Below are 115,343 nucleotides of genomic sequence, written 5' to 3'. Positions count from 1 at the left end.
TTCGCTGTCGTTCCGGGGGCCGACGCGGACCAGGGCAAGGTGGAAGCCGCCGCCGTCGAGAACGTGCAGCCGGTCGCCTTCAGCGCGGTCGACACCGCCGCGAAGACTCAGCAGGCCACGATCACCAAGCAGGCCGACGACTCCGCCGCGAAGGGCAAGGCCGAGGCCGCCGCCGCCAAGAAGAAGGCCGAGGCCGCGGCCAAGGCGAAGGCCGCCGCCGCTGCGAAGGCCAAGGCCGAGAAGGAGCGCAAGGCGAAGGAGGCCGCGAGCCGGTCCGCCAAGCGCGCCGCCCTCCCGGCGCCGAAGCCGGTGGTGAAGACGTACGCCAACAACCTGGACGGCTGGATCCGCGAGTCGCTGGACATCATGGCCAAGCACAACATCCCGGGCAGCTACAACGGCATCCACCGCAACATCATGCGGGAGTCGTCCGGTAACCCGATGGCGATCAACAACTGGGACATCAACGCCCAGAACGGCACCCCGTCCAAGGGCCTGCTCCAGGTCATCCAGCCGACCTTCAACGCGTACCACGTCGCCGGCACCTCCTGGAACCTCTACGACCCGGTCGCCAACATCACCGCCGCCTGCAACTACGCAGCCGCCAAGTACGGCTCGATGGACAACGTCAACTCGGCCTACTGAGCCTCGGTTCAGCCGGACCGCGTTCGCGCGCACACACCGCCGAGGGGCGGCACCCAGTCTCGGGTGCCGCCCCTCGGCGGTGTCATTCGGTGTGATTCCCGCGCGGAGTCGCGCTACTTGCGCATGACCTCCGGCTCGTGGCGGCGCAGCAGCCGCGCGACGACGAAGGCGAGCGCGACGCCCAGGCTGATCAGGATGATCATGTCCATCACGTACACACCGGTCTGGTGCTTCCACAGCGCGTCCGGGTTGCCCAGCTCCCACGGCAGCAGCGTGTTCATGTCGGCGGTCGCACCCATCGCGGCGACGGCCCAGCGCGACGGCATCAGCCAGGCGACCTGTGCGACGCCCACGGTGTCGAACAGCTGGAAGAGCACGCCGGTGAAGACGACCTGGACGATGGCGAACATGACCAGCAGCGGCATGGTCTTCTCGGCGGTCTTGACCAGCGCGGAGATGATCAGGCCGAACATCATCGAAGTGAAGCCCAGCGCGATGATCGCCAGTGCCATCTCGATGGCCGGGAGCTTCTCCACGATGAGGCCCTCGGAAGGCATGTTGCGGGTCGAGAAGCCGATCGCCGCGATGATCACGCCCTGGATGGCCGTGACCACGCCGAGCACGATCACCTTGGACATCAGATACGCCGACCGCGACAGGCCGGTGGCCCGTTCGCGCTCGTAGATGACCCGCTCCTTGATCAGCTCACGGACCGAGTTGGCCGCACCCGAGAAGCACATACCGACCGCCAGGATCAGCATGATCGTGCTCGCGTCGCGGTTGGTCCGGCCCTTCTTCAGCGGTCCGTACGCGAGGCCGAAATCGCTGGGAATCAGCATCGAGACCACACCGAGCACCGCGGGCAGGATCAGCATCAGGCCCAGGAAGCCCCGGTCGGACGCGAGCACGGAGACATAGCGCCGCATCAGCGTCCACAGCTGCGAGCCCCAGCTCTGGGACTTCTGCATCCGGGCCGGCGGCGGCTGGATCGTCACCGACTGCGCGGCGACGGCGTCGATGTCCGCGGCGTACATCTGGTAGTGCGGGGAACCGCGCCAGCGGCCCATCCAGTCGTAGTCGCGGTAGTTCTCGAACGCCGAGAAGACATCCGCCCAGGTGTCGTACTGGAAGAAGTTCAGCGCTTCCTCGGGCGGGCCGAAGTAGGCCACGCCACCGCCCGGCGCCATCACCAACAGCTTGTCGCAGATGGCGAGTTCGGCGACCGAGTGGGTGACGACCAGGACCGTACGGCCGTCGTCCGCGAGGCTGCGCAGCAGCTGCATGACATCGCGGTCCATGCCCGGGTCGAGGCCGGAGGTCGGCTCGTCCAGGAAGATCAGCGACGGCTTGGTCAGCAGCTCCAGGGCCACCGACACCCGCTTGCGCTGGCCGCCGGAGAGCGAGGTGATCTTCTTGTCCTTGTGGATGTCGAGCTTGAGCTCGCGCAGCACCTCGTCGATACGGGCCTCGCGCTCGGACTCCGCGGTGTCACCCGGGAAGCGGAGCTTGGCGGCGTACTTGAGGGCCTTGGCGACGGTCAGTTCCTTGTGCAGGATGTCGTCCTGCGGGACCAGACCGATGCGCTGCCGCAGCTCGGCGAACTGCTTGTAGAGGTTCCGGTTGTCGTAGAGGACATCGCCCTGGTTGGCGGGGCGGTAGCCGGTCAGCGCCTTGAGCAGCGTCGACTTACCGGATCCGGACGGGCCGATGACGGCGATCAGCGACTTCTCCGGGACGCCGAAGGAGACGTCCTTGAGGATCTGCTTGCCGCCGTCGACGGTGACCGTGAGGTGGCGGGCCGAGAAGGAGACCTCGCCGGTGTCGACGAACTCCTCCAGGCGGTCGCCGACCAGGCGGAACGTGGAGTGGCCGACGCCGATGATGTCGTTCGGGCCGATCAGCGCCGTACCGGACTTGGGGACCGGCTGGCCGTTGACGTAGGTGCCGTTGTGGCTGCCCAGGTCGCGGATCTCGAACCGGCCGTCGGGCGCGGCCCGGAACTCGGCGTGGTGACGGGAGACCTGGAGGTCGGAGACGACCAGCTCGTTCTCCAGCGCACGGCCTATCCGCATCACGCGGCCCGCGTCGAGGCGGTGGAACGTGGTGGGGCTGCGGTCGCCCTGGGCCTGCGGGGGCTGGCCGCCCACCTTCTGGGCGGGGCGCTGCTGCGGCTGCGCGGCCTGCTGAGGAGGCTGCTGGGCCTGCTGGGGCGGGACGTACGGCGGCTGCTGGCCCTGCGGCGGCGCCTGCCAGCCGTGCTGGGCGGGCGGCTGCTGCTGGACTGGCGGCTGCTGGGCCGGCGGTGCCTGCCAGCCCTGCGCGGCCTGCTGCTGCGGTGCCATCGCGGGCGCGTTGTAGGCGTCGGCGGCCGGCGCACCGGCGGCCGACAGGCTCACCCGCGGACCGTCGGTGGCATTGCCCAGGTACACCGTCGAGCCGGGGCCGATCTCCATCTGGTGGATCCGCTGGCCCTGGACGTAGGTGCCGTTGGTGCTGCCGTGGTCTTCGATGATCCAGCTGCGACCGGCCCACCGCACGGTGGCGTGCCGCCAGGAGACCCTGGCGTCGTCGAGCACCATGTCGCCCTGTGGATCGCGTCCCACGTTGTACGACCGGGACGGGTCGAGCGTCCAGGTCCTTCCGTTCAATTCGAGTACGAGTTCAGGCACTCCATGCCCCATTACATAGTCCCCCGAGTGACGCCCTGTATGGGAAGTCTAGGGATGGCGAACATCGTGAGGAACTATTTCAGGCTCGGCCCTCCGACCGGAAACCGGGACGCTGTTGGGGTGCGGGGCGCGTGCGCCGGCGCCCGCCAAACGCCCCTGGAGAGCGGGAAGGCCCACCGATCCGGATGGATCGCATGGATTGCGGAGATACCGGGTGACACGGGACCCGATCCGACTCCTGACGGGGACCTGACAGGTCACGCCCGAGAGGCGCGCCCGCCCGCCCGGCCGCCTCAGCGCCGTCCGCCATGGCCGCGATGAGCTGGCGCTTTCTTCCAGCGAAGGGCGCACGACAGGCCGGCGACACCGTTCGATGGGGCCACGATCTCCGGCGTACGGGGTGAAGCAGCCGAAATCGCCCTTGACGTCGACCGGGCGGGCGTGAGGCGGAACGGGCGGCCCGTTATCCCGGAGCCCACCCTTCCGCTCTCGTGCGGCAGACGTGCGGCGCTCCGGCAGACGCGAACTCGCCGCCGATGCAACGGCGTTGGGGATTCTCCTGGTTCGCCCTGGTCGGCGGCCTTGACCGGCCGGGACACGACTCCATAACGATCGACGGTGGGGCGGTGGGAGGATCCACCGCGCGCTGGGCTCGCGAGGGGGCGGGGGCGGGCACATACTGACGGGAGGACGCGTCGGTCCGAAGCAGGGACGGGCGGGACGGGGCGCCGGTCCGAAGCACGGACACCTGTACGGCCGTCCGCGCCGGACGGTTACCGTAAGGGCACCATGAGCGCATCGCAGATCCCACCTGCCACCGCCGTACCGGGCGATGACGTACCGACCCTTCTTGTGAAGATCTTCGGGAAGGACCGGCCCGGCATCACCGCGGGTCTCTTCGACACTCTCGCCGCCTACTCCGTCGATGTCGTGGACATCGAACAGGTGGTGACCCGGGGCCGCATCACGCTGTGCGCGCTGGTCACCGCCCCCTCCCCCGGCCAGGGCGCCGCCGGCTCCTCCGAGGGCGACCTACGGGCCACCGTGCACAGCTGGGCCGAGTCACTGAACCTCCAGGCCGAGATCATCTCCGGCCGGGGCGACAACCGTCCGCGCGGCAGCGGACGCTCCCATGTCACGGTGCTGGGGCACCCGCTCACGGCGGAGTCGACCGCCGCCATCGCCGCCGCCATAACGGGCACCGGCGGCAACATCGACCGTGTTTTCCGGCTTGCGAAGTACCCGGTGACGGCCGTCGAGTTCGCGGTCTCCGGTGCGGCCACGGACGCGCTGCGGACGGCGCTGGCGCTGGAGGCGGCAAAGCTCGGCGTGGATGTCGCGGTCGTCTCGGCCGGACTGCAGCGCCGGGCCCAGCGGCTGGTCGTGATGGATGTCGATTCGACGCTCATCCAGGACGAGGTCATCGAGCTGTTCGCGGCGCACGCCGGCTGCGAGGCCGAGGTCGCCGAGGTGACCGCCGCCGCGATGCGCGGCGAGCTGGACTTCGAGCAGTCGCTGCACGCCCGGGTCAAGCTGCTCGAAGGGCTGGACGCGTCCGTGGTGGACGCCGTACGCAAGGAAGTGCGGCTCACCCCCGGGGCCCGCACCCTGGTACGGACCCTCAAGCGGCTCGGCTATCAAGTCGGCGTCGTATCGGGCGGGTTCACGCAGGTCACCGATGCGCTGCAGGACGAGCTGGGGCTGGACTTCGCCTCCGCCAACACCCTGGAGATCGTCGACGGCAAGCTCACCGGCAAGGTGACCGGCGACATCGTGGACCGGGCCGGCAAGGCCAGGCTGCTGCGCAGCTTCGCACAGCAGGCGGGGGTGCCGCTCGCGCAGACCGTCGCGATCGGCGACGGCGCCAACGACCTCGACATGCTCAATGCCGCGGGCCTCGGGGTCGCGTTCAACGCCAAGCCGGTGGTGCGCGAGGCGGCGCACACCGCCGTTAACGTGCCGTTCCTGGACACCGTGCTGTATCTGCTGGGCATCACGCGTGAAGAGGTCGAGGCGGCGGACACGCACGAGCGCTGAGGGCCGCCGCAGGCGGTACGGCACGACATACGAGCGAGACATGTACGAGAGGGCCCCGGTGTGTGCCGGGGCCCTCTCGTACGGGTGCGTCCGTGATCGGCGGGGGCCGGGGCCTTCCGCTCGTCGATGACTGCCGAGCGGCTAGTCCTGCGGGGTCCAGTAGGCGATGAGCCGGCCGACGCCGTGCTCGACCGACTTCCAGGAACCGTTGAACGTGACCACGGCCAGCGAGGCCGTCGGAAAGCCGCTGCGGTTCATCCGCGGCAGCAGGTCGCCCTCCGCTTCGCCCGAGAGCGCGTCGGCGAGCGCGTGCACCCCCGGGTTGTGCCCGATGAGCAGCAGGTCGTCGACGTCGTCCGAGGTCTCGTTCAGCAGCGCGAGGAGCTCGCCGAGCGAGGCTTCGTAGAGCCGCTCGTCATAGACGGTCTTGGGCCGCTGCGGCAGCTCATGGACGACGAGCTTCCAGGTCTCGCGGGTGCGGACGGCAGTCGAGCACAGGGTCAGGTCGGGGGTGATCCCGGTCCCGGCCAGCCAGCGGCCGGCGACCGGGGCATCCTTGCGGCCGCGATCGGCGAGCGGACGCTCATGGTCGGATTCCTGCGACCACTCGGCCTTTGCATGTCGGAGGAGGACAATCCGGCGGGGTGTATCGACGCTCATGCGTCCCAGCTTCGCACGAAAGGCGGCGCGTGGCGCGGGGTGTTGAAGCGCTCCCCCCTGCCGGGTGACTCCCCCAAGCTCTCGGCTCCGCTCGGGCAGGGGACCCCCATGGCGGGGGAGATCGTCAAGAACCCGCGCCGACGATCCTGGCCAGGAACTCCAGCAACGGGGCGAGGCGCTGGGAGGCGCTCGCCGCGCTCGCCTCGGCGGGGCTCGATATGAGCGCCAGCAGAACGACGAAGGACACCACCGGCAGGGCCAGCGCCCACCACGGCAGCCGCGACCGCAGACTCCGGGGCTTCGGAGCGGACAACCGGCTGAACGCGGCGGACATGGGGATCGCCTCCGGGCGGATCGAAGCGCTGCGCGGCCGCGGCCTGCGGCGCGCCCACCGCGTCGGTGCGGTGTACTTCGAAGCTACGGATCTCCGGCAGCCGTTCCCATCCGGGAAGCCACCCACTTGTCCCTGAGCCTCACCCCCTAGGGGACGGTGGGGCTACCCCCACCACGCACCCCGTCGGCCCCGGTCCTCGGCCCTGTCAGGGCGCGACGATGGTCGCGATGATCCCGACGATGACGGTCACGCCGAGCATGGCGCCCAGGACGAGGAGCAGCTTCTTCTGGCCACCCTGCGGATTCGGTTCGAGCACTGGCATGCGCCCAGTGTCGCATCCGGGCTCCGCCGTCGATGCGGCAGTCCTGCCCGCCTCCACGCCCGCCCCTCGGCTCTCGTCACCGCGGCCCCGGGCCCCGCTCAGCCCCCGTCCTCGATGCGCCGGTCCCGCCCCGCCAGCACACCCACCACGATCTGCGGCACCATCAGGCCGGCCATCAGCGCGATCGGCAGCCCCCAGCCACCGGTGTGCTGGTAGAGCGTGCCGACCAGCACCGGTCCGGGGATGGAGATCAGATAGCCGACGCTCTGCGCGAAGGCCGAGAGCTTGACGACGCCCGCGGAGCTGGACGAGCGCATCCCGATCATGGTCAGGGCCAGCGGGAAGGCGCAGTTGGAGATGCCCATCAGCAGCGCCCAGGCCCAGGCGCCGGCCGCCGGGGCCAGCCACAGTCCGGTGTAGCCGGCCAGGCCGCAGAGGCCGAGCACCACCGCGAGCGGGCCCTGGTGCCGCATCCGGGAGGCCAGCCGCGGCAGGACGAAGGAGAGCGGGACGCCCATGGCCATCGTGACGGCGAGCAGCACACCCGCCGTACCGGCCGAGACCCCGGCGTCGCGGAAGATCTGCGGCATCCAGCCCATCGTGATGTACGCGCCGGTGGCCTGCAGCCCGAAGAAGACGGCCAGCGCCCAGGCGGTCGGCGACGAGGTGATCCGTACGGACGGCTCCGCGGAGCGCGCCGGGCCACCGGTGGCCGGTCCCGCAGCGATCCTGCGCTGCCGTGCGACCGCGAGCCAGGGCAGGACGGCGACGGCGGCGAGCGCCGCCCATACGGCAAGCCCGGTCCGCCAACTGCCGCCCAGCGCGGCGGTCATGGGGACGGTGAGCGCCGCGGCGAGCGAGGTGCCCAGAGCCAGCGCCATGGAGTACAGGCCGGTCATCGAGCCGACCCGGTCCGGGAACCAGGTCTTGATCACGACGGGCATCAGGACGTTGCTGACCGCGATTCCCGCCAGGGCAAGCGCGCTGGCCGCGAGGAAACCACCGGTCCCGCCGGCGAACGGCCGTACCGCGACGCCCACGGCTATCGCGCCCATACCCGCGCAGACGATCGCGCCGGGCCCCCAGCGCTTGGCCAGCCGGGGTGCCGCGATACCGAATGCGGCGAAGCACAGGGCCGGCACAGAGGTGAGCAGTCCGGCGACGGTGCCGCTCATGCCGAGGCCGACCCGGACCTCCTCCAGGAGCGCGCCGAGGCTGGTGATGGCGGGACGGAGGTTGAGCGCGGCGAGGACGAGACCGGCGATCACGATTCCCGGCAGCCACCGGGCGCCGGGCCGGGCACCCGGATCGCTCATGAGCCCCTCGGTGCCCGGTTGCCGGCGCCCGGGGCCGCTGGACGGCGGTGTGCTGGAGGTCGTCAGGGGCTCGGCCGCGGGGGCGAGGGTCGCGAGGTCTTCGTCTGCCATAAACACCATCATAGAATCATGGGATGAATACCTGTCCACTCGAAATCCATGGAGCTCAGTCATGCCCCTGACCTCGCCCCGCCGGTCCGCGCTGGCCGACCAGGTGATCGCGCAGCTGCGCGCCCAGATCACGTCCGGCGAGTGGCCCGTGGGGTCCCGTATCCCGACCGAGCCGGCGCTCGTCGAGCAGCTCGGGGTGGCCCGCAACACCGTCCGCGAGGCCGTCCGGGCGCTTGCCCACAACGGCCTGCTCGACATCCGGCAGGGCTCGGGCACCTACGTGGTCGCGACCAGTGAGCTGGCCGGGGTGATGAACCGCCGGTTCGCGGACGCCGAGCCCGGACATGTCGCCGAGCTGCGCAGCGCGCTGGAGGCATCGGCCGCCCGGCTCGCCGCGCAGCGACGCACCACCCAGGATCTGCGGCAGATCGACGCGCTGCTGGAGCGCCGCGAGGACGCATGGGAGTCGGGGGCGGCGGAGGCCTTCGTGGAGGCGGACGCGACCTTGCACATGGCGATCGTGGCGGCCTCCCACAACGACGTCCTGGCCGAGATCTACGCCGACCTCGGGGGCGTGCTGCGCGACTTCCTGCGGGCCGATGTCGGCGAGGTACTGCGGCCCGAGGCGCACATGGACCATGCCCGCCTGGTGGAGGCGATCCGCGCGGGCGACGGCGAGCTGGCCGCCGCCGAGGCGAGCGCGCACCCCTTCGGTTGCCGGCTCACCCTCCCGGAGCGTAGCTGACCCAGAGATCGGCGATCTCCTGCCAGCAGCGGCCGGCCAGGGTGGCGTGCTGGGCTGGGCCGATCGCCACACCGCGGGTGCCGGTGTCGACGTCCGGGTCGTACCATCGCTTGCACTCGATGTGCAGCCACACCCTGCTGTTGTTGCCGTTGGGGTTGAAGCAGCTGGCGGTGCCGGTGCTGCCGACGACTTTGGTGCGGCACTGGGCGTGTGGCGGCTCCTGCGGATCGTCGGACGCGGCGGGCGGCACGGCCTGCGCGGCCGGTGCGGTGACCCCCAGAAAGGCGGCCAGGGCGATCGTCAGGGCTGCCGTACGGCGTCGGGATGTGGGCACGCCGATACCTCCTCCCCACGATGCGCCGGGAAGGTCCCGGACACCTCATCCAGTGTGTGGTGAGGCCCGCCGGTTCTCGACTCGAAAACGCGTTCTGCCCGCCCCGGCGGACCGGGACGGGCAGAGCGGATGCGCGATCGGCGTCAGGCGCCCATCATGTGCACACCACCGTCGACGTGGACGATCTCGCCCGTCGTCTTCGGGAAGAAGTCCGAGAGCAGACCGACGACGCCACGGCCCGCCGGCTCCGGGTCGGCCAGGTCCCAGCCGATCGGCGCGCGGTGGTTCCAGACGTCCGCCAGCTCCTCGAAACCCGGGATGGACTTGGCGGCCATCGACTTGATCGGGCCGGCCGAGACCATGTTGACGCGGATGTTCCGCCCGCCCAGGTCACGGGCCAGGTAACGCCCGGTGGACTCCAGGGCGGCCTTGGCGACGCCCATCCAGTCGTACTTCGGCCAGGCGATCGACCCGTCGAAGGTGATGCCGACGACCGAGCCGCCGCCGCGCTTCTCCATCAGCGGCAGCAGCGCCATGGTCAGCGACTTCAGGGAGTACGAGGAGACCTGCAGCGCGGTCGAGACGTCCTCCCAGTCCGCCTCCAGGAAGTTGAAGGCGCCCTGAGGGCCGAAGGCGATCGAGTGCACGATGCCGTCGATGCCCTCGTCGTCACCGAAGTACTCGCTGACCTTGGCGGCCAGACCGTCCAGGTGCTCCGGGTTGGTGACGTCCATCTCGATGACCGTGGTCGGCTTGGGCAGCCGCTTGGCGATGCGCTCCACGAGCGAGACCCGCCCGAAGCCGGTGAGGACGACCTCCGCGCCCTGCTCCTGCGCGACCTTGGCCGTGTGGAAGGCGATGGACCCCTCGGTGAGGACTCCGGTCACGAGGATGCGCTTGCCTGCAAGGATTCCACTCATGCTGATCAGTGACCCATGCCCAATCCGCCGTCGACGGGAATGACGGCTCCAGTGATGTACGCGGCCTCGTCGGAGGCCAGGAAACGAACCGAGGAAGCGATCTCCTCGGGCTGCGCATAGCGCGCGAGCGGCACCTGCTTCACGATGCTCTCCCGCTGCTCGTCGCTGAGCACACGGGTCATGTCGGTGTCGACGAAGCCGGGCGCCACCACGTTGACGGTGATGTTACGGCTGCCCAGCTCCCGGGCGAGCGAGCGGGCGAAGCCCACCAGGCCGGCCTTGGAGGCGGCGTAGTTCGACTGACCCGGGGCGCCCATCAGGCCGACCACGGACGAGATCAGCACGATACGTCCCTTACGGGCCCGCAGCATCGCGCGGTTGGCGCGCTTGACCACCCGGAACGTGCCGGTGAGGTTGGTCTCCAGAACCGAGGTGAAGTCCTCCTCGGACATCCGCATCAGCAACTGGTCGCGGGTGACACCGGCGTTGGCCACCAGCACCTCGACCGCGCCCTGCTTCTCCTCGATCTCCTTGTACGCCTGCTCGACCTGTTCGGTGTCCGTGATGTCGCACTTCACGGCCAAAAACCCCGCGGGTGGTTCGCCCGAGCGGTAGGTGATGGCGACCTTGTCGCCTGCCTCGGCGAAGGCGCGGGCAATGGCGAGGCCGATGCCGCGGTTGCCTCCAGTGACCAGAACCGAGCGGCTCAAGAGATCACCCTTTCCGTTTCCTGTCCGTCGTACTGCGTTCGACACGAAACTATCGGTCACGGGGCCCGGACGAGGAATCGAGGCCGGACAGGCACGCACGTCGCGCACTGTCGGGTCCCCACAGAAATCCGACGGCCCCCCTTACGCCGACGGTGTCCGGGACGGCACGGACGCGCCGCACTCCGGGCCTCGTGCCGTCTGGGCCGGGCGGGCGCCACAAGGCATGATGCATGCGCCGACTACGGGAGGACGCCGTGCCTGCTTCACCCCATGCCCTTGACGAGACCTTCCTGGCGCTGCCATTGGGCGCCCTCGCCGATGCCGCGCTGGCGCGGGCCCGCGCACTGGGCGCCGAACACGCCGACTTCCGCCTGGAGCGGGTCCGCAGCGCGGCCTGGCGGCTGCGCGACGCGCGGACGTCCGGGACCTCGGACACCACCGACCTCGGGTACGCGGTGCGGGTGGTGCACGGCGGGGCCTGGGGTTTCGCGTCCGGGGTGGATCTGACCATGGACGCGGCGGCCCGGGTGGCGTCCCAGGCGGTGGCGATGGCGAAGCTGTCGGCGAAGGTGATCCAGGCGGCGGGCTCCGACGTGGGGGCACCTCCCACGCCTTTCGGGCAGTGGGGGAGGGTCGAGCTGGCGGACGAGCCGTCGCACCCGGACCGCACCTGGGTCTCCGCGTACGACATCAACCCTTTCGAGGTGCCGGACACCGAGAAGACCGGGCTGCTGGCGGAGTGGAGCGAGCGGCTGCTGGCGGCGCCGGGCGTGGCACACGCGGACGCGTCCCTGCTGACCGTCCAGGAGAACAAGTTCTATGCGGACACCGCGGGCACCAGCACCACACAGCAGCGGGTGCGGCTGCATCCGCAGCTGACGGCGGTCGCGGTGGACCCGGAGAGCGGCGAGTTCGACTCGATGCGCACCCTCGCGCCGCCGGTGGGCCGTGGCTGGGAGTACCTGACCGACGGCCGCTACGACTGGACCGGCGAGCTGGCGCGGATCCCGGACCATCTCGCCGAGAAGATGCGCGCGCCGAGCGTCGAGGCCGGGACGTACGACCTGGTCGTGGACCCGTCCAATCTGTGGCTGACGATCCACGAGTCGATCGGGCACGCGACCGAGCTGGACCGGGCGCTGGGCTACGAGGCGGCGTATGCGGGCACCTCGTTCGCCACCTTCGACCAGCTCGGCAAGCTGGCGTACGGCTCCGAGATCATGAATGTGACGGGCGACCGGACCGCTGAGCACGGGCTGGCGACGATCGGCTACGACGATGAGGGGGTGGCCGCGCAGTCCTGGGACCTGATCAAGGACGGCACCCTGGTCGGCTATCAACTCGACCGCAGAATCGCGAAGTTGACGGGCTTTCCGCGCTCCAACGGATGCGCGTTCGCGGACTCGCCGGGGCATGTGCCGGTCCAGCGGATGGCGAATGTCTCGCTCCGTCCGGCGCCGGACGGGCCGTCCACCGAGGCGCTGATCGCGGGGGTGGAGCGCGGCATCTATGTGGTCGGCGACCGCTCGTGGTCGATCGATATGCAGCGGTACAACTTCCAGTTCACGCAGCAGAGGGCATACGCGATCCGGAACGGCCGTCTTTGCGGGCAGCTCCGGGATGTCGCCTATCAGGGCGTCACCCCTGAGTTCTGGGGCTCCATGGAGAAGGTGGGCGGACCCGGTACGTACGTCCTGGGAGGGGCGTTCAACTGCGGCAAAGCCCAGCCCGGACAGATTGCCGCGGTGTCTCACGGGTGCCCGTCCGCACTGTTCCGGGGTGTGAACATCCTGAACGCCTCGGCCGAGTCCGGCCGCCCCTGACAGGCGGCCCTGTTCGGGGCCCGTCTCGACGTTCGGGGCAGGCCCGTTGCCCCGATCCGCTCTGCCCCGTTCCGGAAAGCTCAAGAAGAGTTCAGATCAGTCATGCAGTTCCAGAACAGTCGGTTTCAACCCGTATGAACAGGAGGCCGGTCGATGAGCCGTAGGACCAGCAGGCCGCACGAGATCGTCGAGCGGGCCCTGGAGCTCTCCCGGGCCGACGGCTGCGTCGTCATCGCCGATGAGCACTCCAGCGCCAATCTGCGCTGGGCGGGCAATGCGCTCACCACCAATGGCGTCACCCGCGGACGGACGCTGACCGTCGTCGCGACCGTGGACGGCGGGCAGGGCACCGCGTCCGGTGTGGTGTCGCGGTCGGCGGTGACCGCGGACGACCTGGAGCCGCTGGTACGGGCCGCTGAGGCGGCCGCCCGGGACGCCGGGCCGGCCGAGGACGCCCAGCCACTGGTCGCCGGCGCCAAGGAGTCCACCGACTTCACGGACGCGCCCGCCGAGACCTCCTCGGAAGCCTTCGCGGCGTTCGCGCCGGCGCTCGGCGAGTCCTTCCGGCAGGCCCACGCCGACGGCCGTGAGCTGTACGGCTTCGCCCACCACGAGATCGTCTCGTCCTATCTGGGCACCTCGGCCGGGCTGCGGCTGCGGCACGACCAGCCCACCGGGACGCTGGAGCTGAACGCCAAGTCACCGGACCTCTCGCGCTCCGCCTGGACCGGCCGGGCGACCCGCGACTTCACCGATGTCGACCCGCGGGAACTGGACGCCGAACTGGCCCGGCGGCTGGGCTGGGCCGAACGACGGATCGAGCTGCCGGCCGGGCGCTACGAGACGCTGCTGCCGCCGACCGCCGTCGCGGACCTGCTGATCTACCAGCTGTGGTCGTCCTCGGCCCGGGACGCCGCGGAGGGCCGTACGGTCTTCTCCAAGCCGGGCGACGGAGAGGGTGCGGGGGCGGCGCGGCCCGGGGCGGGTACCCGGCTCGGCGAGCGGCTGTCCGAGCTGCCGCTGACACTGCGCAGCGACCCATGGGCGCCCGGTCTGGAGTGCGCGCCGTTCGTGCTGGCGCACTCCTCCGGCGACGACGCGTCGGTCTTCGACAACGGGCTTCCGCTGCCACCCACCGAGTGGGTGCGGGACGGAGTGCTGAACCGGCTGGTCACCACCCGGCACACCGCCGGACTGACCGGCCTCCCGGTGGCGCCCGGCATCGACAACCTCCTTCTGGAGGCGGGTGGTTCGCGTTCCCTGGACGAGATGGTGGCGGCCAGCGGCCATGATGGTCCCGCGCTGCTGCTGACCTGCCTGTGGTACATCCGCGAGGTCGATCCGGCGACGCTGCTGCTGACCGGGCTGACCCGGGACGGCGTGTATCTGGTGGAGAACGGCGAGGTCGTCGGCGAGGTCAACAACTTCCGCTTCAACGAGTCGCCGGTGGACCTGCTGTCCCGGGCGGTGGAGGCGGGCCGTACGGAGCGGACGCTGCCGCGCGAGTGGGGCGACTACTTCACCCGGGCGGCGATGCCGGCGCTGCGTATCCCCGACTTCAATATGAGTTCGGTCAGCCAGGGGGTGTGAGCGAGCACGGCATGGGGGTCCCCCCGGCCGGAGGCTGGGGGAGAATCAACGAAAGGTGCGCGCCTCGCGAATGCGAGGCCGAGCGCAGCGAGGTTTCGGCATGAGCGGGGCGGCGGCCACGGGGCGGGCGTGGAGCGGGCGTCGGGCCCGGGGCTAATAGACTGGGCGCTTGTCCTCCCTTTTGGGAACAACGATCGATCAGGAACGCCATGACACGCCTCGGCGAATCCGTCGCCCGCGCCACCACGCTGCTCTCCGCCGACCTCTCCTCGGACGCGACCGTCCAGGAGCTGCTCAAGGAGACGGGCTCGCGGCGCTATCTCGACCTGACGGACCTGCCCGCCAAGGAGCAGGCCGAGCTGATCGCGGCCCGTACGGTCGAGGTCCTGCCGGGCGTGGACAAGCTGGCCGAGCGCATCGAGGAGCGCCGCGCGGCCGGCAAGGGCCTGCACATCAAGCTGGGCATCGACCCGACGGCGACCGATGTGCACCTGGGGCACGCGGTGCCGCTGATCATCCTCAGCCGGTTCCAGCGGCTGGGCCACGACGTCACGCTGATCATCGGTGACTTCACCGCGAAGATCGGCGACCCGTCGGGGCGTACCGCCGAGCGGCCGCCGCTGACCGACGACGACATCGCGCGGAACCTCGCCACGTACCGCGAACAGGTGCGCCCCTTCTTCGACTTCGAGAAGGTCAGCTTCCGGCAGAACAGCGAGTGGCTGGCGCCGTACACCTTCCCCGAGCTGCTCGGGCTGCTCGCCCAGGTGCCGGCGTCGCAGCTGCTGCAGCGCGAGGACTTCCGCAACCGGCTGGCCGCCGGGTCCGGTCTGACGATGACGGAGCTGCTGTACCCCATCGCCCAGGGCCTGGACTCGGTGGCGCTGGAGTGCGATGTGGAGCTGGGCGGCTCCGACCAGCTGCTCAATCTGCAGATGGGCCGCAAGCTGATGGAGCTGCGCGGGCAGCGGCCGCAGCTGGTGGTGACCATGCCGCTGATCGAGGGCACGGACGGCACCGGCGCCAAGATGTCCAAGTCCAAGGGCAATTACGTCGGGCTGAACGCACCCGGCGACGATGTCTTCGGCAAGATCATGTCGGTTCCGGACCGGCTGATGGAGCCGTACCTCAAGGCGTGGACGGAGTGGACCGACGAGGAGATCGCGCTCGTCCTGGGCCGGGTCACAGACCGCTCGCTGCACCCGATGGACCTCAAGAAGCTCCTCGCGGGTGAGGTCGTCACCGCGCTGTACGGGCTGGATGCGGCAATGGCGGCGCGGGCCGGGTTCGTCGCGCAGTTCTCGAAGAAGTCGTTCGCCGATGTCGGCACGCTGCCCGTCGTGGATCTCGCCGAGCACGGCGGGGAGACGGTGGCGGCGGTGCTGACGAAGGTGCTGGAGTTCACGCCCAGCGCTTCCGCCGCTCGGCGGCTGGCCAAGCAGAACGCGCTGCGGCTGGTCGTGGAGGGCGAGGCGGGGCAGGAGACCGTGGTGCTCGCCGAGGCCGATGCGATCCGGCCGCTGGCCGAGGTGCTGGCCGAGAAGCTGGCGGGCTCGGCGGGGGCCGTGTACCTGAAGGCCGGACGGAAGCTTGCGCACGTCGAAGGGCGCTGATTCGCAGATGTGACGGTGGCCGGCGCGCGGGACGCGCCGGCCACCGTTGCGTCGTCACGGTCGCCAGGCGGCCCGGCCGCCGTCGCTAGGGGGTCTTGCCCCGGTTGCCCCGTACGGATACCCAGAGGCGGTCGCCCACACCGACGACGAGGACTGCGCCGATGAGCTGCAGCAGGTGGCGGGTCCAGTCGACGCCGGAGGTCTCGTTCACCCCGATGCCGGTGGCCAGCCAGTTGCCCAGGACGCTGCCGAGCATGCCGAAGATCACCGTCAGCCAGAGGGGGATCATCTGCTTGCCGGGGATGACGGCCTTTGCGATCAGGCCCAGGACCAAGCCCACGATGATGGCCCACAACCACGTCATGTCGCCTCCTGTCGGAGCACGTAAGGGTGCTCCGACAGTGTCGCTCCGCATGACCTACGGCGCACGTGGGAGGCGGGCGTACGCAAGGTGCACTGTGGCACCTGGCCGTAGGGCGGCACGACCCGGTCTCGAAGGCGGCGGAGCCGCGGCGTACCGTGGGAACTGACCGGATAGCGGGGAGAATCCGGCACGACTGACCAGGTGGTGGAACGTGATGCGGAAGCAGAGCGGCGGCGAGGCCTTCCGGATCACGGGTGCTCGCCAGGGGCTGTCGGCGGATGTGCGGGGGCGGCAGCGGCGCTATGTGATCTCGATGGCGGTGCGTACGGTGGCCGTGGTGCTGACCGCCGTGCTGTGGAACATCGAGCGTCCTGTCGCCATTGCGATGCTTGTACTGGGGATCGCGCTCCCCTATATCGCGGTCGTCATCGCCAACGCGGGCCGGGAGAACGCTCCTTCGCTTCCGTCGACGTTCGTGGCGCCGCCGACCCGGCCGATGCTGAACGCCGGACATACGGAACCGGTTCCGGAGCCGCGGGGCACGGACGCATCGGACGCGCGGAGCGACCGGAGCTGATCGCTGCAGGTCTGCAAAGCTCAAGAAAAGCTCAGATCAATGATGCCGATCCGGTGCACCACGCACCATTCCCCGTGACATACTGCGTACGCGCTCCGCATCCCCCGTCGGAGCGACGGACCGACGCCGGGCGGCTCCCCCCGTGGCTGCCCGGCGTCGCCATGTCCGCCCCCGGATGCGGGACGTAGGGTTGAGGCCGTGAACTCCCCTGATCTCCCGAACTCCGCCGAGAGCGCCGTCATCTGCTCCGCCAAGGGCTGCCGCGCCGCCGCCGTATGGGTGCTGGCCTGGAACAACCCGAAGCTGCACACCCCGGACCGCCGCAAGACCTGGCTGGCTTGCGAGGAGCACCGGGAGCATCTGTCGCAGTTCCTCGGGATGCGGGGCTTTCTGAAGGATGTGGTGACGCTGGAGGAGTGGGAGGCGTCGGCCCGCTAGGTCCGTCCGGTGGATCAAGGGCGGGCTCGGTCACAGCCTGCCGGAGAGGTCCTAGGGTCTGTCCGATGGGTCAGGGTCGGAAAGGCCGCGGCGCCTGGTGCGGTGCATCGCAAGGCGCCGGAGCGGCCCGATAGCGGAGCTATTGGGACGTTTCGGCAACGCCGCGAGGTGCCGTGCCAGGCGCCGCGGGCCCGGCCATGACCCATCGGACAGACCCTAGACGCTCAGCCGACGGCGGCGGAGCGGGTAGGCGTGTGCGTGCGGGCGTGGGTGCGGGTGGTGGGCGTCCGCGCGGCGGCGGCGGTCGTTGCAGAGCAGGCACTTTCCGTAGCCCGGCGGAAGCGGATCCTCCGGGTCGCCGTACAAGGGGTCGACGGCGCCGTGCGGATGTATGGCGCAGCCCGTCGGGCCGGTCTCGGCGCCCAGTGAGCTGGCAGCGGTCAGTGCTCGCCGGAGGACGTCGACGAGCTGGTCCGCGTCGCGCCGGGTGGGCGCACTCTGCAGGGCGGAGGCAATGTCGGATGCGGTGGTCAGCGCGGTCTGGAGTTCGCGCAGGTTTGCGTAACCCATGTCTCGGAGCGTAGGCGGCCCCACTGACAATTGATCTTCCGATCGCACTTTGCGGCTTCCCATGCCCGCATGCATGCCCGTCCGGACCCACGATTTAGCACCAGGACGGTGACCCTCCGCTTGCCGGTGCATGACATGTGCGTCGTGGGGGTGTGCTGCGGGGCCGCGGTCGCGGCCACGGCCCCGCAGAGCGGTCGGCCGCTCAGGGAGCGATCGGCAGCGCGCGCTTGTGGTCGGTGAAGCGGTAGCGGCGGACGATCGACTGGAAGGCGACGTCGGCGACCGGCTTGCCCTCCAGGAAGTCATCGATCTGGTCGTAGCTCACACCGAGCGCGTCCTCGTCGGGCTTGCCCGGGTCGAGGGTCTCCAGGTCGGCGGTCGGCACCTTCCGTACCAGCTCCTCCGGGGCGCCGAGCGCGGCCGACACCGCGCGGACCCGGCGCTTGGTCAGCCCCGTGAGCGGCACGACATCGGCCGCGCCGTCGCCGAACTTCGTGAAGAAGCCGGAGACGGCCTCGGCCGCGTGATCCGTGCCCACGACCAGGCCGTCATGGGCGCCCGCGACCGCGTACTGCGCGATCATGCGCTGCCGGGCCTTGATGTTGCCCTGGACGAAGTCCTGGTGGTGGGCGTCCCGGAAGGTGACCCCGGCGTCCACCGCCGCCGCCAGCGCCGCATCGCTCGCCGGACGGATGTCGACGGTCAGCACCCGGTCGGCCCGGATGAAGTCCAGCGCCCGCTGCGCGTCCTTCTCATCGGCCTGGACGCCGTACGGCAGCCGCATCGCGAAGAACGTCGCGTCATGCCCGGCGGCACGGGCCCGCTCCACGGCGAGTTGGCAGAGCCGGCCCGTGGTCGTGGAGTCGACGCCACCGCTGATCCCGAGGACCAGGGAGCGCAGGCCCGTGGTCGTCAGCCGCTCCGTGAGGAAGGCCACCCGGCGCTCGATCTCCCGCTCGGCGTCGAAGGACGCGGTCACCTGGAGATCCCGGGCGATCTCCTCCTGCAGGGCCTTGGACGCCGGGTCGGTCACGGCCGCTCCTCTGGTTTCTGGTATCCGTGTGCTGGTCATCCGGATGGTGCCGGCAGGAGAAACCTTAAGCCGGGTCCGCCCACTTCTTGAGAGCGGCCTTGCTCGTGAAATCCGCCACGTTCTTGTCCAGCGGAGAATCGGTGTACTGGTGGATCCGCCACTTCGCCTTGATCCGGGGGTGCCCGGCGGAGACGTAGTCGGCGATCCACAGGCCGTCGGCGGCGTAGGACGTCGTGTCGTGGTTGAGCCAGAAATCGCGGTTGCAGTAGAGCATCACGCGGTGCGTGGGCCGCAGCTTCTTGACCTCCAGAAGGAACTGGTCCTTCTGGGCATTGCTCGCGTATGTCCCCTCGCCGGTGCGCTCCCAGTCGGCAGCCAGGATGTCGCCCTCGATGGAAGCGCACTTCTCCACGAAATATCTCGCCTGCGCCGCGATATTCCCCGGCCAGAGGAAGTGGTAGAAACCGACCACACATCCCGCCTTACGGGCCTTCGCCGCCTGTGCGGACTGGCGCGGATTGATGTAGGAACGGCCCTCGGTGGCCTTGACGAATACGAAATCCAACCCCTCGGTGGAGTACGAGGTGTTGTACGAGCTGACATCGACACCATGCAGCATGAGCGGCCTCCCGCCGATCGGACCTGCCATTTCGAAGCGTCATTCAGTGCGTCGTTCGGTGCGTTGTGCAATGCGCCGTTCAAAGCGTCGTGCGAAGCGTTCGTGCGAAGCGTCATCTGCGTTCCAGCAGTTCAGCATGTTCACTGTCCAGGACGCCAGATCATGGCAGTGAAGTTCCGTACGCCGGCTGCGTGTTGGCGGCGTGAGCGATGGGCGATGTCCGTGAACTCGCCGATCGTGTCGCCGAGTTGGCCACCCGGTGGCCGGTCAGCGGGGTGGCCCACCCGGGGCGTCCTGAAGTGGGCCCGCGGGCCCCTCCGGGGCGGCGGTCTTCGCCTCGTCCAGGAGGGAGCGGAGCAACTGCCCGTCCTCGGCGGTCAGTTCGGAAACGAATCGGGTGAGCGCGGCGGCGCGGTCGTCCTGCTTGTCGAGCTCGCTGCGCATCCGCAGGGCGGTCAGCCCCGCGGAGTCCTGTATCGGCGCGTACGCATAGCCACGGCCCGCCCGGGAGCGGGACACCGCGCCCTTGCCGTGCAGCCGGGTGAGGATCGTCGTGACGGTCGTACGGGCGAGCCTGCGGTCCAGCGCGCACCGTACCTCGGCGGGGCTCAGCGGCCCCTCGGCCGCCCAGAGGGCTGCGAGCACGCTCGCTTCCAGCTCGCCGGCGGGGCGCCGCTGCACGGGTGGTGTCTGCGACATGTGACGCCGTTCACCTCTCCGTCGTCTACAGTTCCGTAGACCGTCTACTTGACTGTAGTCGGTCGGTTCGGCCGCCTGGCAGCGGCAGCCCCGGAACTCATTATGAGAGGGCCCACCGACATGGCCGGAGCCGTCGCGAATCCGCAGGTGACAGCCCTCCCGCAGGGCGTCGGCGGGCCGCTGCCGGGAGAATCTCCGGTGCCCACCCTCGCCTTCGGCGGAGCCTCGATCGACGGTGACCTCTACACCCGCACCACCGATCTGGCGCACCGCGCCCCGGACGCCCTCAACACCCTCGTCTCCTACTGGACCGACTACGGGCTGGGCCTGTTCGTGGTCCTGACGCTGGTCGCCTGGTGGCGTGCCCGGCACGCCGACTCCGCCCGTATGGCGATGGTGCTGGCCACCCCCGTCGTCGTGCTCGCCGCCTTCGTCGTCAACGACGTCATCAAGAGCTTCGTCGACGAGCAACGGCCCTGCCGGACGCTCCATACGGTCACGGTCGCGGCGTGTCCGGCGCCCGGCGACTGGTCATTCCCCAGCAACCACTCCGCCATAGCGGGCGCCGCCGCGGTCGCCCTGGTGCTGTGCCGCCGTCAGCTCGCCCGGACCGCCGTCCCGGCCGCGCTCCTGATGGCGGCCTCGCGCGTCTGGGTCGGCGCCCACTACCCGCACGACGTCGCCGTCGGCCTGGCCGTCGGCGGGCTCGTCGCCTGGCCGCTGACCCCCCTCGCCCGCCGCGCCGCCCCCGCCGTCGACCACCTCCGCGCCACGCGGCTGCGCCCCCTGGTGGCCGCGCGATGACAGCGTCCGGGCGGGAGCGGGGACCGGTCACCGGGCAGCCACGGGCGCTGGTGGCCCTCGCGGCGGTCTGCGCGGCGCTCTTCGCCGCCGCGTCCCTCCTCATGGCCGTACGCCACGGAGCCCCGCTTCCGGCCGAACGGTCCGCCCATGACTGGTCCGCGGCGCACCACGGGGAGCCGCTGCGTTCCCTGGCCCGCGCGGTCACCGCGACCGGCGCCGGCCCTGTCCCGTACCTGATGGCGGTGCTCGCCGGGCTGCTGGCCGGTGAGCACACGTCCGGCCGGATCCGTGCGGTGGCCTGTGCCGTGGCCGTACTGGCGGCCGGCCAGGCGATCCGTTACGGCCTGATGGAACTGCTCGCCCGGCCGCGCCCGCCGGCCGCCGACTGGACCGGGACCGCCGCCGGCCACGCCTGGCCCTCGGGCCACGCCACCACCGCCGTACTGGCGGCCGGAATCCTGGCCTGGGGCGTACAGCACCGCGCCGGCCCCGGCGTCGCCCGCACCTGGTGCGTGATGCTCGCCCTCTGGGCCGTCGCGGTCGGCGCCACCCGCGTCTACCTGGGGGTCCACTGGCCTGGCGACGTCCTCGCGGGCTGGCTCCTGGCCCTCGCCTGCCTGGCCCTGGCCCGCCTCGCCGCACCCTTCGCCCTCCACCGAACGGGCCCGCCCCCGCCTCCCAAGTCGCCCTCCGTGCAAGCCGATTGACGCGCCTCACGCACCAAAGAGGCGGATGACCATGACCCGCATGGCATACATGCCATGAATCGATGACGATCGGTCCAGGTCTTCCCCAAAGCGGCATGGAAGCGGGCCACCCGGAGCACTGTCCTGTGTGCCGGTGGGCGACCGCGGAGGTGAGCACGGGCGCGTCGTGGCACGGCACCGGCACCGGCACCGCGGTAAGCGTGCCAGGAGCAGCAGCCAGATCGGACACATCACGTACCACCAGGGGGACAGCACCATGGAGCGACCGCTCGACCGCCCAATAGGCCACTCGACACCCGGTCGCTGCGCGGCCGCCGCGGCCAAGGACCCGACCCCGTGCGAGGGGTCGCACGACGCCGCCACCATCGTCGACCGCCACGGCGCGGAGGTGGCCGGCTGCGTCCACCACTGCGCCCGGCTGCTGGCCTGCCTCGACGGCGGCCGCGTCCACCCGTACGTCCCGGCCGGCCATGCCCTGGACATCTACTCCCGGGCCCGCGAACTACCGCCCTTCGCCTGGGAGATCGGCAAATAGGCACCCGCGAGGGCGCGGCCGACGGCAGCTCCGCGGTGACTGTCAGTGGTCGCTCGTAATCTGCCGGTATGGCAGATCCAGGTGACGGTCGGCACTACACGCAGACGGCGGGGCGGCCCGCCCGGCGGGGTGAGAGCCCGGTCTTCGAGCGCTCCTCAGCACTCGATGATGTTCACCGCGAGCCCGCCCCGGGCCGTCTCCTTGTACTTCACGCTCATGTCGGCACCGGTCTCCTTCATGGTCTTGATGACCTTGTCGAGGGAGACATGGTGGCGGCCGTCGCCGCGCAGCGCCATACGGGCGGCGGTGATGGCCTTGACCGCGGCCATGCCGTTGCGTTCGATGCACGGGATCTGGACGAGGCCGCCGACGGGGTCGCAGGTCAGGCCCAGGTTGTGCTCCATGCCGATCTCGGCGGCGTTCTCGACCTGCTCGGGGGAGCCGCCGAGCACCTCGGCCAGGCCGCCGGCGGCCATGGAGCAGGCGGAGCCGACCTCGCCCTGGCAGCCGACCTCGGCGCCGGAGATGGAGGCGTTCTCCTTGAAGAGCATGCCGATGGCGCCGGCGGCGAGCAGGAAGCGGACGACGCCTTCCTCGTCGGCGCCGGGCACGAAGTTGATGTAGTAGTGCAGGACGGCGGGGATGATGCCGGCCGCGCCGTTGGTGGGGGCGGTGACGACCCGGCCGCCGGCCGCGTTCTCCTCGTTGACGGACATCGCGTAGAGGGTGACCCACTCCATCGCGTGGGCGAGCGGGTCGCCCGCGGAGCGCAGCTGGCGGGCGGAGTTCGCGGCGCGGCGGCGGACCTTGAGGCCGCCGGGCAGGATGCCCTCACGAGACATGCCGCGCGAGACGCAGGCCTGCATGACGCGCCAGATCTCCAGCAGGCCGTCGTGGATCTCCTCCTCCGTGCGCCAGGCCTTCTCGTTCTCCAGCATCAGTGCGGAGATGGACAGCCCGGTGTCCTGGGAGAGGCGCAGCAGCTCGTCGCCGGTGCGGAAGGGGTGCGTGAGGACGGTGTCGTCGAGCTTGATCCGGTCCTCGCCGACCGCGTCCTCGTCGACGACGAAGCCGCCGCCCACCGAGTAGTACGTCTTCTCCAGAAGGGGCGCACCGGCCGCGTCGTAGGCGAAGAGGGTCATGCCGTTGGCGTGGTACGGCAGGGCGCGGCGGCGGTGCAGGATCAGCTCGGTCGACTCGTCGAAGTCGATCTCATGGGCAGTGCCTATCTCGGCGCCCATCAGCCGCAGCCGCTTGGTCGTACGGATCCGCTCGACCTCGTCGTCCGCGCGCTCCACGTCGACGGTGCGGGGGGAGTGGCCCTCCAGACCGAGGAGCACCGCCTTGGGGGTGCCATGGCCGTGGCCGGTGGCGCCGAGCGAACCGAACAGCTCCGCGCGCACCGAGACCGCCTGTGCGAGGAGACCGTCCTTCTTGAGGCGCCCGACGAACATCCGGGCGGCGCGCATCGGGCCGACGGTGTGGGAGCTGGAGGGGCCGATGCCGATGGAGAAGAGGTCGAAGACGGAGATGGCCACGGTGGCGGACTCCCTTGTCTGCTGGGTGGAGGGCGGAGCAATTAGGGCAGGGGGTACGTTTCCGCACCGACGGGTACGCATCTGTGCCGACAGGTACGTTTCTGCGCCGACTGTCGAGCGTAACCCGGACGCGGCGCGACCTCGCCGGACGGAAATCGTCGGGTGGCCGTCGCCAGGGGGAACAGGGGGTATCGGAACCCTCACACGTCGGGCGTCAGGGGCGGGCACGGGGGGAAAACGGCCGGACAGAGCGGGGGCCCGGGGCCGGCGCGCGGCCCCGGGCCCATGGCCCGTTCCCCGGCCCGCCGGACTTCCGGCGGGCCGGGCCCTCAGTGGGAGACTCGCGTCACAGGGCGTCGTACCTCACACGAGGCCGCCCGGGACGCGCATCATCAGAGCGACGGATACAGCGGGTACTTGTCCGCCAGCGCCGTGACCCGGGCCTTGAGCGACTCGGTGTCGTACGACGGCTTCAGCGCCTCGGCGATGATGTCCGCGACCTCGCGGAAGTCGTCGGCCTGGAAGCCGCGGGTGGCCAGCGCCGGCGTGCCGATCCGCAGGCCCGAGGTGACCATCGGCGGCCGCGGGTCGTTCGGGATGGCGTTGCGGTTGACCGTGATGCCGACCTCGTGGAGGCGGTCCTCGGCCTGCTGGCCGTCCAGCTCGCTGTTGCGCAGGTCGACCAGGACGAGGTGGACGTCCGTGCCGCCGGACAGGACGGAGACGCCGACCTCGGTGACGTCCGGCTGGATCAGCCGCTCGGCGAGGATACGGGCGCCGTCCAGGGTGCGCTGCTGGCGCTCCTTGAATTCCTCGGACGCCGCGACCTTGAAGGACACCGCCTTCGCCGCGATGACATGCTCCAGCGGGCCGCCCTGCTGGCCCGGGAAGACCGCCGAGTTGATCTTCTTGGCGAGCTCCTGGGTGGACAGGATCACACCGCCGCGCGGACCGCCGAGGGTCTTGTGCGTGGTGGTGGTGACGACATGCGCGTGCGGCACGGGGGAGGGGTGCAGACCCGCGGCGACCAGACCGGCGAAGTGCGCCATGTCGACCATCAGGTACGCGCCGACCTCGTCCGCGATCCGGCGGAAGGCCGCGAAGTCCAGCTGCCGCGGGTAGGCGGACCAGCCGGCCACGATCAGCTTGGGGCGGTGCTCCTTGGCGAGGCGCTCGACCTCTTCCATGTCGACCAGGTTGGTCTTCTCGTCGACGTGGTAGGGCACCACGTTGTAGAGCTTGCCGGAGAAATTGATCTTCATGCCGTGGGTCAGGTGCCCGCCGTGGGCGAGGTTCAGGCCCAGGATGGTGTCGCCCGGCTTGATCAGCGCGAACATCGCGGCGGCGTTGGCCTGCGCGCCCGAGTGCGGCTGGACGTTGGCGGCCTCGGCGCCGAAGAGCGCCTTGATCCGGTCGATGGCAATCTGCTCGACGACATCGACGTGCTCACAGCCGCCGTAGTAGCGGCGGCCGGGGTAGCCCTCGGCGTACTTGTTGGTGAGGACGGAGCCCTGAGCCTCCATGACGGCGACCGGAGCGAAGTTCTCCGACGCGATCATTTCGAGGGTGGACTGCTGACGGTGGAGCTCGGCGTCGACGGCGGCGGCGACGTCGGGGTCGAGCTCATGGAGGGAGCTGTTGAGAAGCGACATGAGTTTTCCTGGAGGGGTCAGGGGCGCGATGGGGGTCCCCCGGACGCAGTCCGGGGAGCTTCCACTCGGGCGGTGGCAGAGGGACCGGGCAGGCTCAGCCGGCGGTGAAGGCGGTGTACTCGTCGGCCGAGAGCAGTTCGCCCGGCTCGCCGGCGATCCTCACCTTGAACAGCCAACCACCCTCGAACGGGGCGGAGTTCACCAGCGAGGGGTCGTTGACGACATCCTCGTTGGTCTCGGTGACCTCGCCGTCGACGGGCGCGTAGAGGTCACTGACCGACTTGGTCGACTCCAGCTCACCGCAGGTCTCGCCCGCCGTGACCGTGGTACCGACCTCAGGAAGCTGCACGTAGACGACATCGCCGAGGGCGTTGGCCGCGTGCTCCGTGATGCCGACCGTCGAGACACCGTCCTCGTCGGTCGACAGCCACTCGTGCTCCTTGCTGTAGCGCAGCTGCTGGGGGTTGCTCATGGCTCGATTCTCCTGTACGCGAGGGTGTGATCGTGAATGGGGTCTTGCACAGTGAGACGCGCGGTGCGCGCCGGTGCTGCTCCGCCCACGGCAGCCGCCGTAGGTGAAGCGTTACTTCTGCCGCTTGTAGAAGGGCAGCGCGACGACCTCATACGGCTCATGGCTTCCACGGATGTCCACCGCGACACCCTCGGTGCCCGGCGTGGCGTATGCCGCGTCGACATAGGCGATGGCGAGCGGCTTGCCCAGGGTGGGGGACGGCGCCCCGGAGGTGACCTCGCCGATGACCGTGCCGTCGGCCGCGACGACCGGGTATCCGGCGCGCGGCACCCGGCGGCCCTCGGCGATCAGGCCGACCAGCTTGCGCGGCGGGCTGGCCTCGGCGCGCTCGGCGGCCGCAGCCAGCGCGGCGCGGCCCACGAAGTCACCGTTGTTGGTGGTCTTCTCGAACTTCACGACCCGACCGAGACCGGCGTCGAACGGCGTGGTCGCGGTGGTCAGCTCGTGCCCGTACAGCGGCATGCCCGCCTCCAGGCGCAGCGTGTCACGGCAGGACAGCCCGCACGGGATCAGCCCGGCGTCCTTGCCGGCCGCGGTCAGCGCCTCCCAGAGGGCGACCGCGTCCGCGGGGCGGACGAACAGCTCGAAGCCGTCCTCGCCGGTGTATCCGGTGCGGGCGATCAGCGCATCCACACCGGCGACCGTCCCGGGCAGGCCCGCGTAGTACTTGAGGCCGTCCAGGTCGGCGTCCGTCAGTCCCTTGAGGATGCCGGGGGACTCCGGGCCCTGAATCGCGATCAGCGCATACGCGTCCCGGTCGTCGCGGACCGCGGCGTCGAAGCCGGCCCCGCGCTCGGTCAGCGCGTCCAGCACCACCTGGGCGTTGGAGGCGTTGGCGACGACCATGTACTCCTGCTCGGCGAGGCGGTAGACGATCAGGTCGTCCAGAATGCCGCCCTCGGCCTCGCAGATCATGGTGTAGCGGGCGCGGCCGGTCTTCACCCCGCCGATGTTGCCCACCAGCGCGTAGTCGAGCAGGTCGGCGGCCTGCGGTCCGGTGACGGTGATCTCGCCCATGTGGGAGAGGTCGAAGAGGCCGGCGCGGGTGCGGACGGCGACGTGCTCGTCGCGTTCGCTGCCGTAGCGCAGCGGCATGTCCCAGCCGGCGAAGTCGGTCATGGTCGCGCCGAGCGTGCGATGCGTGGCATCGAGCGCGGTGCGGCGGGGGGCATCAGTCATGGTTCTGGGCTCCCAGGCATGGGTGACAAGACGTTCTCCCCATCTGTCATCGGAACCTGAGAGGTTCACCGGGATCCCGCGAACGGACCCGGTTTGCACCTTGGGTGGAGCCGCCCCGTAGGCCGGGCAGTGGCTCGCTTTTCAGATCTGCCTCGCCCGCGCGGTATAGGGGCCTGAGAGATTCAAGGGAGGACTTGCTCCTTCGGCGCCCCGCCGTGGCGGCCGGGGACTCTCCCGCGCGGATTCAAGCGGCCGGTATGGAGTTGGCCGTGCACGGGTGTCGAACCGGTGTGCACGTGGCGCCGACATCATTGCACGGGATCGCCGGATACAGGAGCCCTGGTCGTCGCCCCGCCCCCGGCCACGTCCACAGCGCGGACGGATCGGACAATCTCCTTGAAGGGCATTACCGTTTCTTGACACTCTGCGGGTAGAGAACGGGCTTGGACCGGACTCGAACCGGACCGGGAGGGGCGATCACGGTGCACAGGGAAGCCGCATTCGCGACGAATGCGGGGGTCGCGGGCGCCGCGATGCCCCGCCCCAGGCGCACGCCCCTGGCCGTCGTCAGGCCAGGACGCAACGCCGATGTCATGGACTTGAGAGGAGCGCAGCAGGCCCGCCACGCGGCCGAGATGCGCTTTCCGGCCGGCGACCTGGTCGTGGTCTCCGGCCTGCCGGGGAGCGGCAAGAGCACGCTGATGCACCGCATCGTGCCGTCGTTGGACGCGCGGGGCGTCCCGGTGCACCGCATCGACTCGCAGGACGTCCGCGCACGCTGGGAGCGCGGCAGGCTGCGCCGGCTGCCGTACGGCCTCTACCGCCCGCTGGTCCGCGCCTCCCACTACCTCGGGCTGCGCCGCGCGCTGCGTTCCCGCGAGAGCGTGGTGGTGCACGACTGCGGGACGCAGGCGTGGGTGCGGCGCTGGATCGCGCGGTCGGCCCGGCGCGGCGGCCGGGGGCTGCATCTGGTGCTGCTCGATGTGTCGCCCGAGGTGGCGCTGTCCGGCCAGGAGTCCCGGGGGCGCGGGGTCTCGGGGTACGCGTTCGCGCGGCACCGCAGGGCGGTCGGCCGGCTGGTCGGCGGGGCGGAGGCGGCCCGGCTGCCGAAGGGCTTCGACTCGGCGGTGCTGCTGGACCGGGGGGCGGCCAGCGCGCTGGAGACGGTGGGTTTCGGCTGACCGAGACGGTGGGTTTCGGCTGGGGTGGGGTCCCTAGGGGGTGGGCGAACACTTCCCGTAGGTGTTGCGAGCGCCCCCTGCGGGGCCACAACGTGGGGGCGCGGGGCGTTATTCCGGTGGTGCGGAAGGGGATCGGCAAGACGGTGCCCGGCCGCAGGATCGGCAAGACGGTGCCCGGCCGCAGGATCGGCAAGACGGTGCCCGGCCGCAGGATCGGTAAGACGGTGCCCGGCCGCAGGATCGGTAAGACGGTGCCCGGCCGCAGGATCGGCAGGACGCCGTCCGGTCGCCTTCCTGCTTCCTGCAGAGACCCGCGGCCGGGAACCCCGCCGTGCTCGTTTAGGGTCTTTGGCCAGAAAGCGCGGTGTGAACGGGGCGGTGCGAACGGGTGGATGAGATGAACTTTCCGGAGCAGGGAATACCGGAGCTGGCGTGGCCGGCGAACGAGCTCGAAGAGGTGCTGGGCGCGTCGGTCGGGCACCCGGGCGCGGGCGGCCGGATCGTCGAGGTACTGGGCCGCAGCCGGCTGTGGGTACCGCTGCCCAACGGCGGCGGCCCCGAGAGCGCGGGCCTGGGTGCCGGCGGCCTCGACCTGCCCACCGTGGAGATCGGCGGCGCGGCGTATGTCCCGGTCTTCAGCTCCGAGCAGGAGTTCCGGCGGGCCGTCGGCCCGCACATGTCCTTCACCGTCGCGCCGGCCCGGGAGTTCGCCCGCGGCCTGCCCGCGAAGCTGGGCATCGCGGTCAATCCGGACGGCACGATCGGCGTCCCGCTGCCGCCGGACGCGGTGGCCGCACTGTGCCGGGTGGGGCGTACGGAGGCGGACGGCCCGGCGAGCGGCGGCCGGGTGCGGCTCTTCGAGCCGGACTGGCAGGACGAGCCGGTGGACTTCCTGGCCGCCGCCGGACTGGAGTTCTCCGGTGCCGGATTTGTCCTGACTGCCCGGCGTGTCCTGGCAAGTGTCGAGGGCGACACGCCCGCGCTGTTCGTCGGAGTTCAGGTCGAGGTGCCCCCCGCCGCGCTGCACGACGGCACCGCCCGCGAAGGGGCCCTGCAAGCCCTGGGACGTGCGCTGGGCGCGGTGCCGGTGCCCTGGCCCGTACAACTCGTCATGCTGGACATCGCCCAGGGCGACCCGGTCGCCGACTGGATGCTGGAGCGTGTGCGGCCCTTCTACGCTCGGGAGCACTCGTAAGCTGGTTGGATGACGGGCGGGCGCCCCACGTGCCCTGCCGACAGAAGGGACGGACCACGTGAGCGCGGGTGCGCATCAGGGAGCGGCGGCGGCCGGACAGGTCGAGCAGATGCTGCAGCAGGTCTCGCCCGGTCGCTACGACGCCTATGAGGCGCTGCTGCAGGCACTCGCCACCGGACAGGTCTGGATGCTGCTCTGGCAGGGCCGGGCCGGTATGCCCGACGCGCAGTACGGAAACATGGAGGTCGACGGCCTCGGCTACGCGCCGTGTGTGACCTCCGCCGCCGAACTCGCCGCCTCCGGCTGGACCCGCGACCACGAACTCGTCACCGGTCCCGACATCGCTGCGACGCTCTTCCCCGACCGCTGGGGCCTGTGGCTGAATCCGCACGCTCCCGGCGGTGGAGTCGGCATTCCCTGGCTGGATCTGCGCCGTATCGCCGGCGGCCTCGATCGGCTGCCCGCCGGACCGCTGCGGATCTCGGACCCGGTCATCGACATCCCGCAGTTCTATGCCCTCCTGGCCCAGAACGCCCACCGGACGCCCGCTGTACGGTCGTTGCGCCGGGCGTGGGTGCAGCCCGCCCTGGGTGCCCCCTATCTGGCGATCGGTCTGGACCTGTACGACACCGGCCAGCACGCGGTGGATTCGGTGCGGTTGATGATCCAGCAGTCGATCGGCGCGGTTCCGGACGGATTGCCGGTATCGACCGTCGCCATGAACGATGAATACGACCCCGTCGGCATGTGGATGCGGGCTTCCACGCGCCCCTTCTTCGACCGCGACGGCTATGCCCAGCCCCCCGGCCAGGGCCCCGCTCCCGCGCCTTCCTACGGCTACGGATATCCGCGTCCCTACTGATCCGCGTTGGTCCAAACCAGCTCCGGATAGCCCGGCAGGGCGCTTTTCTTTGGTGTGAATTCACCCCTTGTGCCCACCGGTTGGGCCCCTCTTCCGCGGTTGTGCATTCCGCTTAGCCGGTCCGGCTGTCCGTATAACGGAAGCCCGTGGGCCACATCACAGTTGCGCATCCTTTCACCGCGAGGGCTGGTGAGTGATCGCGAATCGGATGAAGACTCCGGCAGCAGAGAGCTTCGGCTCTTTGTACGGGCGTCATTCAGACCGGCATCGCGTGAATCTCTGATTTCCACGGGGCGAACCTCCGCGATGTCCGCACCACTTGCACTTCCTGCACCAGTGATGTGAATCAGGCCGCTACAGCGGCGGGCATTGGGCCGGCCACCGTCGGCCGAGAGGGGTCAAAGGCACCGTGACCGCACCGATCGAGACCACCGGGGCGGCTGCTGAGGCGCAGCCGGAAGCGGTGCTGAAGGGCGTGGAGAGCAAGCGCATCGAGGGGCGCTCGCTCGGCCAGATCGCGTGGCTGCGCTTCCGGCGCGACAAGGTCGCGGTGGCCGGAGCCATCGTTGTCATCCTGCTCGTCGTGGTCGCCGCGCTCTCCCGTCCCCTCCAGGCGCTGCTCGGGCTGGACCCGAACAGCCCGAACCAGTCGCTGATCGACCCCAACACCACGCTGCCCAAGGGCGACTTCGGCGGCATGAGCGGGGACCACCCGCTCGGTGTGGACCCCAAGTTCGGCCGCGACCTGCTCGCGCGCATCATCGAGGGCTCCTGGGTGTCGCTGATCGTCGCCTTCGGCGCGACGCTGCTGTCGGTCGCCATCGGCACCGTCCTCGGCGTCGTCGCCGGCTTCTACCGAGGGCGGGTGGACGCGTTCATCAGCCGCATGATGGATGTCTTCCTGGCCTTCCCGCTGCTGCTGTTCGCCATCGCCATCTCCGCCTCGCTCCAGGGCGGCGCATTCGGGATGGAAGGCCTGCCGCTGCACATCTCGGTGCTGATCTTCGTGATCGGCTTCTTCAACTGGCCGTACATGGGACGTATCGTGCGCGCCCAGACGCTGTCGCTGCGCGAACGCGAATTCGTGGACGCCGCCCGCGGCATGGGCGCGCGCGGGCCGTTCATCCTCTTCCGGGAACTGCTGCCCAACCTGGTGGGACCGATCATCGTCTACTCGACGCTGCTGATCCCCTCCAACATCCTCTTCGAGGCGGCGCTGAGCTTCCTGGGCGTCGGCATTCAACCTCCCCAGGCGTCCTGGGGCGGAATGCTCAACCAGGCGGTCAAGTACTACGAGGTCGACCCCCAGTACATGATCGTCCCCGGCCTTGCGATCTTCGTCACCGTGCTCGCGTTCAACCTGCTCGGTGACGGTCTGAGGGACGCGCTGGACCCGCGCAGCCGCTGACGACTGCCGGGCACCCGCCCGCCGCCCAGAAGCCTCAACAGCATTGTGGCGTTTTGATGTTCCGACCTTTTTCGACGAACGAAGGGGATACCGACCATCATGCGAAGGTCAGTTCCGGTCGCGGCGATCGCGGCCATCACCAGTGCGGGCCTTTTGCTGGCCGGCTGCAGCGGGAGCAAAGGCTCCTCGGACGGCTCGGCCGAGGCGAACGCCGCGACCAAGGACATCGTCAATGTCTCGGACGCGAAGGGGGGCACGGTCAACTACGCGATCAGCGACGCCCCCGAGTCGTTCGACCCGGGCAACACGTACTACGCCTTCATCTACAACTTCAGCCGGCTCTACGCGCGCCCGCTCACCACCTTCAAGCCGGGCCCCGGCTCGAAGGGCAACGAGCTGGTCCCGGACCTCGCCGAGTCGATGGGCAAGGCCTCCGACGGCGGTAAGACCTGGACGTACAAGATCCGCAAGGGCCTCAAGTACGACGACGGCTCGGCGATCACGTCCCAGGACGTCAAGTACGCGGTCGAGCGCAGCAACTTCGCGCGTGACACCCTCTCGCTGGGCCCGAACTACTTCCAGCAGTTCCTCAAGGACAACGACGGCGGCTACAAGGGCCCCTACAAGGACAAGAGCAAGGACGGGCTCAAGTCCATAGAGACCCCTGACGACCACACGATCGTCTTCCGCCTGAAGAAGGCGTTCGCCGAGTTCGACTACCTGGTGAGCGCCCCGCAGACCGCCCCGGTGCCGCAGGCCAAGGACAAGGGCGCGGACTACACCAAGTCCGTGGTCTCCTCCGGTTCTTACAAGTTCCAGAGCTACGAGGAGGGCAAGCAGCTCACCCTCGTCCGCAACCCGCACTGGTCCGCCAAGACCGACACGCTGCGCAAGCAGCTGCCGGACAAGATCGTCCTGAAGCTGAAGGTCGCCCAGTCGACCATCGACAAGGACCTGCAGTCCGGCAACACCCTGGTGGACCTGGCCGGACGCGGTGTCGACGGCCAGACGCAGGCCAAGCTCCTGGTGGACTCCAAGGCGAAGGCCAACACCGACAACGCGCTCGGCCAGCGCCTCGTCTACACGGCGATCAACACCAAGGCGAAGCCGTTCGACAACATCGAGTGCCGCAAGGCCGTCGAGTACGCCATCGACAAGAAGGCCGTGCAGACCTCGCTCGGCGGCCCGATCCGCGGTGAGGTGGCGTCCACGGCCCTGCCCACCGACATCGACGGCTACCAGAAATTCGACCTGTACCCGCAGAAGTACAAGGGCGACAAGCTGGATCTGACCGAGGCCAAGAAGCACTGGGACAAGTGTGGCGCCGGCAAGATCGACACCACCATCCTGGCGCGCAACGACCGTCAGGACGAGGTGGACGCGGCGACCACGGTCATCGACTCGCTCAAGAAGATCGGCATCAACGCCAAGATCCAGAGCTACCCGACCAGCAAGTACTTCTCGGACTACGCGGGTGTGCCGGAGTTCAACAAGAAGAACAACGTCGGCCTGATCATGATGCAGTGGGGCTCGGACTTCCCGACCGGCTACGGCTACCTGCAGCAGATCCTCAACGGCAAGGCGATCAGCAAGTCGGGTAACACCAACCTCTCGCAGCTGGACGACCCGGAGATCAACAAGCTGCTCGACACCGCCATCGCCAACACCGACAAGGCCGCCCGTGAGAAGGCGTACGCCGAGATCGACAAGAAGGCGATGGAGCAGGCGGCGCTGGTCCCGCTCACCTACTTCAAGGTCCTGATGTACCGCTCGCCCAAGGCCACCAACATGGTGTCCACCTCGGCCTTCAGCGGTGAGTACGACTACCTCAACATCGGCGTCAAGAAGTAGCAGCCCTGGAAGGCAGGTGAAGGCATTGGTATCCGCGGGCCGGTCATGGCCGGCCCGCGGTACCGGCGCCGCATCCCCGTGTTCTCGTACATCATCCGCAGGTTGATCAGCGCAGTGATCCTGCTGCTGATCGTCAGCGCGGTCACTTTCGGCATCTTCTTCCTGCTGCCGAAACTGGCCGGGCAGAGCACCGACCAGCTTGCCCAGCAGTACATCGGAAAGGCCCCCACGCCCGCGGACATTGCCGCGGTAAAGAAGAACCTCGGCCTGGACAAGCCCGTGTACGAGCAGTACTGGGACTTCCTCAAGGGCATTTTCGTCGGTGTCGACTATAAATTCGGTCCGGAAGCGGCCAAGTGCCATGTGCCGTGCTTCGGTTATTCCTTCAAGACGCATATCGAGGTCTGGCCGGAAATCCAGTCCCGGCTTCCGGTGACCCTTTCGCTGGCCGGCGGTGCCGCCGTGACGTGGGTCGTCTCCGGTGTCGCCACCGGCGTGCTGTCCGCGCTGCGCCCCGGCTCGCTCTTCGACCGGATGGCCATGGGTGTCGCCCTGGCCGGCGTCTCCCTCCCCATGTTCTTCACCGGCGCCCTGGCGCTGGCCCTCTTCACCTACCAGTGGCCGATCTTCGAACGCAGCGACTACGTACCGCTGATGGACGATCCGTTCCTCTGGGCACGGACCCTGGTCCTGCCCTGGGTGACGCTGGCCTTCCTCTACTCCGCGCTCTACGCCCGGCTCACCAGGGCCGGCATGCTGGAGACGCTGAGCGAGGACTACATCCGTACCGCCCGCGCCAAGGGCCTGCGCGAACGCAAGGTGGTCGTACGGCACGGTCTGCGCGCCGCGCTCACCCCGATCATCACGGTGTTCGGCATGGACCTGGGCCTGCTGCTCGGCGGCGCGCTGATCACCGAACAGGTCTTCTCGCTCAAGGGAGTCGGCGCCTTCGCCGTCGAAGCGATCAACGCCAACGACCTGCCGAACATTCTCGGCGTCACCCTGCTCGCCGCGTTCTTCATCGTCATTTGCAACCTGGTGGTGGACGTTCTGTACGCCGCCGTCGACCCGCGGGTGAGGCTCTCGTGACCGACCTGGACAAGACGGGCGCCGCGGTCGGTGAACCGACCCCCGCAGCGGCGCAGCCGCCCTCCGCGTTCCTCGAAGTGCGCGACCTGAAGGTGCACTTCCCGACCGACGACGGCATCGTGAAGTCCGTCGACGGCCTCTCCTTCGGCCTGGAGAAGGGCAAGACCCTCGGCATCGTCGGCGAGTCCGGCTCCGGCAAGTCCGTGACCTCGCTCGCCGTCATGGGGCTGCACCGCGCCTCCCGCCAGCAGCGCAGCAAGGTCAGCATGTCCGGCGAGATCTGGCTGGACGGCAAGGAGCTGGTCTCCGCCGATCCGGACGAGGTGCGGCGGCTGCGCGGCCGCGAGATGGCGATGATCTTCCAGGACCCGCTGTCCGCGCTGCACCCCTTCTACACCGTCGGCCAGCAGATCGTGGAGGCGTACCGCGTCCACAACGAGGTCGACAAGAAGACCGCGCGCAAGCGGGCCATCGAGATGCTCGACCGGGTCGGCATCCCGCAGCCCGACAAGCGGGTGGACGACCATCCGCACCAGTTCTCCGGCGGTATGCGCCAGCGCGCGATGATCGCGATGGCGCTGGTCAACAACCCCGAGCTGCTGATCGCCGACGAGCCGACCACCGCCCTCGACGTCACCGTCCAGGCGCAGATCCTGGACCTGATCCGCGATCTCCAGAAGGAGTTCGGCTCGGCGGTCATCATCATCACCCACGACCTGGGAGTGGTGGCCGAGCTCGCCGACGACCTGCTGGTGATGTACGGCGGCCGGTGCGTGGAGCGCGGGCCCGCGGAGAAGGTCTTCTACGCGCCCCAGCACCCCTACACCTGGGGCCTGCTCGGCTCCATGCCGCGGATCGACCGTGACCAGACCGACCGGCTGATCCCCGTCAAGGGATCGCCGCCCAGCCTGATCAACGTGCCGTCCGGCTGTGCCTTCAACCCCCGTTGCCCGTACGCGGACGTCCCCAAGGACAACGTCACCCGCACGGTGCGCCCCGAACTGCGCCAGGTCGACGGCGGGCACTTCTCCGCCTGTCACATGTCGCAGGAGGAGCGGGAGCGTATCTGGACCGAAGAGATTGCGCCGAAGCTGTGACCGAGACAGACGACAGCAAGAAGATCCCGGTCGAGAAGTCGGCCGGCACCGCACCGGCGGCCGCACCCGAGGCCGCCCCCGATCCCGAGCCGCTGCTGCGGGTCCGCGGTCTGGTCCGGCACTTCCCGATCACCAAGGGCCTGCTCAAGCGGCAGGTCGGGGCGGTCCAGGCGGTCGACGGCATCGACTTCGACGTCCGGCCCGGGGAGACGCTCGGCGTCGTCGGCGAGTCCGGCTGCGGCAAGTCGACGATGGGCCGGCTGATCACCCGGCTCGACGAGCCCACCGGCGGCTCCATCGAGTTCCAGGGCCGGGACATCACCCATCTGTCCCCGGGCAAGCTGCGGCCGATGCGCCGCGACGTCCAGATGATCTTCCAGGATCCGTACGGTTCGCTGAACCCGCGGCACACCATCGGCGGCATCATCGGCACCCCCTTCCGCCTCCAGGGCGTCGAGCCCGAGGGCGGTGTGAAGAAGGAGGTGCAGCGGCTGCTGGAGCTGGTGGGCCTGAGCCCGGAGCACTACAACCGCTATCCGCACGAGTTCTCCGGCGGCCAGCGGCAGCGCATCGGTATCGCACGGGCGCTGGCCCTCAAGCCGAAGCTGGTCGTCGCCGACGAGCCGGTCTCGGCCCTCGATGTCTCCATCCAGGCGCAGGTCGTCAACCTCATGGACGACCTCCAGGAGGAGCTGGGGCTGACCTACGTCATCATCGCGCACGACCTCTCGGTCATCCGGCATGTATCGGACCGGATCGCGGTCATGTACCTCGGGAAGATCGTGGAGTTGGCCGACCGCAAGGCGCTCTACGAGTCACCGATGCACCCGTACACCAAGGCGCTGCTCTCCGCGGTGCCGGTGCCCGACCCCAAGCGGCGGACCCAGCGCGACCGGATTCTGCTCAAGGGCGATGTGCCGTCGCCGATCAACCCGCCGTCCGGCTGCCGGTTCCGTACCCGCTGCTGGAAGGCGACCGAGGTGTGCGCAACCACGGAACCGCCGCTGGTCGCGCTGCGCACGGGCCACCAGGTGGCCTGCCACCACCCGGAGAACGCCTCGGACCAGGCCCCCGGCAAGGTGCCCGCCCAGGCATCGGTCCAGACATCGGGCACGGCGTCCGCCAAGACACCGGACCCGGCACCGGACCCGGCGAAGAAGGCGTCAAACGCGCCAACTGATCAGTAATGCCTGAGGGATTGGCAAAGTCCCCGGTAAAACGGGGCGGGAGAGTGCAGAGTCGGCGCGGTTGTTTCCTTCATCCGTGTGTTCGAAAGGACGGCTCGTGGCACTCTCCCGTTCCGGGCGTCGCACTTCCCGCCTGCTCGCCCCGGCGGCCGGCGGTGGCCTCGGCGCGCCGGCCGTTTTCGGCTCGCAGAGCAGCTCCGACTATGGCTGGTTGACTTCCTCCCTCCCCTGGCGGAGAGGGATTCCTACGGCTCGCGCCGTGGGGTTTCCTGCTTCGTCGCCGACTGCCTGCCCGGAATTCTCCGTTGAGGTCTTACACCGGCTCCACAGGCTGATACCGCCAGCCCGGCGGCCAGAAGGTTTTCCGCTGAGTTCACATCCCGGTCGTGCGTTGCGCCGCAGCCATCGCATGTCCAGGTGCGGACGTGAAGTGGCATCTGCTGTTGCAGGGCGCCGCAGTGGGAGCACAGCTTGGATGAGGGAAACCAGCGGTCCACGACCACCAGGTTCCGCCCGTACCAGGCCGCTTTGTACTCCAGCATGCTCCGGAACTCCGACCATGCGGCGTCGCAGATGGCTCGGGCGAGCTTCCGGTTCTTGACCATGTTGCGCACGGCCAGGTCCTCGATCGCGAGCGTTTGGTTTTCGCGCACGAGACGAGTGGCTGAGTTGCTGGCGTGCGAAAACTCGGATAACTTTCGATCATGCCGCTTCGTACCCACGAGGAACGCCGCGAGTACCAGCGCCAATGGCGACAAAAGAGAACAGAGGCTGGGCTCTGCTACGCATGTAGTAGCCCCTCCATACCCGGTAGGACACGGTGCGCAGATTGCGCAGAGAAAGTCCGTACCGCCAGTATCGAACGACGTGCCAAGCGACGCGTTCAGGGCCTTTGCGTCATCTGTGGAGCGCCGGTCAAAAGTAGTCGGATGTGCTGCCAGGACTGCATCACCCGGCAAACGAACCGGCATCATCGTTTCAGAGACGCAGCCCTCAACCGTTACGGGCGTAAATGCGCGTGCTGTGGTGAGGCGGAGAAGTCGTTCCTCTGCATTGACCACATCAACAACGACGGTAACAAGCACAGACAAGAAGTTGGCGCAGGAACCAGCTTCTTCGTCTGGCTCGCAAAGAATGGATTCCCTGACGGGTTTCAGACGCTCTGTTGGAACTGCAATGCAGGGAAGCACATCAACGGCGGAGTATGCCCACACCAGGCACCGCAGATATGAGTCAGGTGGCCTGGGCAGCTGCAAGAGCGAGGTTGTAGACCTTCCGTACGCATCCGAAGGTGCGCGACAGCTCCGCTGCCTGCGCATTCGTCGGGTAGAAGCGGTATTTGAACGCCCGCTTCACGGACGTGGTCGACATGCCTCACAAGCTAGCGTGTCAACGTGTAATCCCGCAGCCAATCGCTTGCGGCCGTAAGTCCTGCTGCTAGGCGCCCCGCTTGCCCCCGCCGGCGAGCTGCTGCGACCGGGGCAGATGCAGGCCGAGGTAGACCGCGGACATCCGCAGTGCGAACACCACCCCCGCCGAGATCGCGGCGGCGGGGGTGGCCCCGGTGCCGAGGTGGTACAGCGCCAGATAGCAGCAGGCGCCGGCCAGCGCGGCGATCGCGTACACGTCCTCACGCAGCAGCAGTGGCGGGAACTCCCCGCACAGCACATCGCGGATGACCTCACCGGCAACTCCGGTCAGTACCGCGAGAATGATCACCGCGAGCGGGGTGGCGCCCGCCTCGATCGCCGCGCGGGCCCCGATCACCGTGACGACAGCGAGCCCGACCGCGTCCACCACCAGCAGCGATTTGCGCGGCAGCGACCAGAACCGCAGATAGACCATGGTGCCGACGCCGACACAGATGATCACCGTCAGCAGTACCCAGTCGTGCGTCCAGTACAGCGGCTGCCGGTTGAGGATCAGATCGCGCAGCGTGCCGCCGGAGATGGACGCGGCGAAGGCGAGCACCAGCCCGCCGAAGGGGTCCATGTTGGCGCGGTAGGCGGCCAGCACCCCGCTCGCGGCGAAGGCCGACACGCCGACCAGGTAGAGCACATGAAGCATGGCGCCCATCATCGCAGGCCCGGAACGGCCGCCTCCGCTCGCGGTCGCCGCGGCCGGCGAGAGGGTCGTGGAAATTGACCCTACCGGTCGGTAACCATTCCCTGTACCGTGCATGCCATGGCAATGGCGACCATCGGTAACAGTGAGTTCGACCGCGATACGGCGGTCACCCGCCGCGCTCCCGGCGTCTATGACGCGCACCTCTCAGCCGGGTGGACGATCATCCAGGCGGTCAACGGCGGCTATCTGCTCGCCCTCATGGGCCGCGCGCTGGGCGACGCCCTGCCGCACCCCGACCCGATGTCGGTCACCGCGCACTACCTCACGGCCTCCGTCCCCGGACCTGCCGTCATCCGCACCGAAGTGGTCCGCACCGGCCGCACGATGTCCACCGGCACCGCCACCCTCGTCCAGTTCGCCGAGGACGGCACCGAGATCGAGCGGCTGCGGGTGCTCGCCGCGTACGGCGACCTCGGCGCGCTGCCCGACGACGTCCGCACGACCGCCAAGCCGCCGGCCATTCCCCCGTACGAACACTGCCTGGGCACCGACAGTGCCCCCGGCGGCCGGCCGGCCATCCCCGGCAGCACCGCCATCGCCGGGCGGCTCGACCTCCGGCTGGACCCGGCGACCGCGGGCTGGGCCGTCGGCGCGCCGTCCGGCAAGGGCGAGATGCGCGCCTGGTTCGGCCTCGCCGACGGCCGCGCGCCCGACCCGCTCTCGCTCCTCCTGACGGTCGACGCGCTGCCGCCCACCGCCTTCGAGATGGGCCTGTCCGGCTGGGTCCCCACCGTCGAGCTCACCGCCCACATCCGGCGCCGCCCGGCGCCCGGCCCGCTCCGGGTCGCCATCACCACCCGCAACCTGGCCGGCGGTTTCCTGGAGGAGGACGCCGAGGTCTGGGACTTCGAGGACCGTCTCGTCGCGCAGTCCCGCCAGTTGGCACGGGCGTTGTAGGCGGTCCGCGGCAGCGGCCGCGGTGGCCGCCGCTCTGGTCGGACGGTGGCCGAATCGCGGCTCACCTGACGTGAAAGAGACGGCGGCGCCCGGCGTGCTCGTGCCAAACTGATCGCCATGGGGGACCTGGCGCTCAGAATCGATGACGACACCGTCGTATGGCTGCGGGCTGATCCTCCCGGCCCGCTCGGCGCCGATGCGGCGAAGTGGCACAGCCCGCCGCCGAGTGCGGATCAGCGGCCGGACGGCGACGGCGAATTGGAGCTGCCCGAGGCCTTCGGGTCCGCCCGGCCCGTCAGCGTCGACAGCCGGATGAGCCGCGCGGTGACCCGCGGCGGGGAGGTCCTGGAGGAGGCGCTGCGCCCGCTGAGCGGTGTGCTCGGCCAGATCCACCGGTCGATCTCCAGCGGCAGTCACCGCCCGGACGAGGTCACGGTGCAGTTCGGTGTCACGCTCGGCTCGGACCTGAAACTCGGGGTGTTCTCCGGAAAGGGCGAGGCGAGTTTCACCGTGTCGGCCACTTGGAACCTCGGTGGTGCGGGCGAGCAGGGCACGACGCCCGGGGCCGGCGGCACGCGCGAGGCCGGCGGGACGAGCGCGGTCGGCGCCGCGAGCGAGGCCGGTGGGGCGGCGCCGTGATCACCGACGCCGGTCCGGATTCGCCGCTCCAGCTGTCCTTCGCCTCCGTACGCCACGGCGGACAGCCGGTGGGTGCCGGTGTGCTGGTGTCCGAACGGCTCGTCCTGACCTGCGCGCATGTCGTCAACAGCGCGCTGGGCAGGGGGCGTTTCGCACAGGAGACCCCCGGATACGGCGACCCGGTCACGGTCCGGCTGCCCCATGTCGCGGCCGGCCGGGACCTCACGGCACACGTCGTACGGGAGATGTGGGTGCCGCCGCGGGCCAAAGCGGTGGGCAGCGATCCGGTCGTCCCCGGGAGCCTGCCCTACCACGGCGATCTCGCGGTCCTGGAGCTGGCGGCCGACCCGCCGGCAGGGGCGGCACCGGCACCGTTCCTGCTGCACAACTACGGCAACGAAGTCGTCGCGTTATGGGCCAGCGGCAACCCGCTGCCCACCGTGCGCGCCGTGCCCCGGGTCTCCGCGCCACCCTGGATCGCGCTGGATGTGAGCGGCGGCGCCCAGGTCACCGAGGGCTTCAGCGGCGGGCCGCTGTGGGACCGCGAACGCCAGGCCGTGGTCGGCCTGGTCGCCGCCGTGCACCGCGACCCCGGCCCGACCGCCCCCGGCGCGCCACCGGCCACGATGTACGCCATCAGCGTGCCGGCCATCGAAGCCGAACTCCCCACGCTGCCGCCCTCGGCAGTGCCCACGGCCCGGCGCGGCGTACAGCAGCTGCTCATGGCGCTGGAGCGGGTACTGAAGGGCCGGGAGGCGGTCTTGGCCTGCGAGGAACGGCTCGCCGCCCGGCTCGGCAGGCCCTCGGCGGGCCCGGCCGCCGACCTGGAACGGCTGGCCGGCCTGGCGGTGAGCGTACGCCGCGGCATCCCCGAACTCCTCGACCTGGTACGGGACCACGTCCCCTACGGCGGTGACCCCTACGACCCGCATGCCCGGCCCGGCAGGTATGCCGCCCGCGACGACTGGGAGCGGCTGCGCCGCGCCGCCCGCGCGGTGCGCCCGGGGGAGTCTCTGACCACCCGCCAACGACGCGATCTGTCCGGCCTGTTGGCCCACTGCACCCGTACCGACCCGAGGGCCCTCCTGGAGTGCGTACTCCCGCACGCGCCGGAACTGCCCGCCGTGACCGGTCTGGCCGACGCCATGGACGCGCTGGAGGGGTTCAGCTCCACCGCCGGCGCGCCCGTACCGCCGCTGCTGCAGGGCGTGGTGCGGATCAGTGCCGACGAGCGCGCGGCCGGTGCGCTGTACCCGGCCGAAGACCTGGACGCCTGGGTCGAGCGGGTGGCCGCACGGTCGGGCGTCGACGACGCGGCGGTCAGCCAGTTCCGGGCGGATCTCGCGGCCGCCGAGGTCTCCGCGGCCTGCGGCCGCCCTGCGGCGCCGGGCGCTCCGGCCGGCCGGATCAATGGCGCGGGCGAACCGGCCGTCGCCCCGCGCGTCCAGGTGGAGTTGCTGCCGACGGCCACCGGGCGGCGCTTCACCTATCAGATCTGGGCCTGGGCGGACCGTCAGTCGCACCGCCTCGCCCTGGTCAGGGACGAGGAGGCGGGCAGTGAGCAGGTGGTCGACGACATCCGGCGGGTGCTGCGCACCGAGGTCCGGGAGGACCCGGAGACCGCGCTGGTGGAGTACTTCCTGCCGGCAGCCTGGCTCGGCCTTGAGGTCGATTCCTGGGAGTCGTGCGACAGCGACGAGGACGGGCCGTTCGCGCCGGGCATCACCCGCCGCGTGGTGGTCCGCACCACCGAGCGCTCGCGGGAGAGCTATGCCGGCTGGAAACAGCGCACCGCCGCGCTGCCGCACGCCAAGCGCCTGGTCCTGGACCAGCGGCATACGGACCGCAAGGTCGCCCGCGCGCAACTGGAAGTGCACCGCGACGCCGGCACGGTGATCCTCTGCTGCGAACCGCACCACCACGGGACGCTGCTGCGCCAATGCGTCCAGGCCGGGGTGCACACCGTCCTGTGGCACCGTGCCGAACACGGCGAGCGGATCGCCCACGACCTGCTGGCCCTCGTGGAGGGCACGGACCATACCCAGGTCCCCGAGGCGGTGCGCCTGGAGCGGGCCAAGGCGATGGCCGAGCCGGAGAGCGCCTCCCACCATGGCCGCCGGCTCTCGCTGCTGTACGACGCGCCGGACCACCGGCCCCCGCAACTCGCCCCGGATGCGTGGGTGTTGACGCAGCCGTGATGCCAGTCGTGATGCCAGCCGTGAAGTCAGTCGTGAAGCCGGCCTGATCAACGTAGCCATGAACGCCATGAACGCCATGAACGAGGAGATCCGCGCGGTGACCGGACAGAGCGCAACAGGCGCACACGACGACTCCGGGATGGCGCCGGAGGACTGGTGGGTGTTCCGTGGCCCGTCAGGGCTGCCGGCCCCGCCGCCCTGGCGTCGCTTTCCGGCCACCGCTGGAAGCGCCGAGCGTGCCCCGTACCTCCTGGAACGCAATGAGATCTCCGTCGTCAACGCCGCGCTGCATCTGCACCGCCCGCTGCTGGTCACCGGCCGCCCCGGCGCGGGGAAGAGCTCTCTGGCCCGCGCCGTCGCCGAAGAGCTGGAGCTCGGCGACGTCCTGCGCTGGTCGGTGAACAGCCGCTCCACGCTTCAGGACGCCCTCTACCGCTACGACGCGGTGGGCCGCCTCCGGGAGACCTCGCTGCGGCGCGAGCGCGAGGAGCGCAGCGGCTCCGCGCGCCGGCCCGGGGGCCGGCGCCCCGCCGCGGGCAGCGACATCGGCCAGTACCTGCGGCTCGGCCCGCTGGGCAGCGCCCTGGCGGCGGACCGGCCCCGGGTGCTGCTCGTCGACGAGCTCGACAAGGCCGATATCGACTTGCCCAACGACCTCCTGGTCGTCCTGGAGGAAGGCGAGTTCGAGATCCCGGAACTGGCCCGGCTGCCCGAGCACCAGCAGGACGTGCCGGTGCTGCTGAGCGGCAGCCGTGAGCGGGTGGCGGTCCACCGAGGGGTGGTCCGCTGTACGCACTTCCCGATCGTGATCATGACCAGCAACGGCGAACGGGACTTCCCGCCCGCGTTCATGCGCCGCTGCGTACGGCTGGATCTGCCGGAACCGACCGGCGACCGGCTGCGGAAGATCGTCGAACACAACCTGGGGCGGCAGGCGCTCGCGGCGGCGGAGGACCTCATCGAGGTCTTCCACCAGCGCTCGAAGACCCAGACGCTGGCCACCGACCAGCTCCTGGCCGCGGTCCATCTGCGCCTGAGCGGCGCGGACCTGACCAAGGAAGAACTCCTCGCCGCTGTACTACACCGCCTCGACGAGCCCATGTCGCCATGATCGACCGACTGCGGCAGACGATGTCCGGCGCGGGGTACGACCTCGGGGCCGCGGAACTTCTCGATGTGCTGTGGCTGGCACGGGTGATGGAGGGGAAGGGCCGGGCGGGGGAGAGGGCGACGGATGCGGCGGATGACGGCCCCGGGGCCGCTGATGCCTCGGGGGCTGCCGGGTCTTCGGGTGCCGAGGGGTCTTCCGGGAACGACTGGCCGGATGGCACCGGCAACGGCGGCAACGGCGCCGACAACGGCCACGACGGTGGCGACGACCTGTATGCCGAGCCGGAGTCCGGCGCCGGCACCCGCACCGGCACAGACACCGATCCCGTAGGCCCGCCCCGCCGCGCCCTCTACGCCATGGGCAGCCAGGGCGGCGGAGCGGGCGGCGAGCGTGCCCGGCCCGCGCGGGCGCCCGGCAGGCGCGCATTGCCCGACGCCCAGCAGCTGGGCCGGGCGCTGCGCCCGCTGCGCCGGTCCCGGGACCACCCGCACCGCACCGTCACCGACATCGAGGCCACCGTCCGGCTCGCCGCCGAGACCGGCTTCCTCGACGTCGTCTGCCGCCCCGACCAGGAACGACGCTGGTCGGCCGTGCTGCTGGTGGACTGCTCCCCGTCCATGCAGGTATGGGGGTCGCTCGCCGCCGAGCTGCGCCAGCTCCTCAGCCGGAGCACGGTCTTCCGCTCGGTCCAGGTCCATACGATCGACCCGCGGGTCCCCAGCGGCCCGGTGCGGCGCCACCAGGCGGCGGGCACCGCGGTGACGTTCCTCCTCACCGACGGTACGAGTCACGGGTGGCGCGGCCCGCAGGCCGTACGCGCCCTGTCCGAGTGGGGGCGCGGCGGCCCGATGGCCGTACTCAACCCACTGCCCCGGCGGCTGTGGCGGGGCACCGCCCTGGACGCCCGGCCCCGGCTTCTCGCCGCGCCGGGCGCGTTCGATCCCGTGGGACGGCTCGTCGTCTGCGATGCGCTGAGCGGCGAGCCCGACCCGGACGCGGCCGGCGCCCTCGCGCTGCCCGTCCTCCACCCGACCGCCTCCGCCGTCGGCCAGTGGGCCGGACTGCTCACCCGACCCGGCGTCCCGCATCTCGTCGAGACCGCGCTGCTGGGCGAGGCTCCCCTGCGGACGCCGCCCCAACCGCACGGAACCGCCGAGGAGTTGGTGACGCACTTCAGGGGCGCGTTCTCGCCCGAGGCGTACCGTCTCGCCGTCCGCCTCTCCGCGATCAGGCCGCTGACCACGCCGCTGATGCAGCTGGTGCGCACCGCGACGATGCGCGACACGGGCCCCACGAACGTTGCGGAGATCCTGCTCGGCGGACTGCTGGAACGTGCCGACCAGGGCGGGCAAGCGGCCGCCGCACGGACGCTGGACCGTGCCCTGGGCGCGCCACCGGGCCAACTGGTCCAGCCCGTCTACGACTTCCGGCCCGGAGTGCGCGAGCTGCTGTTCAGCGGACTCGGCGCGGAACAGGCCGTGGAGGTCGTCGAGTCGGTCGGCCGGTCCCTCGAACCGTATATGGGGCGCCTGCCGGACTTCCCCGTCCTCATGGGGGACGCGGCGGGGGAACTGCGGCTGCATGATTCGGCCCGTGCGTTCGCGGTGCTGGCGAGTCCGGTGCTGGAGCGGATGGGCGGGGCGGCGCGGGAGTTCGCGCCGTCGCCCGTATCCGGGCCTGCGCCTCAGCCTGCCGGATCGGCGCCTGCGCCTTCTGCGGCCGTGGAGCCCTCGTCCACGCCACCGCAGGCCCTGCGCTTCACGGTGCTCGGCCCCGTACGGGCCTGGCGCGGGGACACACCCCTCGTGTCCGGCTCCCTGCGGCAGCGCGCGCTGCTCGCCGCGCTCCTGCTCCGCCGGGGGCGCCCCGCCACCGCGCGAGAGCTGATCGACGACCTCTGGGGTGACGAGCCGCCGCAGGGTGCGCGCAATTCCCTGTACGCGTACACCGCGCGGCTGCGCAGGGAGCTCCGTGACGACGCGGTAGCCCTGATCCGAGTACGGGATGGCTACGCGCTCCGCGCCCCCGACGGGAGCCCTCCCGCCCTCGACCTCGTGGAGGCCGAGCGGCTGATCGAGCAGGCGCGCGGCGCCGGAGACCCGGGCGTCGCCCGTCAACTGCGGGACAGAGCACTGGCGTTGTGGGACGGTGAACCGCTGGCCGGCCTGCAGGGATCGTTCGTCCGGGCGCAGCGTGAGCGTCTGGAACGGTGGCGGCGAGACCTCATCGCCGGGGTGTACCGGCCCTTCGGGCAGGAGGAGGCGAAGGCCGCCGTCCCGCCGACGGCCGCTGCACCCCTCCCCGCCATCCCCGAACCCTTCGTCGGACGTACCGAAGAGATCGCCCGCCTGGTCGCGGCGCTGACGTGGGGCGACGACGATCTGGCGCCCCGCTGGGTCATCCACGGCCCGGCAGGCGTCGGCAAGACGGCCCTCGCGATACGGGTGGCCCATGAGGTGGCCGATCACTTCCCGGACGGGCAGCTGTACGCAGACCTGCGGGGCAGCGAGCGCGGCGACGCCGAGGACTCGTCGGCCGTGGCCGACATCCTGGCGGGACTGCTGCGGCAGCTCGGTGTACCCGCCGATCGCGTGCCCCGGGAGTACGCGGCCCGCGCCGCGAAGTACCGCGAACTGCTGGCGGAGCGCCGGGTGCTCATCGTGCTGGACGACGTCCCCGACGCACCGCAGACGCTGGGCCCTCTCCTCCCCGCCGCACCGGGCACCGCCGTCCTGATCACCAGCCGTCCCCGCCCTTCGCCCCAGGTGATCACCCGCACCATGCTGCTGCCCCGCCTGCCATCGGACGAGGCGCTGGAGCTCTTCACCCGCCTGGTCGGCGAGGAGCGGGTGGCGGCCGAGCCCGAGGCCGCGTACGACGTGGCGGCCACCGGGGCGGGGCTGCCGGCGGCGATCCGCACGCTGGCCGCACAAGTCGCCGCGTCGGAGCGCCCGCTGGCCGAGTGGCATGTCGACCGCCCGGACGCGATTCCCCCCGCGCACGGTGACACCTCGGGCTTCGCAGTCGAGTGGGCCGACATCCAGCGCTCACTCGCCCGCGAGCTCGCCGCCAAGGAGCTGCCCGACACCCAGCACGACGAGGCGCTGTCACGCCTGCTGACCTGCTACCTGGCCATGGGCCGGCAGATGCACGAAACCCGGTACCCGGGCGACCGGATGGTGCACGATCTCGCCCGTGCCTCTAATGATGGGCTCTCGGCCGCGAAGGACAGCCCCATGGGCCTGGCCGCCTGGTCCGACGAGACGCTCCACGTCCTCGCGCTCGTTCGCCAGGCCATGGTCATGAACTCGGGCAGTGTCCGGCACGCGGCGGATCTCCTCCTGCTCGTCCAGGTGACGGCGGAGTCCGGGGCACATGCCGCCGCGTTCGAGCCGGCCGCGCATGTCGTCGCGAGGCGCGCGTCCATCGAGGGCGATGCCCGTGCGGAGGGCCGGGCCCGGGTCGCGCTCGCCGACGCGTACATCGCGATGGGGAAGTTCGCCGAGGCCGAGCCCGAGGCGAGCGAGGCAGGCCGCCTCGCCCGCGCCGCCAACGACCCCCTGACGAACTTCCGCGCCCCGTTCGCGTCCGGCATCATCGCCCTCCACCAGCGACGGCACGAAGAAGCCGAGCGTCATCTCACAGCGGCCTGGGAACACTGCCGGACCCGCAACGACGAACTGGCCGAGGCCGCCGTGCTGGCCGCGCTCGCCCGGCTCTGGGCGGCGACCGGCACCGGCGACGAGGCCGTTCTGTTCGCCGAGCGGAGCGTGGGAATCCACCGACGGGCCGGCGACGGTGGCCCACGGCTGGCGCACGGCCTGTACGCGCTGGCCGAGGCGCTGTCGGCGGCCGGCCGCCATGCCGATGCGCTCCGCGAGCTCCTTCAGGCGCTGCCGCTCTTCGAGGAGGACCGGCAACGGCTGTGGGCGGGCCGGACCCGTTGCCGGATGGCCGAGGCGATGGTGTCGCTGATCCGGCCGAGCGAAGCGGCGGCCGCCGCCCAGGACGCGGCGATGCGGCTGCTGGTGCCGGGCGGTGAGCGGTGGCGTGCCGACGCGCTGCTCGCGCTGGGGCATGCGGAGACCGCGCTGGGGCGGAAGCAGAGCGCCCAGGGCCATTGGCGCGAGGCGCTCGCCGTGTACGAGGCGTTCGGCGCCCCGGAGGCGCGCAGTACGCGCGCCTTGTTGCGCGACAAGACCGCGCCGCCGTCGTCAACCGCACGCACGGCGTCCCGCACCGCCGACACGGCCAGCACCGGAACCGCCCTCCGCGACCTGACCGCGGCCGTCCGCACCCTGCGCGACCAGCTCCGCCTACAGGCCGCTGCCCAAGGGACTGTCCGCCAGGAGTCCGCCTCCCCCGACCTGGACGCCCACCTCGGCATCCTCGAAGCCGCCGAAGCCGAACTCGACGGCCGGGTGGGGGACTTCGAGCGTACGGGCCGGTTGGCGCGGCCGCCCCGGGCCGGCCTGGACCGGCTGCGCGACGTGGTGGAGACGGTCACCGCGTCCGACGCGATGCCGTCCGCCACGACCGCCGCGGCCCGTGAGGTAGGCCGCTGCCTGGACCCGTGAGCAAGCGCCCTCACCCGGCTCTGCCGCCACCTGTTCCCGTCCCCGAACCGGATTCCGTCCCGGAACACGTCCCGGAACCCGTCCCCGCCCCGCTCCCCACCCGCGCCCGCAGAAACTCCCCCAACGCGCCCGCAAGCGCCGCGGGCGCGTCCTCCTGCACGAGATGCCCCGCACCCTCGATGAGGCGGAGGCGCGCCCCGGGGATACGCGCGGCCAGCTCGCGCCCCTTGGCCACCGGGATCCAGCTGTCCTGCACTCCCCAGCAGACCAGCGTCGGCAGCGCGATCTCGCCGTACCGCCCCTCGATCTCCTCCGTGAACCGCTGATCGTTCTGCTCGATCTGCCGGTAGAACGCGGGCTGCCCCTCCTCCGTACACCAGGGGTCGACCAGCGCGGCGAGGACGGCCGGATCCAGTCCCGGATGGCTGGCCGAGGAGACGTACTCCCCGACCAGGGCCCGGTGCAGGGCCGGCGGCAACTGCCCGAAGACGTCGGAATGCGCACCCAGCAGGCGGTACGTGGGCGACCCCCAGGGCGCCAGCGCCACCGGGTCGACAAGCGCCAGCCGCTCGTACCGCGCGCCGTGCAACAGATGCGCCCGCAGCGCGACACACCCACCGAAGTCATGAGCGACCACGGCCGGTTGGGCCGCCCCCCAATGCGCCAGCAGCTCACCGAACACCACCGCCTGCGCCGCGAGCGAGACGTCCTGCCCCTCGTACTTCTCCGAGGCGCCGTAGCCCGGCATGTCCCACACGAACACCCGATGGCGCTCGGCGAGGGTGCGCGCGACACCCCGCCAGACATACGACGAGAACGGCGTCCCGTGCAGCAGCACCACCGGCGGAGCGTCGGCATCCCCCTCACCGAGCACGGCCCACCGCACCTCACCCGCCGAGCTGCGAAACGTACGGTCCAGAAGCCACTGTGTCATGAGCGTAAGGCTAATTACTCCTTACGGAGTCGTCGAGGGGTCGTACCCGCCTCATCTCGCACCCACCTCGACTCTGACCCCTCAGCCCTGAACCCACCCTCGACAAGTGGGTTCACGGCGAGTTCGCCGGTGCGCTCGTCGAACGCATGCACCCCCGCGCCGCACATGCGCCCCCGGGGCTCGCGGCGGGTGCTCGTAGAATCACCCCACCATGGCTTACCTCGACCACGCCGCCACCACTCCGATGCTCCCGGAGGCGGTGCAGGCGATGAACGCCCAGCTGACCGTCACCGGCAACGCGTCCTCCCTGCACGCCGCCGGCCGGCGGGCCCGGCGCGCCGTTGAGGAGGCGCGGGAATCACTCGCCGCCTCCCTGGGCGCGCGCCCGAGTGAAGTCGTCTTCACGTCGGGCGGCACCGAAGCCGACAACCTCGCGGTCAAGGGCCTGTACTGGTCCCGCAGGGACGCCGACCCGGCGCGTACCCGCGTGCTCGCCAGCCCCGTCGAGCACCATGCCGTCCTGGACGCCGTGGAATGGCTCGCCGAGCACGAGGGTGCGAACGTCGAATGGCTGCCGGTCGACGGCTACGGCCGGGTGCACGCCGACGCGCTTCGCGCGGCCATCGCCCGCAACCCCGCCGATGTCGCGTTCGCCACCGTCATGTGGGCCAACAACGAGATCGGCACGATCCAGCCGGTTCATCAACTCGCCGAGGCGGCAAGGGAGTTCGAGATCCCGCTGCACGCGGACGCGGTGCAGGCGTTCGGCCAGCTGGAGGTCGACTTCGCCGCCTCCGGGCTGGCCGCGATGACCGTTTCCGGCCACAAGATCGGCGGCCCGTACGGCATCGGTGCGCTGCTGCTGGGCCGCGAGTACGCCCCGGTGCCGGTGCTGCACGGCGGCGGCCAGGAGCGGCACGTACGCTCCGGCACCCTCGACACCCCCGCCATCGCCGCCTTCGCCGCCGCCGGACGGTATGCGGTCGCGCACCGCGAGGATTTCGCCCGCGACATCGGCGCCCTGCGCGACGATCTGATCAAGGCCGTCCACGCCGCCGCACCCGACGCCGTCCTCGGCGGCGACCCGGACCCCGCCGGCCGCCTCCCGGCCAACGCCCACTTCTCCTTCCCCGGCTGCGAGGGCGACTCCCTCCTGCTGCTGCTGGACGCCCAGGGCATCGAATGCTCCACGGGCTCCGCCTGCACGGCCGGTGTCGCCCAGCCGAGCCACGTCCTGCTGGCCACCGGCATGGAGCCGGACCTGGCGCGCGGCACGCTGCGGTTCTCCCTCGGCCACAGCTCCACCGCGGCAGACGTGGCGGCGGTGGCGCAGGCCATCGGCCCGGTGGTGGAACGGGCGCGCAGCGCAGGCCTCAGCTAGGGCCGGTCCGATGGGCGTCATGGCCGGGCCCGGGGCCCTGCTCACGCACCCCGCTCACGCACCCCGCTCAGGGTCACGCCCCCTCCTTCGGGGACGGCGTACGCCGCAGCTCCGCCCGTACGAGCTTCAGATACCGGTCCCAGTCCCAGTGCGGCCCGGGATCGGTGTGATCCGTGCCCGGCACCTCCACATGCCCGACGATGTACTCCCGGTCCGCGGGAAAGCCGTACCGCCGGCAGATCCCCGCCGTCAGCCGCGCCGACGACGCGTACATGGCACCCGTGAACGACTCAGGCCGGTCCACGAACCCCTCGTGCTCAATCCCCACACTGCGCTCGTTGTAGCCGCGATTGCCCGCGTGAAAGGCCACATCCAGCTCGCGGGCCAGCTGCGCGACATGCCCGTCCTTGCGTACGACGTAGTGCGCGGCGGCCTCATGATCCGGATCCTGGAAGACCTTCAGCGCGGTCGCGTAGCTGCCCTGGACGACATGGATGACGACCCGGTCGATCTCGTAGTCCGCCGGCCGGTCCGCGCGCCGCCAGTTCTCCGGGGACGCCTCCACCCACTGCGCGCCCCGGTGGTCGACCTCGCCCGCCTTGCGCGGCTTGTCATGGCCGGGCAGCCGCCACCACCAGTGCGCCAGATCCTCCCGCGCGCCCAGCGCCGCGGCCCCGGCGGCCACGACTGCGCCACCCCCGATCCACAGCGCCCGCCGCCGCGTGACCCTGGCCCGGCCCGCCGAGCCCTGACCGGTCTCCCTATCGGTCTCCCGATCGGTCTGCTGGCCGCTCTCCTCCCCGATCTTCCCCATGCGCTGCATAACGCTTTCGGTGCTGTCGGTGGTTCCGTCTACTCTGGAGAAGTTATGACTGATGACGCTCCCCGCCGCCTCCGCGTACTCGCCGCCATGTCCGGTGGCGTCGACTCCGCCGTCGCCGCCGCCCGCGCCGCCGAGGCCGGCCACGACGTGACCGGCGTCCACCTCGCCCTGTCCGAGAACCCGAAATCGTTCCGTACGGGTGCCCGCGGCTGCTGCACGATCGAGGACTCGCACGACGCCCGCCGCGCCGCCGACGTCATCGGTATCCCCTTCTACGTCTGGGACCTGGCCGAGCGCTTCCGTGAGGACGTCGTCGACGACTTCATCGCGGAGTACGAGGCCGGCCGCACCCCGAACCCGTGCCTGCGCTGCAACGAGAAGATCAAGTTCGCCGCGCTGCTGGACAAGGCCCTCGCCCTCGGCTTCGACGCCGTCTGCACCGGCCACTACGCCACGGTGACCCTCCGCGAGGACGGCACCCGCGAACTGCACCGCGCCAGCGACATGGCCAAGGACCAGTCGTACGTCCTCGGTGTCCTGGACGACAGGCAGCTGGCACACGCCATGTTCCCGCTCGGCGACACGATCACCACCAAGGCCGAGATCCGCGAAGAGGCCGCCCGCCGCGGCCTGTTCGTCGCCAAGAAGCCCGACAGCCACGACATCTGCTTCATCGCCGACGGTGACACCCAGGGCTTCCTCGCCAAGCGCCTGGGCACGGCCGAGGGCGACATCGTCGACGAGGCGGGCAACAAGCTCGGCAGCCATGAGGGCGCGTACGGCTTCACGATCGGCCAGCGCAAGGGCCTCCGCATCGGCCACCCGGCTCCCGACGGCAAGCCACGCTACGTACTGGACATCTCCCCGGTCGACAACACCGTCACGGTCGGCCCCGCCGAGTCCCTCGACGTCACGGCCCTGACCGCCATCAAGCCCCGCTGGTGCGGCCGCCCCCCGACCACCGGCCCCGCCACATACACCGCCCAGCTTCGCGCCCACGGCGGCGAGACAGAGGTGACGGCCGAGCTGGTGGACGGCACCGAGCTGCGGGTTTCCTTCACCGAGCCGGTACGGGGAGTGGCCCCAGGCCAGGCGATCGTCCTCTATGACGGGAGCCGGGTGGTGGGGTCGGCCACGATCGCCACTACGGAGCGGCGGGTGCGGGCGGGGGCTGAAACGGGCTGAGACTCTTCCGCTCCGGTAGCAGGCTTGGCGCCCGTGTCAGGCACTCGTCACACTTGCGATGACGATGCGTTGCCCTCTGACGTCGGTCAGGTAGCTGACCATGACGTGCTGACCGTCCGAGGCGATGCCGTCTTCGATCCGGAGTCCCGGAGATGTGCCCTGGTAGGCGGCTCCTTCGAGGTAGACCATGGAGTTGACCACCGCCAGTTCGGCTGCGATCCGCTCGATCTCGGTACGGAGGGTGGCGGACAGGCTCTCGCCCAGTGCGTCGGAGATGTACTCCCACCTCCAGTCGCTCACCCCGCCTCCAGGGCTTCGACCTCGCGCTCGGCTGCGTGCAGGATGGCGCCGATCTCTTCGATCGCGGCCTGTCGCTGTGCCGCGTCCTCGCTGGTATGGAGGGTCTCCTCGGCGGCATGGAAGCGGGCGGCCCGAGCGGGATCGCGCTCGATGGCGACGACGGTGCCCCACCGCCGGTAGAACAGCCGGATGGGGGCGGTGCTGCCGTGCTGACCTGCGCGGTCGAATGCTCGCTGCATCTCGGCGACGAGATCCGGCAGCCTTCCGGGAGCCAGCCTCGCGACGGCGGCACGCAGGGCGGGAAGCGTCAGCTCGGGCATCGGCATAAGTGGCCCGTCATGGTGCACTGGTTGGCTGCTCATGCGGAACTCGTCTCCTCGCTCTGCCGGGCACCCCAGCCTACCCGCGCGTCTTGCGCAACTGCCGGGAATCCTGACGGCTCCCGTGGCGCGGTGGGCTTCAGGCGGCACACGACACCTCCGGCGAGGCGGCGCGACAGTCCCGGCAGCATCCCGGGCGATCGGCGCGGAACGCGCGATCACAGCTGTCGCAGTTCTGGAGCGGGACGACGGGAGGCCGGTCCGGCCGTGGCGGGGCCGGGCTCGTACGGGCCGGCGGGCGCAGGACGGCCAGCCGGTGGGCGAGGAGGCGGTCCGGGCGGCGGTTGATGCACTGGGGCAGGCCGCCGGTCAGGGCGCTGGTGATCTCCTGCGGGGCGATGCCCCGGTCGAGCCACTCGGTGACAGCGGGAGCCAGGGCGGCGATCTCCCGCTCGGAGAGCAGTAGGCGGCGGTCCCGGTGGTGGAGAAGGGCCAGGAGGTCGGCGGCCTGGGGTTCCGGTTCTGATGCCGGCGCGGGCGTGGATTCCGGCTCGGGTTCGCGTACGGGGCCGGGGTGCCCGGGGCGGGAGGCGCGGGGCGGCTCCGGGGCGCGGGAGACGGCATCGGCCTCGCCATCGGCCTCGGCCTTGGCGGCAGCCTCCGGCAGGTCGTACGCGAACGTACGGGTCGTCATCCGGCCGTGCGCCCCGCGCTCGACACGCCGCTCCAGCCACCCCTCGCTCTCCAGCTCGCGTAACGCCGCGGCGATGACGATCTTGCCCTCGGCGAAGTGCGTACAGAGCGCCTGAATGGTGATCGGCGCGCCGTCCGGGAGCGACAGGATGTACGCGGCGACGCCGACCGTGACCGCGCTACCGGCGCGCTGCGCAAGGCGGTTGGCGAGGACGGTGAAGTGGGAGGTCTGGCGCGCGCGAATGTGAATGACGCCGCTGGATGCGGTCGACGGCGCGTTAGAATGCGCTGAAGTCATGGGGAAGGTCCTTGTTCTCTTCCTCTGATTAGGCCCTCGGATTGGGACTGCCATCCCGCCGGGGGCCGTTCTCTTTCTGATTGTGGTCGCAGATCGCAGCGTTCGTGCCGCTGGATCCGCACCGAGAGTAACCGCATTCCGGACGCCGTCGTGTCCAAGTCACCCGATGGGGTGAGGAGTTGGCGACGGCGGGGGCGGTAGGTGGGTGTGGTTCTCTGCCCGGGTTCTTTGGTTGGTCGGCCGGATCACCGGCGGACGGTGGGGCGGAACCTGGTGCCGCCCCACCGGTATCCGGTCAGCCGGCTTCCGGCGCGACCTGCTGGAACTGACAAATGTCATGCGGATCTGAGGACAATCGCGACTGTTGCCGGGCCCGGCCGTGCCCGAAGCTGAACGTGTCGAAAGCAGCAGTGCCGAAGCGCCAGTGGCGTCGTAACGACGCAGTTCAGAGCGTTAGTTGGGGGAGTCCGCGTGAGCAGCCAGGTCAATGTTCAGAGCTACAGCCAGAGCCGGAGTGACGCGGGCAGCGTCAAACCCGCCCGCAATCCCGCCCGCAATCCCGTGCTGGAGAGCTTCCTGCCGCTGATCGTGGACGTGGCGATTCCGCTGGCCTCTTACTACATCCTCAGCGACGGCTTCGGCTTCAGCACGGTGGCCGCGCTGGGCTGGAGCAGTGTGGTGCCGGCGCTGCGTACGGTCTGGGGCGTCTTCAGGGGAACCGGCGTCAACGGCCTTGCCGTGCTGATCCTCATCGTCAATATCGCGAGTCTGGTCGTGAGCACGATGTCCGGCGATGCGCGGTTGATGCTTGCCAAGGACAGTGGAGTGAGCAGCATGGTCGGGATAGCCGTGATCATCTCTGTGTTCACGGGACGGCCCCTGATGACCGCTGGCCTCAAGCCATGGGTGACGAAGGGGAGCGCGGCCGGAAACGCCGCCTGGGACCGGCTGATAGCCGAGTCGGAGCCGTTCCGCCGGGCCGAGCGGAGGTTCTCGCTGATATGGGGGGTCGTGCTGCTGGTCGAGTGTGTGGTGAAGGTGATCGGCGCATACACCGTGCCGGTGCACACGATGGTCTGGCTGGGCACGGTGCTGACGGTGGTGGCCGTGCTACTGGCGATGGTCGTCGCAGGCGGCAGCTCCGCCGACCCGATGGAGAAGATGGTCAAGGCCGAGGTGGAGCGTACCGCCGACAACAGTCATGGCGAAGCGGGGACGGATGCCCTGGCTGCTGCGCCGGTCCCCCAGTAGCCGGAACCTCGTCAGCGGGCACTTCCAGCGACCCCAACCACGCACTCGTATCTGCTTATTGAGCCGCTCTCTTCGGTTGTTGAGGCGTTCTCATCGGTCCGCTGGCTGCGGCGCCATTGAGCGTCGAAGGCCGACGAGTTCGAGTTCCGCGAAGATCGCGACCACCACCGCGCCGACGACCATGAACGCGATTCCCAGGCCGGTGAGCGGTATTGCGCCCGTGAACGCGAGCAGGAGGAGCGCCACACAGGACAGGAGGTTGCCCGCGACTACGGTCGCGGCGAGGCGCGGCGGGATCTGCGGATAGCCGGCGATGAGGGCGAGGGCGGCGGCTCCGCCCAGCATGGCGATCCCGAACGGGATGGACCAGGTGGTCGGCAGGCCGAGCGGGTCGCTCAGCCACGTACTCCCGACGAGCATGACGACGCCGAAGGCGGCGGTGCTCCAGCTGTCGATGCGCAGGCTGGCGCGCAGCAGGTCCGATGCGGTGCTGTCGGACGCCGAGCGTGGGCCGGTCATGGTCGCAGTGCTCATACAAGTCTCCTTGATCAGTGGGGCCGGGTCCTGAACCGGGCCTGAACTGGGACTGAACCGGCCTGAACCATGTCTGAACGGGCCTGGTCCGGCCCGGGGCCGGCCGTGCTCCGGCCTTGTCTGGGGAGACCGTGGCATCGCGAAGGGCATGGACTCAATGACCTCTGAGGTCATGGCTGCTGTGATCAACGGGCGGTTATGCTCCCCGGCATGGATGCGAAGCAGCCGTCTCGGGTGGGTGCCCTGCTACGGGAGTGGCGCCGGCGGCGCAGGCTCAGCCAGCTCGAACTCGCCCTCCTGGCGGACAGCTCCGCGCGGCATCTGTCCTGTGTGGAGACCGGCCGCGCGCGTCCGAGCCGGACGATGGTGCTCCGCCTGTCCGCCGCACTGGACGTCCCACTGCGCGAGCGCAACACCTTGCTGGTGGCCGCGGATTACGCACCTGCGTACCGGGAGAGCAGTCTCGACGACGAGGACATGGCGTCGGTCCGGTCCGCGCTCGACATGATGCTCACGGCGCACGAGCCGTACCCCGCCGTCGTGGTCGACCGCTGCTGGAACGTACTGACCGGCAACCGGGCCATGTCCGTACTGATGGACGGCATACCGTCGCATCTGCTGGAGCCGCAGCCGAATGTGTACCGGCTGGCCCTGCATCCCGACGGGCTGTCCTCGCGGCTGGCCAATCACGGCGAGGTCCGACCGCTCTTCCTCGAACGTCTGCTGCGCCAGGTCAACGCCACCGGGGATGCGGAACTGCGCGCGCTGTACGAGGAGGTGTGCCGGTACCCCGCCCCGGCGGACGAAGAGCCGACGGCCGGGGCCGGTGTCCCGGCAGCGCGGCCGGGCCCGGTGCAGGTGCCCCTGAGAGTCCGCACGCCACAGGGCGAACTGTCGATGTTCAGCACCATGGCCACGTTCGGCGCTCCGGCCGATGTCACGCTGTCGGAGCTGGCGATCGAGCTGTTCTACCCCCTCGACGAGTTCACCACGAAGACCCTCCAGGAGCTGGCCGGGATGCCGGGCCAGGTTCTGCCCGGCGCGCCAGGCGACCGGCCCGAGTGGGGACGGGAGCCGCAGGAGCCGCAGGAGCCGAAGGAGCCGAAGGAGCCCCCGTTCCCGTTCCCGTCCGCATCCACATCCGCATCCGCGTCCCCGTCCGCATCCCCGTCCGCATCCCCGCCCCCGTCCCCAATCGTTATGCGGGACTAATGGGGCGAACGAATCTCTAAGTGGCGTAAGCGATTTGGCGCGCCTTGACGGTCGCCTGAGGCCGCAGGAAGCTGAGCCGCCCCCCATGGCAACCCTCCTCTTTCACAGTTGGACTGCCCATGCGCCCGCTTGTTTCCGCAGGTACGCTCACGGCCGCCGTTACCGTGGCCCTGCTGCTCACCCCCTCCGCTTATGCCACCGCCCCCGGCGACAACGGCACCGTGAAGATCCACGACGCCACGACCCGTGAGGAGCTGCGCAAGAACGAGCCCCACGTATGCACCTTCTATCTCGACGCCTTCGGTTTCGATGGCGGCCAGCAGGTCGACTGGCACATCGAGGCCTGGGCCCCGACCGCTGACGTCAAGGGCGAGACCGTGAAGTCCGGTTCGCTGACGCTCGACGGTGCGGGGCATGGCCGTACGCAGGACCAGTCCCTGCCCGACGGTCACTACAAACTGTTCTGGACCTTCGACGGCGAGCACGGCCGGGCCAAGCACAAGGTCTTCTGGACCGACTGCGAGGACGACACCCAGCCGGGCGGCAACAAGCCGTCGTCGCCCGCCAAGCCGTCCGCCGAGTCGTCCGCCCCGGCGGGCGCCGCCCCGGCATCGCCGGCTTCCTCCCCCTCGTCGTCACCGTCCGCACCGGGCGGCGGCGATCTCGCCGAGACCGGTAACGGCGCGCCCGTCGGCCTGCTGTCCGCGGGGGCCGCCGTGCTCGTCGCGGCCGGTGGCTACCTGGTGTTCCGCCGCCACAAGGCACAGCAGCACTGATATGTCCGTGTGTCCGTGCCCCCGTGCCCTGTATGAGTACGGGGGCACTGCCATGCGCGGATGCTCAGCGCCGGACACACCGGCGAGGCCCGGATGCCCCCACGCGTCGACCGCCACTCACCGCTGATTGCTTCGTTCACGGCGGAGATGACGGGCGAGCGTCAATCGGCTGAGGATGAGGCGAGAGTGAGCCCGCTGTGAGGTGACGCACAGGCCGTGAAGGACGGCGTGCGAGCGCGGGTGGTCGGCCCCCGGGCCCTGTGACCTGGGGCGTGGGGCGCACGGGCCAGTAGGGCCCGTAGCGGGGGGAGTTGACGGAGTGGTGACGGTCTGACGTTTTGTTCGGTCCGTAGTCGTCCGCAGCCGAGGGCAGCGGCGGGCGGCAAATAGGCTCGACGGAGCGACGGGGGTCAGAGGCCGCTGTGCCGAGGTCCGGGGACGTGCCGCGATCCGGACCGCAGACGGCTTTCCGCCGGCCACGAAGGGAACGGAAGCTATGTCGATTGGTCAGACCGAGGTTCAGGCCGAGGCCGAGGTCAAGGTCAAGCCCGGTGTCCAGCCGGCCGGGCCGGCGTCCCTGCACACGGAGCTGGTCCGGCGGAATCCGGGGGAGCCGGAATTCCATCAGGCTGCTCTGGAGGTGCTGGAGACGCTGGCCCCCGTGCTGGCCGCCCGCCCGGAGTTCGTCGAGGCGAAGATCCTGGAGCGGCTGTGCGAGCCGGAGCGGCAGATCATGTTCCGGGTCCCGTGGCAGGACGATTCCGGGGCGACTCACGTCAACCGGGGCTTCCGGGTGGAGTTCAACAGCGCGCTCGGCCCGTACAAGGGCGGGCTGCGTTTCCACGCATCGGTGAATCTGGGGATCGTGAAGTTCCTCGGCTTCGAGCAGATCTTCAAGAATTCCCTGACCGGCCTGAACATCGGCGGCGGCAAGGGCGGCAGCGATTTCGACCCGCACGGCCGGTCGGACGCCGAAGTGATGCGGTTCTGCCAGTCGTTCATGACGGAACTGCACCGGCATCTGGGTGAGCACACGGACGTCCCGGCGGGCGACATCGGCGTCGGCGGCCGCGAGATCGGCTATCTCTTCGGCCAGTACCGGCGGATCACCAATCGCTGGGAGGCCGGGGTGCTGACCGGCAAGGGCGTCGCCTGGGGCGGCTCCAAGGCCCGTACGGAGGCCACCGGATACGGCAATGTGCTGTTCACCGAGCAGATGCTCAAGCGGCGCGGCGAGGAGCTCGACGGGCAGCGGGTCGTGGTCTCCGGCTCCGGCAATGTCGCCATCTACACGATCGAGAAGGCCCAGGCGCTCGGCGCCAGCGTCCTGAGCTGCTCGGACTCCGGCGGCTATGTCGTCGACGAGAAGGGCATCGACCTGCCGCTGCTGAAGCAGATCAAGGAGGTCGAGCGCGGCCGGATCAGCGAGTACGCCGAGCGGCGCGGGGTGTCGGCCAGGTATGTGCCGGGCGGGCGGGTGTGGGATGTCGCCTGCGATGTGGCGCTGCCGTCGGCGACGCAGAACGAGCTGGACGCGGACGCCGCCCGGGTCCTGATCCGTAACGGCGTCCGGGCGGTGTCCGAGGGCGCGAACATGCCGACGACTCCGGAGGCGGTGGCCGTCCTGAAGGGTGCCGGTGTGGCCTTCGGTCCCGGGAAGGCGGCCAACGCGGGTGGTGTGGCGACCAGTTCGCTGGAGATGCGGCAGAACTCGTCGCGCGAGGCATGGTCCTTCGAGCGTACGGAGAGCGAGCTCGCGGCGATCATGCGCGGGATCCATGACACCTGTTACGAGACGGCCGAACGGTACGGCCTGCCCGGCGACTATGTTGCGGGCGCGAACATCGCGGGGTTCGAGCGGGTCGCGGACGCGATGCTGGATCAGGGGCTGATCTGAACCGGGCAGGAGGGGCGGGGGAGCGCTGCGAGGGGCGTTCGGGGCGTCGACACGGCCGCGCCGCCACTCCGCCACCCCGCCGCCTCGTAAGGTGAACTGCATGAACATCTGTGTCTTCTGTTCCGCTGCCGACCTCCACGACCGCTATGTCACCCCCGCCCGCCGGTTCGCGGAGCTGATCGGCAAGGGTGGCCACTCGCTGGTGTGGGGCGGTTCCGACACCGGTCTGATGAAGGTCATGGCCGACGGCGTGCAGGAGGCCGGCGGGAAGCTGATCGGTGTCTCCGTGGAGTTCCTGGCGCAGAAGGCGCGCGAGGGTGCGGATGAGATGGTCGTCACCAAGGATCTGGCCGAACGGAAGGCGCAGATGCTCGCGCGCGCCGACGCCATCGTCATCATGGTCGGCGGTACGGGCACGCTGGACGAGGCCACCGAGATCCTGGAACTGCGCAAGCACGGGATGCACACCAAGCCGGTGGTGCTGCTGAACACCGCCGGTTTCTACGACGGGTTGAAGGAACAGTTCCAGCGGATGGATACCGAGGGCTTCCTGCCGCTGCCGCTCACTGACCTGGTCTTCTTCGCGGAGGACGGTGTCGGCGCGCTCGCCTACCTGGAGGAGAGGGCCGGCGCGCAGGGCTGAGCCGGCGAACCCCGCAAGGCATCCGGAAGCTCCCTCCCCCACGCCTTGAGGGCGTGGGAGGTTCCCCCATCGCCCCGGTTCGGGTCAACGCGCTCGTTAGGATCGGCCTCATGGGTACGCACTTGATCACGGGCGCAGGGTCGGGAATCGGAGCGGCGGTCGCACGGCGGCTGGCGGAGCGCGGGGAGGACCTGTGGCTGCTGGCGCGGGACGCGGGCCGGGCGAAGGAGTTGGCCGCGGAGTTCCCCGGCGCCCGCACGATCGTGGGGGACCTCGCCACTCCCGAGAGGCTCTCCTGGGCGTTCGACCAGCAGCCGCTGCCGGACCGTATCGATTCGCTGCAGCACATCGCGGGTGTCATCGAGCTCGGCGCGGTCGGTGACCTGTCGGCCAAGTCGTGGCAGCGGCAGCTCGCCGCCAATCTCGTCTCGCCCGCCGAGCTCACCCGGCTGCTGCTGCCGCAGGTGCGGGCCGCCAAGGGGCATGTCGTCTTCGTCAACTCCGGTGCGGGGCTCACCGCGCACGCCCAGTGGAGCGCGTACGCCGCGAGCAAGCACGGCCTGAAGGCGCTGGCCGACTCCCTCCGGGCGGAGGAGCACGGCAACGGCGTCCGCGTGACGTCGGTCTACCCGGGGCGTACGGCCACGCCCATGCAGGAGAGCACCCACCGGCAGGAGGGCAAGGAGTACGACGCGTCCCGCTGGATCGACCCGGAGTCGGTCGCCACGACCGTGCTCGCCGCCATCGATCTGCCGCGGGACGCGGAGATCAACGATGTGTCGGTGCGGCCGGGGCGCTGAGCCCGTAGGGGGCGTCCCGGTGCGGACCCTGAGGGCCGGCCCTGGACGCCCCCGGGTTTCCGCCGCGGCGACGTACGCTGCATGGGTGACCACTGAAGCGAAGTCGACCGCGGCGGCGGGGTGCGGGTTCCGGGAGATCCGGGGGCTCGTCACCGAGCTGAGCCGCCGGCTGGACGCCCATCAGCGCAGCCGCATCGCCGAGCTCGATCTGACGCCGACCCAGGCGAAGGCGCTGGAGGAGCTCGGCGAGCCGAAGACGGCGCGGGAGCTGGCCGGGGTGCTGTGCTGCGAGCCGCCCAACGTCACCTATGTCATCTCCAAGCTGGAGAAACAGGGCATGGTCGTCCGGCAGCCGCACCCCCTGGACGGTCGGGCCAAGCAGCTCGTACTGACCGAGGCGGGGCGGGAGTTGCGGCTCGATCTGCTGCGGCGGATGGGTACGGAATCGCCGCTGGATCATCTTTCGCACGAGGAGCGGGCGGCGCTGCGCGATGACCTGTTGAAGGCGCTGGGCCGGGGCGAGTAGCCACCGACGGCAGCAGCGGAAACGAGGCCCTGGGGCGTGGAGCGCCATCGCAGCGCGTTGAAAAGCCGCTACTGCCGTGATCAGGTCACTTGGGTCGGGATGAGCCGATAAAATAATCACTGGATTCCGCACTGCTTGGGGGAGGTGTGTTCCGCATGTCGAAGGCCGATAGGGGGCGTCGGTACCGGCTGTATGCCACGGTCGAGGTTGAGGCTCGGCTGACGGCGTGGGGGCATACCTGCCGGGCTTTGTGGAATATGGCTCTGCATCAGCGGATCTACGCCTACGAGCAGCGCGGGAAGACGCTCAACCTGGCCTCGCAGGGCGTGCATCTCACCCAGGCACGATGCGAGCTGGACTGGGTCGCTGATCTTGCCGCGCAGTCGGCTCAACAGGTGGTGCGGCATTTGGATGCTGCGTATGCGAATTTCTGGAATCCGGATCATTCGGCCGGTTTCCCCTCGTTCAAGAAGCGTGGCCGTCGGCTGTCTGTGTCGTTTCCTGGTCAGGCGGTCTCGGTGCGGAAGCTGAACCGGCACTGGGCCGAGGTCCGGCTCCCAAAGCTCGGGTGGGTCAAGTTCCGGCTCTCCCGAGCTGTCGGCGGCACGATCCGTAACGCCACTGTGTCCCGGGACGGAAATGGTTGGCACATCTCATTCGGCGTGCACACCGGCCGCAAGCCCGATGCCCCCAACGGTAAGCCCGAGTGCGGGGTGGACTTCGGCGTAGCGGCGTCGGCGTACGTCTCCACCGAAACCACAGCGCGCCGGATGCCACCCACCCTGACCAAGAGTGAGAAGGCCCGGCTGCGGTTCCTGGAGCAGCGCAAGGCCCGGCAGATCACCTACGCCAAGAAGCACGCAGGCGGCCGATACGGCAACCGACTGCGGAAGACGATCGCCCAGATCGCAGGGCTCAAGACACGGCAGGCTAACCGGCGCGCCGACTTCACGCACAAGCTCACCACCGACCTCGCCAAAAACCACGGCATGATCGGCATCGAGGACCTGCGCGTGAAGAACATGACCAAGAGCGCGAAGGGCACCATCGAGCGCCCGGCCGCGAAGGTCCGACAGAAAGCGGGCCTTAACCGCAGCATCCTGGACAACGCTCCAGGCGAGCGTCGGCGGCAGCTTGAGTACAAGTGCCGTATGTACGGCTCGAAGCTGGCCGCGGTACCGGCGTTCCACACCTCCCAGACGTGCGCCGCCTGTGGCAAGGTCGACCCCGAATCCCGCCAGGGATGTGGCCGGATGTTCTCCTGCGTCCACTGCGGACACGAAGACGACGCCGACCACAATGCCTCGATCGAAATCGAGGCCCGAGCCCGCCGGACGGGTGGCTCGGTCACCAACAGCACGCGCAGCACCTGCACGGTGCGAGTCCCCGCCCAGCGCGGGAGGCGGACGCGTGAAGCCCTCCCGGCCGCCCACGGGTAGCCGAAGGGAATCGCCCTGCTTCAGCTGGTCGAGAATCGTCAAGTCCTGGCCTTCGCCGCGCGCTCTCGTTGCGCGGGCGCGCTGCCCGGGAGTCCGGCGCGCACCGCATGCGGGCTCGGGCGTGAGGATGTACGGGGCTGGGCGTGACGGGGCACCCGCCTCGCCCAGTACTCCCCCTTCCGCCCCGCCGCATACCCTTCCTGGGTGAGCGAGAACAGCACGCAGAAATGGCCCGCGGGCGCGGCGACCGGGATCGGGTCGATGCCGGGCGGTGACGCGCGGGAAGCGGCGAAGACCGTCACCGGGTCGCTGGAGGCCTTCCCGTATCTGTCGGAACTGCCGGCCCGCGGCCCCGGCGCCGACATGATCGGGCGGACCATCGGGATGCTCGTCGAGGTCTACGCCCATGTGGAGCCGAGCGGCTGGCGGATCAGCGATCGGCCGGGGCGCGACACCCGGCGCGCCCGCGCCTGGCTCGGCGAAGACCTCGACGCCCTGGAGGAGTTCACCCAGGGGTACGAGGGGCCGCTGAAGGTCTCGGCGGTCGGCCCGTGGACGCTCGCCGCCTCCCTGGAGCTGCGTAACGGCGAGGCCGCCCTCAGCGACCCCGGTGCCTGCCGGGATCTTGCGGCGTCCCTGGCGGAGGGGCTGCGCGGCCACCTCGCGGACGTCCGGCGGCGGGTGCCCGGCGCCCAGGTCGTGCTGCAGCTCGACGAGCCGTCGCTGACGGCGGTGCTCCAAGGCCGGGTGAAGTCCGCGAGCGGCTACCGCACCCACCGGGCGGTGGACCGGGCCGTCGTCGAGGGCGCGCTGCGCGATCTTGTCGGTGTCGCGGAGGGCGGGCCCGTCATCGTCCACTCGTGCGCGCCCGGAGTGCCGTTCGGGCTGCTGCGGCGGGCCGGCGCCGCGGGCATCTCGTTCGATTTCGCGCTGCTCACCGAGCGTGAGGAGGAGGCGATCGGCGAGGCCGTCGAGGGCGGTACGGCGCTGTTCGCGGGCGTGGTGCCCGGCGTGGACGGCCGATTGTCAGACCCTGCCGGTAGCGTCATGGGTGTCAGGACGCTGTGGCGCAGGCTGGGGCTGACACCGGGGATTCTCGCCGAGTCCGTGGTCGTCACCCCGTCGTGCGGGCTGGCGGGCGCTTCGCCCGCTTATGCCCGTTCGGCCCTCGCGCACTGTGTCCGGGCGGCGAGATCGCTCGCAGACAACCCTGAGTGACGGCACTCAAGGACCACGGGAGGACAAGACGGTGGCTGGCGAACAGCACGCAGCGGTATCCAAGGTGCCCGCCGCGGCGCGGGAGAAGCACGCGCAGCTCGCTGAGCAGATCGAGGAGCATCGCTTCCGGTATTACGTGAAGGACGCCCCGGTCGTCAGCGACGCGGAGTTCGACAAGCTGCTGCGCTCCCTGGAGGCGCTGGAGGACGAACACCCGGAGCTGCGCACCCCGGATTCGCCGACGCAGAAGGTCGCGGGGGCGTATGCCACGGAGTTCACCGAGGTCGAGCACCGCGAGCGGATGCTTTCCCTCGACAACGCCTTCGACGACGACGAGTTGGCGGCCTGGGCCGAGCGGCTGGCGGGGGAGCTGGGCGGCGATCCGAAGAGCGCCGGGTACCACTTCCTGTGCGAGCTGAAGGTCGACGGCCTCGCCGTCAACCTCACCTACGAGCGGGGCCGGCTGACCCGCGCCGCCACCCGCGGCGACGGCCGCACGGGCGAGGACATCACCCCCAACGTCCGCACCATCGCCGAGATCCCGCACCGCCTGAAGGGCGACCGGATCCCGGAGCTGGTCGAGGTCCGGGGGGAGGTCTACTTCCCGATGGAGAAGTTCCTGGAGCTCAACGAACGCCTGGTGGCCGACGGCAAGCCGCCGTTCGCCAACCCGCGTAACGCCGCGGCCGGTTCGCTGCGCCAGAAGGACCCCAAGATCACCGCCAGCCGCCCGCTGCACATGGTCGTGCACGGCACCGGCGCCCGCGAGGGCTTCGCCATCGACCGCCAGTCGCAGGCCTACGACATACTGCGCGAATGGGGCCTGCCGACGGCCGCGCACGCCAAGGTCGTCGACTCCCTCGCGGCGGTACGCGAGTTCATCGCCCACTACGGCGACCCCGACACCCGCCGCACGGCCGTCGAGCACGAGATCGACGGTGTGGTCGTCAAGCTGGACGAGATCCCGCTCCAGGGGCGGCTGGGCTCGACCTCGCGCGCTCCCCGGTGGGCGATCGCCTGGAAGTACCCGCCGGAGGAGGTCAACACCAAGCTGGTGGACATCCGCGTCGGCGTCGGCCGTACGGGACGGGTCACGCCGTATGCCGTGGTCCAGCCGGTGACGGTCGCCGGTTCCGAGGTGGAGTTCGCCACCTTGCACAACCAGGACGTGGTCAAGGCCAAGGGCGTGTTCATCGGCGACACCGTGGTGCTGCGCAAGGCGGGCGATGTCATCCCGGAGATCCTGGGCCCGGTCGTCGACCTGCGGGACGGCAGCGAGCGGGAGTTCGTGATGCCGGCCGAGTGCCCCGAGTGCGGTACGGCGCTGCAGCCCGCCAAGGAAGGCGATATCGACCTGCGGTGCCCCAACGCCCGCGGCTGCCCCGCCCAGATCCGTGAGCGGCTGTTCTATCTGGCCGGCCGCAAGTGCCTGGACATCGAGAACTTCGGCTATGTCGCAGCGACTGCGCTCAGCCAACCTCTGGAGCCCGCGGAGCCGCCGCTGAGGGACGAGGGCGACCTTTTCGGCCTCTCCATCGAGCAGCTGCTGCCCATCAAGTCGTATGTCCTCGACCCCGACTCCGGGCTGCCCAAGCGCGACCCGAAGACCGGTGAGGAGAAGGTCGTTACCTTCTTCGCCAACCAGAAGGGCGAGCCGAAGAAGAACGCTCTCGCCATGCTGGAGAACATCCAGGCCGCCAAGGAGCGACCGCTGGCCCGGATCATCACCGGGCTGTCGATCCGTCATGTGGGCCCGGTGGCCGCGGAGGCGCTGGCCCGGGAGTTCCGCTCGCTGGACCGTATCCGGGACGCGAGCGAGGAGGAGCTGGCCGCCGTCGACGGCGTCGGAGGGACCATCGCCGCGTCGCTGAAGCAGTGGTTCGCCGAGGAGTGGCACCAGCAAATCATCGAGAGCTGGCGGGCGGCCGGCGTCCGCATGGAAGAGGAGCAAACGGGCGAAGCGGGCCCACGTCCTCTGGAAGGCGTCACCGTTGTGGTGACGGGCACACTTCAGTCACACACCAGAGATGGCGCGAAAGAGGCCCTCCAAGGACTCGGAGCGAAGGTGACCGGATCCGTTTCGAAGAAGACCGGATTCGTAGTGGTGGGTGACAACCCTGGTTCGAAGTACGACAAGGCCATGCAACTGAAGGTCCCTGTGCTGGACGATGACGGCTTCGCGGTGCTGCTGGAACAGGGTCCCGACGCGGCGCGTGCGGTCGCGGTCACGCCGCCTGAGGAGGAGTGAGACGTCACCCCAACGGCGCATACCAGATTGATCGGGGAGGCCAGTTCGCATTCGGGCAACCGTCGCCGATCGCTGCCCGTAGCGGCCTTCCGCGGCCTACTGTTGAGGGGTGCGCCTGCCGTGGCGCGGGCACAGCCGGCTGTGAGAGGGATCGGAATGAAACCGACCGACAGCGCCGCTCCGGCGTCGCGGCTCCGGCGGCTCGTCGTGCCCGCGGTGCCCGCTGCCATCGTCACCGTGGCGGGCCTCGCGCTCGCCACGGGTGTGATCCGGACTCTCGGCCAACAGGAGGCGCTCTTCCCCGGCGGGTCCGTCGGCTGGGCGCTGGCGATCCTCACCGGCGTCATCGTCGGCCACTTGGTCGCCCTCGGCCGGGACCGCTGGTGGGGCGGCACGGGCTCCGGCGCCGCGCTCGCCCTCGCCGTCCTGCTCCTCTACGGCTGGGTGGCCGCCGTCCTGGTCAGCCTGGCCGTCGTGGTGCTCGTCGGCGCCGCCCGCCGGCACCGCTGGCGCCAGGCCGTGGTGCACGGCGCCGTGGACATCCTCGGCATCGGCGCCGCGGCCCTCGGCCTCGCCGCGTTCGGCGTCGTCTCCAGCGTCCGCCACCCCTGGACCCCGGACACCTGGGACCTCACCGTCCTCCCGGAAGTCGTCACCGCGACCGGCGGCTACCTCCTCGTCAGCCGCGCCCTGCTGTGGTTCAGCCTGGCCCCGCGCACCGGCGGACTGCCCAGCATCGCCCGGACGGCCCTGGTGCGGCAGGTTCTCGTCGGGATCGCCCTGCTCGGCATCTCCCCGCTGATCGCCGTTTGCGCCGTCCACGCACCCTTGCTACTGCCGCTGTTCGCGGTACCGCTCATCGCGCTGGACTCCACCCTCTGGATAGCCCGCGCCCGCGCCGAGGAGCAGCTGCGCGACCCGCTCACCGGCCTGCCCAACCGCCAGTGGCTGCTGGAGCGCACCTGGAGCGCACTGGACGAGGCCGAGCGCGACGGCGCCCGCTCCGCGCTCGTCCTCATCGACCTGGACCGCTTCCGCTCGGTCAACGACACCCTCGGCCACCTCGCCGGCGACCGCCTGCTGCTGCAGATCGCCGACCGCCTGCGGCACGCACTCCCGCGCGGCGCCGAGGCCGCCCGGCTCGGCGGCGACGAGTTCGCCGTCCTCCTGCCGACCACCGACTCCCTCACCAGCTCCCAGCGGGTCGCCCGCAACCTCGTCGCGGCCCTCGGCTCCCCGCTGGACCTCGACGGCCTCACCCTCGTCCTCGAAGCCAGCGCCGGGGTCGCCGTCTTCCCCGACCACGCCCTCGACGCCGAAGGGCTGCTGCGCCGCGCCGATGTGGCCATGTACCAGGCCAAGCGGGACCGCAGCGGCGTCGAGCTCTACGAGGCGAAGCGGGACGGCAACACCCCTGACCGGCTGGGCCTGTTGGGCGATCTGCGCCGCGCCCTGGACGCCGGCGACGTCGAGCTGCACTACCAGCCCAAGGTCGGCTTCGACGGCCATGTGGCCGGGCTGGAGGCACTGGTCCGGTGGGTCCATCCGGACCGCGGCAGAGTGCCACCGGACGAGTTCATCGCCATCGCCGAGACCTCCGGCCTGATGCCGCGGCTGACCGAGTACGTCCTGGAGACCGCCCTCGCCCAGGTGGCGCGCTGGCGCGGGATGGGCCTTGAGGTGCCGGTCGCCGTCAATGTCTCCCCGCGCGATGTGCACTCCCCGGGCTTCGCCGGCGCGGTCGCCGCCCGCCTCGCCCGACATCGGGTCCCACCGGGCGCCCTCCAGCTGGAGATAACCGAACACGTCCTCCTGGAGGACCCGCAGCGGGCCGCCGACACCCTCGCGGGACTCACGGCGCACGGCGTGAAGATGTCCCTCGACGACTTCGGCACCGGCTACTCCTCCCTCGTCCATCTGCGCCGCCTCCCGGTCAGCGAGCTCAAGATCGACCGGTCGTTCGTGGCGCGGCTGGCCGTCGACAACGAGGACGCCGAGATCGTCCGCTGCACCCTCGATCTCGCGCACTCCCTCGGTCTGCTGGTCGTCGCCGAGGGCGTCGAGGACGACGAGACCTGGGAGCGGCTGCGCGACCTCGGCTGTGATGCCGTACAGGGCTGGCTGGTGGCCGCCGCGATGCCACCGGAGGAAACCACGGCGTGGCTACCGCCCGCGGAGAGCATGGCTGGCACCGCGAGTCGGAGACGGCCGCCCTGGCGGCGGAGAAGGCAGCCGAAAGCCCTTCGGGACAGGTCTTGAACTGACCCGGCCACCGGCCGTCCCGTGTCCCCGCTCCGAAGACCCCTCGCAGGTGCCCACAGCGCAGGACCGGCCCGATGAGTCCGGGCCGGACGACGAGTCCGACGCATCCGGAGAGCCCGACCCCTCCGGTGGGACGGACGAGGCCGATGAGACGGACGACGCCGATGGCGCGCTCGCGGCCGATGGCGCTGCCGAGGCCGATGAATCGCCCGAGCAGGAGGCTCCCTAGCAGGCCACGCACCCTCCAGCCGATCGTGGAGACGCGCCGCCCCGACGTTCGCCGGCCGCCCCGGCGAAACGGTTTCGCGACTCCTCTTGCGTACGCCATAGGATTGGGCCGGAAAGTTCACCGGAGTCTTCGCCCAGAACACTCCACCTGGAACATTTCACCCGGAACACTCCGCCAAGAACACCAGAGGATCGCTGCATGCCTGGCATCACGCGCGAGGAGGTCGCTCACCTCGCCCGGCTGGCACGTCTGGAGCTGAAGGACGAAGAGCTCGACCACTTCGCCGGACAGCTCGACGACATCATCGGCGCGGTCGCCCGCGTCTCCGAGGTCGCCGACCAAGACGTACCGCCGACCTCCCACCCGCTGCCCCTGACCAATGTCATGCGCCCGGACGAGGTCCGTCCGTCGCTGACCCCCGAGCAGGCGCTCTCCGGCGCCCCGGCCCAGGAGCAGCAGCGTTTCAAGGTGCCGCAGATCCTGGGGGAGGAGTGACCGACATGGCAGACCTGATCAAGCTCACCGCCGCCGAGATCGCGGCGAAGATCGCCGCCGGCGAGCTCACCGCCGTCGAGGTGACCGAGGCCCACCTGGCGCGCATCGAGGCCGTCGACGAGAAGGTGAACGCCTTCCTGCACATCGACCGCGAGGGCGCGCTCGCCCAGGCCCGCGCCGTGGACGAGAAGCGTGCCCGCGGCGAGAAGCTCGGCCCGCTGGCCGGCGTCCCGGTCGCGCTCAAGGACATCTTCACGACGGAGGGCATTCCCACCACCGTCGGCTCCAAGATCCTTGAGGGCTGGCTCCCGCCGTACGACGCCACGCTCACCAAGAAGCTCAAGGCCGCCGACGTCGTCATCCTCGGCAAGACCAACATGGACGAGTTCGCCATGGGGTCCTCGACCGAGAACAGCGCCTACGGCCCGACCGGCAACCCCTGGGACCTGACCAAGATCCCCGGCGGCTCCGGCGGCGGCTCCGCCGCCGCGCTCGCCTCCTTCCAGTCCCCGCTCGCCATCGGCACGGACACCGGCGGCTCCATCCGCCAGCCCGCCGCCGTCACCGGCACCGTCGGCGTCAAGCCGACCTACGGCGGCGTCTCCCGTTACGGCATGGTCGCCTTCTCGTCCTCCCTCGACCAGGGCGGGCCCTGCGCCCGTACGGTCCTGGACGCGGCGCTGCTCCACGAGGCGATCGCCGGGCACGACCCGCTGGACTCCACCTCCATCGACGCGCCCGTACCGCCGGTCGTCGAGGCGGCCCGCAACGGCTCCGTCCAGGGCATGCGCGTCGGCGTCGTCAAGGAGTTCGCCGGCGAGGGCTACCAGGCCGGCGTCATGCAGCGCTTCAACGAGTCGGTGGCGCTGCTGAAGGAGCTGGGCGCGGAGATCGTCGAGCTCTCCTGCCCGTCCTTCGACAAGGCGCTGGCGGCCTACTACCTGATCGCGCCGTCCGAGTGCTCGTCCAACCTGGCCCGCTTCGACGCCATGCGCTACGGCCTGCGGGTCGGCGACGACGGTTCGAAGTCCGCCGAGGACGTCACCGCGCTGACCCGCGAGGCGGGCTTCGGCGACGAGGTCAAGCGCCGCATCATCCTCGGTACGTACGCGCTCAGCTCCGGCTACTACGACGCGTACTACGGCTCCGCCCAGAAGGTGCGGACGCTGATCACTCGCGACTTCGAGAAGGCCTTCGAGCAGGTGGACGTCATCGTCTCGCCGACGACGCCCACCACCGCCTTCCCGATCGGCGAGCGTGCCGACGACCCGATGGCGATGTACCTGGCCGACCTGTGCACCATCCCCGCCAACCTGGCAGGCAACGCGGCCATGTCGCTGCCCTGCGGACTGGCCCCCGAGGACGGGCTGCCGGTGGGTCTCCAGATCGTCGCCCCTGCCATGAAGGACGACCGGCTCTACAAGGTCGGTGCCGCGGTCGAGGCCGCGTTCACCGAGCGTTGGGGGCACCCGCTGCTTGAGGAGGCACCGTCCCTGTGAGTGGAAAGCTCGCCAAGGCGAAGAACTTCAAGAAGTCCAAGCCCGGCACGTATCTGTCCATCGGCACCACGCTGTTCGGCGCGGTGAGCGTCATCAAGCAGGCGAAGAAGGCCAAGGCGGAGCAGGACACGCTCCAGCTCGTCGACGCCGTCGTCTCCGCCGCCGCCATCGTCACCGGCGTCGCCCTGCTCATCCGCGAACTGAGCCGTATCGACAGCGGCGACGTCCTCGCGGACTGACCGGCGCCGGACCTGAGAGGTTAGTTTCACCGTGACTGTCACCGACCTGGTGTCGTACGAGGACGCGCTGGCCGCCTATGACCCCGTGATGGGTCTTGAGGTGCACGTCGAACTCGGCACCAAGACCAAGATGTTCTGCGGGTGTTCCACCACCCTGGGTGCCGACGCCAACTCGCAGACCTGCCCCACCTGCCTGGGCCTGCCCGGCTCGCTGCCGGTCGTCAATGCGATCGGCGTCGAGTCCGCCGTCAAGATCGGCCTGGCCCTGAACTGCTCCATCGCCGAATGGTGCCGCTTCGCCCGGAAGAACTACTTCTATCCGGACATGCCGAAGAACTTCCAGACCTCCCAGTACGACGAGCCGATCGCCTTCGACGGCTACCTCGACGTACAGCTGGAGGACGGGGAGATCTTCCGCGTGCACATCGAGCGCGCCCACATGGAGGAGGACACCGGCAAGTCCACCCACATCGGTGGTGCCACCGGCCGCATCCACGGCGCCCGGCACTCCCTCCTGGACTACAACCGCGCCGGCATCCCGCTCATCGAGATCGTCACCAAGCCGATCGAGGGCGCCGGCGAGCGGGCCCCCGAGGTCGCCAAGGCGTACGTCGCCGAGCTGCGCGAGCTCATCAAGGCGCTGGGCGTCTCCGAGGCCCGCATGGAGCAGGGCCAGATGCGTTGCGACGTCAACCTGTCGCTGCGCCCGCAGGGCACCGAGAAGTTCGGCACCCGCTCGGAGACGAAGAACGTCAACTCGCTGCGTTCCGTCGAGCGTGCGGCCCGCTTCGAGATCCAGCGCCATGCGGCGGTGCTCTCCTCAGGCGGCACGATCCTCCAGGAGACCCGGCACTTCCACGAGGAGGACGGCTCCACCACGGCCGGCCGCATCAAGGACAACGCCGAGGACTACCGCTACTTCCCCGAGCCGGACCTGGTGCCGGTGGCCCCCTCGCGCGAGTGGGTCGAGGAGCTGCGGGCCGGACTGCCCGAGCTGCCGCGCGTACGCCGTAACCGGCTGCGCGAGGAGTGGGGCATCTCCGCGCACGACATGCAGTCGATCCTCAACGCGGGTGCGGTCGACCTGATCACCGCCACCGTCGACGCCGGCGCGGACTCCGCCTCGGCCCGTAAGTGGTGGATGGGCGAGCTGGCCCGCCGCGCCAACGAGGACGGCGTGGAGCTGGCCGCTCTGCCGATCACGCCCGAGCAGGTCGCCCGGATCACCGCGCTGGTCGGCGACGGCTCCCTCAACGACAAGCTGGCCCGCCAGACCATCGAGGGCGTGCTCGCGGGCGAGGGCGACCCGGACACCGTCGTCGAGAAGCGCGGCCTGAAGGTCGTCTCGGACGAGGGCGCGCTCGGCACCGCCGTCGACGAGGCCATCGCGGCCAACGCGGCCATCGCGGACAAGATCCGCGGCGGCAAGGTCGCCGCGGCGGGCGCGCTGGTCGGCGCGGTCATGAAGGCCACGCGCGGCCAGGCGGACGCGGCGCGGGTGCGCGAACTGATCCTGGAGAAGCTGGGCGTCGAGGGCTGAGGCCCGGTCCCGTACGCGCGTGAAGGGGCGGTGCACCGGTTGGTGCGCCGCCCCTTCACGCGCTCAGGTATCGGTGGGGCCGTATTCCTTAACCGTCTGCGACGCCTACCACTCCTCGATCCACTCTTCCACCAGTCCCAACCGCAACCATCTGGTCAGCGGCTGGACGGGGATCGAGGAGCCCAACATCGGCGCCGGGCGGCGGGAGAGGAGTCGTTTACGGGCTGATCCGGGCGCCGGAAGCCGATTCGGTCACCTGATCCCCTGTTGCTCCTCTTGTGGGGTAATCCACAAAAAGGTCAAAGGATCTCTTCGGGCTGTCACTCTACAAAGTGAATGCGGACCCATCGCTTCCACGATCGGTAGCGGTGGGTTCGCCATGCCCCGTACATCCGCGTTCGGCACCACCGGTCACCCCGGGAGTTATCGACGCACAACCCGGGAAGCGGTCGAGGCGCGTGACGGCTCTGGCTCGGTGGTGCCTCAGGCGCCGCATCGTGGTGATCGTCCTCTGGCTTGCCGCGTTCGCGGGGGTCGCCGTTGCCGCGGGGGTGACCGGATCCGCGTACTCGAACAACTACGAGGTCCCCGGGACCGAATCCGGGCAGGCCGGCGCCCTGATGGCCAAGGCTTTCCCCGGCCGGTCCGGCGACACCGACAGCATCGTCTGGCACTCCGACTCCGGGACCGTACGATCCGGCGCGGTCAAGAAGAAGATGACGCGCACGCTGGAGAAGATCGCGGAGCTGCCCGGCGTCTCGGAGATCCAAAGCCCCTACAAACCGCAGGGCGAACGGCAGATCAGCAAGGACGGGCACACCGCCTACGCCTCCGTCGTCTTCGATGTGCCCACCGACGAGCTGGACGCGGGCCGGGTCCAGAAGGTCGTCGACACCGCGCAACAGGCTTCCGGCGGCGGAACGCGGGTCGAGCTGGGCGGCGCCGGGGTCGCGCTGACCGAGGCGCCGCGCGCCCAGCTCCCGGAGATCATCGGGCTGTGCGCCGCCGCGGTCGTGCTCTTCCTCGCCTTCGGATCGCTCGCCGCGACCTTCCTGCCGATCATCACCGCGGTGGCCGCCGTCGGCACCGCCTCGGCCGGCATCACCCTGCTCAGCCATGCCATGACCATCGCCGACTTCGCCCCCATGCTGGGCATGCTCATCGGCCTCGGCGTCGGTATCGACTACGCGCTGTTCATCGTCACCCGGCACCGAAAGGGCCTCAGGTCCGGCCTGTCGGTCCAGGAGGCCGCCGAACGGGCCGTCGCGGTGTCCGGGCGCGCGGTCGTCTTCGCCGGCGCCACCGTCTGTATCGCGCTGCTCGGCATGCTGATCCTGCAGCTGAGCTTCCTCAACGGCGTCGCCCTCGCCGCCTCGCTCACCGTCGTCCTCACCGTCGCCGCCTCTGTCACCCTGCTGCCCGCCCTGCTCGGCCTGATCGGGACGCGGGCGCTGAGCCGCCGCGAACGCCGGCGGCTGGCCGACCACGGGCCGCAGCACGAGCAGCCCACCGGTATCGCCGCCCGCTGGTCCGGCTTCGTCGAGCGGCACCCCAAGCTGCTGGGTGTGGCCGCGGCCGCCGTCATGGTCGTTCTCGCACTGCCCACGCTCGGCCTTCACCTCGGCACCTCCGACCAGGGCAACAACCCCGCCACGTCCACCACCCGGCAGGCGTACGACCTGCTGGCGGGCGGCGGGAGCGGACACGGCGGCTCCGGGCACGGCTTCGGGCCCGGCGTCAACGGGCCGCTGACCCTGGTGGGCAGCCTCGACGGCGCCAAGGACCGGCTGGCCTTCGACAAGCTGCCGCGCGAACTGCGCAACACGCCCGGGGTCGCGCACGTCGGCGGCCCGGAGTTCAACGGCAGCCGCGACACCGGCGTGATCACGGTCGTACCGACCGGCTCACCGCAGTCCCAGCAGACGTCCGACCTGGTGGAACGGCTGCGCGACGACGTCCTGCCGGAGGCCGAGGGCAGCACCACCATGCAGGTGCACGTCGGCGGCGTCACGGCCGGCTACGACGACTTCGCGACCGTCATCGTCGGCAAACTGCCGCTCTTCATCGGCGTCGTCATCGCGCTCGGCTCGATCCTGCTGCTGCTCGCCTTCCGCAGCATCGGCATCCCGCTCAAGGCCGCGCTGATGAATGTCGCGGCCGTCGCCTCGTCCTTCGGGATCGTCGTCGCGATCTTCCAGTGGGGGTGGGGGAGCGAGCTGCTGGGGCTGGGCAGCGCGGGCCCGATCGAACCGTTCCTGCCGGTCATCATGGTCTCGGTGCTGTTCGGCCTCTCCATGGACTACCAGGTGTTCCTGGTGAGCCGGATGTACGAGGAGTGGCAGCTGACGCAGGACAACCGCCGGGCCGTACGGGTCGGGCTCGCCGAGACCAGCCGGGTGATCAACTCGGCGGCGGTCATCATGATCGCGGTGTTCGCGGCGTTCATCCTCAGCGGCGACCGGATCATCGCGATGTTCGGCATCGGCCTGGCCTCCGCCGTCGCGCTGGACGCCTTCGTCCTCCGTACGCTGCTGGTCCCGGCCCTGATGCATATGCTCGGCGGCGCGAACTGGTGGCTGCCCGGCTGGCTGGACCGGTGGCTGCCCCGGGTCAGCATCGAACCGCCGCCGCAGCCGAGCGGGCCGGTCCCGCTGCCCGGGCCGCGGGACGGGGAGAGTCCGCTGGTGGGGGTGTAGGCGTCCCGGCCGGGGGCTTCGGCGTCTCTGTGCCGACGGTCTCCCCTGCCTGACGCGGCGGCTCTCATCGGACTCTCAGACACGGCACCTACCGTCGCGAGCATGGGAACGACGAGGACCACCGAGAAGACCGAGAAGACCGAGAAGACCGAGAAGACCGAGAAGACCGAGACGCCCGAGGCGACGGAGCCGGCCGACAAGCGCGTCGACGAGCGGGCCGAGGGCGAGACCGTGCCGGAGCAGGCCGGCGCCACGGAGGACGCGATGTCCACCGAGGCGGGTACGAGCAACACGGCCGCCCCCGATGACGAGCAGGACGACACGGATGACGGGGCTGACCCGGACGCCGTCCCCGTAGTGCCCGCCGCCGGAGTCGCCGCCGGCGCCGGTGCCGTCGTCGCCGCGGGGCTGGGCCTCGCCTCCGTCACCGGCACCTGGCTCGGCACGCTGATGGCCGAGCGGCAGACCCTGATGGGCCAGATCAAGCTCCAGTCGGGCCGGGCCACCGACCAGATCGCCACCGTCTACGGCGCTCCTTGGCACACCACCGCCCTGGTCAACGGCGTTTTCGCGCTGCTCGCGGTGCTCGTCGCCACCGTGGTCCTGTCCCGGCCGCGGGCCACCTGGGTACGGGCCGTGGCATGGGGCGGGCTGGCGCTCGGCGTGCTGGGACTGCTGATCTCCGCGGGCATGTATCTCGACCTGTTCGCGAGCCTGCCCAGCATCCCTAAGGGCGCCGGAGCGGGTGCCTAAGTTCCGCAGGGGCGCCGTGGGCGGTGCCTAAGGAACGCGGGCACCGCGGCGCGGGTTCCTAAGGACCGTGCGGGCGCGGAGATCGGGCACTCTCCCGATGTGGTGGACCCCCCTGGGCGACGAGACTTGACGACATCGACGACCTGTCGAGACACCGAGTCATCACGTCACCGCCTTCAGGGGCACCTCACCGCCTTCAGGGAGAGACACCATGTACAACTCCGAGCTCGAAATCCGGGTCCGCTACGAGGAGATGCGCCGCGAGGCCGACCGGCAGCGCCTGGTGCGCGAGGTGACCGAGGGGCAGCGCGCCGGGCGCCGCCGGGCCGCGGCCCGCTCCGGGTCGGACGATCCCGAAGGGCGGGTGAGTGCACGGGGCTGGTGGCGGGTACGCCGCGCCGCCGTCTGACCGCGGGGCGCACATGCCGTCCCGCCTGCCGGCCCCGCAGCCGGCCCAACCGCCGTCCGCCCGGCCCCAGGTGCGCCACGCACCGGGCCGGGCGTTTCGCGTGCCGAAACCCACTGCCGGATTGTCAGACCCCTGTGCGATGCTCGGCAGCGTGGAGAACAGGTCAGTCAGTCCCGTGTTCGTCGGCCGTGCGGCCGAGCTCGCCGCGCTGGGTGACGCGCTCGTGCGTATCGCGGCCTCCGGCGCGCCCCAGGCCCTGCTGATCGGGGGCGAGGCCGGGGTCGGCAAGACCCGCCTCATCGAGGAGTTCATCGAATCCGCCCGTTCCAAGGGCGTGCTCGTCGCGCTCGGCGGCTGCATCGAGATCGGCTCCGAGGGCCTCCCCTTCGCGCCCTTCTCCGCGATCCTGCACACCCTCAACTGGCATCTGCGCGACGAGCTCGCCGCCGCCGTCGCCGGCCAGGAGGGTGAACTCGCCCGCATCCTGCCCGAATTGGGGGAGACCGCCGGTGAGACACATGACGAGGAGATCGGTCGCGCCCGCCTCTTCGAGCTGACCGCCCGCCTTCTGGAGCGGCTCGCCGCCCGCCGCACTCTCGTCGTCATCATCGAGGACCTCCACTGGGCGGACCGCTCCACCCGCGAACTGCTCGCCTACCTCCTGCGCGCGCTGCACGACGCCAACGTCCTGCTCGTCGCCACATACCGCTCCGACGACATCCACCGCCGTCACCCCTTGCGTCCGTTCCTCGCCGAGATCGACCGGATGCGCACCGTCCGGCGCGTCGAGCTGGCCCGCTTCAACCGCGCCGAGGTCCGCTCCCAGATAGCCGGTATCAACGGCAGCGAGCCCGAAGAAGGCACCGTCGACCGGGTCTTCAAGCGCTCCGAGGGCAATGCCTTCTTCGTCGAGGAGCTGGCCCGCAGCCTCGCCGACGGCTGTCTGCACGGCCTCAGCGACCCGCTGCGCGATCTCCTGCTGGTCCGCGTCGAGGCGCTGCCCGAGGACGCCCAGAAGGTCGTGCGGATCGCCGCCGAGGGCGGCTCCACCGTCGAGCATGAACTCCTCGCCGCCGTCTGCCAGATGCCCGAGGACGACCTCATCGAGGCGCTGCGGGCCGCCGTCGGCAGCAACACCCTGGTACCCACCCAGGACGGCACGGGCTACCGCTTCCGGCACGCCCTCGTCCGCGAGGCCGTTGTCGACGACCTGCTGCCCGGAGAGCGCACCCGTCTCAACCGCCGCTACGCCCAGGCGCTGGAGGCCGCCCCCTCGCTGGTCCGCTCGGATGTCTGCGCCGCCCGCCTGGCCAGCTACTGGTACAAGGCCCATGACCCGGCCAAGGCGCTGCCCGCCGTCCTCGCAGCCTCTGTCAAGGCCCGCCGCCGCCATGCGTACGCCGAACAACTGCGGCTGCTGGACCGCGCCCTGGAGCTGTGGGACGACGCGCCCAAGGAGGTCCGCCAGGGGGTGCGCCCGGTGGACTACGCCGAGGCGTACCCGGCCTGCGACGACGACGCGCTGCGCTTCCTGGACCTGCTCGCCGAGATCGCGGTCGCCGCCCGGCTGTCCGGCGACAGCGAGCGGGCCTTCACGATCACCAAACGCGCCCTGCGCTCGCTGCGCGACGAGGACGACCCCCTTCGCAAGGCCTGGTTCCTGGTGCAGCGCTCCCGGCTCGTCCAGGGCACCGGCCGCGGCGACGGCTGGGAGGACCTGGGCAAGGCGCAGGAGCTGATGCGCGGACTGCCGCCGTCGTCCGTGCACGCCGAGGTGATGGCCGCCGTCGCCGGCTGGGCGGTGCTGCACGAACCGGGCCCCGGCACCTTCGCGACCGCCGAACGGGCAGTGGAGCTCGCCCAGTTGGTGGGTGACGAGGAAGCCGAACTGAACTCCCGGGTGACGCTGGCCGGACTCCGCGTCGACGCCGGTGAGGTCGACGACGGCCTCGCCGACTTCCGTGCGGCACTGGACCTCGCCGTCGAGCGCGGCTACTTCGCGGTCATCGGGCGCGGCCACATCAACCTGCCGTCCGTCCTGGAAGGCGTCGGCCGCTCCCGCGAGGCCGTCGAGGTCACCGGGCAGGGCGTCGAACTGACCACCCGCTACGGCCTCAAGGACAACACCAGCTGGGTGCTGGGCAACCGCGCCGAATCGCTCCAGTCGCTGGGCCGCTGGGAGGAGGCGAGCCAGGCCGCCGCCGAAGCCCGCCGCCTCGGCCAGAGCGTCCGCTCGGCCGCCCTGGCCGCCAACCGCCTCACCGACCTCGCCCTGGACAAGGGCGAACTGACCGAAGCCGAGCGCGAGCTGGCCATCGCCCAGGAGCACTACGGCACCCATGACGTCCAGCCGCAGCACGCCATCCCCATGGCGCGGCATGCCCTGCGGATCGCCGCCCACCAGGGCCGTATCCTCGACGCCCGGGGCATCCTCCAGCAGACCCTGGACGCCGGATTCCCACCCGGCACCCAGCGCTATGCCTGGCCGCTGCTGTGGTCGGCCACGGCCGCCGAGTCGGACGCCCGCGGTCTGCCGGCCGCCGAGCCCGGCCGGGCCGCGATACTGGCCCGCGTCCGGGACGCCGCAAAGAAACTCCCCCGGCTCTCCCCGGTCTGGGTGGCATACGGCCACGCCGTCGACGCCGAACTCCGGCGCGCCGAGGGCCGGGAGGCACCGGACGCCTGGGCCGCGACTGTCGCGGCGTTCCGCCCCCTGGAGCGGCCGCACGAGCTCGCCCGGTCCTGCTACCGCTGGGCCGAATCGCTGCTCCACGGCACCGAGCGGGCGACCATCGGGCTGGACGGCCGTACGCCCCGGGAGGCCGCCGTACTCCTCCTCGTCCAGGCACACGCCGTAGCCGCCCGTATGGGCGCCCGCCCGCTGACCGCCGAACTCGAACTCCTCGCCCAGCGCGCCCGCATCCCGCTCCCGGGCCTCTCCGCGACCGCCGCACCGGAGGAGATACCCGACGGGGCCGACGGCTCTCCGGCGGGCGGTCCGCCCAGCGGCATCGCCCCCGCCGAATCCCTCGGCCTGACCCCACGCGAACGGGACGTGCTGCGCCTCGTCGCCGACGGCCGCAGCAACCGCCAGATAGCCGACGCCCTGTTCATCTCGCCCAAGACCGCCAGCGTCCATGTTTCCAACATCCTCGCCAAGCTGGGCGTCTCCGGCCGCGGCGAGGCGGGTGCCCTGGCCCACCGCCTGCGCCTGTTCGGCGAGCCGACGCCGAGCTAGTGGCCGTCCGGTGGATCAGGGTCGGAAGGCCCGTTGACGACTAAGTCCCAGGAGCCCCTCGCCGCGCCCCCGACAAGGTCGGACTCAGCCCGCGTTGCCCTCGGCGGCCCCGTTCCGTGGCGCCTTCACGACGACCGTGCCGGACGCAAGGTCTATCGGGCCCTCTCCGGGATCACTGTCACCCACATCGTCGACGACGAGCGACATCTTCTGCCGTTCCTCGTCGGTGTGCTTGCGACCGGGTGCGAAAAGCTCTTCGACGACGTTGAACAAGGTGCCCCCTATCGACGTGACCCGCCCCCCATTTCCCCCGAGTGTAAGCAGGCCACGCGAAAAGGGATCAGCTCACCTTGAGATGGAGAATCCGGTCATCGCCCTTGCGGGTGTCACCCCGGCCGTCCGTGTTGCTGGTGACCAGCCACAACCCGCCGTCGCCGGCCGCCACGACCGTCCGCAGCCGCCCGTACTCGCCCTCCAGGAACGCCTGCGGAGCGCCCACCGGCTTCGTGCCGTTCAGCGCGATCCGCCACAGCCGCTCGCCGCGCAGCCCGGCCATCCAGATCGAGCCCTTGGCGTACGCGATGCCGCTGGGCGAGGCGTCCGCGGTCTTCCACTGGGCGACCGGGTCCATGAACCCGGAGCCCGCCGCGCCGCCCTTGGCCCCCTTGGCCTTGCCCTCCGCCTCCGGCCAGCCGTAGTTCTTCCCCGGCTCGATCAGATTGAGCTCGTCCCAGGTGTCCTGCCCGAACTCCGAGGCCCACAGCCGCTTCTCGCCGTCCCACGCCAGCCCCTGCACATTGCGGTGGCCGTAGTCGTACACCACGGATTCCGCCGAGGGGTTGCCGTGCGCCGGCTCGCCGTCCGGCGTCATCCGCAGGATCTTGCCGCCCAGGGACTCCTTGTCCTGCGCCAGCCCGGTGTCGCCGGTCTCACCCGTACCGGCGTAGAGCATCTTGTCCGGGCCGAACGCGATCCGGCCGCCGTTGTGGATCTGGCCCTTGGGGATGCCCTTGAAAATCGTGTCGGGCTGGCCGAGTTGAATGCCCGGCGGCCGCTTCTCGTCGTAGATCATGCGCGCGATGCGGTTGTCGGTCGCGGTGGTGAAGTACGCGTACACGAGGTGGTCGGCGCCGAAGTCCGAGGACACCGCGAGACCCAGCAGACCGCCCTCACCGCCCGGTTCCACCCCCGGCACCGAGCCCAGCAGCGTCTTCTTGCCGTCCGCGGCGACCCGGAAGACGTCCCCGGTGTCGCGGGAGGCGACCAGCAGATCCCCGCCCGGCAGCGGTGCCACGCCCCAGGGCGACTTCAGACCGGTGGTCAGGGTGGCGGTCACCTTCACCGACCCCTTGGCGGGTGGTGCGGAGGGTGACGGCGTGGCGGTCGGGGTGGCCGGTGCGGCGGTGCCGGGGCTCTTGGCAGTGGCGTCGTCGGAAGGCCCGCTCTTCTCGGGCTGTGCGCCGCCGGACGAGCAGCCCGCTGCCAGAAGCAGCGAAGCGGCGGCCAACACGGCGGTCTGGGAGCGGCGTTGCACGGCAGGGTTCCTCTCGTCGGCAGGGCTGGACAAGGACACCACATCGCGCGGCCCGTTGCCCTGCGTTCGGGGTCCTGAGCCCGTCGCGACCAGCAACGATTGCTGCTGTCCGACGGCAGAGGGGGCTCAGTGCCACGACCTCGGGTCAGTACCACGACCCCCGGGCCGGCGGCAGGCTCGCGATCTCCGTCAGGTCCTCGCGGGTGAGCGCCAGATCGGCGGCCTTGGCGTTCTGCGCCGCCCAGCGTTCCTTCTTCGTGCCCGGCACCGGGACGACATGGCGGCCCTGCGCCAGCACCCATGCCAGGGCTACCTGACCCGGCGTCGCACCGTACCGGGCGCCGACCCGCCGCAGCCCGGCCACCACCGGCTGGTTCGCGGCCATCATCTCGGCGGTGAAGCGCGGGTGGCGGGCCCGTATGTCCTCCGGTTCGAAGCCCTGCCCAGGGGTGAGGGTGCCGGTCAGATAGCCGTTGCCCAGCGGCATCGCCGCCAGGAATCCCACACCGCGCGACTCGCACCACGGCAGCAGCGCCTCCAGCGCCTCCGTCGACCACACCGACAGCTCGGCCTCCACGCTGCTGACCGGGAACACCTGCTGAATACGCTCCAGTTGGCGCAGCGTGCCGTCATGCATCCGCGACCGGGGGCGCGCCCCGCCGGCCGATGCCTGGCGCTCCGTACGGGCGGTGCGTGACGGTCGCACCGCCCGCGCGCCCACCGCGCACAGTCCCAGCGACCGCACCTTCCCCGCCGCCACCAGATCCGCCATCGCTCCCCAGGTCTCTTCTATAGGCACCTCGGGATCGGCGCGGTGCAGCTGGTAGAGATCGATGCAGTCGGTCTGCAGCCGCCGCAGCGACGCGTCGCAGGCCCGCTTGACGTAACCGGGCCGCCCGTTGGCGACGATGTGCTGCTCACCTACCAGGAGCCCGCACTTGGTAGACACGAAGGCGTCTCCGCGCCGTTCCTTGAGCGCACGGCCCACCAGCAGTTCATTGGTGAAGGGTCCGTACATGTCGGCGGTGTCCAGCAGGCTGCAGCCCCGGTCCAGCGCGGCGTGCACGGCCCGCAGCGAGCCCTCTCCGCTCCGCTGCGACTCGGTGTACCCCCAGCTCATCGGCATACAGCCGAGCCCGATGGCGCCCACTTCGAGGGCCCCCGCGCCGATCGTCCTGCGCTCCACCTGGTTGTGCCTCCGTCCCCTCGCCCCCGGTCAAGGGCCAGACCAAACTAACGTCTGAGGGGAACGCCTCTTCGCATAGCCTCTGGCCATGGCATCAATTGACCGGCGTACCGACGCGCGCACCGAGCCGAGCACCGATCCGAGCAGCGCCCCGAAAGACGTGTGGCTGCCGATCCCGCCCGACGAGATCGACGGTCTCCCCGAAGGGCTGGACTACGTCCACTGGGACGCCGGCCCCGACTACCCGGCCGACCCCGCCCGGTGCGTCTTCTACGCCGTCCCCTACATGAAGGGCGCCGAGCCCTCGCTGCGCCCGCTACCGCTGATGCGCAATGTCCGGATCGTGCAGACCCTGACCGCCGGCATCGAGCACATGCTGCCCGGCCTGCCCCACATGCCGGCCGGCGCCCAGCTGTGCAACGCCCGCGGACTGCACGACGCCAGCACCGCCGAGCTCGCGCTCACCCTGATCCTCGCGTCGCTGCGCGGTGTCCCCGATTTCGTACGGGGCCAGGACGCGGGGGAGTGGCGGAATGGTTTCCAGCCAGCCCTCGCCGACAAGTCGGTCCTCATAGTGGGGTACGGTTCGATCGGCAGTGCCATCGAAGAGCGGCTCACACCTTTTGAGTGCGCGCGGGTGGCGCGCATCGCGCGCACCGCACGTGACACCGTGCGCGGCCCAGTGCTTCCACTCTCCGCCCTGAGCACCCTCCTGCCCGACGCAGACGTCGTCGTCCTGGCAACTCCGCTCACCGACGAGACTCGTGGCCTGGTCGGAGGCGATTTCCTGGCGCGTATGAAGGACGGCGCACTCCTCGTCAACATCGCCCGCGGCGGGATCGTCGACACCAAGGCGCTGCTCGCCGAACTGGAGTCGGGCCGGCTGCGCGCCGCGCTCGATGTGACCGATCCCGAACCCCTCCCGCCGGCCCATCCGTTGTGGCACGCTCCGGGCGTGCTCATCACTCCACACGTCGGTGGCCCCAGCTCTGCCTTCCTGCCCCGTGCGAAGCGGCTTCTGCGGGACCAGCTGGCGCATTTCGCGGCGGGAGAACCCCTCCGGAACGTGATGGCAACAGCAGACTGAGACGGCTGCGAATAGCTCTACGAGGCCGTATGAATGCAGGCTGTGTTCACATTTCCTTAGCTCGTCACGCTCCGTAGAGGGGCTATGTCCCTGAGTGACTGAATTGGTGTATCGTCCCGAGCGGGGACCGCGGAGTGCTGTATACGACGCGGTGCGAGATCCGGAACTCGAGGGGGGCGACGGGCGATGTACGGCCGATGGACGAATCGCGAGACGCGTGATCCACGAGCGCCCGCGGGAATACCACTGGACCCCCGGAAGCGCCGAGTGCTCCGATCACCGAACGGCCGCGCACGGGCGAGCGGGAGAGAACGGTGAGCGCCCCCGGGGCGGTGCTCTCCCGGCCGCCGGCCCAGACCAGCGGACCACCGAGCGTGGTGCCGCAATTCGCCCTGGCCGGCGTCTGCGGCGCCTATGCCGTCGGCGCCGCGTTCGGCTGGGGCTCGGCCGAAGTCGCCATGTTCATGGGGGACTTCGGGCTCAGCGTGGCCGCCCTCGTCGCGGCCGTCTCCTGCGGTCTGTACGCCCGCAAGCACCAGAGCCGCTTCCGCCCGGCCTGGATGCTGTTCGCCGCCTCCTCGGGGATGGCCGGCCTCGGCAACGGTGTATGGGGCTGGTACGAAGTCATCCTCGACACCACCGTGCCCAGCCCCTCCCTCGCTGACTTCTGCTTCCTGCTGTTCGCGCCGCCCGCCATCGTCGGCCTGCTGGTGCTCGCCAAGAGGCCGGTGACCAGGGCCGGCTGGGTCTGCCTCGGGCTGGACGCGTGGCTGATCGGCGGCTCGCTGCTCACGCTCTCCTGGAGCCTCGCACTCGCGCACACCACCCACTTCCAGGGTCGCAGTGTCGCGCAGAGCGCGCTGTCCCTCGCCTATCCGCTGCTGGACATCGTGCTGGTGAGCATGGTGCTCGCGCTGCACTTCAAACGTTCCTCGGTGCACCGCTCTGCCGTCAACACCGCCATCGCCGCACTGGCGTTGACGGTTCTGTGCGACGCCCTGTTCAGCTCGCCGCTGCTGCGCGAGCACTACCGCTCCGGCCAGATCCTGGATGCCGGCTGGTTCGCCGGCTCCATGCTGCTCGCGTACGCGCCATGGGTCGCCCGCCGCAGCAAGGGCGAGTGCGCCGACGACGACGTCGAGCGCCCCGCGCCCCGCGTCCAGCCGCACGGCAGCCGCCCCATCGCGGGCTCGCTCGCCGCCCTCACCCCGTATCTCGCCGCCGCCGTCTGCACCCTGGGCATCCTCACCAACGTCCTGGGCGGCCGGCGCATCGACCGCGTGGTGCTCTTCACCGGCTGCACGGTCGTCCTCGCCCTGGTCGTCCGCCAGGGCATCATGCTGCTCGACAACATCACCCTCACCCAGGAGCTGGCCCAGAAGGAGAACCACTTCCGCTCCCTGGTCCAGGGCTCCAGCGACGTCATCATGATCGCCGCGCCGACCGGCGTGCTCCGCTATGTGAGCCCGGCCGCCGCGGGCGTCTACGGGCGCGACGCGGAGGAGCTGGTCGGCTCCGAGCTGGCCTCGCTGATCCATCCGGAAGACCTGGGGCGGGTGGTGCACGAGGTCCGCAGATTTCTCGCCGCCGCGCCCGACGCCGAGCCGACCACCCGCATCGAATGCCGCTTCCGCGCCGGCGAGCAGCGGGCCGGCGGGGACGGCTGGCTGAACGTCGAGTCCACCGTCAACCGCCACCACGGCGGCCTGATCTTCAACTCCCGCGATGTCACCGAACGGGTCCGCCTGCAGGCCCAGCTGCAGCACAACGCCTCCCATGACGCGCTCACCGACCTGCCCAACCGCGCCCTGTTCACCGAACGTGTCAGCAAGGCCGTCACGGGCCGCCGCGCCAGCGACCTCGACACCGCCGTGCTCTATATCGACCTCGACGGCTTCAAGCAGGTCAACGACACCATCGGGCATCAGGCGGGCGACGAACTCCTGGTACAGGCCGCCCGCCGGCTCGCCGACTCCGTACGCTCCGGGGACATAGCGGCGCGGCTCGGCGGCGACGAGTTCGCCGCGCTCATCACGGGCGACGGCACCCGCGATCACGCCGCCCGTGAGTTCCGCATCCATGAGATCGCCGACCGGCTGCGCATCACGCTCTCCGAGCCGTACCGCATCGACGGCCGGGACGTCCGCGTCGCGGCCAGTATCGGTGTCGCCTTCGCCGAGCCGGGCGTCACCCCGGCGGGCCTGCTGCGCAACGCCGACCTCGCGATGTACCGCGCCAAGCAGGCCGGAAAGGGCCGGGTGGAGCTGTACGCCCCGCAGATGCAGGTCGAGGTGGTGGACCGCGCCGAGCTCGCCACCACGCTCCGTGCGGCCCTGCGGGACGGCGAATTCGCGCTGCTGCACCAGCCGGTCGTCGAGCTGGCCGGCGGCCGGGTCACCGCGGTCGCCGCGCACGCCCGCTGGCGCTCCGCCCAGGGCATCCTCTTCACCCCCGCCGAGTTCCTCCGGGTCGCCGAGCGCGGCCGGCTCAGCGACGACGGCGACCGCGCCGCCGAGCTGGGCCGCTGGCAGCTGGAGGAGGCCGTCGAGCAGGCCGCGGCGCGGCACCGCGCGGGCCACACCGTCCCGGTCGCCGTCCGGATCTCCGCCCGCCGGCTGCTGGGCGGCGACCGCAACGGGATGCCCCCCAAGAACGTCGAGGCGCTGCTCGCCCGGCACGGTCTGCCGTCCGGCTCGCTCGTCCTGGAACTGTCCGAAAGTGATCCCCGTATCCCTCTGGACGAGCTGGAGCGGCGGCTGGTCGCGCTGCGCCGGCTGGGCGTACGCATCGCCCTCGACGGCTTCGGCAGCGGTTACGCCGCCATGAGCGCGCTGCGCCGGCTCCCCGTCGACGTACTGCGGCTGGACCGCGGGCTGGTCGACGGCGTGGTGGAGTCCGCCCGGCTGCACAAGATCACCGCCGGGCTGCTGCGGATCGCCGCGGATCTCGGGATGCAGTCCGTCGCGGACGGCGTCGATCTGCCCGAGCAGGTCCTCGCGCTGCGCTCCATGGGCTGCACCCATGGCCAGGGCATGGCCTTCTCCGGGCCGCTCGACGAGCACCGGCTGCGCCGCGCCCTGACGGTCGGCAGCTACCCGGTGCCGGACCTGGCGGGCGAGCCCCGCGCGGTGGTGCTCAGCGGCAGCGGCCTGCCCGTCCGGCACGGTGGCGCGGCCGGCCCGGATGCGCTGGTGCATCCCCCATTGCGCTCAAATAGTGAGACCCCCATCCCACCCACTTGACACTCATGGTGCGCCGGGGGGAGGGTCAGTGCCATGCGCACCCGAATTCTCGTACTTGGAAAGCGCGTCGGCTGAAGCTGGGCCCTGATGAAGCCCGGCTGACCGCACCGACGCGCTCCCCTCGCTTGCCTCACGGCACGAGGGGTTTTTTGTTGCATAGCAACCTCACAAATCCCGCCAAAACCCTCAGCTTCGAGAAGAGACGCAGATGACCGAGCAGGCCTCCGGGGCCCACCATCCGCAGCCGCGGGCCCGTAACTCCGGCGGACCGCAGCAGCAGCCCGCGACCGTCGAGCACGTCACGGGCGCGCAGTCCCTCATCCGTTCGCTGGAGGAGGTCGGGGCCGACACCGTGTTCGGCATCCCCGGCGGTGCGATCCTTCCGGCGTACGACCCGATGATGGACTCCTCGAGGGTGCGGCACGTCCTGGTGCGCCACGAGCAGGGCGCCGGACATGCCGCCACGGGGTACGCCCAGGCCACCGGCAAGGTCGGCGTGTGCATGGCGACTTCGGGTCCGGGCGCCACCAACCTCGTCACGCCGATCGCCGACGCCCACATGGACTCCGTCCCGATGGTCGCGATCACCGGTCAGGTCGCCTCCAAGGCGATCGGCACGGACGCCTTCCAAGAGGCGGACATCTGCGGCATCACGATGCCGATCACCAAGCACAACTTCCTGGTCACCGACCCGGCCGAGATCCCGCGGACGATCGCCGAGGCGTTCCACATCGCGTCCACCGGACGCCCCGGACCGGTCCTGGTCGACATCGCCAAGGACGCGCTCCAGGCTCAGACCACCTTCGTCTGGCCGCCGCACACCGACCTGCCCGGCTACCGCCCGGTGACCAAGCCGCACGCCAAGCAGATCCGCGAGGCCGCCCGGCTGATCGTCGAGTCCAAGCGCCCAGTGCTCTACGTCGGCGGCGGCGTGCTGAAGGCCGGCGCCACCGCCGAGCTGAAGGTGCTGGCCGAGCTGACCGGCGCCCCGGTCACCACGACCCTGATGGCGCTGGGCTCCTTCCCCGACAGTCACCCCCAGCACGTCGGCATGCCCGGTATGCACGGCGCGGTCACCGCCGTCACCGCCCTCCAGAAGTCGGACCTGCTGATCACCCTCGGCGCCCGCTTCGACGACCGCGTCACCGGCAAGCTGGACTCCTTCGCCCCGTTCGCCAAGGTCGTGCACGCGGACATCGACCCGGCGGAGATCGGCAAGAACCGCGCCGCCGATGTCCCGATCGTCGGCGACGCCCGCGAGGTCATCGCCGATCTGATCGTCGCCGTCCAGGCCGAGTACGACGCCGGCCACCGCGGCGACTACAGCGCCTGGTGGAAGGACCTCAACCGCTGGCGCGAGACCTACCCGCTGGGCTACGACCAGCCGGACGACGGCAGCCTCTCCCCGCAGCAGGTCATCGAGCGGATCGGCAAGCTCGCCCCGGCCGACACGATCTACGCCGCGGGCGTCGGCCAGCACCAGATGTGGGCCGCCCACTTCATCGACTACGAGCAGCCCTCGACCTGGCTGAACTCCGGTGGCGCCGGCACGATGGGCTACGCCGTCCCCGCCGCCATGGGCGCCAAGGCCGGCCAGCCGGACCGTACGGTCTGGGCGATCGACGGCGACGGCTGCTTCCAGATGACCAATCAGGAGCTGGTCACCTGCGCGCTGAACAACATCCCGATCAAGGTCGCGATCATCAACAACGGCGCGCTGGGCATGGTCCGCCAGTGGCAGACCCTGTTCTACAACCAGCGCTACTCCAACACGGTGCTGCACAGCGGCCCCGAGGCGGACGGTAAGCAGCCCAGCGCCGGTACCCGTATCCCGGACTTCGTGAAGCTGTCCGAGGCCATGGGCTGTGTCGCGATGCGCTGTGAGTCCCCGGACGACCTGGACAAGGTCATCGCGGAGGCCAACGCCATCAACGACCGCCCGGTCGTGATCGACTTCATCGTCCACGAGGACGCGCAGGTGTGGCCGATGGTCGCCGCCGGCACCTCCAACGACGAGGTCATGGCCGCCCGGGGCGTGCGTCCCGACTTCGGCGACAACGAAGACGACTGAGCCCAGGACGTCACGGACGCACGGAAGAAGAGAGAAGACCGACCATGTCCAAGCACACGCTCTCCGTCCTGGTGGAGAACACCCCCGGCATCCTGGCCCGGATCGCCGCCCTGTTCTCCCGCCGCGGCTTCAACATCGACTCGCTCGCGGTCGGGGTCACCGAGCACCCCGACATCTCCCGCATCACCATCGTGGTCAATGTCGAGTCGCTGCCGCTCGAACAGGTCACCAAGCAGCTCAACAAGCTCGTCAACGTCCTGAAGATCGTCGAGCTGGAGCCGGGCTCCGCGATCCAGCGCGAACTGGTCCTCGCCAAGGTCCGCGCCGACAACGAGACCCGCTCGCAGATCGTGGAGATCGTCCAGCTCTTCCGCGCCAAGACCGTGGACGTCTCGCCGGACGCCGTCACGATCGAGGCCACCGGTTCGAGTGACAAGCTGGAGGCCATGCTCAAGATGCTGGAGCCGTTCGGCATCAAGGAGTTGGTGCAGTCCGGCACCATCGCCATAGGGCGTGGCGCCCGGTCCATCACGGACCGTTCGCTGCGCGCCCTGGACCGTTCCGCCTGACCCTCCCCGGTCCCCCGGACCGCATGGCGAGACCCGCGAACCTTTCCCACCCCGCCCGACGTACTGTGTGGGCAACCAGCTAGATCCAAGGAGATACCCGAAGTGGCCGAGCTGTTCTACGACGACGATGCCGACCTTTCCATCATCCAGAACCGCAAGGTCGCGGTCATCGGCTACGGAAGCCAGGGCCACGCCCACGCGCTGTCCCTGCGCGACTCGGGCGTCGATGTGCGCGTCGGTCTGCACGAGGGCTCCAAGTCCAAGGCCAAGGCCGAGGAGCAGGGCCTGCGCGTGGTGACGCCGGCCGAGGCGTCCGCCGAGGCCGACGTCATCATGATCCTGGTGCCGGACCCGATCCAGGCCAAGGTCTACGAGGAGTCCATCAAGGACAACCTCAAGGACGGCGACGCGCTGTTCTTCGGCCACGGCCTGAACATCCGCTACGGCTTCATCAAGCCCCCGGCCGGCGTGGACGTCGCCCTGGTCGCCCCCAAGGGCCCCGGCCACCTCGTGCGCCGCCAGTACGAGGAAGGCCGCGGCGTGCCCTGCATCGCCGGCGTCGAGCAGGACGCCACCGGCAACGCCTTCGCGCTGGCGCTCTCGTACGCCAAGGGCATCGGCGGCACCCGCGCCGGCGTCATCAAGACCACCTTCACCGAGGAGACCGAGACCGACCTGTTCGGTGAGCAGGCGGTCCTGTGCGGTGGCGCCTCGGCGCTGGTCAAGGCCGGTTTCGAGACCCTGGTCGAGGCGGGCTACCAGCCCGAGATCGCGTACTTCGAGTGCCTCCACGAGCTGAAGCTGATCGTGGACCTCATGTACGAGGGCGGCCTGGAGAAGATGCGCTGGTCGGTCTCCGAGACCGCCGAGTGGGGCGACTACATCACCGGCCCGCGGATCATCAACGAGAACACCAAGGCCGAGATGAAGAAGGTCCTCGGCGAGATCCAGGACGGCACCTTCGCCAACAACTGGATGGCGGAGTACAACGCCGGCCTGCCGAAGTACAACGAGTACAAGAAGGCCGACGAGGACCACCTTCTGGAGACCACCGGCAAGCAGCTGCGCAAGCTGATGAGCTGGGTGGACGACGAGGCGTAAGCCCAACGGACAGGGGGTCGCGGCGCAGGTCGCGGCCCCCTCGTCCATGAGGTCGTCCATGCGGCATCATCGCCTTGTCCACCGCGTAGAACCCGCACGGGTGATCCTGACGCTTCGGCGCAGGACGCGCCTGGAACCGCCACTACACTCAACACCACAAGCGCGTCAGGCTCACAACGTCGTGCGTCTTCCACGCGGCTGCCCCCTTCACCGCCTTCGGCCGTCGGGACGGCCGTCCGCGAAGGACTAGTGAGGACTGAAGACCACGTGAGCTCGAAACCTGTCGTACTGATCGCCGAAGAACTGTCGCCCGCCACGGTCGACGCTCTCGGTCCGGACTTCGAGATCCGGCACTGCAACGGCGCGGACCGCGCAGAGTTGCTCCCCGCCGTCGCCGATGTCGATGCCATCCTTGTGCGCAGCGCGACGAAGGTCGACGCCGAGGCCATCGCCGCCGCGAAGAAGCTGAAGGTCGTCGCCCGCGCGGGTGTCGGCCTGGACAACGTCGACGTCTCCGCCGCCACCAAGGCCGGCGTGATGGTCGTCAACGCCCCGACCTCCAACATCGTCACCGCCGCCGAGCTCGCCTGCGGTCTGCTGGTCGCCACCGCCCGCAACATCCCGCAGGCCAACACCGCCCTGAAGAACGGCGAGTGGAAGCGCAGCAAGTACACCGGCGTCGAGCTCAGCGAGAAGACCCTCGGTGTGGTCGGCCTGGGCCGGATCGGTGTCCTGGTCGCGCAGCGGATGTCGGCCTTCGGTATGAAGGTCGTCGCCTACGACCCCTACGTCCAGCCGGCCCGTGCCGCGCAGATGGGCGTCAAGCTCCTCACCCTCGACGAGCTGCTGGAGGTCTCGGACTTCATCACCGTCCACCTCCCCAAGACGCCGGAGACGGTCGGTCTGATCGGCGACGAGGCGCTGCACAAGGTCAAGCCGTCGGTCCGGATCGTGAACGCCGCGCGCGGCGGGATCGTGGACGAGGCCGCGCTGGCCACCGCGCTGAAGGAGGGCCGGGTCGCCGGCGCCGGTCTGGACGTCTACGCGTCCGAGCCCTGCACCGACTCGCCGCTCTTCGAGTTCGACCAGGTCGTCGCCACCCCGCACCTCGGTGCGTCGACGGGTGAGGCGCAGGAGAAGGCCGGTATCTCGGTCGCCAAGTCGGTGCGTCTGGCGCTGGCCGGCGAGCTGGTGCCGGACGCGGTCAACGTCCAGGGCGGCGTCATCGCCGAGGACGTCAAGCCGGGGCTGCCGCTGGCCGAGCGGCTCGGCCGGATCTTCACCGCGCTGGCCGGTGAGGTCGCGCTGCGGCTCGACGTCGAGGTGTACGGCGAGATCACCCAGCACGATGTCAAGGTGCTGGAACTCTCCGCGCTCAAGGGCGTGTTCGAGGACGTCGTGGACGAGACGGTGTCGTACGTCAACGCCCCGCTGTTCGCGCAGGAGCGCGGCGTCGAGGTGCGGCTGACGACGAGCAGCGAGTCGCCCGAGCACCGCAATGTGGTGACCGTGCGCGGCACCCTCGCGGGCGGCGACGAGGTCTCGATCTCCGGCACGCTCGCCGGTCACAAGAACATCCAGAAGGTCGTCGCGGTCGGTGACCACTCCATCGACCTGGCGCTCGCCGACCACATGGCGTTCCTGCGCTACAGCGACCGTCCCGGTGTCGTCGGCACCGTCGGCCGGATCCTGGGCGAGGCGGGCATCAACATCGGTGGGATGCAGGTCTCGCGGGCCGACGTCGGTGGCGAGGCGCTGGTCGCGCTGACCGTCGACGACACGATTCCGCCGAACGTGCTCACCGAGATCGCGGAGGAGATCGGCGCGACCTCCGTGCGCGCGGTGAACCTCGGCGACTGATCCGCCGGCCCTCGCGGCCCGGCACAGCGCAGGTCAACGGGCCCGGACCCCGCTTCGGCGGTGTCCGGGCCCGTTTGCGTACGCGTGCGGGCTCGCCGGGTCGCCCGGCGCCGGCCGCCCCTCCGGCTGTTCACCCGAATGGCGTACGAGATGTCGAGGGGGCGGGCGCCGCCAGCACGGTCCTGACGCCGCCGGAAGCCGGTGGCCGCCGGTCTCCCGAGTCGCTGAGGGGGTTTTCGCGACGCGCAATAGGAACTGCGCGTGCCCCCGGCGGTGCGTGTGGAAGGAGACGAGACGCCATGAATGCACCCCTGGGTGGCACCCCGCTGAATCTGACCGGTTCGCATGTGGTCGACGTGGAGGGCGCGAGGGTGGGCACGGTCCAGCAGGTCTACCGGGACGACGCCACCAACGACGCCGAGTGGATCACCGTGCGCACCGGGCTGTTCGGCATGAAGGAGACCTTCATCCCGCTCGCCGGGGCGCGGCGCGAGGGTGACCAGCTCCGCGTTCCGCACACCAAGGAGACGATCAAGGCGGCGCCGCGGATCGATGCCGAGGGCCATCTGGACCCCTCCGAGGAGGAGGAGCTGTACCACCACTACGGGATGACCCGGCCGGGTGCCGTCGGACTCGCCATCCGTCCGGTGCCCCGCACGGAGTCCGATGTGCGGCCCGGTACGGAACCCGGTATGCGGCCCGGTATGACCGAGGACGACATGCTGGCGGAGCGCGCGCGATATGTCGGCATTCCGGAGCGCGACCGCGAGATGCTGACCGACCGCCCGGAGGACCGTACCGAGCGGCCGCTGGCCGGGGCGGGAGCCGGGGCGGGGGCGATGGTGTCGCGCGGCCGGGGCGAGGAGGAGGCCAAGCGCACGGAGCAGCCGGACGAGATCGTCCTCTACGGGGAGCAGATGCAGATCGGTACCGAGGAACGCGAGAGCGGGCGGGCGCATCTGCGCAAGCACGTGGTCACCGAGGACGTGCACCGCACGGTCCCGCTGAGCCATGAGGAAGTGCGGGTGGTCCGCACCAAGATCACCGACGAGGAGCGCGCAACGGGCCGGACCGCCCCGCCGCTCGGCGAGGGCGTGGTCGAGGTGGTGCTGCACGAGGAACAGGCCGTGATCAGCAAGCGGACCGTGCCGGTCGAGCGGGTGCGGCTGGAGACCGAGCGGGTGACCGAGGAGAAGGAGGTCACCGCCAAGCTCCGCCGGGAGGAGCTGGAGCTCGACGACGGCCGGGGCGTCCGCAAGGCCGACCCGAAGGGCACCGGGCGGGACCTGGGCCGGTGACTGCGGACAGGTGGTGTACGTATGTGTAAGACGGTCGTCTGGTACGGGTGTATGGGGCGGCGGTAGGGTGCCCGTATGGGACACCGTGAAGATCTGCTGGAGGGCGCCAAACGGTGCCTGCTGGAGAAGGGGTACGCGCGTACCACCGCCCGCGACATCGTGGCCGCGTCCGGCGCCAACCTCGCCTCCATCGGATACCACTACGGCTCCAAGGACGCCCTGATGCGCAAGGCGTTCATCGCGTCCTGCGAGGAGTGGGGCGCGAGCGTGTCCGAGGTGCCCGGCGCCGACGAGGCGGTGACGGCGGGCGCCGAACCGCTGGAGCGGTTCGCCGCCTTCTGGGACAAGGTGCTGCAACGCCTCGCCACCGAGCGGGAGTTCATCGCCGCGCAGGTCGAGGTGCTGGGCCTGCTGCCGCGTGACGAAGCGCTGCGCGAGGCGATCGGCGAAGCGCTGCCGGAAGGGGGCGAGGGACTCGTCGCGCTCTTCGAAGGGGTGCCGGACACCGAGGTCGACGCGGAGTCGGCCCGCGTCGTCGGCTCCTTCTACCAGGCCCTGCTCACCGGTCTGATGGTGCAGTCGCTGATCAACCCCGACGTGATGCCCTCGGGCCGCGATCTGGCGACCGCGCTGCGCCGGGTCACCGCGGGCGAGGTACTGGGACAGCCGAAGGGCGACGGTGCATAGGGCTCGACCACGACCCATCGGACAGGCCCAGCCGGGCGGCCTTGCGATCATGGCGTGATGGACGACGAGGGCGTGCGGGACGAACCAGGGTGGAACATACGGCCCTTCGAGGGGCTGGCCGGGATGGTCCCTGGCGGGGTGCGGCTGGGGGAGCACCGGCAGGCGCTTACCGACCGGTTCGCGGCGGCGTTCGGCGACCAACTGGGTGAGCGGCGGACGTTCCGCAAGGCGCCCTGGTCGACCGGCCTGTGCGACCACTACACCGAGGGCGGGCTGATCCTCCACTTCGACGAGGGCGAACGCCTCGTCTATCTGGAGGCGTTCGACCCCGCACCGGTCTTCCACCAGGGACTGCCGCTGACGGGCCGTCCCTATGACGAGGTGGTCGCCGACCTCCGGACACGGGGCTACCGGCTTGTCGAGGACGACTCGGGCTGCGAGGCCCCGGACGCCGGGTTCAACCTCACCGCCCCCTACGGGGCGGACGACCGCGTCGACTGCGTCGGCCTCTTCCGTCGCTCCCTCGTCGCCGATCCCGTCACCCAGTCGGACGAGGAGCCGGTGGCACGGATCGCCGAGCATCGGCTGGTGTCCGGGGAGGGTACCGAGGCCGTACGGCTCGGCCAGGACCGGTGGCAGTTGCGCGGCATGCTCGGGCCCGCCTTCCAGAGCCGCCCGGACCACGGCGGCGAGAGCCAGGACTGGTATCCCGAGCACGGCCTGGTGCTCTCGTTCGACGCCGACGACCGGCTGATTTCGCTGGTCATCACCTATACGGGGCCGACGGGCACGGCTTGGTTCCGCGACGTCCAGCTGCTCGACCGCCCGTACGCCGACGTCGTCGCCGAACTGGAAACGCAGGGCGTACGCGTCGAACCGGCCGACCTGGCGGGCCGGGTGACGGAACACGGCTTCGTCCTGACCCTCCGGGGCCACGGGAACCCGGCGATGCCGGTGGCGGCGGTCGCGTTTCTCGCCGGGGCGTGAGCGAACGCGCCTACTGCTGAGCGGCCTTGAGAGACCAGCGCCTTGAGCGAACGGTGCCTTACAGCCGCGCCGCCTTGAGCGCCATGTGGAGCAGCAGGCGGTCCTCGCCGTCGTCGAGATGGAGGCCGGTCAGTTTCTCCACCCGGCCCAGGCGGTAGTAGAGCGTCTGACGGTGGATGCCCAGGAGCTGCGCGGTGCGGCTCGCCTGGCCCGCGCAGTCGAGGAACGTCTCGGCGGTGCGGGCGAGTTCGGTGTGCGCGGGCGCCAGCAGCGGGCCGAGGGCCGGGTCGGGTGCCGCCGCAGGCAGGGCGGTCAGCAGGCGGTACGCGCCGATGGTGTCCCACTGGGTGACGGGGCCGAGACGCGGTTCGGCGCGCGCCGCGCGGGCCGCGTCCAGGGCCTCCTGCCAGGTGACGGTGAGGTCGGCCAACTCGCTTGTGCCGGTGCCGATTCCGGCGGTGCCGGGCCGGGGCGGAGGAGGGCCGGCCGTACGCGAGCCGCTCCGCGATGCCTGTCCTTCGGCGGCCGGTGCGGCGCCCGCGCGGGGGGAGCGCAGCAGATGCTCGGCCACCGTGTGGGCCGGGGTGAGGGAACCGGTCGACCGCAGCCGGACGAGCGCGGCGAGGGCGGGCACGGCCGCTGTCGTACGCGGGCGGGCGGGGGCGGATCCTTCCGTACGTGCGGTGCGGCCGGTGCGGTGGTGCGGTCCGGTGTCGGTGGCCGGCGCCTCCGGCGCCTGGGCCGTCGCAGCGTCGGGGAGGCCGCCGCCCTCGGGCAGCGCACCCTCGGGCAGCGCACACGCCGCGAGCAGGCCGGGCAGGCTCGGCAGCGGTGCCGTATCGGCGTCCGCGGCGTCCCACGGCAGCACGGCGACCAGGGTGAGCGGGCCGCCCGGGGTGAAGCGCAGGGTGTCCCGCAGCGCATCGCGCAATGCGGCCGCCGCGGCCGGGCGCCCGGAGGTCTCGGACACCAGCAACTCCCTGAGCCGATCGCCCAGTTCGGAACCCGCACGGGCCTCGCCCGCCAGCAGCGCGCCGATCCGGGCGGCGGTCTCCATCGCCTGCGCGATCCGGGGGTCGGCCGGCGCTCCGTGGCCGCCGAGCGCGAGGTCGGTCAGATGGCCGTCGTCCAGCAGCCAGACATAGCCGTGCACAATGCCGCGGTGGCGTACGGGCAGACAGATCCGGCCCCTGAACACACCGGCCGCCGGATCCGGCGGGATACGCAGCGGCGTCTTGGCACGGGCGATCCCGAACGCCTCGAACCAGGCCCGTACCGCCGCCGACGACCGGCGTTGCAGGATCGACCGGGTACGCACCGGGTCCATGACCTCGTCGTCGTCGCCCTCGTGCGCACCGAACGCGATCAGCCCGAAATCACGGTCCTCCAGCGTCGCCGGCGCGCCGAGCGCCGCTGAGATCTCGTCCACGAGCTGCTGGTAGTCGCCCCGCATCCGCCGCCCGGCCCCTCTCTTGCAGTCGCCACGACCCTCACCGGCACCGCTGGTCCCACGGTCGCCGTCACCTTCGTCCCTTACCCCCATTCTCATACATCTGTCTGAGATCCCGGCCACGAAGGCGTGACAGCTGTCGATGGCCGCGAGATGGCGAGATCCTTAAGTTTCAGGTGGCTCATGTTGCCGTCGCGCTCGCCGGTCCGGCGCGCCTGAACCGGCATCCGTCATCCTGAATCGTGGAGGTGCCCCATGCTGGGTCCCGTGCTTCTCGCCGCAGCGCGCAGCGACAGCATCCGCCGCATCGTCGCGGCCACCCCGGTCACCCGGCCCGTGGTGGACCGCTTCATCGCCGGCGAGCGTCTGGACGAGTCCATGACCGTCGTCCGGGAGCTGGACGCGCGCGGCATGGAGGTCACCCTCGACCACCTGGGCGAGGACATCACCGACCCGGCCGAGGCGCTGCGCAACCGTGACGCCTATCTTCAGCTGACCGAGGCACTCAAAGGGCAGGGCCTCGGCGAACGGGCCGAGATGTCGGTCAAGCTCTCCGCCTTCGGCCAGGCGCTGCCCGGCGGCCACGAGCTGGCGCTGAAGAACGTCACGCCGGTGGTCGAGGCCGCCGCCGAGGCCGGTACGACCGTGACCCTCGACATGGAGGACCACACCACGGTCGACTCCACCCTCGCCATCCTCGCCGAGCTGCGCGAGCGCTTCCCCCAGACGGGTGCGGTGCTCCAGTCCTATCTCTTCCGTACCGAGGACGACTGTCACGCGCTGGCCGAGGAAGGCTCCCGCGTGCGGCTGGTCAAGGGCGCGTACAAGGAGCCCGCGACCGTCGCCTTCCAGGACAAGCGGGAGGTCGACAAGGCCTATGTGCGCTGCCTGAAGATCCTCATGGCCGGGCAGGGCTACCCCATGATCGGGTCGCACGACCCCCGGATGGTCGCCATCGGCCAGGAGCTCGCCCACCGCAACGGCCGTAAGCCGGCCGAGTTCGAATTCCAGATGCTGTACGGCATCCGCGAGGCCGAGCAGCAGCGGCTGGTCGCGGAGGGGCACCGGATGCGGGTCTACATCCCGTACGGCACCGACTGGTACGGCTATTTCATGCGCCGCCTCGCCGAGCGCCCGGCGAACCTGGCGTTCTTCCTGCGGTCGCTCGCCACCCGAGGCTGACCGCCCCGCCGCGGCGGATATGGGTGGATGCTGGAAACCCGGGCCGCACCGCTTGACCCACGTACGAAAACCGAGATCGAAAGCGAAGGAGACACGGCCGCTATGGACGCTGTGACCCAGGTCCCCGTGCCGGTTAACGAGCCGGTCCACACCTACGCCCCCGGCACCCCGGAGCGTTCCCGCCTGGAGGCCAAGCTCAAGGAGCTGGCCGGAAACCCGATCGAGCTGCCGATGACCATCGGCGGCGAGCGCCGGATGGGCGGCGGCGAGCGCTTCGACGTCGTGCAGCCCCACAACCACGCGGCCAAGCTCGGCACGTACGCCAACGCCACCGTCCAGGACGCCCAGGACGCGGTGGACGCCGCGCTGGCCGCCGCCCCCGCCTGGCGTGCGCTGTCCTTCGACGACCGCGCCGCGATCATCCTCAAGGCCGCCGACCTGCTCTCCGGCCCCTGGCGCGAGAAGCTGGCCGCCGCCACCATGCTGGGCCAGTCCAAGACCGCCCAGCAGGCCGAGATCGACACTCCCTGCGAGCTGATCGACTTCTGGCGCTTCAATGTGCACTTCGCGCGCCAGATCCTCGCCGAGCAGCCGATGGCGAACGCGCCCGGCGTGTGGAACCGCAGCGACCACCGCCCCCTCGAAGGCTTCGTCTACGCGATCACGCCGTTCAACTTCACCGCGATCGCCGGCAACCTCCCGACCGCGCCCGCCCTCATGGGCAACGTCGTCGTCTGGAAGCCGTCCCCGACGCAGACCGTCGCCGCCGTGCTGCTGATGCAGCTGCTGGAGGAGGCCGGGCTGCCCAAGGGCGTCATCAACCTCGTCACCGGCGACGGCAAGGACGTCTCCGAGGTGGCCCTGAACCACCCCGACCTGGCGGGCATCCACTTCACCGGTTCGACCAGGACCTTCCAGTACCTGTGGAAGACGGTCGGCACCAACATCGAGAAGTACAAGACCTACCCGCGGCTCGTCGGCGAGACCGGTGGCAAGGACTTCATCGTCGCCCACCCGTCGGCGGACCGTGCCGTGCTGAAGACCGCCATGACCCGTGGCGCCTTCGAGTTCCAGGGCCAGAAGTGTTCCGCGGCCTCCCGCGCGTACGTCCCGGCCTCCCTCTGGAACGCCGGCTTCAAGGAGGAGTTCGCCGCCGAGGTCGACTCCCTCACCATGGGCGACGTCTCCGAGCTGGCGAACTTCATGGGCGCCGTCATCGACGACCGCTCGTTCGCCAAGAACAAGGCGGCGATCGACCGCGCCAAGGCCGACCCGACCGTCGAGGTCGTGGCCGGCGGCACGTACGACGACAGCGAGGGCTACTTCGTCCGCCCGACGGTCCTGGTCTCCACCGACCCGGAGAACGAGATCTTCAAGGACGAGTACTTCGGCCCGATCCTGGGCGTGTACGTCTACGACGACGCGAAGTACGACGAGATGCTGGAGCAGATGGAGTCCGCCTCGGCCTACGGCCTGACCGGCTGCGTCATCGCCCGGGACCGCGCCGAGGCGGCCCGCACCTGCGAGGTGCTCCGCTTCGCGGCCGGCAACTTCTACATCAACGACAAGCCCACCGGCGCCGTCGTCGGCCAGCAGCCCTTCGGCGGCGGCCGCGCGTCCGGCACCAACGACAAGGCCGGCGCCAAGCAGAACCTGATGCGCTGGACGTCCACCCGGTCCATCAAGGAGACCCTGGTCCCGCCGACGGACTACCGGTACCCGCACATGGGCTGACGGCAGCAGCCGCACAGCATGGACCGCCCCCGGCCGACACTCGGCCGGGGGCGGTCCTGTCAGCTCCAGCCGTGGACGATCAGGGCGAGGCCGACGGTGAAGCCGCTGCCCAGGAGGGCGAGATAGAGCGGATACCGGCGGCGCCACGGCCGGGCCGCCGCGCCCAGCGCGGCGAAGGCGAGGCCGACGGTGAGGGTGCGGGTGCCGCGGGCGCGGGTGGCGGCGACGAGCCAGTCGGCGGCCGGGACTTGGGCGCGGCCCGCCTGTGCCGCGTAGACCTTGAAGGGGATGCCGTCCCAGGGCTGGTGGCGCACGGCCGACGCGCCCTCGTCGGCGAGCTGCCGGGAGACCTCCGCACGCATCCGGTCCGTGGTGAGCGGGGCGGGCAAGTGGGCGCCGGAGGCGGCGAGTTGGAGGGCGAGGAGGCCGCCCGCGAGGCTTCCGGCCAGGGCCGCGGAGGAGAGGCGCAGACCGGCGCGGGGCGCGGCCACGCAGGCGACGGCGAGGAACAGTTCCGGCATCAGCGGCCAGCTCAGCGCCTCGGCGAAGGCCCAGGCGAAGGCGACCGGCAGACACCGGCGGGAGGCGGCGAAGGCGGCGGTGCGGCGGCGCAGCCGGGAGTCGGGGAGGACGCCGGCGGACGCGCGGTCCGCAAGGTCCTGGACGGCGTCGCGGGCCGTGGCCGGGTCGACGGTGCCGTACAGGGGCGCGCCGATCCGGACGCGTACGAGGGTGCTGCGGAGCCTGCCGTGCTTGGGGAGCAGCCGGTCGGTGCCCGCGAGGCCCACCGGGACGACCGGGACGCCGGCGTGCCGGGCCAGCAGCAGGGCGCCGCGACGGAAGTCGCCGACCGCGCCGTCACGGCCGCGGGTGCCCTCGGGGAAGAGGACCACGGCACGGCCCGCCCGTAGGGCGCCGGCCATGTCCAGCAGGTCGTCCAGGCCGCCGCCGGTACGTCGTACGGGGAAGCCCGCGGCGAGGTGGCGGCAGATACGGCGGCGCCAGGGTGTGGCGAACCAGTAGTCGGCGGCGGCGCCGATCAGCGGGGCGTGCCGGGCGTCGAGGGCGGCGAGCAGGGCCGCGGTGTCGGCGTGCGAGGAGTGGTTTGCGACGACGACGCAGCCGCCGCGGGGGAGGCGGCCCTCGCGGGCGACGCCGCCGGTGAGGGTGAGGGCGACCGTCCACAGCGCGCGGCGCAGCCAGGCGGTGGTGGTGGAGGGGAGAGCCACCCGGGGGAGCGGGGAGAGCGGTGGGGTGGTGGTGGGGAGTTGGAGTGCGCGCCGGTGCAGGCGCTTTCGGTAGGGGAGGAGGCGGCGGGCGCCACGCAGGGCGAGGGGGCGGTGGGTGCGCGTGCGGTTGCGGGTACGGGTGGGGCGTGCGGAGCGGGCGGCGCGGAGGTCGCGGCGGCGGGTGTGGCGGGCGCCGGAGGCCCGGCGCGGCCGACGGCGGCCGCTCGTGCGGGCCTCGCCCGGACGGCCCTTGCCCCTCCGCAGCAGGGCAGCGGTGTGGTTCTCCGGCACGGTCATCACAGTGTCACCACCATCGCCAGCAGCAGCGCCACCAGCAGCGAGTCGATACGGTCCAGGAGCCCGCCGAAGCCGGGCAGCCAGCTCCCGGCGTCCTTTACCCCGGCCTCCCGCTTGACCATGGATTCCAGCAGGTCACCGAGGACACAGCCGGCCAGCACCGCGCCCCACAGCCAGGGCGTGAACGCACCGACGGCGGCCAGCGCACCGGCCGTGGCCACCGCCGCGCCCAGCACCCCGGCCCAGGTCTTGTTCGGGGAGAGCGGCGACAGCGGGCGGGACAGCGCACCGCGCCGCCCCAGCGCCGTACCCCCGCACCATGCGCCGACGTCGCCGAGAGCGACCGCGACGCCCACCGCGACGGCGGTGCCGCCGAGCAGGACCAGGCCGGTGAGCGCGACCGGAATCCACAGCAGCCCGAAGAGGGCACGGGAGGTGCGGGCGGCGCCCGCCGTGTGGTCGCCGGAGAGCAGCGCGGGCAGCGCGGCGGCGAGCAGCAGCACCGCCATCGCCCGCAGGTCCAGCCACTGCGGCCGCAGCCAGGCCAGCAGTGGCAGGACGACGGCCGCCGCGGCGAGCACATGGCGCTCGGCACCGGCCGCGCCATCGGAGCCCATCCGTGCGTACTCGCTCACGGCGATCAGGCCGAGGCCCGCCGCCAGGACCGCCGCGCCGGCCTCGCCGAAGAACAGCGAGCCCAGGAAGACCGGGGCGGCCAGCGCCCAGGTGCGCCAGCGGCGGCGCAGTTCACGGCGCATCCGCACTCGGGCGGGCAGCGCCGCGACGGCCACGCCGCCCAGGCCCAGCATCCCGCCGACCACCGGCGCGACCCGCCCGACGGCCTCGCCACCGGTGAGCAGCAGCCCGGCGGCTCCCGCACCGGCGAACGCGCTCATCGGGTCTCCCGCCCTTCGCCCGCCAACTCCCGCCACAGCCAAGCCAGTCGGAGCACCGCCGTCAGCGCGGACCCCGCCGCGAGCACGATCAGGACGGGCACCGCCCACCCCGTCGCCGCGGCCACCACGGCCAGCAGGCAGCGCTCGGTCTTGCCGACCGGACCGCCGTTGCGGCGCGGCGCCCCGGCCGCCGCGCCGGCCAGCGCGACCCAGGACGGCAGCGTCGCGGCCAGGGCGGCGACCGCCACCAGCCACAGCGGAGCGAGCGTCAGAAAACCGGCGAGCACCAGCAGATCGGCGGCCCGGTCACCGAGCTCGTTCAGTACGGAGCCGCGCCGGGTGCAGCGTCCGGTGTCCCGGGCCAGCGCGCCGTCGAGGTTGGCGAAGGCCAGCCGGGCGGCCAGCAGTGCCGCGACCGGCAGGGCGGCGAGCGGGGCCGGCAGCCAGGCGAGCGCGGCGGCCGCGCCCGCGGCGGAGAGCACACCGGCGGCGGTCAGCGCGTCCGGCGAGACCTCCCGGCGGGCCAGCGCGCCGCGGATCCCGCCGAGCCGGGCCGCGTACCAGGGCTTGAGTGCATACAGGCCGATCATGGGGCTCATGCGGCCACCTTCGCCGCACGCCGTCGGCCGTGGCACTGCGCTCGTACTCAGGAGCGGTACTCAACCGGTGCGTCCTACGCGTGAGTACCGGGACGGGACGGGCCGGCGGGGCTGGAGAGGGCCCTGAGGTGGCGTCCGTCTCAGATAGTAGGAAGCCCAAGTAATTGTGCAGACATCACGGCCGAGCTGTCCTAGCTTTGTAGAAGCCGAACGTCTCGCTCCATCGAGCGAAGGCGGATGCGGCCCGGTGCGCGAGCGCAGGTGACCCCTGCCGTGCCGAGGCCCCCGCCCTTCCGGCCGCTTCTGGATCGACGCATCCCACTTGTTCTCGGGGCTCTGGCATTGGAGACGTGAATCATGGCCGAGACTGCCGTCCGCAGGACCCGTCACTCCGCCCGTACCACCAACGAAGCCGACCGCAGGGCCGCCGCGGCCGCCCTCCAGCGGGCGCTCGACCGCCGCGACAACGGCGGCTCCACCGGGCACTGATCCGAAACGGCTCTGGGCGGACGAAGCCAGGGGCGGGCCCGCGGCGACCGGATCGCCCCAGGACCGCCCCGATGGCGTAATCCTCCGTACTTCCGCCCCCGACAGGGCACCCGCTACCGGGTCACCTCGAAGTGGTCGATGCGTTCACCCGATTCGGCCAGTGCGGTGACCTTCATCCGGGGGCGGTGTCCCGGCTCGACCTCGACCGCGATGAACGAGAAGCCGGTGTAGCGCACCCGCGACCACTCCACCGTGTCCGTCGCCTTCTTCCGGTCCTTGGTCCAGTGGTACGTCGTCACCTCGTCGAGGTCCTTCACATGGCCCTCGTAGCTGTCCGGCACCGGGAAGTCGTACAGCGCCCGGCCCGCGCCGCCCGCCGTGACGTAGACGATGCCCTCCCGGGAGGAGTCGACGCGCTCGCCGATCGGCACCTTCTTGGACACCCGGCCGCCCTTGATGGCGTCGGTCCGCTCGTAGACGTGGTTGTGGCCGTTGACGACCAGATCCACCTGGTGCTTCTCGAACAGCGGCAGCCAGGCGTCGCGCACCCCGCCGTCCGAGGCGTGCGAGTTCGTGGTGGAGAAGGCGCAGTGGTGGAAGAAGACCACGAGGAAGTCGATGCCGTCGGCGGCCCGCAGCTCGCCGAGGCGGCGGTCCAGCCAGCGGGTCTGCTTGCCGTCGGTGTACCCCTGGTTGGCGGGGATCTCGTACGAGATGTCATTGGCGTCCAGCGCGACGACCGCGACATTGCCGTACGTGAAGGAGTAGACGCCGGGGGCGTTCTCGGCGTCCGGGCCGTTGCCGGGCAGCGTCCAGCGGGCGTTCTGGCCGCCGTAGCCGTTGGGGGAGTACCAGGCCTCCATGTCGTGGTTGCCGGTGGTCACCATCCACGGCACGGACTTGGCGACCGACTCGGTCTGGGCGAGGAACTGGTCCCACACCCGCGCGTCATAGGTGTCGTCCTCGGAGCCGGCCCCGTCCGTGTCCGCGTAGCAGATATCGCCCGCGTGCAGGTGGAACGCCGGGTTCTGACCCAGGATCAGCTGGTCGTTGGCGAGCGCGTCATAGCTGACGCCCTGGTCGCCGAAGGCGGTGAAGACGAACCTTTCGGCGCGCGCCGGGGCGGTACGGAACGTGCCGACGGTCGAGAAGTGGCGCGGGTCGGCCGGGTCGAAGCCGTCGTGGCCGACGCCGTAGTAGTACGTGGTGCCGGGCCGCAGTCCGTCCAGCGCGGCGTGCAGGTAGTACTGCTGCACGGCCGGCAGCTTCGAGGAGAGCGACGGCGTGTGCAGGTCGCGCACCTCGGCATCGATCTTGCGCCCCAGGTCCCACGGCTTGAGGCCCACCCGCAGATACGGCCGCCGGACCGCGAACGGCACCTGCCAGGCCACCCGCATCTGGCTCTTGGGATCGGCGCCGAAGGAGAGATGACGGCCGAACGGCGCGACCAGCGAACCGTCCACCGCGGTCGCGGCCGGTGATGCCAGCAGGGCGGGCGATCCGGCGTATGCCGAACCGGACAGCAGACCGGAGCCCGCGACCACGCCCGCGGTGGCGGCAGAGGTGCGCAGCAGGCCCCGCCGGGTCAGCTTCGCCCGGAGGTACTCATGCTGTTCGGGCATGCTCATCCGGGTCGCGAGCTGCTCCGGTATGCCGACGCGAGGGGTGTGCGAGGGCAGGGGGCTCTCCCCCCGGGAGTTTCCAGTCATGCTGCCGAAGATCGCAGTGCGAGTCGTCGGGAGTCGGTCGTGGGCCCGTCCTGGGTCCGTACTGAGGGTGAACGGGAGTTGACCGGCCATCGCGTGTCCGTATGCCGGACGTTACGTGTCAATGATTGGGACGAAGAGTAGGGTCCAGGCATGTCTCGCAGCATTCGCCTCGCAGTGATCCCCGGTGACGGTATCGGCCAGGAAGTCGTGGCCCAGGGCCTCAAGGTCCTGACCGCGGTCCTCCCGCAGGACGTCAAGCTGGAAACCAAGGAGTACGACCTTGGTGCCAAGCGATGGCACGCGACCGGCGATACGCTCCCGGACGAGGAACTGGCGTCGCTGAAGAACCACGACGCGATCCTGCTCGGTGCGATCGGCGACCCCTCCGTACCGTCCGGTGTGCTGGAGCGCGGTCTGCTGCTCAAGCTCCGCTTCGCCTTCGACCACTACGTCAATCTGCGTCCGTCGAAGCTCTTCCCGAACACCAGCACCCCGCTCGCGGGGCGCCCCGAGATCGACTTCGTCGTGGTCCGCGAGGGCACCGAAGGCCCCTACACCGGCAACGGCGGCAGCCTGCGCACCGGCACCCCGGCCGAGGTCGCCACCGAGGTCAGCCTCAACACCGCCTACGGCGTGGAGCGCGTGGTCCGGGACGCGTACGAGCGGGCCAACTCCCGCCCCCGCAAGAAGCTGACGCTGGTCCACAAGAACAACGTCCTGGTCTACGCCGGCCACATGTGGAAGAACATCTTCGACCGGGTCGGCCAGGAGTACCCCGAGGTCACCACCGACTATCTGCATGTCGACGCCGCGACGATCTTCTTCGTCACGCAGCCCGAGCGGTTCGACGTGATCGTCACCGACAACCTCTTCGGCGACATCCTCACCGACCTCGCCGCGGCCGTCACCGGCGGTATCGGCCTGGCCGCCTCCGGGAACATCAACCCGACCGGCGACTTCCCCTCGATGTTCGAGCCGGTGCACGGCTCCGCACCGGACATCGCGGGCACCGGCAAGGCCGACCCGACGGCGACGGTCCTCTCCGTCGCCCTGCTGCTGCGCCACCTCGGATACGAGGCCGAGGCCGTCCGTATCGAGGAGGCCGTCGCGGCCGACCTGGAGGCCCGGGACGGGGCGCACCGCAGCACGGACCAGATCGGCGACGCGCTCGCCGCACGCGTAGCGGGCTGAGGCCCGCGCCACAGCCGTACGGACAGCGCCGGGCCATCGTGGTCCCGGCGCTGTCGGCATGTGCGCCGGTCACCCCGTCTGTCCTACCGCCGGGTTGGATGCGACCATCGGACCGGCACCGCGCACACGGTTCCGACCGCGGATTCCCACGAGCGATAATCGGACGTGGGTCGCCGTCCGCGAGGAAACTCGGACGTCCACGTAACGACCGGTACGTCCAGCACAAAGCCGTGCGCGCGGCCGCCACAACCGCACCGGTGCCGCAAATCCCCGGGGGACAGGCCCCCGGGCCCCGGCCGGAGGGCTGGGCCGGTGACCCGCGGTATCGGAACACGCAGTGAAGGACACGCATTCATGACGACGCCCACGATCGAGCTCAAGCCCTCCTCGCACCCGCTGTCCGACGCGGAGCGGGAGCGGATCCTGGCCGGCCCCGGCTTCGGCCGCTATTTCACCGACCACATGGTGACGATCAAGTGGACCGAGGGCCGGGGCTGGCACGACGCGGAGCTCGTGCCGTACGCGCCGCTCTCCCTCGACCCGGCGAACATGACGCTGCACTACGCGCAGACGATCTTCGAGGGTCTCAAGGCCTACCGTCAGCCCGACGGCACCGTCGCCACCTTCCGGCCGGACGCCAACGCCCGCCGCTTCCAGGCCTCCGCCCGCCGCCTCGGTATGCCCGAGCTGCCCGTCGACGCCTTCATCGCGGCCTGCGACGCGCTGGTCACCCAGGACAAGGCATGGGTGCCGGCCAGCGGCGAGGAATCGCTCTACCTGCGTCCCTTCATGTTCGCCACCGAGGTCGGCCTGGGCGTCAAGCCGGCCAACGAGTACCTCTTCATCGTGATCGCCTCGCCGGCCGGTGCGTACTTCCCCGGCGGTGTGAAGCCGGTCTCGGTGTGGCTGTCGGAGGAGTACGTGCGCGCGTGCCCGGGTGGCACCGGTGCGGCCAAGGCGGGCGGCAACTACGCCGCATCGCTGGTCGCCCAGGCCCAGGCCGCCGAGCACGGCTGCGACCAGGTGGTTTGGCTGGACGCGATGGAGCGCCGCTGGATCGAGGAGATGGGCGGCATGAACCTGTACTTCGTGTACGGCCGCGACGGTGAGCAGCGGCGCATCGTCACCCCCGAGCTGACCGGTTCGCTGCTGCCCGGCATCACCCGTGACTCGCTGCTCACCATCGCCGCCGACCTGGGTTACGAGGTCGGCGAGGGCCGGATCAGCGTCGAGGATTGGAAGGCCGCCACCGAGGACGGCTCGCTGACCGAGGTGTTCGCCTGCGGCACCGCCGCCGTGATCACGCCGGTCGGCTCGGTGAAGTCCACCCGCGCGGGCTGGACGGTCGCCGACGGTGAGCCCGGCGAGGTCACCATGAAGCTCCGCAAGGCGCTGCTGGACATCCAGACCGGCGCGAGCACCGACACCCATGGCTGGATGCACCCGCTGGGCTGAGGCCGGATACGCAGAGGGCCGCCCGGTGCGCATGTCGCGCGCCGGGCGGCCCTCTGCGTGTTTCGCCTCCGGCTAACCGGCGGAGGCCACGGCCGCCTCCGGCTCTCCGTCCGGCTCGGCGTCGGACGCTTTCGCCGGTGTGGCGGGCGTGTCCTTGCCGGGGGACAGCACGAGGAACAGACCCGCGGCCACCGCCGCCGCCAGCAGGAAACTGAAGTCGATCCCGCCCGTGTAGTCGACCAGCGGCCCGTGGTAGAGCGGGGTCTCGACGGCGGTCACGCCGACCGTGGAGCCCGCGGCCCAGGCGATGGTGGCGCGCGGGTTCCAGCCTGCCGTGAACCAGTAGCGGCCACCCTTCGCGCGGCGGTTGTAGACCTGCAGCGAGTCCGCGTCGTACTCGCCCCGGCAGCGCAGGAAGCCGATGACGGTGATGACCGCCCACGGGGTGCCGACCGCGGTCAGCAGCAGCACGAACGACGTCATGGCGTCCTGTGCCTCCCAGGCGAAGTGGCCCAGGAAGACGAAGAGTGTGGAGACGCCGGCGACGACGTAGGTGGCCTGGGTGCGCGTGGCGCGCGGCAGGATGGCGTCCAGGTCGAGGCCCATGGAGTAGAGCATCAGCCCGGCGTTGCCCACGGATCCCGCAGAGGCGGCGAGGAACAGCGGGACGAGGAACCAGAAGGGGGCTCCGGCGACCAGCGGTCCCGCGTAGTCCAGGGCCGAGTCCACCGCGAGCGCCGTGAACGTACCGAAGAGCTGCGGGATGAGCAGACCGGCGACCAGGCCCAGGCAGGTGGCCAGGAAGACCTTGCGGGAGGTGTGCCGGCGCGGGGAGATGTAGCGGGTGTAGTCGCCGAGCAGGGTGATGAAGGCGATCGGGCCGCTGAGCCCGGCCGAGACCACGGCCAGCAGCCAGGTCGGCCAGAAGCCGCCCAGCAGGTACTCGGAGCCCGCGGGGGCCGCGGTGGTGAAGTCCGGGGCATAGGCGATCAGGCCGAGGGCCAGGAGCGCGCTCATACCGATGGCCAGCACCCGGCTCATCCGGAGGAGCAGGCGGTAGCCGTGGACCGCGCCGAGCGCCGTACAGCCCGCGAGCAGGGCGTAGACCGCCGCGTAGGTGAAGCCGGTGTCGGGCAGGCCGAAGAGGCGGGAGAGGGTGCCGACCACCGCGTCGCCGCCGACCCACAGGGTCAGCGCGGTGTAGCCGAGCGAGAGCAGCAGACCGATCACCGAGCCGATCAGCCGGCCGCGGACACCGAAGTGGGCGCCACTGCTGGTGGACAGGTTGGTGCCGGTGCGCAGCGAGACGAGCGCGAGCGGCGCGGTGAGCACGGTGCCCACGACGGTGCCCAGGACGAGCGAGGACACGGACGGCCAGAAGCCCAGTCCGAAGGAGACCGGCAGCCACCCGAAGATGATCACGCCCAGGGCCAGGTTCGACCCGAGCAGGATGGAGATGAGGTCGCGCGGGCCGCTGGTGCGTTCCTCGTCCGGGATGGTGTCGACTCCGCGTTGTTCTATCGGCATGAGGGCTCCCCTGAGAGGCCGGACAACAGTGTGTGAGCGGTGCTCGGTGCGTATGCGAGCGGTGCTCCGTGCGCGTTCTCTCGCGCGTTTCGGTGGTTCCGATGATTTCGATGGGTGCTTCGCTGCGTGTCGCCCTTTGAGCGGAGTTCTAAAGTCCGCTTAGTTAGAGCAGCGCTCAATGTGACTCATGCTCGTGCCCCAGGTCAATGCTTTCGGCTTGACGAATTGCGGGTTAGAGTGTTGCTCTAATTGGATGATCGAGTGATCGAGCTGGAGGTGTGACGGGATGCGGCTGACCCCGACGGAGCGCGACCGGCTGCTGCTGTTCGGCGCGGCCGAGCTGGCGCGGGCGCGCCGGGCCCGTGGACTGCGGCTGAATGTGCCCGAGGCGACCGCGTTGATCGCGGACACAGTCTGCGAGGCGGCGCGGGACGGGCGCCGCCTCGCTCAAGCCATCGAGGCGGCACGCGGTGTGCTCGGCCCGGACGATGTGCTGCCGGGCGTGGCCGATGTGGTCACCGAGGTGCATGTGGAGGCCGTCTTCGACGACGGCTCCCGGCTCGCGGTGGTCAGCGACCCGATCGGGGCGCCCGCTGACACCTCCGGCGGCGGCAGCGAGGCCGGCGGCGGGAGGGGGCCGGCCGCGCCCGGCGCCGTACTTCCCGGCCCGGCCGACCCGGAGCCCGAGCCCGCGGTCCGGCTGACCGTGCGCAACACCGCGACCGTGCCGATCAGCGTCACCTCGCACTTCCACTTCTTCGAGGTCAACCCCCGGCTGGACTTCGACCGGAGCGCCGCCTACGGGATGCGACTGTGCGTCCCGGCGGGCTCGTCGCTGCGGTTCGACCCCGGGGGCGCCGCGGAGGTCGGTCTGGTGCCGATCGGCGGCGACCGGATCGCGATCGGCTTCGCCGGTCTCGTCGACGGCCCGCTGGATGCGCCGGGCGCGAAGGCACAAGCGCTGCGGCGGGCGGCCGCCTGCGGCTACATGGGAGCGGAGGAGCAGACATGACGGGCAGCATCGACCCGCAGGAGTACGCGTCGGTCCACGGCCCGCGGGCCGGTGACCGGGTCGTCCTCGGCGACTCGGGCCTGGTCGTCCGCGTCGAGTCCGACGCCCAGAAGCGCGGCGACGAATTCCTGGCCGGCTTCGGCAAGACCGCCCGCGACGGGCTGCACCTCAAGGCCGCCTCGGTACGCGAGACCTGCGATGTCGTGATCAGCAACGTCCTGGTCATCGACGCGGTCCAGGGCATCCGCAAGGTGTCCATCGGCATCCGCGAGGGCCGGATCCACGCCATAGGGCGGGCCGGCAACCCCGACACCGTCGACGGCGTCGATGTCGTCGTCGGCACGGGTACCTCGATCGTCTCCGGCGAGGGCATGATCGCCACCGCCGGCGCCGTCGACACCCACGTCCATCTGCTCTCGCCGCGCGTCATGGAAGCCTCGCTGGCCTCCGGCGTGACCACCATCATCGGCCAGGAATTCGGGCCGGTCTGGGGCGTCGGCGTCAACTCCCCCTGGGCGCTGCGCCACGCCTTCAGCGCCTTCGACGCCTGGCCGGTCAACATCGGCTTCCTGGGCCGCGGCTCCTCCTCCGGCCAGGCCCCGCTGGTCGAGGCGCTCGCCGAGGGCGGTGCCTGCGGCTTCAAGGTCCACGAGGACATGGGCGCGCACGCCCGCGCCCTGGACACCGCGCTGCGCGTCGCCGAGGACCATGACGTCCAGGTCGCGCTGCACAGCGACGGCCTGAACGAATGCCTCACCGTCGAGGACACCCTGCGGGTGCTGGACGGCCGGACCATCCACGCCTTCCACATCGAGGGCTGCGGCGGTGGACACGTTCCCAACGTCCTCAAGATGGCCGGCGTCCCCAACGTCATCGGCTCCTCCACCAACCCCACCCTCCCCTTCGGGCGGGACGCGGTCGCCGAGCACTACGGCATGATCGTCTCGGTCCACGACCTCAAGACGGATCTGCCGGGCGACGCCGCCATGGCCCGCGACCGCATCCGGGCGGGCACCATGGGCGCCGAGGACGTGCTGCACGACCTCGGGGCGATCGGTATCACCTCCTCCGACGCCCAGGGGATGGGCCGCGCGGGCGAGACCGTACGCCGCACCTTCGCGATGGCCGGAAAGATGAAGGCCGAGCTCGGGCCCCTTCTTCCCCATAACGGGGAGGGCGGCGACGGCCCGCACGACGACAACGCGCGGGTGCTGCGCTATGTCGCCAAGCTCACCATCAACCCCGCCATCGCCCACGGCCTGGCGCACGAGGTCGGTTCGATCGAGGTCGGCAAGATGGCCGACATCGTGCTGTGGCTGCCGCAGTTTTTCGGCGCCAAGCCCCAGTTGGTGCTGAAGTCCGGCTTCCCCGCATACGGCGTCACCGGCGACCCGAACGCCGCCACCGACACCTGCGAACCCCTGGTGCTCGGCCCGCAGTTCGGGGCGCACGGCGCGACCCCCGCCGAGATCTCCGTCGCCTTCGTGGCGCGCGCCGCGGCCGAACAGGGCGGTGACGGCATGCCCACCCGACGGCGCCGAGTCGCCGTCCGCGGCACCCGCGGCATCGGCCCCGGCGACCTCATCCACAACTCCCGCGTCGGACAGGTACAGGTCGACGGGCACAGCGGCCTGGTCACCCTGGACGGCGACCCGATGCGGTCCGAACCGGCGGACACGGTCTCGCTGTCCCGCCTGTACTTCTTGTGAATGACACAGCCTGTGTACGGCCCGGCCTGTGACGACGGCCTGTAACACCGGTACAGGTGGTGCGCGCTCGTGCACCGCCTGCCCGGGGGCGGCTGCCCTGGTACTCCCCGTCGCTCCCCGTTCTCGTCACACCCGTGACCGCCCATCTCCACCCGTCACCACCCGTCACCACCCACACCTCGTCACCGCGAACCCGTGAGGACCCCACATGAACACCCCCGCCGCCGACGGCTTCCGTATGCCCCCGGAGTGGGCCCGGCACGAGCGCACCTGGATGGCCTGGCCCGGCCCCAACTTCACCTTCGGTGAAGAGGGCGGCGAGGCGCTGGCCGAGGCCCGCGGCGCCTGGGCCGCGGTGGCCCGCGCGGTACGCGGCTTCGAGCCGGTCACCGTGGTCACGGGCCCCGGTCAGGCGGAGGGCGCCCGCGCCCTGCTCGGTCCGGACATCGACCTCGTCGAGCGGCCGCTGAACGACGCCTGGATGCGCGACATCGGGCCCACCTTCCTCACCGACGGAAACGGCCGACTCGCCGCCACCGACTGGGTGTTCAACGGCTGGGGCGCCCAGGAGTGGGCCCGCTGGGAGCACGACGAGAAGATAGCCGAACAGGTCTCCGCCCTCGCCGGAGCCCGCCGCTACGCCACCCCCCTCGTCAACGAGGGCGGCGGCCTCCACATCGACGGCGAGGGCACCGTCCTGCTCACCCAGACCGTCCAGCTCGACCCGGGCCGCAACCCCGGGCGCACCGCCGAGGAGGTCGAGGCCGAGATCCACGCACACCTCGGCACCACCAAGGCGATCTGGCTGCCGCGCGGGCTCGCCGCCGACTACGGGACGTTCGGTACCCGCGGCCATGTCGACATCGTCGCCGCGTTCGCCCGCCCCGGCGTCGTCCTCGTCCACACCCAGCCCAACCCCGACCACCCCGACCACGTGATCTGCAACGAGATCGTCAAGCTGCTGCGCTCCTCCACCGACGCCCGCGGCCGTCAGCTGGAGGTCGTGGAGGTTCCCGCGCCCACCGTCATCGAGGAGGACGGCGAGCTGGTCGACTACTCCTACATCAACCACTTCCTCTGCAATGACGGCGTGGTCCTCTGCGGTTTCGACGACCCGCGGGACGAGGAGGCGGCCGCGATCTTCCGCCGGCTGTTCCCCGAGCGGACGGTGACCCTGGTGGACGCCCGTACGATCTTCGCAGCGGGTGGCGGTATCCACTGCATCACCCAGCAGCAGCCGAAGGTCTGATCCGTCAGGCTTGAGGAGTCCAGCCCGACCCCGGAGGTCCCCGTGTCCGGTCCCGTGCGCCGTCCCCGGCGGCGGCTCAACCAGCCCCGTGAGCAGGTCCTAGCCGCGGCGATGGCCACCATCGCCGCGGAGGGCCTGGACCGGCTGACCATGGCCGGCCTGGGCCGCGAGGTCGGCATGAGCAGCGGCCACATCCTGTACTACTTCGGTACGAAGGACGAGCTGCTGCTCCAGACCCTCCAGTGGAGCGAGGAGCAGCTCGGCGCAGAGCGCCGGGCCGCCCTCTCCCGCCGCGTCCCCGCCCGTGAGCGCCTGGACGCCCTGGTCGACCTCTATCTCCCCGAAGGCCACCGCGACCCGCGCTGGACCCTGTGGCTGGAGGTCTGGAACCGCTCCCAGAACGCCGACGACGAAACCCGCGAACGCCAGCTCGAACTGGAGCTCGCCTGGCACCGCGATCTGGTGGCCCTCCTCGTCGAGGGCGCCTCACGCGGCGAATTCCGCCCCGTGGACGCCGAACGCCTCGCCACCCGTATCCGCGCCCTCCTCGACGGCTTCGGCACCCACCTCGTGGTGGGACTGCCGGGCACGGATCGCGAGCAAGTCAGGCGCCATATACGGGAGTTCCTGGACGAGTCACTGTCCGTACCGCAGGACTGAACGCGGCTTCCGAACGCGTCGAGCCCCCGTCCGTGGCGGGGGCTCGACGCGTTTGGCTATCACGGCTATCACGGCAATTGCGGCCATTACGGCCCTCTACCGTGGCTATGGTCCTCACGCCTCCCGGCGGAAATGGCTGCGGTATATCTCGACCGCTTGCTCCGGCGGGTAGTTGGGCAGCGCGCTGACCTCGCCGTCCGCCTTGGAGATCACGATGTGGGAGCCTCCCGGATCGCGCGGATAGGAGGTGGGGTCCGCCCTGGGCGGGAACACGGGATACACCAGATAGCCGATGTCGAATTCATGGACGTGAAGGGTCGGTTGATCCCCGTCCGGCCAGACGCTCGGGAAATGGTTCCGGCCGATCTCCAGCGCCTCTTCGGCGCTGCCGGGAATCGGTCGTTGTCCTTCTGGCGGTTGTGGTTCGGACATGTCACTTCTTTCTGGTTTCTCGCATGACATCCGGCAGGGAACAGAGGCTGGGGCGATGAGACGCGTCCGGCAGCCTCGACGGTACGACACTGTGTACGGTCGGCCGTTCGAGCCGGCCACAGCGGGCACCCGCCTCGGCGGGAGTGCCGGGCCCCAGCGTGCATCGACGTCGAGGGTAGCTGTGGATGTCTGTCGGCACCCCCGGGTAAGCTCGGGCCTGAAGATCGCTGTGGGTAACCATTCGTGGTACGGGGGGCGTTGTGGCAGGCGCGGGCGGGTTCCAGACCGATGTGGAGTCTCTGAAGTCTGAGGGCACCAACTTTGTGAAGTTGGGTGGGGATTTCTATTCGTCGGTGGTGCGGCTGATGAATGGGTTGAATGCGTTGGGTGCGGGGCCTCCTGCCGATCCCAGCAAGGAGAAGGAGCCGGAGGAGAAGTCGTTCGGCGAGCAGTTCTGGGGTGGTCTGACCTCCTTCGCCAGTATGGATGGTGCGCCGCCGTGGGGTGATGACGAGATCGGTGAGAAGTTCGGTGTCGTCTATGAGGGTGTGCGTGACGGCATGAACGA

General features: G+C 70.6%; 97 protein-coding genes, 4 pseudogenes and 1 riboswitch (1 of these 102 running past the window's edge). Of the genes and pseudogenes, 65 read left to right on the top strand and 36 right to left on the bottom strand.

Annotated elements, in window-relative coordinates; translation table 11 throughout:
- Positions 1-645: the 3' portion of a transglycosylase SLT domain-containing protein gene (locus AB0I10_RS14185; protein ID WP_363152707.1), read on the top strand. The gene continues 96 nt to the left of window position 1, outside the view; 645 of the gene's 741 nt are visible here — the last part of the coding sequence; its start codon lies beyond the left edge, outside the window; the stop codon is at positions 643-645.
- Positions 646-758: 113 nt separating this feature from the next.
- Here the strand turns inward: AB0I10_RS14185 and AB0I10_RS14180 are convergent, their stop codons facing one another.
- Positions 759-3,326 carry an FHA domain-containing protein gene (locus AB0I10_RS14180; protein ID WP_363152706.1) on the bottom strand — a complete coding sequence of 856 codons (2,568 nt, stop codon included), beginning with the start codon at positions 3,324-3,326 and terminating at the stop codon, positions 759-761.
- Between the two features lie 777 nt (positions 3,327-4,103).
- Here AB0I10_RS14180 and serB point away from each other — a divergent pair.
- The gene (gene serB, locus AB0I10_RS14175) at positions 4,104-5,351 is read left to right on the top strand and encodes a phosphoserine phosphatase SerB (RefSeq protein ID WP_363152705.1); all 1,248 of its coding nucleotides are present in this window, start codon (positions 4,104-4,106) and stop codon (positions 5,349-5,351) included.
- 141 nt (positions 5,352-5,492) lie between these two features.
- Here serB and AB0I10_RS14170 read toward each other — a convergent pair whose 3' ends face one another.
- The 4 genes from AB0I10_RS14170 to AB0I10_RS14155 form a co-directional block, all read right to left on the bottom strand.
- Positions 5,493-6,011, bottom strand: a complete 519-nt coding sequence (locus AB0I10_RS14170) for a histidine phosphatase family protein (protein ID WP_363152704.1) — start codon at positions 6,009-6,011, stop codon at positions 5,493-5,495.
- A gap of 124 nt (positions 6,012-6,135) precedes the next feature.
- Positions 6,136-6,345: a hypothetical protein gene (locus AB0I10_RS14165; protein WP_363152703.1), complete on the bottom strand. Its 210-nt coding sequence runs from the start codon at positions 6,343-6,345 to the stop codon at positions 6,136-6,138.
- Positions 6,346-6,550: 205 nt separating this feature from the next.
- Positions 6,551-6,667 (bottom strand): SGM_5486 family transporter-associated protein, encoded by a 117-nt coding sequence (locus tag AB0I10_RS14160; RefSeq protein ID WP_363152702.1) that lies wholly within the window; start codon positions 6,665-6,667, stop codon positions 6,551-6,553.
- A 98-nt stretch (positions 6,668-6,765) separates the two neighbouring features.
- Positions 6,766-7,983 (bottom strand): MFS transporter, encoded by a 1,218-nt coding sequence (locus AB0I10_RS14155; RefSeq protein ID WP_363152734.1) that lies wholly within the window; start codon positions 7,981-7,983, stop codon positions 6,766-6,768.
- Positions 7,984-8,155: 172 nt separating this feature from the next.
- Here AB0I10_RS14155 and AB0I10_RS14150 point away from each other — a divergent pair, with 172 nt between their 5' ends.
- A complete protein-coding gene (locus tag AB0I10_RS14150; RefSeq protein WP_363152701.1) occupies positions 8,156-8,839 on the top strand; it encodes a FadR/GntR family transcriptional regulator in 684 nt (227 codons plus the stop codon).
- On the opposite strand, the gene AB0I10_RS14145 is transcribed toward AB0I10_RS14150, so the two are convergent.
- From AB0I10_RS14145 to fabG, 3 genes are all read right to left on the bottom strand, one after another.
- Positions 8,817-9,173 (bottom strand): hypothetical protein, encoded by a 357-nt coding sequence (locus AB0I10_RS14145; protein ID WP_363152700.1) that lies wholly within the window; start codon positions 9,171-9,173, stop codon positions 8,817-8,819. The genes AB0I10_RS14150 and AB0I10_RS14145 overlap by 23 nt on opposite strands.
- A gap of 143 nt (positions 9,174-9,316) precedes the next feature.
- The gene (gene fabI, locus AB0I10_RS14140) at positions 9,317-10,093 is read right to left on the bottom strand and encodes an enoyl-ACP reductase FabI (RefSeq protein WP_363152699.1); all 777 of its coding nucleotides are present in this window, start codon (positions 10,091-10,093) and stop codon (positions 9,317-9,319) included.
- Between the two features lie 5 nt (positions 10,094-10,098).
- A complete protein-coding gene (gene fabG / locus AB0I10_RS14135) occupies positions 10,099-10,803 on the bottom strand; it encodes a 3-oxoacyl-[acyl-carrier-protein] reductase (protein ID WP_363152698.1) in 705 nt (234 codons plus the stop codon).
- A 254-nt stretch (positions 10,804-11,057) separates the two neighbouring features.
- Here fabG and AB0I10_RS14130 point away from each other — a divergent pair, with 254 nt between their 5' ends.
- From AB0I10_RS14130 to tyrS, 3 genes are all read left to right on the top strand, one after another.
- The gene (locus AB0I10_RS14130; RefSeq protein WP_363152696.1) at positions 11,058-12,626 is read left to right on the top strand and encodes a TldD/PmbA family protein; all 1,569 of its coding nucleotides are present in this window, start codon (positions 11,058-11,060) and stop codon (positions 12,624-12,626) included.
- A gap of 153 nt (positions 12,627-12,779) precedes the next feature.
- Entirely contained in the window at positions 12,780-14,216 is a 1,437-nt protein-coding gene (locus AB0I10_RS14125) for a metallopeptidase TldD-related protein (RefSeq protein WP_363152695.1), read from the top strand.
- Positions 14,217-14,425: 209 nt separating this feature from the next.
- The gene (tyrS, locus tag AB0I10_RS14120) at positions 14,426-15,829 is read left to right on the top strand and encodes a tyrosine--tRNA ligase (protein ID WP_363152694.1); all 1,404 of its coding nucleotides are present in this window, start codon (positions 14,426-14,428) and stop codon (positions 15,827-15,829) included.
- Positions 15,830-15,914: 85 nt separating this feature from the next.
- Here the strand turns inward: tyrS and AB0I10_RS14115 are convergent, their stop codons facing one another.
- The gene (locus AB0I10_RS14115) at positions 15,915-16,193 is read right to left on the bottom strand and encodes a GlsB/YeaQ/YmgE family stress response membrane protein (RefSeq protein ID WP_363152693.1); all 279 of its coding nucleotides are present in this window, start codon (positions 16,191-16,193) and stop codon (positions 15,915-15,917) included.
- A gap of 214 nt (positions 16,194-16,407) precedes the next feature.
- Between AB0I10_RS14115 and AB0I10_RS14110 the strand changes: the two genes are divergently transcribed.
- Both AB0I10_RS14110 and AB0I10_RS14105 read left to right on the top strand, forming a co-directional pair.
- Positions 16,408-16,770 (top strand): DUF3099 domain-containing protein, encoded by a 363-nt coding sequence (locus AB0I10_RS14110; protein ID WP_363152692.1) that lies wholly within the window; start codon positions 16,408-16,410, stop codon positions 16,768-16,770.
- Positions 16,771-16,968: 198 nt separating this feature from the next.
- Positions 16,969-17,208: a hypothetical protein gene (locus AB0I10_RS14105; RefSeq protein WP_363152691.1), complete on the top strand. Its 240-nt coding sequence runs from the start codon at positions 16,969-16,971 to the stop codon at positions 17,206-17,208.
- A gap of 216 nt (positions 17,209-17,424) precedes the next feature.
- Here AB0I10_RS14105 and AB0I10_RS14100 read toward each other — a convergent pair whose 3' ends face one another.
- From AB0I10_RS14100 to AB0I10_RS14085, 4 genes are all read right to left on the bottom strand, one after another.
- Positions 17,425-17,778: a hypothetical protein gene (locus AB0I10_RS14100; RefSeq protein WP_363152690.1), complete on the bottom strand. Its 354-nt coding sequence runs from the start codon at positions 17,776-17,778 to the stop codon at positions 17,425-17,427.
- 202 nt (positions 17,779-17,980) lie between these two features.
- Positions 17,981-18,811: an ammonia-dependent NAD(+) synthetase gene (nadE, locus tag AB0I10_RS14095; RefSeq protein WP_363152689.1), complete on the bottom strand. Its 831-nt coding sequence runs from the start codon at positions 18,809-18,811 to the stop codon at positions 17,981-17,983.
- Between the two features lie 64 nt (positions 18,812-18,875).
- Positions 18,876-19,430 (bottom strand): GH25 family lysozyme, encoded by a 555-nt coding sequence (locus AB0I10_RS14090; protein WP_363152688.1) that lies wholly within the window; start codon positions 19,428-19,430, stop codon positions 18,876-18,878.
- Positions 19,431-19,697: 267 nt separating this feature from the next.
- Positions 19,698-20,129, bottom strand: coding sequence for a BlaI/MecI/CopY family transcriptional regulator (locus AB0I10_RS14085; protein ID WP_363152687.1), 432 nt, complete (start codon positions 20,127-20,129; stop codon positions 19,698-19,700).
- A gap of 102 nt (positions 20,130-20,231) precedes the next feature.
- On the opposite strand from AB0I10_RS14085, the gene AB0I10_RS14080 reads away from it, so the two are divergent.
- From AB0I10_RS14080 to AB0I10_RS14070, 3 genes are all read left to right on the top strand, one after another.
- Positions 20,232-20,933 (top strand): phosphatase PAP2 family protein, encoded by a 702-nt coding sequence (locus tag AB0I10_RS14080; protein ID WP_363152686.1) that lies wholly within the window; start codon positions 20,232-20,234, stop codon positions 20,931-20,933.
- Positions 20,930-21,640, top strand: coding sequence for a phosphatase PAP2 family protein (locus AB0I10_RS14075; RefSeq protein WP_363152685.1), 711 nt, complete (start codon positions 20,930-20,932; stop codon positions 21,638-21,640). Before AB0I10_RS14080 ends, AB0I10_RS14075 begins: the two co-directional genes overlap by 4 nt.
- Positions 21,641-21,896: 256 nt before the next feature.
- Positions 21,897-22,175 carry a hypothetical protein gene (locus AB0I10_RS14070; protein WP_363152684.1) on the top strand — a complete coding sequence of 93 codons (279 nt, stop codon included), beginning with the start codon at positions 21,897-21,899 and terminating at the stop codon, positions 22,173-22,175.
- A gap of 155 nt (positions 22,176-22,330) precedes the next feature.
- Here the strand turns inward: AB0I10_RS14070 and AB0I10_RS14065 are convergent, their stop codons facing one another.
- The 4 genes from AB0I10_RS14065 to gcvT form a co-directional block, all read right to left on the bottom strand.
- Entirely contained in the window at positions 22,331-23,713 is a 1,383-nt protein-coding gene (locus tag AB0I10_RS14065; protein WP_363152683.1) for an L-serine ammonia-lyase, read from the bottom strand.
- A 392-nt stretch (positions 23,714-24,105) separates the two neighbouring features.
- A complete protein-coding gene (gene glyA / locus AB0I10_RS14060) occupies positions 24,106-25,365 on the bottom strand; it encodes a serine hydroxymethyltransferase (RefSeq protein WP_363152682.1) in 1,260 nt (419 codons plus the stop codon).
- A 94-nt stretch (positions 25,366-25,459) separates the two neighbouring features.
- Entirely contained in the window at positions 25,460-25,837 is a 378-nt protein-coding gene (gene gcvH / locus AB0I10_RS14055; protein ID WP_363152681.1) for a glycine cleavage system protein GcvH, read from the bottom strand.
- 111 nt (positions 25,838-25,948) lie between these two features.
- The gene (gcvT, locus tag AB0I10_RS14050) at positions 25,949-27,076 is read right to left on the bottom strand and encodes a glycine cleavage system aminomethyltransferase GcvT (RefSeq protein WP_363152680.1); all 1,128 of its coding nucleotides are present in this window, start codon (positions 27,074-27,076) and stop codon (positions 25,949-25,951) included.
- A 151-nt stretch (positions 27,077-27,227) separates the two neighbouring features.
- Positions 27,228-27,323: riboswitch (glycine riboswitch) on the bottom strand.
- 286 nt (positions 27,324-27,609) lie between these two features.
- On the opposite strand from gcvT, the gene AB0I10_RS14045 reads away from it, so the two are divergent.
- From AB0I10_RS14045 to AB0I10_RS14010, 8 genes are all read left to right on the top strand, one after another.
- The gene (locus AB0I10_RS14045) at positions 27,610-28,257 is read left to right on the top strand and encodes an AAA family ATPase (RefSeq protein WP_363152733.1); all 648 of its coding nucleotides are present in this window, start codon (positions 27,610-27,612) and stop codon (positions 28,255-28,257) included.
- A 397-nt stretch (positions 28,258-28,654) separates the two neighbouring features.
- The gene (locus tag AB0I10_RS14040; protein WP_363152679.1) at positions 28,655-29,452 is read left to right on the top strand and encodes an enhanced serine sensitivity protein SseB; all 798 of its coding nucleotides are present in this window, start codon (positions 28,655-28,657) and stop codon (positions 29,450-29,452) included.
- Between the two features lie 58 nt (positions 29,453-29,510).
- On the top strand, positions 29,511-30,314 hold the full coding sequence (locus AB0I10_RS14035; RefSeq protein WP_363152678.1) for an enhanced serine sensitivity protein SseB C-terminal domain-containing protein: 804 nt from the start codon (positions 29,511-29,513) through the stop codon (positions 30,312-30,314).
- 409 nt (positions 30,315-30,723) lie between these two features.
- Positions 30,724-31,722 (top strand): ABC transporter permease, encoded by a 999-nt coding sequence (locus AB0I10_RS14030; RefSeq protein ID WP_363152677.1) that lies wholly within the window; start codon positions 30,724-30,726, stop codon positions 31,720-31,722.
- Between the two features lie 99 nt (positions 31,723-31,821).
- Positions 31,822-33,573 carry an ABC transporter substrate-binding protein gene (locus AB0I10_RS14025; protein ID WP_363152676.1) on the top strand — a complete coding sequence of 584 codons (1,752 nt, stop codon included), beginning with the start codon at positions 31,822-31,824 and terminating at the stop codon, positions 33,571-33,573.
- A 78-nt stretch (positions 33,574-33,651) separates the two neighbouring features.
- Positions 33,652-34,662 carry an ABC transporter permease gene (locus tag AB0I10_RS14020; RefSeq protein ID WP_363152732.1) on the top strand — a complete coding sequence of 337 codons (1,011 nt, stop codon included), beginning with the start codon at positions 33,652-33,654 and terminating at the stop codon, positions 34,660-34,662.
- A complete protein-coding gene (locus tag AB0I10_RS14015) occupies positions 34,659-35,759 on the top strand; it encodes an ABC transporter ATP-binding protein (protein ID WP_363152675.1) in 1,101 nt (366 codons plus the stop codon). The genes AB0I10_RS14020 and AB0I10_RS14015 overlap by 4 nt, the downstream gene beginning before the upstream one ends.
- Entirely contained in the window at positions 35,756-36,946 is a 1,191-nt protein-coding gene (locus AB0I10_RS14010; RefSeq protein WP_363152674.1) for a dipeptide ABC transporter ATP-binding protein, read from the top strand. Before AB0I10_RS14015 ends, AB0I10_RS14010 begins: the two co-directional genes overlap by 4 nt.
- A 245-nt stretch (positions 36,947-37,191) precedes the next feature.
- Here AB0I10_RS14010 and AB0I10_RS14005 read toward each other — a convergent pair.
- The 3 genes and pseudogenes from AB0I10_RS14005 to AB0I10_RS13995 form a co-directional block, all read right to left on the bottom strand.
- Positions 37,192-37,608 (bottom strand): annotated as a pseudogene (locus tag AB0I10_RS14005) (RNA-guided endonuclease TnpB family protein); the annotation flags it as partial.
- 586 nt (positions 37,609-38,194) lie between these two features.
- Positions 38,195-38,317 (bottom strand): annotated as a pseudogene (locus AB0I10_RS14000) (helix-turn-helix domain-containing protein); the annotation flags it as partial.
- 66 nt (positions 38,318-38,383) lie between these two features.
- The gene (locus tag AB0I10_RS13995) at positions 38,384-39,013 is read right to left on the bottom strand and encodes a trimeric intracellular cation channel family protein (RefSeq protein WP_363152673.1); all 630 of its coding nucleotides are present in this window, start codon (positions 39,011-39,013) and stop codon (positions 38,384-38,386) included.
- A 117-nt stretch (positions 39,014-39,130) separates the two neighbouring features.
- Here AB0I10_RS13995 and AB0I10_RS13990 point away from each other — a divergent pair, with 117 nt between their 5' ends.
- The 5 genes from AB0I10_RS13990 to AB0I10_RS13970 all read left to right on the top strand — a co-directional run bounded on the left by AB0I10_RS13990 (position 39,131) and on the right by AB0I10_RS13970 (position 48,495).
- Complete coding sequence (locus tag AB0I10_RS13990; protein WP_363152672.1) at positions 39,131-39,970, top strand: thioesterase family protein; 840 nt, start codon at positions 39,131-39,133, stop codon at positions 39,968-39,970.
- A gap of 117 nt (positions 39,971-40,087) precedes the next feature.
- Positions 40,088-40,609, top strand: coding sequence for a CU044_2847 family protein (locus AB0I10_RS13985; RefSeq protein WP_363152671.1), 522 nt, complete (start codon positions 40,088-40,090; stop codon positions 40,607-40,609).
- Positions 40,606-42,807 carry a trypsin-like peptidase domain-containing protein gene (locus tag AB0I10_RS13980; protein ID WP_363152670.1) on the top strand — a complete coding sequence of 734 codons (2,202 nt, stop codon included), beginning with the start codon at positions 40,606-40,608 and terminating at the stop codon, positions 42,805-42,807. Before AB0I10_RS13985 ends, AB0I10_RS13980 begins: the two co-directional genes overlap by 4 nt.
- Before the next feature lie 139 nt (positions 42,808-42,946).
- A complete protein-coding gene (locus AB0I10_RS13975; RefSeq protein WP_363152731.1) occupies positions 42,947-43,918 on the top strand; it encodes a MoxR family ATPase in 972 nt (323 codons plus the stop codon).
- Complete coding sequence (locus AB0I10_RS13970; RefSeq protein ID WP_363152669.1) at positions 43,915-48,495, top strand: SAV_2336 N-terminal domain-related protein; 4,581 nt, start codon at positions 43,915-43,917, stop codon at positions 48,493-48,495. The genes AB0I10_RS13975 and AB0I10_RS13970 overlap by 4 nt, the downstream gene beginning before the upstream one ends.
- A gap of 10 nt (positions 48,496-48,505) precedes the next feature.
- Here the strand turns inward: AB0I10_RS13970 and AB0I10_RS13965 are convergent, their stop codons facing one another.
- Positions 48,506-49,429: an alpha/beta hydrolase gene (locus AB0I10_RS13965; RefSeq protein WP_363152668.1), complete on the bottom strand. Its 924-nt coding sequence runs from the start codon at positions 49,427-49,429 to the stop codon at positions 48,506-48,508.
- A 211-nt stretch (positions 49,430-49,640) separates the two neighbouring features.
- Between AB0I10_RS13965 and AB0I10_RS13960 the strand changes: the two genes are divergently transcribed.
- Positions 49,641-50,810 (top strand): cysteine desulfurase family protein, encoded by a 1,170-nt coding sequence (locus AB0I10_RS13960; protein WP_363152666.1) that lies wholly within the window; start codon positions 49,641-49,643, stop codon positions 50,808-50,810.
- Positions 50,811-50,883: 73 nt separating this feature from the next.
- Here the strand turns inward: AB0I10_RS13960 and AB0I10_RS13955 are convergent, their stop codons facing one another.
- A complete protein-coding gene (locus AB0I10_RS13955) occupies positions 50,884-51,624 on the bottom strand; it encodes an N-acetylmuramoyl-L-alanine amidase (protein ID WP_363152665.1) in 741 nt (246 codons plus the stop codon).
- A 54-nt stretch (positions 51,625-51,678) separates the two neighbouring features.
- Between AB0I10_RS13955 and mnmA the strand changes: the two genes are divergently transcribed.
- Positions 51,679-52,818, top strand: a complete 1,140-nt coding sequence (mnmA, locus tag AB0I10_RS13950; protein WP_363152664.1) for a tRNA 2-thiouridine(34) synthase MnmA — start codon at positions 51,679-51,681, stop codon at positions 52,816-52,818.
- A 36-nt stretch (positions 52,819-52,854) separates the two neighbouring features.
- On the opposite strand, the gene AB0I10_RS13945 is transcribed toward mnmA, so the two are convergent.
- The 3 genes from AB0I10_RS13945 to AB0I10_RS13935 form a co-directional block, all read right to left on the bottom strand.
- Positions 52,855-53,118 (bottom strand): hypothetical protein, encoded by a 264-nt coding sequence (locus AB0I10_RS13945; protein ID WP_363152663.1) that lies wholly within the window; start codon positions 53,116-53,118, stop codon positions 52,855-52,857.
- Positions 53,115-53,480 carry a hypothetical protein gene (locus AB0I10_RS13940; RefSeq protein ID WP_363152662.1) on the bottom strand — a complete coding sequence of 122 codons (366 nt, stop codon included), beginning with the start codon at positions 53,478-53,480 and terminating at the stop codon, positions 53,115-53,117. Before AB0I10_RS13940 ends, AB0I10_RS13945 begins: the two co-directional genes overlap by 4 nt.
- 97 nt (positions 53,481-53,577) lie before the next feature.
- Complete coding sequence (locus AB0I10_RS13935; protein ID WP_363152661.1) at positions 53,578-54,429, bottom strand: hypothetical protein; 852 nt, start codon at positions 54,427-54,429, stop codon at positions 53,578-53,580.
- Positions 54,430-54,993: 564 nt separating this feature from the next.
- Here AB0I10_RS13935 and AB0I10_RS13930 point away from each other — a divergent pair.
- The gene (locus tag AB0I10_RS13930) at positions 54,994-55,680 is read left to right on the top strand and encodes a VC0807 family protein (RefSeq protein WP_363152730.1); all 687 of its coding nucleotides are present in this window, start codon (positions 54,994-54,996) and stop codon (positions 55,678-55,680) included.
- Positions 55,681-55,770: 90 nt separating this feature from the next.
- Here AB0I10_RS13930 and AB0I10_RS13925 read toward each other — a convergent pair whose 3' ends face one another.
- A complete protein-coding gene (locus AB0I10_RS13925; protein ID WP_363152660.1) occupies positions 55,771-56,214 on the bottom strand; it encodes a hypothetical protein in 444 nt (147 codons plus the stop codon).
- A gap of 210 nt (positions 56,215-56,424) precedes the next feature.
- On the opposite strand from AB0I10_RS13925, the gene AB0I10_RS13920 reads away from it, so the two are divergent.
- The 19 genes and pseudogenes from AB0I10_RS13920 to AB0I10_RS13830 all read left to right on the top strand — a co-directional run bounded on the left by AB0I10_RS13920 (position 56,425) and on the right by AB0I10_RS13830 (position 80,333).
- Complete coding sequence (locus tag AB0I10_RS13920) at positions 56,425-57,426, top strand: helix-turn-helix transcriptional regulator (protein ID WP_363152659.1); 1,002 nt, start codon at positions 56,425-56,427, stop codon at positions 57,424-57,426.
- A gap of 119 nt (positions 57,427-57,545) precedes the next feature.
- On the top strand, positions 57,546-58,202 hold the full coding sequence (locus tag AB0I10_RS13915) for a hypothetical protein (RefSeq protein ID WP_363152658.1): 657 nt from the start codon (positions 57,546-57,548) through the stop codon (positions 58,200-58,202).
- 496 nt (positions 58,203-58,698) lie between these two features.
- Positions 58,699-60,099, top strand: a complete 1,401-nt coding sequence (gene gdhA, locus AB0I10_RS13910; RefSeq protein ID WP_363152657.1) for an NADP-specific glutamate dehydrogenase — start codon at positions 58,699-58,701, stop codon at positions 60,097-60,099.
- A gap of 100 nt (positions 60,100-60,199) precedes the next feature.
- Entirely contained in the window at positions 60,200-60,742 is a 543-nt protein-coding gene (locus tag AB0I10_RS13905; protein WP_363152656.1) for a TIGR00730 family Rossman fold protein, read from the top strand.
- Between the two features lie 110 nt (positions 60,743-60,852).
- Entirely contained in the window at positions 60,853-61,542 is a 690-nt protein-coding gene (locus tag AB0I10_RS13900; protein ID WP_363152655.1) for an SDR family oxidoreductase, read from the top strand.
- Positions 61,543-61,678: 136 nt separating this feature from the next.
- Positions 61,679-62,068: a MarR family transcriptional regulator gene (locus tag AB0I10_RS13895; RefSeq protein WP_363152729.1), complete on the top strand. Its 390-nt coding sequence runs from the start codon at positions 61,679-61,681 to the stop codon at positions 62,066-62,068.
- A 155-nt stretch (positions 62,069-62,223) separates the two neighbouring features.
- Positions 62,224-63,507 (top strand): transposase, encoded by a 1,284-nt coding sequence (locus tag AB0I10_RS13890; RefSeq protein WP_363152654.1) that lies wholly within the window; start codon positions 62,224-62,226, stop codon positions 63,505-63,507.
- A gap of 204 nt (positions 63,508-63,711) precedes the next feature.
- On the top strand, positions 63,712-64,725 hold the full coding sequence (locus tag AB0I10_RS13885; protein ID WP_363152653.1) for a methionine synthase: 1,014 nt from the start codon (positions 63,712-63,714) through the stop codon (positions 64,723-64,725).
- Between the two features lie 31 nt (positions 64,726-64,756).
- Positions 64,757-66,973 (top strand): NAD-dependent DNA ligase LigA, encoded by a 2,217-nt coding sequence (ligA, locus tag AB0I10_RS13880; RefSeq protein ID WP_363152652.1) that lies wholly within the window; start codon positions 64,757-64,759, stop codon positions 66,971-66,973.
- Positions 66,974-67,129: 156 nt separating this feature from the next.
- A pseudogene (locus AB0I10_RS13875) lies at positions 67,130-69,237 on the top strand (bifunctional diguanylate cyclase/phosphodiesterase).
- Between the two features lie 47 nt (positions 69,238-69,284).
- On the top strand, positions 69,285-69,464 hold the full coding sequence (locus tag AB0I10_RS13870; protein ID WP_363152651.1) for a hypothetical protein: 180 nt from the start codon (positions 69,285-69,287) through the stop codon (positions 69,462-69,464).
- A gap of 198 nt (positions 69,465-69,662) precedes the next feature.
- A complete protein-coding gene (gene gatC, locus AB0I10_RS13865; protein WP_043266233.1) occupies positions 69,663-69,959 on the top strand; it encodes an Asp-tRNA(Asn)/Glu-tRNA(Gln) amidotransferase subunit GatC in 297 nt (98 codons plus the stop codon).
- Positions 69,956-71,458, top strand: coding sequence for an Asp-tRNA(Asn)/Glu-tRNA(Gln) amidotransferase subunit GatA (gatA, locus tag AB0I10_RS13860; RefSeq protein ID WP_363152650.1), 1,503 nt, complete (start codon positions 69,956-69,958; stop codon positions 71,456-71,458). Before gatC ends, gatA begins: the two co-directional genes overlap by 4 nt.
- A complete protein-coding gene (locus tag AB0I10_RS13855; RefSeq protein ID WP_363152649.1) occupies positions 71,455-71,697 on the top strand; it encodes a hypothetical protein in 243 nt (80 codons plus the stop codon). Before gatA ends, AB0I10_RS13855 begins: the two co-directional genes overlap by 4 nt.
- 31 nt (positions 71,698-71,728) lie before the next feature.
- Positions 71,729-73,237, top strand: coding sequence for an Asp-tRNA(Asn)/Glu-tRNA(Gln) amidotransferase subunit GatB (gene gatB / locus AB0I10_RS13850; RefSeq protein WP_363152648.1), 1,509 nt, complete (start codon positions 71,729-71,731; stop codon positions 73,235-73,237).
- A 458-nt stretch (positions 73,238-73,695) separates the two neighbouring features.
- The gene (locus AB0I10_RS13845) at positions 73,696-75,933 is read left to right on the top strand and encodes an MMPL family transporter (protein WP_363152647.1); all 2,238 of its coding nucleotides are present in this window, start codon (positions 73,696-73,698) and stop codon (positions 75,931-75,933) included.
- A 102-nt stretch (positions 75,934-76,035) separates the two neighbouring features.
- Positions 76,036-76,686, top strand: a complete 651-nt coding sequence (locus AB0I10_RS13840) for a hypothetical protein (protein ID WP_363152646.1) — start codon at positions 76,036-76,038, stop codon at positions 76,684-76,686.
- 211 nt (positions 76,687-76,897) lie between these two features.
- The gene (locus AB0I10_RS13835) at positions 76,898-77,095 is read left to right on the top strand and encodes a hypothetical protein (protein WP_363152645.1); all 198 of its coding nucleotides are present in this window, start codon (positions 76,898-76,900) and stop codon (positions 77,093-77,095) included.
- Between the two features lie 139 nt (positions 77,096-77,234).
- A complete protein-coding gene (locus AB0I10_RS13830) occupies positions 77,235-80,333 on the top strand; it encodes an AAA family ATPase (protein ID WP_363152728.1) in 3,099 nt (1,032 codons plus the stop codon).
- Between the two features lie 84 nt (positions 80,334-80,417).
- Here the strand turns inward: AB0I10_RS13830 and AB0I10_RS13825 are convergent, their stop codons facing one another.
- From AB0I10_RS13825 to AB0I10_RS13815, 3 genes are all read right to left on the bottom strand, one after another.
- Complete coding sequence (locus AB0I10_RS13825; protein WP_363152644.1) at positions 80,418-80,606, bottom strand: DUF6191 domain-containing protein; 189 nt, start codon at positions 80,604-80,606, stop codon at positions 80,418-80,420.
- A gap of 67 nt (positions 80,607-80,673) precedes the next feature.
- The gene (locus AB0I10_RS13820) at positions 80,674-81,867 is read right to left on the bottom strand and encodes a PQQ-dependent sugar dehydrogenase (protein WP_363152643.1); all 1,194 of its coding nucleotides are present in this window, start codon (positions 81,865-81,867) and stop codon (positions 80,674-80,676) included.
- A 145-nt stretch (positions 81,868-82,012) separates the two neighbouring features.
- Positions 82,013-83,053, bottom strand: a complete 1,041-nt coding sequence (locus AB0I10_RS13815; RefSeq protein ID WP_363152642.1) for an aldo/keto reductase — start codon at positions 83,051-83,053, stop codon at positions 82,013-82,015.
- Positions 83,054-83,141: 88 nt separating this feature from the next.
- On the opposite strand from AB0I10_RS13815, the gene AB0I10_RS13810 reads away from it, so the two are divergent.
- From AB0I10_RS13810 to AB0I10_RS13770, 9 genes are all read left to right on the top strand, one after another.
- On the top strand, positions 83,142-84,140 hold the full coding sequence (locus AB0I10_RS13810; protein ID WP_363152641.1) for a 2-hydroxyacid dehydrogenase: 999 nt from the start codon (positions 83,142-83,144) through the stop codon (positions 84,138-84,140).
- A gap of 374 nt (positions 84,141-84,514) precedes the next feature.
- The gene (locus AB0I10_RS13805) at positions 84,515-87,382 is read left to right on the top strand and encodes an EAL domain-containing protein (protein WP_363152727.1); all 2,868 of its coding nucleotides are present in this window, start codon (positions 84,515-84,517) and stop codon (positions 87,380-87,382) included.
- A 208-nt stretch (positions 87,383-87,590) separates the two neighbouring features.
- Positions 87,591-89,453, top strand: coding sequence for an acetolactate synthase large subunit (locus AB0I10_RS13800; protein WP_363152639.1), 1,863 nt, complete (start codon positions 87,591-87,593; stop codon positions 89,451-89,453).
- Between the two features lie 44 nt (positions 89,454-89,497).
- Complete coding sequence (gene ilvN / locus AB0I10_RS13795) at positions 89,498-90,022, top strand: acetolactate synthase small subunit (RefSeq protein WP_136742741.1); 525 nt, start codon at positions 89,498-89,500, stop codon at positions 90,020-90,022.
- A gap of 102 nt (positions 90,023-90,124) precedes the next feature.
- Positions 90,125-91,123 carry a ketol-acid reductoisomerase gene (ilvC, locus tag AB0I10_RS13790; RefSeq protein ID WP_363152638.1) on the top strand — a complete coding sequence of 333 codons (999 nt, stop codon included), beginning with the start codon at positions 90,125-90,127 and terminating at the stop codon, positions 91,121-91,123.
- A 267-nt stretch (positions 91,124-91,390) separates the two neighbouring features.
- Positions 91,391-92,983: a phosphoglycerate dehydrogenase gene (gene serA / locus AB0I10_RS13785; RefSeq protein WP_363152637.1), complete on the top strand. Its 1,593-nt coding sequence runs from the start codon at positions 91,391-91,393 to the stop codon at positions 92,981-92,983.
- A gap of 299 nt (positions 92,984-93,282) precedes the next feature.
- On the top strand, positions 93,283-94,281 hold the full coding sequence (locus AB0I10_RS13780; RefSeq protein ID WP_363152636.1) for a PRC and DUF2382 domain-containing protein: 999 nt from the start codon (positions 93,283-93,285) through the stop codon (positions 94,279-94,281).
- A 75-nt stretch (positions 94,282-94,356) separates the two neighbouring features.
- Complete coding sequence (locus AB0I10_RS13775; protein WP_363152635.1) at positions 94,357-94,968, top strand: TetR/AcrR family transcriptional regulator; 612 nt, start codon at positions 94,357-94,359, stop codon at positions 94,966-94,968.
- A gap of 57 nt (positions 94,969-95,025) precedes the next feature.
- Positions 95,026-95,955 (top strand): hypothetical protein, encoded by a 930-nt coding sequence (locus tag AB0I10_RS13770; protein WP_363152634.1) that lies wholly within the window; start codon positions 95,026-95,028, stop codon positions 95,953-95,955.
- A 58-nt stretch (positions 95,956-96,013) separates the two neighbouring features.
- Here AB0I10_RS13770 and AB0I10_RS13765 read toward each other — a convergent pair whose 3' ends face one another.
- On the bottom strand, positions 96,014-97,408 hold the full coding sequence (locus tag AB0I10_RS13765; RefSeq protein WP_363152633.1) for a helix-turn-helix domain-containing protein: 1,395 nt from the start codon (positions 97,406-97,408) through the stop codon (positions 96,014-96,016).
- Positions 97,409-97,660: 252 nt separating this feature from the next.
- On the opposite strand from AB0I10_RS13765, the gene AB0I10_RS13760 reads away from it, so the two are divergent.
- Positions 97,661-98,587: a proline dehydrogenase family protein gene (locus tag AB0I10_RS13760; RefSeq protein ID WP_363152632.1), complete on the top strand. Its 927-nt coding sequence runs from the start codon at positions 97,661-97,663 to the stop codon at positions 98,585-98,587.
- Positions 98,588-98,689: 102 nt separating this feature from the next.
- Positions 98,690-100,321 carry an L-glutamate gamma-semialdehyde dehydrogenase gene (pruA, locus tag AB0I10_RS13755; protein WP_363152631.1) on the top strand — a complete coding sequence of 544 codons (1,632 nt, stop codon included), beginning with the start codon at positions 98,690-98,692 and terminating at the stop codon, positions 100,319-100,321.
- 59 nt (positions 100,322-100,380) lie between these two features.
- Here the strand turns inward: pruA and AB0I10_RS13750 are convergent, their stop codons facing one another.
- From AB0I10_RS13750 to AB0I10_RS13740, 3 genes are all read right to left on the bottom strand, one after another.
- Positions 100,381-101,847, bottom strand: coding sequence for a lysophospholipid acyltransferase family protein (locus AB0I10_RS13750; RefSeq protein WP_363152630.1), 1,467 nt, complete (start codon positions 101,845-101,847; stop codon positions 100,381-100,383).
- Positions 101,847-102,656, bottom strand: a complete 810-nt coding sequence (locus AB0I10_RS13745; RefSeq protein ID WP_363152726.1) for a phosphatidate cytidylyltransferase — start codon at positions 102,654-102,656, stop codon at positions 101,847-101,849. Before AB0I10_RS13745 ends, AB0I10_RS13750 begins: the two co-directional genes overlap by 1 nt.
- An 83-nt stretch (positions 102,657-102,739) precedes the next feature.
- Positions 102,740-103,342, bottom strand: a complete 603-nt coding sequence (locus AB0I10_RS13740; RefSeq protein ID WP_363152629.1) for a CDP-alcohol phosphatidyltransferase family protein — start codon at positions 103,340-103,342, stop codon at positions 102,740-102,742.
- Between the two features lie 357 nt (positions 103,343-103,699).
- On the opposite strand from AB0I10_RS13740, the gene AB0I10_RS13735 reads away from it, so the two are divergent.
- Positions 103,700-103,831 carry a hypothetical protein gene (locus tag AB0I10_RS13735; protein ID WP_281289762.1) on the top strand — a complete coding sequence of 44 codons (132 nt, stop codon included), beginning with the start codon at positions 103,700-103,702 and terminating at the stop codon, positions 103,829-103,831.
- Positions 103,832-103,944: 113 nt separating this feature from the next.
- Here AB0I10_RS13735 and AB0I10_RS13730 read toward each other — a convergent pair whose 3' ends face one another.
- Positions 103,945-105,540: a fibronectin type III domain-containing protein gene (locus tag AB0I10_RS13730; protein ID WP_363152628.1), complete on the bottom strand. Its 1,596-nt coding sequence runs from the start codon at positions 105,538-105,540 to the stop codon at positions 103,945-103,947.
- Positions 105,541-105,690: 150 nt separating this feature from the next.
- Here AB0I10_RS13730 and AB0I10_RS13725 point away from each other — a divergent pair, with 150 nt between their 5' ends.
- Positions 105,691-106,731, top strand: coding sequence for a 3-isopropylmalate dehydrogenase (locus tag AB0I10_RS13725; RefSeq protein ID WP_363152627.1), 1,041 nt, complete (start codon positions 105,691-105,693; stop codon positions 106,729-106,731).
- 354 nt (positions 106,732-107,085) lie between these two features.
- Positions 107,086-108,186, top strand: a complete 1,101-nt coding sequence (locus AB0I10_RS13720; RefSeq protein WP_363152626.1) for a branched-chain amino acid aminotransferase — start codon at positions 107,086-107,088, stop codon at positions 108,184-108,186.
- A gap of 72 nt (positions 108,187-108,258) precedes the next feature.
- On the opposite strand, the gene AB0I10_RS13715 is transcribed toward AB0I10_RS13720, so the two are convergent.
- Positions 108,259-109,713: a cytosine permease gene (locus tag AB0I10_RS13715; protein WP_363152625.1), complete on the bottom strand. Its 1,455-nt coding sequence runs from the start codon at positions 109,711-109,713 to the stop codon at positions 108,259-108,261.
- Positions 109,714-109,999: 286 nt separating this feature from the next.
- On the opposite strand from AB0I10_RS13715, the gene ureA reads away from it, so the two are divergent.
- The 4 genes from ureA to AB0I10_RS13695 all read left to right on the top strand — a co-directional run bounded on the left by ureA (position 110,000) and on the right by AB0I10_RS13695 (position 114,343).
- Positions 110,000-110,725 (top strand): urease subunit gamma, encoded by a 726-nt coding sequence (gene ureA, locus AB0I10_RS13710; RefSeq protein WP_363152624.1) that lies wholly within the window; start codon positions 110,000-110,002, stop codon positions 110,723-110,725.
- The gene (locus AB0I10_RS13705; protein ID WP_363152623.1) at positions 110,722-112,434 is read left to right on the top strand and encodes an urease subunit alpha; all 1,713 of its coding nucleotides are present in this window, start codon (positions 110,722-110,724) and stop codon (positions 112,432-112,434) included. Before ureA ends, AB0I10_RS13705 begins: the two co-directional genes overlap by 4 nt.
- A gap of 208 nt (positions 112,435-112,642) precedes the next feature.
- Positions 112,643-113,683 carry an agmatine deiminase family protein gene (locus AB0I10_RS13700; RefSeq protein ID WP_363152622.1) on the top strand — a complete coding sequence of 347 codons (1,041 nt, stop codon included), beginning with the start codon at positions 112,643-112,645 and terminating at the stop codon, positions 113,681-113,683.
- A 42-nt stretch (positions 113,684-113,725) separates the two neighbouring features.
- A complete protein-coding gene (locus AB0I10_RS13695; protein ID WP_363152621.1) occupies positions 113,726-114,343 on the top strand; it encodes a TetR/AcrR family transcriptional regulator in 618 nt (205 codons plus the stop codon).
- A gap of 114 nt (positions 114,344-114,457) precedes the next feature.
- Here AB0I10_RS13695 and AB0I10_RS13690 read toward each other — a convergent pair whose 3' ends face one another.
- Positions 114,458-114,775, bottom strand: coding sequence for a hypothetical protein (locus tag AB0I10_RS13690; protein ID WP_363152620.1), 318 nt, complete (start codon positions 114,773-114,775; stop codon positions 114,458-114,460).
- A 260-nt stretch (positions 114,776-115,035) separates the two neighbouring features.
- Here AB0I10_RS13690 and AB0I10_RS13685 point away from each other — a divergent pair.
- Positions 115,036-115,343: pseudogene (locus tag AB0I10_RS13685) on the top strand (hypothetical protein); the annotation flags it as partial.

This window comes from Streptomyces sp. NPDC050636 (genome assembly GCF_040654775.1).
In the GTDB taxonomy this organism is placed as follows: Bacteria; Actinomycetota; Actinomycetes; order Streptomycetales; family Streptomycetaceae; genus Streptomyces.
The sequence above is the reverse complement of the archived record's forward strand: the minus strand, read 5'-3'. Positions and strand labels throughout refer to the sequence as shown.

Excerpts from the sequence above, each read along its gene's own strand:
- AB0I10_RS13705 (WP_363152623.1), top strand. The coding sequence starts at position 110,722 with ATGACGGGCAGCATCGACCCGCAGGAGTACGCGTCGGTCCACGGCCCG.
- AB0I10_RS14080 (WP_363152686.1), top strand. The coding sequence starts at position 20,232 with ATGAGAGGGCCCACCGACATGGCCGGAGCCGTCGCGAATCCGCAGGTG.
- AB0I10_RS13965 (WP_363152668.1), bottom strand. The coding sequence starts at position 49,429 with ATGACACAGTGGCTTCTGGACCGTACGTTTCGCAGCTCGGCGGGTGAG.
- AB0I10_RS14170 (WP_363152704.1), bottom strand. The coding sequence starts at position 6,011 with ATGAGCGTCGATACACCCCGCCGGATTGTCCTCCTCCGACATGCAAAG.
- AB0I10_RS13800 (WP_363152639.1), top strand. The coding sequence starts at position 87,591 with ATGACCGAGCAGGCCTCCGGGGCCCACCATCCGCAGCCGCGGGCCCGT.
- AB0I10_RS14040 (WP_363152679.1), top strand. The coding sequence starts at position 28,655 with ATGAACTTTCCGGAGCAGGGAATACCGGAGCTGGCGTGGCCGGCGAAC.
- mnmA (WP_363152664.1), top strand. The coding sequence starts at position 51,679 with ATGACTGATGACGCTCCCCGCCGCCTCCGCGTACTCGCCGCCATGTCC.
- ureA (WP_363152624.1), top strand. The coding sequence starts at position 110,000 with ATGCGGCTGACCCCGACGGAGCGCGACCGGCTGCTGCTGTTCGGCGCG.
- glyA (WP_363152682.1), bottom strand. The coding sequence starts at position 25,365 with ATGTCGCTTCTCAACAGCTCCCTCCATGAGCTCGACCCCGACGTCGCC.
- AB0I10_RS13975 (WP_363152731.1), top strand. The coding sequence starts at position 42,947 with ATGGCGCCGGAGGACTGGTGGGTGTTCCGTGGCCCGTCAGGGCTGCCG.
- ilvN (WP_136742741.1), top strand. The coding sequence starts at position 89,498 with ATGTCCAAGCACACGCTCTCCGTCCTGGTGGAGAACACCCCCGGCATC.
- AB0I10_RS14075 (WP_363152685.1), top strand. The coding sequence starts at position 20,930 with ATGACAGCGTCCGGGCGGGAGCGGGGACCGGTCACCGGGCAGCCACGG.
- AB0I10_RS14115 (WP_363152693.1), bottom strand. The coding sequence starts at position 16,193 with ATGACGTGGTTGTGGGCCATCATCGTGGGCTTGGTCCTGGGCCTGATC.
- AB0I10_RS13735 (WP_281289762.1), top strand. The coding sequence starts at position 103,700 with ATGGCCGAGACTGCCGTCCGCAGGACCCGTCACTCCGCCCGTACCACC.
- AB0I10_RS13740 (WP_363152629.1), bottom strand. The coding sequence starts at position 103,342 with ATGAGCCCCATGATCGGCCTGTATGCACTCAAGCCCTGGTACGCGGCC.
- AB0I10_RS13890 (WP_363152654.1), top strand. The coding sequence starts at position 62,224 with ATGTCGAAGGCCGATAGGGGGCGTCGGTACCGGCTGTATGCCACGGTC.
- AB0I10_RS13835 (WP_363152645.1), top strand. The coding sequence starts at position 76,898 with ATGTACAACTCCGAGCTCGAAATCCGGGTCCGCTACGAGGAGATGCGC.
- AB0I10_RS13780 (WP_363152636.1), top strand. The coding sequence starts at position 93,283 with ATGAATGCACCCCTGGGTGGCACCCCGCTGAATCTGACCGGTTCGCAT.
- AB0I10_RS14045 (WP_363152733.1), top strand. The coding sequence starts at position 27,610 with ATGCCCCGCCCCAGGCGCACGCCCCTGGCCGTCGTCAGGCCAGGACGC.
- gcvT (WP_363152680.1), bottom strand. The coding sequence starts at position 27,076 with ATGACTGATGCCCCCCGCCGCACCGCGCTCGATGCCACGCATCGCACG.
- AB0I10_RS13920 (WP_363152659.1), top strand. The coding sequence starts at position 56,425 with ATGGATGCGAAGCAGCCGTCTCGGGTGGGTGCCCTGCTACGGGAGTGG.
- AB0I10_RS13770 (WP_363152634.1), top strand. The coding sequence starts at position 95,026 with ATGGACGACGAGGGCGTGCGGGACGAACCAGGGTGGAACATACGGCCC.
- AB0I10_RS13915 (WP_363152658.1), top strand. The coding sequence starts at position 57,546 with ATGCGCCCGCTTGTTTCCGCAGGTACGCTCACGGCCGCCGTTACCGTG.
- fabI (WP_363152699.1), bottom strand. The coding sequence starts at position 10,093 with ATGAGTGGAATCCTTGCAGGCAAGCGCATCCTCGTGACCGGAGTCCTC.
- pruA (WP_363152631.1), top strand. The coding sequence starts at position 98,690 with ATGGACGCTGTGACCCAGGTCCCCGTGCCGGTTAACGAGCCGGTCCAC.
- tyrS (WP_363152694.1), top strand. The coding sequence starts at position 14,426 with ATGACACGCCTCGGCGAATCCGTCGCCCGCGCCACCACGCTGCTCTCC.
- AB0I10_RS14125 (WP_363152695.1), top strand. The coding sequence starts at position 12,780 with ATGAGCCGTAGGACCAGCAGGCCGCACGAGATCGTCGAGCGGGCCCTG.
- AB0I10_RS13750 (WP_363152630.1), bottom strand. The coding sequence starts at position 101,847 with ATGACCGTGCCGGAGAACCACACCGCTGCCCTGCTGCGGAGGGGCAAG.
- AB0I10_RS13730 (WP_363152628.1), bottom strand. The coding sequence starts at position 105,540 with ATGACTGGAAACTCCCGGGGGGAGAGCCCCCTGCCCTCGCACACCCCT.
- AB0I10_RS13905 (WP_363152656.1), top strand. The coding sequence starts at position 60,200 with ATGAACATCTGTGTCTTCTGTTCCGCTGCCGACCTCCACGACCGCTAT.
- AB0I10_RS13810 (WP_363152641.1), top strand. The coding sequence starts at position 83,142 with ATGGCATCAATTGACCGGCGTACCGACGCGCGCACCGAGCCGAGCACC.
- AB0I10_RS13745 (WP_363152726.1), bottom strand. The coding sequence starts at position 102,656 with ATGCTGGGCCTGGGCGGCGTGGCCGTCGCGGCGCTGCCCGCCCGAGTG.
- AB0I10_RS13830 (WP_363152728.1), top strand. The coding sequence starts at position 77,235 with ATGCTCGGCAGCGTGGAGAACAGGTCAGTCAGTCCCGTGTTCGTCGGC.
- AB0I10_RS13960 (WP_363152666.1), top strand. The coding sequence starts at position 49,641 with ATGGCTTACCTCGACCACGCCGCCACCACTCCGATGCTCCCGGAGGCG.
- AB0I10_RS13700 (WP_363152622.1), top strand. The coding sequence starts at position 112,643 with ATGAACACCCCCGCCGCCGACGGCTTCCGTATGCCCCCGGAGTGGGCC.
- AB0I10_RS13760 (WP_363152632.1), top strand. The coding sequence starts at position 97,661 with ATGCTGGGTCCCGTGCTTCTCGCCGCAGCGCGCAGCGACAGCATCCGC.
- AB0I10_RS14090 (WP_363152688.1), bottom strand. The coding sequence starts at position 19,430 with ATGCTGCATGGTGTCGATGTCAGCTCGTACAACACCTCGTACTCCACC.
- gdhA (WP_363152657.1), top strand. The coding sequence starts at position 58,699 with ATGTCGATTGGTCAGACCGAGGTTCAGGCCGAGGCCGAGGTCAAGGTC.
- AB0I10_RS13925 (WP_363152660.1), bottom strand. The coding sequence starts at position 56,214 with ATGAGCACTGCGACCATGACCGGCCCACGCTCGGCGTCCGACAGCACC.
- AB0I10_RS13775 (WP_363152635.1), top strand. The coding sequence starts at position 94,357 with ATGGGACACCGTGAAGATCTGCTGGAGGGCGCCAAACGGTGCCTGCTG.
- AB0I10_RS14110 (WP_363152692.1), top strand. The coding sequence starts at position 16,408 with ATGCGGAAGCAGAGCGGCGGCGAGGCCTTCCGGATCACGGGTGCTCGC.
- AB0I10_RS13995 (WP_363152673.1), bottom strand. The coding sequence starts at position 39,013 with ATGCTTCATGTGCTCTACCTGGTCGGCGTGTCGGCCTTCGCCGCGAGC.
- AB0I10_RS14160 (WP_363152702.1), bottom strand. The coding sequence starts at position 6,667 with ATGCCAGTGCTCGAACCGAATCCGCAGGGTGGCCAGAAGAAGCTGCTC.
- AB0I10_RS13725 (WP_363152627.1), top strand. The coding sequence starts at position 105,691 with ATGTCTCGCAGCATTCGCCTCGCAGTGATCCCCGGTGACGGTATCGGC.
- AB0I10_RS14155 (WP_363152734.1), bottom strand. The coding sequence starts at position 7,983 with ATGAGCGATCCGGGTGCCCGGCCCGGCGCCCGGTGGCTGCCGGGAATC.
- AB0I10_RS14100 (WP_363152690.1), bottom strand. The coding sequence starts at position 17,778 with ATGGGTTACGCAAACCTGCGCGAACTCCAGACCGCGCTGACCACCGCA.
- AB0I10_RS14150 (WP_363152701.1), top strand. The coding sequence starts at position 8,156 with ATGCCCCTGACCTCGCCCCGCCGGTCCGCGCTGGCCGACCAGGTGATC.
- AB0I10_RS14025 (WP_363152676.1), top strand. The coding sequence starts at position 31,822 with ATGCGAAGGTCAGTTCCGGTCGCGGCGATCGCGGCCATCACCAGTGCG.
- AB0I10_RS13720 (WP_363152626.1), top strand. The coding sequence starts at position 107,086 with ATGACGACGCCCACGATCGAGCTCAAGCCCTCCTCGCACCCGCTGTCC.
- AB0I10_RS13940 (WP_363152662.1), bottom strand. The coding sequence starts at position 53,480 with ATGAGCAGCCAACCAGTGCACCATGACGGGCCACTTATGCCGATGCCC.
- AB0I10_RS13900 (WP_363152655.1), top strand. The coding sequence starts at position 60,853 with ATGGGTACGCACTTGATCACGGGCGCAGGGTCGGGAATCGGAGCGGCG.
- AB0I10_RS14180 (WP_363152706.1), bottom strand. The coding sequence starts at position 3,326 with ATGGGGCATGGAGTGCCTGAACTCGTACTCGAATTGAACGGAAGGACC.
- AB0I10_RS14085 (WP_363152687.1), bottom strand. The coding sequence starts at position 20,129 with ATGTCGCAGACACCACCCGTGCAGCGGCGCCCCGCCGGCGAGCTGGAA.
- AB0I10_RS13985 (WP_363152671.1), top strand. The coding sequence starts at position 40,088 with ATGGGGGACCTGGCGCTCAGAATCGATGACGACACCGTCGTATGGCTG.
- AB0I10_RS13765 (WP_363152633.1), bottom strand. The coding sequence starts at position 97,408 with ATGCGGGGCGACTACCAGCAGCTCGTGGACGAGATCTCAGCGGCGCTC.
- AB0I10_RS13955 (WP_363152665.1), bottom strand. The coding sequence starts at position 51,624 with ATGGGGAAGATCGGGGAGGAGAGCGGCCAGCAGACCGATCGGGAGACC.
- AB0I10_RS13970 (WP_363152669.1), top strand. The coding sequence starts at position 43,915 with ATGATCGACCGACTGCGGCAGACGATGTCCGGCGCGGGGTACGACCTC.
- AB0I10_RS13690 (WP_363152620.1), bottom strand. The coding sequence starts at position 114,775 with ATGTCCGAACCACAACCGCCAGAAGGACAACGACCGATTCCCGGCAGC.
- AB0I10_RS13715 (WP_363152625.1), bottom strand. The coding sequence starts at position 109,713 with ATGCCGATAGAACAACGCGGAGTCGACACCATCCCGGACGAGGAACGC.
- serB (WP_363152705.1), top strand. The coding sequence starts at position 4,104 with ATGAGCGCATCGCAGATCCCACCTGCCACCGCCGTACCGGGCGATGAC.
- gatC (WP_043266233.1), top strand. The coding sequence starts at position 69,663 with ATGCCTGGCATCACGCGCGAGGAGGTCGCTCACCTCGCCCGGCTGGCA.
- AB0I10_RS14165 (WP_363152703.1), bottom strand. The coding sequence starts at position 6,345 with ATGTCCGCCGCGTTCAGCCGGTTGTCCGCTCCGAAGCCCCGGAGTCTG.
- AB0I10_RS14070 (WP_363152684.1), top strand. The coding sequence starts at position 21,897 with ATGGAGCGACCGCTCGACCGCCCAATAGGCCACTCGACACCCGGTCGC.
- AB0I10_RS13990 (WP_363152672.1), top strand. The coding sequence starts at position 39,131 with ATGGCAATGGCGACCATCGGTAACAGTGAGTTCGACCGCGATACGGCG.
- AB0I10_RS13935 (WP_363152661.1), bottom strand. The coding sequence starts at position 54,429 with ATGACTTCAGCGCATTCTAACGCGCCGTCGACCGCATCCAGCGGCGTC.
- AB0I10_RS13840 (WP_363152646.1), top strand. The coding sequence starts at position 76,036 with ATGGGAACGACGAGGACCACCGAGAAGACCGAGAAGACCGAGAAGACC.
- gcvH (WP_363152681.1), bottom strand. The coding sequence starts at position 25,837 with ATGAGCAACCCCCAGCAGCTGCGCTACAGCAAGGAGCACGAGTGGCTG.